The following is a 115,343-nucleotide window of genomic DNA, read 5'->3' as shown; positions in this document are numbered from 1 at the left end:
CAGCACGGTGGAGACGTCGTCGTCCGCCGCGTCGGCCCCGAGCCGCCCGGTCAGCGGCAGCTCGTGCTCGGGCTCCGCCGCCCCCACGGACACGGCCGCCACGACCGCGTAACCCTCCTTCTGCGTACGGGGGTCGAGCGCGCCCGCCACGGTGTCCACGCCGGACGCGTCGCCGACGACGAGGACCCTCAGGGGCGGGCGGCGGTGCGTGGCGCGGGACCGCCGCCGGACGGCCGAGGTCACCACGACCGCCACCGCCGCGCCGGGCACGGCGGCCACCAGGGCGGCGGTCGGGTCGACAGCGTCGCCGGCCAGGGCCCAGGCGACGGCGAGCAGCCCGACGAAGACCAGCCAGTCCCCGAGGACCCCGGACGCTCCGGTCGTGCTCCGCGGCGGTCCGGCGGTGTGGCGCCCGCGTACGGCCCGCACCCCGGCCCAGGCGAGCGCCGCGATCACGGCGGTGGGCAGGGCCACCGGCTGCCCCCGCGACGACAGGACGGCCCAGGCGGGAACGGCCATTCCCACGGTCTCGGTCAGGACCGTGAGGGGTGTACCCCAGCGGCCGGCCCGTCGGTCGGGACGTACGAGATCGGTCAGGTCGCGCTGCGCAGTCGGGGCCCTCCAGAGCTGTTCCAGAGCCGTCGCGCGGTTTCGGGGCGCCGTGGAGCGGGGGCGTGGCCGACGCCGCACTCCCACGGACCCGGATATGTTGGATTCGGGTGTTTCGACATGCCCCATGAACCCCCCAGTCACAGTTGCATCCCTGAAACGCGGCGCATCCGTCGATCCCGGGGACCGGCGGATGCGCCATCGCTCGGTGCACGATATCCACACACGTGCTATTTCGCTGGAGTTCCCGTGAAGTTCAGACACATCGGAGACTTCCGCCGCGATCCCGTCCCATTCGTCATCTCTGGTTCCACGAAGCGTGGTTGGGCTGACCGTGCGGGGGTGGGCGACCCGGTATCCGGAACAACCAGGCATAACGCGGGCGAAGCGAACTCCCGCACTCCGCCCAGTATGTGCGGGGTGGGTCGGCTCAACTCTGCCTGGCGGCGCAAAAGTTAGCCACGTCACACGGCGGTTGCGCGTGGTGACCCGTCGTGGTCGGGGTGGGGCGGACGGTGCGCCGCGATCCGGTCGGCGGGTGGCCCGGGCGGGACGGCCCCGGGTGGCCCGGGCGGATCCGCCTTCCGGGTCGCGCGGCGTGGTGGGGTGGCGCGGTGTGGTGAGTGGCGCGGTGGGCGCGCGCCCAGGGGTGCGCGTGTCCCGGGGGTGCGCCTGTCCCGGGGTGCGGGTGTCCGGATTCCGGGACAGGGGGTCGTCGAATCGCCTTGTTCGACGGGGATGCACCGAACGAAAATGTTTCGTTTGTGACGCGCCATTGTTTCGGCGGCAATACATGCCCCAGGATCTGTCTCAGCGCCGACGAACGACTCAGCGCACAACCCGCCAGGGTGATTTACGTCTGAGTGATCCGGTACGTCCAGGCTGATGTCCCCTCTTCTGAACCGGCGAGGGGGCGGAGCACCACCTGTCTCTTGTCGAGAGAGTTTCGGAAGATCAGGGGGCCGGGTCGGAGCCCTGATCGGCACGACGCACCCCGGTCCCACCCTCATGAGGAGTTGCACCATGCTGTCCAGACGACTCGCCCTCGCCGTCGCCACCGGTGCCGTGGCCGCACTGACCCTCGGTACGGCCGCCCAGGCGGCCCCCGCCCGTCACGGCGGGCACGAGGCGACGCTGCGTACCCTCGCAGAGCGTCCGGACCTGCTCGTCGGAACGGCGGTCGACACCAGTGCGCTGGCCACCGACGCCCCCTACCGGGCCGACGTCGCCTCCGAGTTCAACTCGGTGACCGCGGAGAACGTCATGAAGTGGGAGGTCGTCGAGCCGGCCCGCGGCACCTACGACTGGTCGCAGGCCGACCGACTGGTCACGTTCGCGAAGAAGAACGGCCAGGAAGTGCGCGGCCACACGCTGGTCTGGCACAACCAGCTGCCGGCCTGGCTCACTTCGGGCGTCGCGGACGGTTCGATCGACACGAACCAGCTCCGCGCCATCCTGAAGAAGCACATCACCGACGAGGTCCGCCACTTCAAGGGCGAGATCTACCAGTGGGACGTCGTCAACGAGGTCTTCGACGAGGACGGCACCTACCGGGACTCCCTGTGGCTGCAGAAGCTCGGCCCGTCCTACATCGCCGAGGCCTTCACATGGGCCCACGCGGCCGACCCCAAGGCGAAGCTCTTCATGAACGACTACAACGTCGAGGGCGTGAACGCCAAGTCCACCGCCTACTACGACCTGGCCAAGAAGCTCCGCGCCCAGGGCATCCCGGTCCAGGGCCTCGGCATACAGGGCCACTTGGACATCCAGTACGGTTTCCCGGGTGACGTCGGCGACAACCTGGCCCGGTTCGACGCCCTCGGTCTGCAGACCGCGTTCACCGAGATCGACGTGCGGATGACCCTGCCGGTGGACGACACCAAGCAGGCGCGCCAGGCCCAGGACTACCGCAGGCTGCTCGACGCCTGCATCGCCGTCCGGGGCTGCAAGTCCTTCACGGTCTGGGGCTTCAGCGACAAGTACTCGTGGGTGCCGGACACGTTCTCCGGCCAGGGCTCCGCGAACATCATGGACGAGAACTTCGTGCGCAAGCCCGCGTACACCGCGCTCGCCGACGGCCTCCGCGCCGCCGCGCACCGCACCGGCCGGCGCTGACCCGGCCCGCCCGGGCCGGTACGACCACGGGCGTCGTACCGGCCCACCCGGCTCACCGGCCCGTCGCGCGGTATCGGATCCCGGTGTCCCACCCCTTGTTGTTTGGCATGCGCATGGCATGAGCGTGCATGTCTGTGATCGTGGCCGTCCCCCGGCGGTCAGTTCCTCCCTGTCCGACCACGGAAGAGAGAAGCAGTCATGACCATCAACGTGTCCGACGCGGACGGGCGGCACCGCTCCCCGTTCCGCGCCTTCGCCCGCAGGGCCCTCGCCCTCGGCGGAGCGGGCCTCGTCTCCGTCACCGGAGTCGTCGCACTCTCCGGCAGCGCCCAGGCCGCCGGAACCACCCTCGGCGCCGCGGCCGCGGGATCGGGGCGCTACTTCGGTACGGCCGTCGCCGCCAACCACCTCGGTGAATCGGGGTACGCGACCACGCTCGACACCGAGTTCAACGCCGTGACGCCGGAGAACGAGATGAAGTGGGATGCCGTGGAGGGCACCCGTAACACCTTCAACTTCTCCAACGCCGACTCGATCGTCAGCCACGCCCAGAGCAAGAACATGAAGGTGCGGGGCCACACGCTGGTCTGGCACTCCCAGCTGCCGGGCTGGGTGAGCGGCCTCGCCGCCACCGACCTGCGCACCGCCATGAACAACCACATCACCCAGGTGATGACCCACTACAAGGGCAAGATCTACGCCTGGGACGTGGTCAACGAGGCGTTCCAGGACGGCAGCAGCGGCGCACGGCGTTCCTCGCCCTTCCAGGACAAGCTGGGCGACGGCTTCATCGAGGAGGCGTTCAAGACCGCCCGGAGCGTCGACCCCGCCGCGAAGCTCTGCTACAACGACTACAACACCGACGGCGTGAACGCGAAGTCCACCGCCGTCTACACCATGGTGAAGGACTTCAAGGCGCGGGGCGTCCCGATCGACTGCGTGGGCTTCCAGAGCCACTTCAACAGCAACTCGCCCGTCCCGTCCGACTACCAGGCCAACCTCCAGCGCTTCGCCGACCTCGGCGTCGACGTGCAGATCACCGAGCTGGACATCGAGGGCTCCGGCACCGCCCAGGCCACCAATTACGGCAACGTCGTCAAGGCCTGCCTCGCCGTGACCCGCTGCACCGGGATCACCGTCTGGGGCATCCCGGACAAGTACTCGTGGCGCGCCAGCGGCACCCCGCTGCTCTTCGACGACAACTACGGCAAGAAGGCCGCCTACACCGCGGTCCTGACGGCCCTCGGCGGCACCTCCGGCGGCGGCACCACCGACCCCGGTACGGGTGGCGGCGGCACGGACCCCGGAACCGGCACGAAGACCTGCACCGCCACCTACACGGCGACGCAGACCTGGCAGGGCGGCTTCAACGGCCAGGTGACCGTCAAGGCCGGGTCCGCCGCGATCACCGCATGGAGCGTCAAGGTCACCCTCGGCGCCGGCCAGACGACCACCGGAGTGTGGAACGGCACGACCGCCTGGGACAGCACCGGCAAGGTCATGACGGTCACGCCCAGCTACAACGGCAGCCTGGCGGCCGGGGCTTCGACCAGCTTCGGCTTCACCGTGCAGGCGAACGGCAACACCGCCGCCCCCACCGTGAGCGTCTGCACCGCGTCCTGACCACCGCCGCACCCGCACACAGGAAACGGCCGTAAGGCCCACGCACGGATGCCCGGCCGCCCGTTCCAGAGGGGGCGGCCGGGCATCTTCTTCGTGTGGAGGCGGGGGCGTGCTCCAGTGGTCAGGCGGCCGGACGCGCCGCGGGCGACCGGCCTGCCCGGCCGGCTCCGGTCGCGGCGTCCACGACGGCCGTGATCCGCCGGATCACCATGATCGCCAGTACTGTCGCGAGCACGCCGACCACGAGGTCGTACGGGGAGAAACCGCCGTCCGTCGGCGTGGTCCCCTCCACCACCGCGGAGCCGAGCGTCTTGGCGACGAACGCGGCCCACCACGCGAGGATCAGCCCTGTCCCCCGGGTGGAGCCGCTCGCGTCGCGGACGTCCAGGGCCGCCCGGACCGGTATCCACCACAGCACGGGGACGAGGAAGCCCCACAGCGTGCGCCGTTCGGTGTACCGCTGAGACCCGGGGGCGAGGAGTTCCGCGTTCGTCCTGCAGGCCATGAACCAGACGAGGAACGCGACCGCGGATCCCACGAGCAGCAGCGCCGGCACCGGGGCGGTCCGGCGGAAGGTCTCCGAACCGGTGCCGCCGGCCGCCGCGAGCGCGAGCTGCACCACGGTCTGCCCGGCGATCAGCGCCTGCGCCGCCACGGCGGGTCTCCGTATCTCCCGGAACGCCGTGACCGGCGGACGGTCTCCCGGCGGAGGGCCTCCCGGCCCCGGCTCGTCCGCGCCGCCGCTGCCGTGCGTACCGCTCGTCATGCTGGCCCCCGGCTCCCCGCCCCGCGGAGCTGTCGCGTACGGGGATCGGCGGCAGCGTACAGCGGCCCGCCGGACGCCACCAGTGAACCGATCACGAACATTCGGGGTGGCCGCGGCCCCCGGGCATGCCGGCGCCCGGCCACCCCTCGGCGTAAGGGCGACCGGGCGACCGGGCGACCGGGCGGCGGAGCGTGGACGGTCAGCGCTCCTCGATCGTCTCCACCTGGAACTCCGCGTGCAGCCGGCGGGTGTGGTCCACCTTCCGCGCGGGGCCGGTGAGCGTCACCTCGGCGGTGAGACGCGGATCCGTGGTGGAGGCGCTGAGCCGCAGCTCCAGCGCGCCCGGCTCCACGACGCGTGAGCCGTCGCGGCCCGTGAACGAGGCGAGGTCGGCGGGGACCCCCACGCGCACCCTGGCGGCCTCGCCGGCGGCGAGCTCGACCCGTACGTAACCGGCCAGGCGCTGCACCGGCTGGACCACGGAGGCGACCGGGTCGTGCAGGTAGAGCTGGACGACCTCGACACCGTCGCGGTCACCCGTGTTCCGTACCGTGCACTCCAGTTCGGCCACACCGTCCGTGGGGACCGCGGTCGCCGCGACGGCGAGGCCGGACCACTCGAACGTCGTGTACGCGAGCCCGTGGCCGAAACCGAACGCGGGCGTCGGGTCGATGTTGGAGACCTCGTTCGCGTGGCCCAGACGGGCCGCGAGATAGGTGGACGGCTGCGCGTCCGGCTTCTTCGGCACACTGACGGGAAGCCGCCCGGAGGGGGCCACCCGTCCGCTCAGCACCGAGGCGAGGGCGCGGGTGCCCTCCTCGCCCGGGAAGAAGGTCTGCACGACGGCCGCGGCCTCGTCCACCGCGCGGCCGAGCGCGTACGGACGGCCCGCCAGCAGGGTGACGACCACGGGGGTGCCGGTGTCCAGCAGCGCGTCGAGCAGCTGCGCCTGCACGCCCGGCAGGGTGAGGGAGCCGGCGTCGCAGCCCTCGCCGCTGGTGCCCCGGCCGAAGAGGCCGGCCCGGTCGCCGAGGGCGGTGATGACGACGTCCGCGTCCCGCGCGGCCGCCAGTGCCTGGCGGAATCCGTCCGTGCTGTCGTCGTCGATGCCGCAGCCGGCCACGGTGACGATCTCGCTGCCGGGGAACTCCGCCACCAACGCCTCGCGCAGGGTGGGAAGTTCGACGCCGGCGGGCAGGTGCGGGTGCTGGCTGCCGACGTGCACGGGGAAGGAGTAGCAGCCGAGCACGGCGGTGGGCAGGTCGGCGTTGGGCCCGATCAGCGCGATGCGCGCGGGGGCGTTCCCGCCCTTCAGCGGCAGGATGCCGTCGTTGCGGAGCAGGACGATGGCCCGCTCCGCGATGCGGCGGGCCAGGGCGCGGTTGGCGTCGCTGTCCAGGACCACCGTGCCGCGCAGCGTCGCCGGGGCGAGTTCGGCCCCGGCGAGCGCGTCGGGCACCGGGTTCCAGTCGGCGTCCAGCAGACCGAGCTGAGCCTTCTGCACGAGGACCCGGCGGGCGGCGCGGTCGATGTCGGCCTCTTCGACGAGCCCCTCGGCGACGGCGGCGCGGAGCGGCTCACCGAAGGTCTTGACGGTCGGCAGCTCCACGTCGACGCCGGCGAGGAGCGCGGCGACGGCCGCTTCCCCGAAGGTACCGACCACACCGTGCAGGGTCTTGAGGAAGGCGATGCCGAAGTAGTCGGCGACCACGGTGCCGTCGAAGCCCCAGGTGTCCCTGAGCAGTCCGGTCAGCAGTTCCTTGTCCGCGGCGGACGGGACGCCGTCGGTGTCGGTGTAGGCGTGCATCACCGAGCGGACGCCGCTCTCGCGCACGGCCATCTCGAACGGCGGCAGGATGACGTCGGCGCGCTCGCGCGAGCCCATGCCGACCGGCGCGAGGTTGCGGCCCGCGCGGGAGGCGGAGTACCCGGCGAAGTGCTTCAGGGTGGCGACGATGCCGGCCTGCTCCAGGCCCTTGATGTAGGCCGTGGCGATCGTGCCGACGAGGTACGGGTCCTCGCCGATGGTCTCCTCCACGCGACCCCACCGGGCGTCGCGCACCACGTCGAGCACCGGGGCGAGCCCCTGGTGGACGCCGACCGAGCGCATGTCGCGGCCGATGGCCCCCGCCATGTCGCCGATGAGCGCCGGGTCGAAGGTCGCGCCCCAGGAGAGCGGCACGGGGTACGCGGTCGCACCGTAGGCGGCGAATCCCGCGAGGCACTCCTCGTGGGCCACGGCCGGGATGCCGAAGCGGTTGGCGGCGGTGATCGCGCTCTGGGTGCGCAGCAGGGAGAGCGCGCCGAGGGCGGGGTCGACCGGGACCGTACCGAACGGCCGGGTGAGCTGGCCCAGTCCCTCGGGCAGCAGGTCGGCCAGCGGCGGCGGCTCCTCCATGTCGTGCTGGTGCGGGGCGACTTCGGCCCCTTCGTCGGAGGCGCCCACCCAGACTCCGAAGAGCTGGGCGATCTTCTCCTCCAGCGTCATCTCCTGGAGCAGGGCGTCGGCGCGCTCGGCCGGGGTACGGGACGCGTCCCGCCACAGCGGGAGCGTCACCTCTTCGGCCGGTTCGGTCTGTACGGACACGTGGTCGGTCACTTTCCTCCGACTCCCATCAGCCCCTGGACCAGGGCTCGCCGGGCGAACAGATATACGAGCAGGATGGGGATCATGGAGATCACGACAGCCGCGAGCATCCCCGGCATGTCGACCCCGTGTTCGGTCTGGAAGTCGTAGAGGCCCATGGTGACGACCTTGGACTCGGCGGACTGCGTCAGGACGAGCGGGAAGAGGAAGCCGTTCCACGCCTGGAGGGCGGAGAAGACGACGATCGTGGAGATCCCGCTCTTGGAGAGCGGCAGCACCAGCTGGAAGAAGACGCGCCGGTGGGTCGCGCCGTCCATCGTCATCGCCTCGTAGAGCTCCGGGGTGATGTCGCGCATCACGCCGGTGAGGATGAGGGCGCACACCGGCATCGCGAAGGCGGCCGTCGGCAGGATGACGCCGATGAGGTTGTCGTAGAGCCCCGCCTCGCTGATCGCGAAGAACATGGGCACGATCACGGCCTGCGAGGGAATGGCGAGCCCCAGCAGGAAGAGCCGGAACACCAGGCTGGTCATCCGGCTGCGGCTGCGGACGATCGCGTACGACAGCGGCGCCACCAGCAGCACCACGATCGCCACCACGGAGAGCGTGACGATCACGGTGTTCAGGAAGTACTGCCCGAACCCGCTGTTGAAGTCGTTGACGTAGTTGTCGAACGTGAAGTGCTTGGGCAGCGCGAACGGCCCGTTGGACCCGTAGTCGGCGCGGCTCTGGAAGGTCGCGACGAGCATCACGTAGAGCGGCAGCCCCACGACGAGGAGCCAGACGGTGGAGCCGAAGCCGGCGAGGACATTGGGACGGCGCCTGCTCACATGCCCTCCATGGTGCTGTTCATCTTGTCGTAGCCCGTGAGGCGCACCATCACCAGCGAGATGATCGTGGCGACCAGGACCAGCATCACGCCGATGGCCGAGGCCGTTCCGTAGTCGAAGGTCTTGAACGCCTTCTGGTACATGTAGTAGGCGCTGATCGTGGTGTCCGTGCCCGGCCCGCCCTGGGTGAGGATGAGGACCGTGTCGAACGTCGTCAGACCGCCGACCACCATCAGGATCATCGAGGTGACGACGCTGTTGCGCAGCTGCGGCAGGGTGATGTGGAAGAACTGCCGGTACCGGCCCGCTCCGTCGATCTCCGCGGCCTGGTAGAGGACCCGGGGCACCGAACGGGCCGCGCCCTGGTAGATCAGCGTGTGCAGCGGCGTGAACTGCCAGGTCCCGACGAAGATCAGGACCCCGATCGCGGTGGTCTGGTTGCCGAACAGGTTTCCGTCGCCGAACAGCCACTTCGCGTGCGCGGGCATACCGAAGTTGGGGTCGAGCACCGCGCGCCACAGCACCGAGACGGCCGTGGCGGAGAGCAGCAGCGGGACGAAGTAGATCGCGGACAGCACGGCCCGGTTGCGCTGGTGTCCGGCGGCCCACACCCCCAGCAGGATGGAGAGCGGGGTCTGCACGACGACGCCGAGGAAGGTGAGCAGCAGGCTGAGCCAGAGGCTCTTGATCATGATCGGGTCGTCGAACAACTTCTTCCAGTTGTCGAGACCGGCGAACTCCGGGTCGGAGAGTCCGTCCCAGCTCGCGAAGGAGAGGACGACGACCAGGAGGAGCGGGACGATGGCGAAGAGGCCGAAGAAGACGGCAGCCGGAGCCGCCCAGGCAAAGCCGGGGCGGCTGGCGCCTTCATGGGAGCGGCCGGGTCGACGGCCGCTCCGCTGGACCCCTTTGCTGGCCGCGGAGACCGCGGTGGCAGTTGTGGTCATGAGAGGTGTTCCCAGTCGGATGATGGAGCGCGGTCAGGAGGTGGGCAGGCCCTGCATCGCCTTGATGAAGCCGTCCACGTCGATCCCGCCGTTGAAGAACTGCTGCACCGCGGTCGACAGGGCCGTGCCGGCGGTCTGCGGGTACGCCTGGTCCCAGGAGAGCTGGAAGGACGGCGCGTTCTTGACGAGGTCGTACTGGAAGTGCACGTAGTCGGGGTTGGCGGCGGTGTCCAGCTGCGCTTCGGTGTTGGTCGTGGTCGGCAGGTTGCCGATCGAGAGCTGCGCCTTCACGAACTGGTCCGAGTACATGAGCTTCAGGAACTCGGCGACCTCCTCCGGGTGCTTGGTCTTCTTCAGCACGGAGTAGAAGTTGTTGGTGTTGCCGACGATGTCGGTCGGGGCACCCTTGCCGCCGTCGATGCTGGGGAAGGCGCTGTAGTCGAGGTCCGACTTGGCGAAGTCCGGCTGGGAGTCCTGCAGGGTCGAGTACTCCCACGAACCCATCAGCTCGAAGGCCGCCTTGCCGGTGGCGAGCAGCGTGGGCGAGCCACCGTCGGTGAACTTCACGGAGTCGAAGTTCGTGCCGAAGGCGCCGGCGTCGATCAGTTCCTTGAGCTTGTTGAGCGCGTCCTTGCTGCCGTCGGTCGCCCAGACGTCCTTGTCGCCCTTGACCGCGCTCTGGACGAGCTCCGGGCCGGCGACGCGGTCGAAGAGGTACTCGAACCACATCAGCGTCGGCCACTTGTCACCGCCACCGAGGGCGATCGGGGTGACGCCCTTCGACTTGAGGACCTTCACGGCGTTCAGCAGCTCGTCCCAGGTCTTGGGGGCCGCCAGTCCGTTCTCCTTGAGCACCTTGCTGTTGTTGAACATCAGCACCGGCTGCGTACCACGCATCGGGACGCCGTAGGACTTGCCGTCCACCACGGTGCTGTTGAACACGGACGGCAGGAAGTTGTCCTTGAGTCCCGGGTCCTTCGCGATGAAGTCGTCCAGCGGGAGGAGCAGTCCGGCGTCCACGAAGGGCTTGATGCTGCCGCCGCCCCAGTTGAAGAAGACGTCCGGCGCCTGCTTGCTGTTGATGATCGTCTGCAGCTTGGCCTGGTAGTCGGCGCCAGGGATGGTGTCCAGGACCACCTTGACCTTCGACGTCTTGTTGAAGGTGGCGACGAGCTGCTTCTCCACCTTGTTCGTGGCGTCCCCGTAGACCAGCACGTGGATCTTGTCCCCGCCGGAAGCGGAGTCGTCGCCTCCACATGCGGAGAGGGACAGGGCCATGGTCAGCGCCAGCCCGCCGACGGCAGCGATCCGTGGGAGCCGGTTGCGTCGCGTCATGGTCTCGCCTTTCGAAAATGTTTCGGCTTCATTACCGAAACTTCATGCGTCGGGACGCTAGGGCTCGACGGCTGGAGGGGTCAACCCTCGGGCCTCAAGTTGCTGATTTGTTATCTCTGTTGGCCAATTGTTCGTGCCCTATGCTTCTCACCATGCGCGATGACGAGAACGTGGGCCGCATCACCCTTGCCCAGGTGGCCCAGCAGGCCGGCGTCTCCATTTCGACAGTTTCGAAGGTGCTCAACGGCAGACAGGACGTAGCGGCGCCGACCCGCGTCAAGGTGGAACGCCTGCTGGAGACGCACTCCTACCGGCGGACGACCCGGTCCGCCCGCGAGGCCCCGCTGATCGAACTGGTCTTCCACGAGCTCGACAGCATCTGGGCGATGGAGCTGATCAGGGGCGTGGAGAACGTGGCCAAGCTCCACGGGGCGGGCGTGGTGCTCACGGAGAGCGGCACCCGCCACTCACCCAGTCCGGAGTGGATCGAGGGGGTGCTCCAGCGGCGCCCGCTCGGCGTGGTGCTGGTCTTCTCGGCACTGCCGGTGGAGTTCAAGCAGCAGTTGCGGTCCCGGTCGATCCCCTTCGTGATCATCGACCCGGCCGGCGATCCCGAACCGGACGTACCCTCGGTGGGCTCGGCGAACTGGAGCGGCGGCCTCGCCGCGACGCGCCACCTCATCGAGCTGGGCCACCGCCGGATCGGCATCATCACCGGTCCCGAGGACATGATCTGCTCCCTCGCCCGGCTGGACGGCTACCGCTCCGCGATGAGCATGGCCGGCCTGGAGGCCTCCTCCGACCTGGTGCTCTACGGCGACTTCCACGTCGAGGGCGGTTACGACCGGACGATGGAGCTGCTCGCCCTCCCCGACCCGCCCACCGCGATCTTCGCCGGCAGCGACCTGCAGGCCCTCGGCGTGCTCGAAGCCGCCCGGGTCAGCGGACTGCGCGTCCCGCACGACCTCTCCGTGGTCGGGTACGACGACGTCCCGATCGCCCGCTGGTCCAGCCCCGCCCTCACCACCGTCCACCAGCCGCTGCGGCAGATGGCCGAGGAGGCGGTCCAGATGCTGCTGCGGATGCGCGACGAAGCCCCGATGACCACGCGGATGGAGCTCGCCACCAGCCTGGTCGTACGCAACAGTACGGCCGCCCCTCGCACGTGAGGAACGGCCGTACGAGGAGCGGGGTCGTGGTCGGCGGACGACGCCGCAGGCGCGGACGTCCGCCACGCTCCACCGGTTGCCCACGGAGGCGGTGAGCGTCGTCCGCGGCCCAGCCGGCCGGGTCCATCGCCTTCCGGGCCGTGCCCGAGGTGCGGCCGGACTTCCACACGAAGTCGGCGAGCGCGCCACCGGGCGGCGTGTACGTCAGGTAGCGGTCGCCCTCACGGATCGCGAAGGTCTGCGGGTCGTCGCTCTCGTTGTGCGCGACCACCACGGTGCTGCCGTCCGGGTCGCGGAAGACGACGTCCGCGACCCGGCCGTTCCAGCCAAGGGTGCCGAAGGAGGTGCCGGCGATACGCACGGCACCCCGGCCGACGAAGCGCGCGGGGCTGGGCCGGGGTCAGACGGCGGTCAGTGCGAACCCGTGCCCGGCCGGATCGGCGTAGTACCGCGTGTCGTGGACGCCGCCGTTGTTCCTCGCCTCCACCGGAGTGGCTCCGAGACCGATCGCCTCCCGCTCGGCCGCGTCCATGTCCGCCCGCTCGACCCGGATGAGCACATGGGCCTGCTGGGAGTCGTCCGGACGGGGCCAACTCGGCGGTGCGTAACCGAGATCCCGCCGGATCGCCAGATGCACCCCCGCCTCCCCGACGACCTCCACGTAGTCGTTGCCCCGGCCCGGCCTGGACTCGGCGCCCAGCAGACCGGCGTAGAACTCGGCCAGTTCCATCGGGTCGGCGCTGTCGAGCACGAGGACCAGGGATTTGTGAACTGCCATGCGAGGAACCCTTCTGCGGCGAACGGACACGGACGGCACGGTCGGAGGCGCACGGACGGAGCTGGAGGTGTGCGCCCGGGGGCCGCGCGCTCCCCGGGCAGCCCTTCCGGTGGATCGCGTACGCGCTCACACCGGCGGCCCGCACACCGTGTGCCCCCGCCCCGACCCCGCAATCCGCGTGCCGGGCCGCGACTTCGTCCGCACCATGGCTCTCATGGCGCGTGCACTCTCCACCCCAACCCCGGAAGTCCGCCGCGGGACGGCCGACGCGTACCCGCGCTCGTGAGGCTCCGCGCGCTGATGCCCGCCGGCATGGGGGTGCCGATCGGACCCGAGGACGCTCCCTGGCGGGACGCCGCCGCCCGCTGGTTCGCCGAACGGCTGGCCACGTCAGGACGAGTTCGCCGCCTCCGTCGTGGACGATCCGGAGCTCGGCGTCGTCAGCAACGCCGTCGGCGTCCGCGAGCACCGGGTGCCGGGTCCCGGCAACCTCAGCGGGCTGCGCGGCCACGTCTTCCGTGTCAGTACCGAACCGGCCGCCCGCAAGCGGGGACACGCGCGCGCCTGCACCGAAGAGCTGCAGCGCCGGTTCGGCGAGGAGGCGGGGGTGACCATGGTCGACCTCGACGCGACCCCGGACGGAGCACACCTCTACCAGGCCCTCGGCTCCGAGGTCACCGGCTGCCCCGCCCCGCGGATCCGGCTGGGCTCCTCGTAGCCGCCGCGTCCTGCGGACTGTTGCGCAGGCCCGCCCCGGAGGGGTCAACGAGGAGTCTGGGAGCGCGGGTTCGGGGAATAAGCCGTCCATGGCATCGAAGAGGCATGTGGCTCTGGCTCCCCGCGCGCTGCGACAGTTGCGGCGCGTGCGCTCCGTCTACCTGGTGGGCGCGCTGCTCTCCCTGCTCGGACTCGTCACCCAAGGGGAGGGGCCGGCGCACCGGCAGACCGCCATCGCGGGACTGCTCCTCGGGGTGTTCGTCCTGCTGCTCGGCGTGACGCTGGCGCAGCTCTGGCGCCACGGGCGCACCCCGCACTGCGGCACCGCCCGGAAGCTGACGCGGTCCGCCTGAGGGCTGTCCCGCATCCAGTACCGGGGCGACCCTCCGCCCTGGGACCGCACGCACCGGACGCCGCCTGTCCCGCTCTCCGGGCGGACGGCGCCACTCGCGGAACCCGACCTGGATCCACGCGTCCGCCCGGTGTCCTTCGCTCCCGTCGGGCGGTACCGGCGCGTGCGGTACCGGCGCGTGCGGTACCGGGTCGTGCCCGAGCGTCCCGCCCGCCCGGGGGCAGGCAGCACTCCTTCCGTGACGCGTCCCAACCGCCCCGGCGCTCAGACGCGTTCGTGGGGTGCGCTGCCGTCGCGCCCGAGGCGGTCGGCCCCGGCTCCGGTCTCCGCCCCGGCTTCCGTACCCGCACCGGCCTCCGCCTCGGGCGCGGTTGAGGCGGGCGCCCCGGACTTCGCGCGGTTCCTCCTGTCGAGATGCGCGGTGATCGGCGTGGCCGCGGCGCCGTGGACCACGACGGAGACGAGCACGGTGAAGACCACGACGGCCCACAACTCGTCCTCCCAGGGCCCGAAGTCGCCGCGCTCGCAGGCGTAGGCGAGGTAGAAGAACGAGCCGATGCCCCGAATGCCGAGGAACGACGTGACCAGCCGTTCCTTGCGCGAGGCGGGGCCTCGCAGCAACGCGAGCCACGAGGTCGACGGCCGGATCAGCAGATGCAGCAGGAGCCCGACCGCCGCGCCCCGCCAGGTGAGGTGGGCCAGGGCCCCCGTCGCTATGAAGGCGCCCGTCGCGAAGAGGAGCACCGCCATCAGCAGCCGCTCCATCTGCTCGATGAACTCGTGCAGCACCCGGTGGTACTCATGGCCGCGTTCACGGCTGCGCAGAGTGCAGGCCGCCGCGAAGACCGCGAGGAACCCGTAGCCGTGCAGCGACTCGGCGAGGCCGTAGGAGGTGAGGGTCACCGCCAACGCCACGAAACCCTCACCGTGCTCCGCGAGCCGCAGCGGCTTCGCGACGGCGTGGAAGAGAACGCGTCCCAGCAGCAGTCCCGTTGCCACGCCCACGGCCACGCCGACCGAGAGCCGGAGCAGCACGTCGCTCCACGCCCAGTGCACGATCCAGTCGGGAGACCAGACCCGGCCCGCCGCTCCCAGAGCGAGCGCGGCGAGGACGAACGGGAACGCGAGCCCGTCGTTGAGCCCGGCCTCGCTCGTCAGCGCGAAACGCACCTCGTCCTCGTCGTACTCGTCGTCCGACGGCTCGCCGACCCGCACCTCCGAGGCGAGCACCGGATCCGTGGGCGCCAGCACCGCCGCGAGCAGCAACGCGACGTGCGGCGGCCAGTCCAGCAGCAGGAAGGCCACCAGCGCGGTGGCGCCGATGGCGAGCGGCATCGCGACGCCGAGCAGCCGCCACGTCGTGCGCCAGGACCGCCGCCCGAACGGGCGGTTGATCGCGAGTCCCGCGCCCATCAGGGACGCGATGACGCAGAGTTCGGTGAGGTGCTCCGCCCATGCCCCGTGCTCCGTCGGATCCACCTGGGGCAGCGGAAGGTGCAGCGGCAGCGCGTACACGAGCAGGCCCGACGCGAGGAACACCATGGGAGGGGAGACCGGCCGGCGGGACAGCAACCGGGGGAGCACCGCGGCGAGCAGCGCCCCCACTCCCAGGCATCCGTACACCGCGCCGGTGGTGGTGATGGGCACGTCGTGCCGCTCCATTCTGTCGATCGGGCCGGTCTGCGCCGTCTACCCCGGGGCGACGCCGCTAGGCCGTGCCCGACAGTTCCCGCCGGGCGGGCGGCGCCCGCTGATCCGACGCGCGTGGTCGGACACGACCCAGCGGTGGGAGCGCCGCCCAACGTGCTGGGTGCGGTGTGCGCGAGGGGCCGCCGACGGCGACCGGCCGGCCCCCGGACCGCCGGACCCGGACCGCGCCCAGGTCCCGATGTCAGTGCCCCCACCTAGGGTTCAGGCATCACTCGGAAGTTTCGAAGGGGGAGTGGACGCGTGTCCGGAAACAAGATCCAGCACAAGGTGAACCACGTCGCGCTGGTCGTGGACTGCTCGGGTTCGATGCGCCCGCACCAGGGTCAGCTCGTCCGTGTGGTGGACGAGTTCGTGGCGGGGCTGAAGGCCGAATCGGACAGCCTCGGCCACGAGACCCGGATCAGCCTCTACTCCTTCGACCACAAGGTGGAGAACCTGGTCTGGGACATGGACGTCAAGCACCTGCCGTCCATGCGGGGCCTGTACAGGGTCGACAACGGCGCCACCGCGCTCATCGAGGCTTCACTGAAGTCCCTGGACGACCTCGGCCACATCTGGGAGGAGTACGGCGAGCACAGCTTCCTCCAGATCGTGGTGACGGACGGTGAGGAGAACGCCTCCGGCGGCGACCGGCGGCACGACGGCGACATGACCATCCTCGGTCCCTGGCTCGACAGGATCTCGGCGAAGATGGGCAGCCTTCCGGGCCACTGGACGTCCGCGATCCTCGTACCGAACTCCCTCGCCAAGCGGACGGCCCAGAACTACGGCTTCCCGGCCGGGAACATCGCCATCTGGGACGCCGACTCCAAGGAGGGCGTCGAGGAGGCGATCGGCACCGTGCGCGCCGCCGCCACCAGCTTCCTCCGGGGCCGCGAACAGGGTGTGCGGGGCACGAAGAACCTGTTCGCCGTGGGCCAGGACATATCGGTGGACCAGGTGCGCGCGAGCCTGGAGCCGATCGCGGCCGACACGTACCGCCTCCTCAAGGTCGACCAGGAGACCGAGATCCGGTCCTTCGTCGACTCGCACCCGGGCGTCTCGTACCAACGTGGCTCGTGCTACTACCAGTTGGGCTCCCGGGTGCAGGTCCAGCCGGACAAGGAGGTCATCGTGGTCGAGAAGGACACCGACCGCGCGTACACGGGCGACGCCGCGCGCAGCATGCTGTTCGGGACCGGCATCCGCGGGACCCTCTCCGTGAAGGCGGGCACCAACCCCGAACTGGAGGTGTACGTGCAGAGCCGCTCGGTGAACCGCAAGCTCAAGGCGGACACCCGCCTCCTCATCATGCTCTGAGCCACCTGGCTCCGAATCGAATGGACGTCCCACTCCGTGGGAGCGTACGTTCCCTCTGCCCGCCCGACGCGGGCCACCTTCTCTCTCATCCGTCCGGGGGGACTCCGCCGTGTCCGAATTCGTCGCACCAGCTCAACAGCCGGCCTGGCCGGGCGCCCTGCCGCCCCAGCCGCCGCGCGCCCCGGAGGGCCTGCTGAAGGCCGTCGTCGCGTTGCTGGGCCTGGTGGCGCTCACCGACCTCTTCGCCGTGTTCGCCGACCTGAGGGTGGCGAACCTGACCGGGGACGGCAAGAACTCCGCTGTCACCTCCGCCGGGGATTTCGACGCGGCGGACAGCCTCTACGGAGTCGCCGGTCTGTTCCAGACGGTCGCGTACGTCGCCTGCGCGGTCGTCTTCATCGTCTGGTTCTTCCGGATGCGCCGGTACGTCGGAGCCCTGGCGCAGGACGCGTTCGAACGAGGCCCCGGCTGGGCGATCGGCTCGTGGTTCATACCGATCGGGGCGCTGTGGATGCCCTTCCGCATCGCTCTCCAGATGTGGAACGCCGCCACCCGGACCCTGGGTTCCGAACCCGCCCGCTACCCGTCTCCCTGGCCGGTACGGCTGTGGTGGAGCCTCTTCGTCCTCTCGGGCTTCGCCGGTCGGTTCGCGAGCGGCTACGACATCGACGCACCGCTCGCGGAGATCAGGAGCGCCGTCCTGCGGACGGCGGTCTCCGACGGCCTGGACATCGTCGCGGCCGCGGCCGCGGTGTACTTCGCCGTACGCCTGACGGCCCTCCACCGCCGGCCTGCCCCGGAGTCCGGCTCCAACGCCCCGCTCCCGTCGGGCTTCCAGGCGCTCTGACCGCGGGCCCCGTACTCAGGGCGGCCGAGGCCGCCGTCAGTGGCCGGCGGCGGCCTTGACCACGGCCACGGCCAGCCCGATCGCGGCGTCGAGCGCACCGGCCAGCAGGGCGACCGCGGTGCCGTTGCCGAGCCGGACTCCGCCGTACCAGCCCCAGCCGAACAGACCGGCCACGCTGACCCCTGCCGCCGCGAACAACGCGGTCTCCAGATACATCACGTCGAGAGCGGCGGCGCCGATCAGGATCAGCGGGCCGACCGCGGAGAGCAGCAGCGGGCTGCTGACCCACAGCATCCGGCGCAGCTCCGCGCGCGTGGCGATCCGGCCGTGCACCGTGCGGTGGGCCTGCTCGTCGGCGACGAGCGTCGCCAGCCAGAGGCCGATGGCGGCGGCCGCCACGCTGGCCGCCGCCCCGGTCGGGGAGGGGTGCTCGGCGGCCGACAGGCCGATCACCACGGAGATCATGGTGATCGTCGCGTACAGCCGTTCCTTGAGCCAGGTGAGCCGGTCGGCGGGGTGCCCCGCACCCGTGCCCGCCTCGCCCTCGGAGGTGTCGGCCGGGCGCGGTCGGCGTCCCTCGGTGCTGTCGTGGGCCATGCGGCCAGCGTAGGTTTCGGGGCGCCCGATCCGGCGGCCCGCCGGGGTCGTGTTGCCGGGGCGGGGCGGGGCGGGGTGTGGCTCGACCGGGCGAGGTGGGGCTGGGCCCGGCTCGGCGTACACGTACCTGGCGGCGGCGCGCCCCGCTTGCCGCGGGAGGGGCGCGGAAGGCAGGGTTCCTGGCTGTGGCCACCCTGCTGATCGTCCATCACACACCTTCGCCGAACTGCCAGGCACTCTTCGAGGCCGTCGTCTCCGGGGCGTCGGCCGACGGGATCGAGGGCGTCCGCGTCGTACGGCGCGCAGCCCTCTCCGCGACCGCGTCCGACGTCCTCGCCGCCGACGGCATCCTGCTCGGCACCCCGGCGAACCTCGGCTACATGTCCGGCGCCCTGAAACACTTCTTCGACCAGATCTACTACCCGTGTCTGGACGCCACGCGCGGCCGCCCCTTCGGCTACTGGGTGCACGGGGGGAACGACGTCACCGGCGCCGTGCGCGCGATCGAGTCGATCGCCACGGGCCTGGGGTGGCGGCGAGCGGCGGACGCCGTGACGGTCACCGGGGAGCCGGCCAAGGCCGACGAGGAAGCCTGCTGGGAACTGGCGGCCACCGTCGCCGCGGGGCTGATGCCCTGACGTCCGGCCCCCGCTCGCGACGCGGAGCCCGGTCCATCAGTAAGGTGTACGTTCGTACGCTTCGGGGTTAGGGTCACCCCATGACTGTCGACGACATACCGGTCCGCCTCCCCGCCGCAGACCGGCGGGCCCGCGCGGCCGTCGCCGTGCTGTTCCTGACCAACGGGGCCCTGTTCGCCAACCTTCTGCCGAGGTATCCGCAGATCAAGGCCGAACTCGGCATGACCAACGCCGTCTACGGCCTGGCCGTGGCGGCGTTCCCGACCGGGGCCCTGGTGGCCGGACCGGCGGCCGGAGCGCTCGTCCGCAGGTTCGGCTCGGCCCGCGTCGCGGTCGCCGGTACGCTGCTGACCGGTGCGGGCGTCCTCGCCGCCGGTCTCGCCGGCGCCGTACCGCTGTTCGCGGCGGCGCTGTTCCTGGCCGGAGCGATGGACGCGATCACGGACGTCGCGCAGAACGCGCACGGCCTGCGCGTACAGCGCCGCTACGGGCGCTCCATCATCAACTCCTTCCACGCGATCTGGTCGATCGGCGCCGTCGCGGGTGGACTCTTGGCCACCGGAGCCATGGCACTGGACCTGACGCGTGGACAGCACCTGACCCTGTCGGGCCTCGTCTTCGCCGGTGCCGCCCTCTTCGCACTGCGCTCCTGCCTGCCCGGCCCGGACGACGACCGCCCGGACGGCGACCGCCCGGACGGCGAACCCGCACACCACGATCTCCCGCCCGAGCCGGTCCGCCCCTCGTTCACCTCCCGGCGCGGCACCGCGTACGCACTGGCCGCCCTCGTCCTCATCGCGACCGCCGGCACCCTCGTGGAGGACGCGGGCAACTCCTGGGCCGCCCTCTACCTCGCCGACGCCCTGCATGCCTCCGCGACGCTCGCCGCAACCGGCTACATCGCCCTGGTCGGCGCCCAGTTCGTCGGCCGCATCATCGGCGACCGGCTCGTCGACCGTTTCGGCCGGCGGACGGTGGCCCGCACCGGCGGCCTGATCGCCGCGCTCGGCATGAGCCTCGCGTTGGCCGTGCCCACGCTGCCCGGAACCGTCCTCGGCTTCGCCGCCGCGGGATTCGGGGTGGCGACCCTGGTCCCCGCCGCCATGCACGAGGCGGACAGCCGTCCCGGTCTCAAGCCCGGGTCCGGGCTGACGATCGTCTCCTGGCTGATGCGCCTGGGCTTCCTGATCTCGCCGCCGGTCGTCGGCCTGGTCGCCGATGCCACCAGCCTCCGGATCGGCCTGCTGGTGGTCCCGCTGGCCGGAGCGGCCACCGTCCTCCTCTCGGGAGTGCTCCAGCCCCGCCGGGGGGCCGGAGCGGAGCCCGCCGCGTGAACACGAGCGGCGGCCCGACCCGCGAGGGAAACGCGAGCGGCGACCCGACCCGCGAGGGAACCGCACCTCCGTTCCGGACCACCCCGCCGCGTCCTCCCGACGTGGAAGCGGCCTTCCCCGCCCCTCGGCGGTCGGAGCGCCGACGTCGAGGTACCCGTCGCCGACCACGACGGGTCGAGGCCGACTCCCGCCCACTTCGGATCGGCGACGATCGTGAAACGGCGGAGATGCCGGCCTTCTGGAGACTGCCGTCTGCCGGGCGGAACCTGGCACGCGCACGCGCACGCGCACGCGTCGCGTCGTCGCCGCGGCCTTCGCCGGCCTGGTGCGTAACCGGCGCAGGCCTCATCGCACGATCGCGATCTGCGCAGAAGGTATGAGAGTCGACTTGACCAACTGCGGACGTGACGTGAGGAAGAGGTGTGATTACGATCGGGCGAAGGTGTTGAGCGGTGCGTGAGGAGTGAGGGTTCGGGATGGCTGCTGGTCGAGTGGTCCGGTTCGACGGGATGCATGGTTACGGCTTCATCGCGCCGGAGGGCGGCGGGGAGGATGTCTTCCTCCATGTGAACGATCTGCTCATCCCCGAGGGGGCGGTGCGCTCCGGTCTCAAGGTCGAGTTCGTGATCGAGGAGGGCGACCGGGGGCTCAAGGCGTCCAAGGTGCGGCTGGCCCCTGACGCGGAGATCCCCCCGGACCAGGCGACCGCCATACGCACCCCGCGGCGTACGGCGCCCGGCGGGTCCGTGCCCGAGGATCAGGAGCCGATGTGCGACGTGCTCAGCTCCGCGGAGTTCACGCGTGAGGTGACCGAGTTGCTCCTGACCTCCGTACCTGACCTGACGGGACATCAAATCCGCACGGTACGCGCGCAGTTCGCGGAGCTGGGCAATCGGCACGGCTGGATCGAGGACTGATCCCGGACGGATCCGCCCTGAGAACCAGGGCCGGGCGCACGCCTCCTGAGTGCCCGGCCCTGTCCGCCTCGAAAGCTCCGGATGCCCATGAACGAGATCGGCGCGCCCGACATGTTCCTCGACAGCGGCTCTCGCTCGGGGATACCGGACGAGTAGCGGCTCCGCTGCCTCGCGGACCTCGGCACGGGAAGGGCCGCGAACCGCGTTTCTCCCCGGGGACCTGGTGCACGTACGTGGCGGAGTGACGCGACACGGAAGCGACAGGGACGCGGTGACGGACGGCTGCGCGCACGGGTGCGCGGCGGGCGACGGAGGAACAGGCCCCGCACGTGCGCACCTTCTCGGTCACTGGACGCCTGGCAGTGTGGGCGTCGCACAGATCAACCTCTTGACCCGAAAGGAAGCCATGACCACCGAGACGCTGGAGTTTCAGGCCGAAGCGCGACAGCTCCTGCAGCTGATGGTCCACTCGATCTACTCGAACAAGGAGATCTTCCTCCGCGAGCTCATCTCGAACGCCTCCGACGCCCTGGACAAGCGCCGCCTCGCCGCGCTCACGGACGCGAGCCTCCTGGTCGAGGACCCCCACGTCGCCATCGAGGCCGACAAGGAGGCCCGCACCCTGACCGTGCGGGACAACGGCATCGGCATGTCGCGCGACGACGTGGTGGGGCTCATCGGCACCATCGCGAAGTCAGGCACCGCCGAAGCCCTGCGCAAACTGCGTGAGAACAAGGAATCGGCCGATCTCATCGGCCAGTTCGGGGTCGGTTTCTACTCCGTCTTCATGGTCGCCGACAAGGTCACCCTCCACACGCGCAAGGCCGGTGAGGCGGCGGGCGTGCGCTGGGAGTCGGAGGGCGACGGCACGTACACCATCGAGGCCGCCGACGACGTGCCGGAGGGCACGTCCGTGACCGTGCACCTGCGGCCCGCCGACGAAGAGGACGCGCTGCACGACTTCGCCGACGAATGGAAGATCCGGGAGATCGTCAAGCGGTACTCGGACTTCATCTCCTTCCCCATCCGGATGGGAGACGACACCCTCAACTCCATGAAGGCCCTCTGGGCACGGCCGCGGTCCGAGGTCACGGACGAGGAGTACCGGGAGTTCTACCAGCACATCAGCCACGACTGGACGGAGCCGCTCGACATCATCCAGATGCGGGCCGAGGGCACCTTCGAGTACGAGGCCCTGCTGTTCATCCCGGCGCGCGCCCCGCACGACCTCTTCCAGCGCGATGCCCGCCACGGCATCCAGCTGTACGTCAAGCGCGTCTTCATCCTGGACGACAGCCGTGACCTCCTGCCCGGCTACCTCCGCTTCGTCAAGGGGGTCGTCGACGCCGCCGACCTGTCGCTGAACATCTCCCGCGAGATCCTCCAGCAGGACCGGCACATCCAGCTGATCCGCCGCCGCCTCACCAAGAAGGTCCTTTCGACGATCAAGGACCTGATGAGGAAGGACTCCGACAAGTACCGTACGTTCTGGCGCGAGTTCGGCCCCGCCGTCAAGGAGGGCCTGCTCGACGCATCCGACGACCAGAAGGCGATCCTCGACATCGCGTCCTTCGCCTCCACCGTCGGCGACGAGCCCACCAGCCTCGCCGACTACGTCGCCCGGATGAAGGACGGCCAGGACAAGATCTACTTCATGACCGGCGAAAGCCGCGCACAGGTCGTGAACTCCCCGCACATGGAGGCGTTCAAGGCCAAGGAGTACGAGGTCCTGTTGCTCACCGACCCGGTCGACGAGATCTGGGTCGAGGCGGTGCGGGAGTACGAGGGCAAGGAGTTCCAGTCCGTCGCACGCGGCGCGGTCGACCTGCCCTCCGAGGAGGAGCCGTCCGAGGAGAAGGCGGGCGCGTACGCGGCCGTGCTCACCTGGCTCAACGAGACGCTCGACGAGGTCCAGGACGTACGTCTGACGACCCGGCTGACCAGCTCGCCGGCCTGCCTGGTCAGTGACGCGGGAGGTCTCACGCCCGCGCTGGAGAGGATGTACAGGGCGATGGGCCAGGAGGTCCCGCCGGTCAAGCGCATCCTTGAGCTGAACCCCGAACACCCGCTGGTCAGCGGGATGAAGTCGGCGTACGAGCAGCGATCCGCCGACCCGGACCTGGCGGAGACGGCCGAGCTGCTCTACGGCACCGCACTGCTCGCGGAAGGAGGCGACCTGGCCGACCCGGCGCGCTTCGCCAAGCTGCTCGCCGACCGCCTCAGCAGGACCGTGTGACCATCGGCCGATGACGCCGAATGCCGCGGGCACATCCGTGCTCGCGGCATTCGCGTTCGCGGCTTTCGCGTTCGCAGGACCACCATCAGGGTCTGCCCGACGGTGACCGGAGCCCGGACGATCATGGGCGCACTCATGCCGCCGGACCAGGCGCCGACCACGTGGGAGGCACCGAGACCGACGCCCAGGCATACCGCCGGCATCAGCCGGGTCGGCCCGGTCAGTACCGCGGACCGGTACAGTCCGCGCACGACTTCGGCCCACCAGCGCGGTGGACCGCCTCCTGCGGGCCGTCTCATCCGTCCGCATACCTTTGTCATGCCGTCATTCCGCCGACCGGGAATCGGTGTACCCGACCTCGGCGGAGCCCGATGCGGGGCCGGATCAGGAAGGGGGGATCGCCACCGCGGTGGCGACCAGCCCCTGGCGGGCGATCCACCGTCCCTCGAAGTACTCGACCCGCCGGTTGCCCACCAGGGGCCCTTCGACGAGCAGTTCGGCACGGAAGCGGCCGTGCGGCGCCACTCCGGGCTCCGTGCGGTCCGCGTGGATCTCGATGTCGGCCTCCTCGAAGTCGAGCCACTTCCCCGTCAGCGGGAACCAGGCCTTGTAGACGGACTCCTTCGCGCTGAACAGCAAGCGGTCCCAGTGCACTTCGGGCTGCCGGGCGGCGAGGGCGGCCAGGCGCCTCTGCTCGGCGGGAAGCGCGATGCTGAGCAGGACGCCTTCCGGAAGCGGACCGTGGGGTTCGGCGTCGATGCCGAGAGAGGCCAGGTCGGTGGCGCGGGCCAAGGCGGCGGCGCGGTAGCCGTCGCAGTGGGTCATGCTGCCGAGCACGCCGTCCGGCCAATGGGGGGCACCGCGTTCACCGGGCAGGATGGGCTGCGGCGGCACCCCGAGCTTCTCCATGGCGCGGCGGGCACAGGTGCGTACGGCGGTGAACTCCCGGCGCCGCTTGACCACCGCCCGGGCGATCACCGCCTGTTCCTCGGGGTGGAGAGGGCCTTGGTCGGCCTCGTCGTCACCGTAACTCTCCACGACGACCACCGAGTCGGGGAGCAGGTCCTCGATCATCGGCCGAGTCCTTTCGCCGGGAGGATGCACCGTGGAACGCCGGGCGGGTCTGGGCGCTTGCGCCACTCGCGGGGATAGCCCACCGACACCTCCTCGAAGCGGACGCCTTCGTGCCAGGTCGTGCGCGGGATGTGGAGATGGCCGTAGACCATGGCGGCCACGCGGAACCGGCGGTGCCAGTCGGCGGTCAGCTCGGTGCCGCACCACATGGCGAACTCCGGGTACCACAGGATGTCCGTGGGGTGCCGGTCCAGCGGGTAGTGGTTGACGAGGACCGTGGGCACGTCGTCGGGAAGCTCGGGCAGCCGTCGTTCGGTCGCGGCCACCCGGTCCCGGCACCAGGCCTCGCGGCTCGGGTAGGGGTCGGGGTGCAGCAGAACCTCGTCGTTGCAGACGACACCGGTCTTGTGCGCGTAGGCCAGGCCCTCGTCCTTGGTGGTGCTGCCCGATGGCAGGAAGCTGTAGTCATACAGCAGGAACAGCGGTGCCACGACGGCAGGGCCGCCGGGTCCGTCCCAGACGGGATAGGGGTCCTCGGGGGTGACCACGCCCAAGTTACGGCAGATGTCGACCAGATGCTCGTAGCGTGCGACGCCGCGCAGGGTGACGGTGTCCTTCGGGTGGGTCCACAGTTCGTGGTTGCCGGGGGCCCAGACGACCTTGCGGAAGCGGCTCGCCAGCGTCTTGAGGGACCAGCTGATGTCGGCCACGGTCTCGGCGACGTCCCCGGCCACGATCAGCCAGTCGTCGTCGGACGCGGGCACCATGCGGTCGACCAGGGCACGGTTCTCGGCGTAACCGATGTGCAGGTCGCTGATGGCAAGCAACTGCCCGGTACCTTCGGCCATCGATGTCCCCTCGCCCCGCCCGCACTCGACCGGAATCAAGAGAACACGCTTTGCCCCTCCCGGACAAGGGCGTTCAAGTGTTGACGGCGATCACCGCCGCGGCCGACGCGCGGGGAGTGGAGACCGTGGCGAGGACGACGGCGCTGAGGGTGCCGTAGAGCACGATGCCCTTCTTCACCGTGTCGACGGCCTCCTGTACCTGCGGGGTGCCGAGCCGCGCCTCTTCGACCTTGGTCCCGCACCGCAGCGGCGAGCGTGACCGGCGTGGGCAGGTCGGCGCCGCGCCGGCGCTTTCGCCGTCACTGCCGCCGGCGCTGTCGACGCCGCAGCCGGGGTGCCCCGGCTCCGCAGGTGACGATCGGATGCGGCCCGTGCCCGTCCACCGCCGGACAAGCCCTGCGAAGGCAGGGGAGGAGCGGCGACGATGACCGGCGTGTCGGAGGCCTTCGGGATCCTCGCCCCGAAGCTGTCAGGGCCTGTGGACGAGGAGTGGTTGCCTGTCGGCAGGCGAAGGGGCTTGAGTCTCCCGTAGGGGGAGGCACAAAGGTGGGGGCATGGACGGCGACACGCTCTACTCGATCGGCGAGCTCGCTCGACGGACCGGTCTCACGGTCAAGACCATCCGGTTCTACTCCGATCGCGGCATCGTGGCGCCGACGGACCGCAGCCCGGCCGGCTACCGCCTGTACGACATCGACGCCGTCGCACGACTGGACCTCGTGCGGACCCTGCGCGAGCTGGGACTGGACCTCCCGACGATTCGCAAGGTCGTCGACCGTGAGCTCTCGCTTCCCGAGGTGGCCGCGGCGCACGCCGAGGCGCTGGCAGTGCAGATCCGCGTCCTGCGCCTGCGGCGCGCGGTGCTGACGGCGGTGGCCGAGCGCGGGTCCACACCTGAGGAGATGGAACGCATGCACCGGCTGGCCCAGCTTTCCGAGGACGAACGCCGCCGTCTGATCGTCGACTTCCTCGACGCCGTCTACGGCGGTCTTGACGCCTCCGTATTCGCGGGGGTCATGCGCTCGATGACCCCCGAGCTGCCCGACGACCCGGAGACGGAGCAGGTCGAGGCGTGGGTGGAGTTGGCCGCAATGTCGCTGGACCCGGATTTCCGCACCCTGGTGCGGCGGATGACCGAGGACCAGGCAGCCGAGCAGGACCGAAACGATGCGCCCGGCCCGCGCCCCGACATCGCCGCAACCGTCCGTGACCAGGCCGGCCCGGCCCTGACCGCCGGCATCGACCCGGCCTCGCCCCAGGCCGATCCGATCGTCGCGGCGTTCACGGCGCACTACGCGCACCTCCTCGACCGCCCCGACGACGTCGGGCTTCGCCGCCGGCTGGCGACTCGGCTGGAGAGCGTGAACGACCCCCGCAGGGAGCGATACCTCCGGCTGCTCGCAGTGGTCAACGGCTGGCCGGCCCCGGAGAGCCTGGCTCCGGTGCTCGCCTGGTCCGTCCAGGCTCTGCGCGCCCGGACACGGCAATGACGGAGCGGTCGCGAGGCGGCACATGGCCCGGACGCGGCACGGCCGTTCTGCGAACCCGGCACCTCGGGTGGGGAGTTTTGGGGAAGACCCCGTCGACCGCGCCTGTAAAATGACTTTACAAGTCAATCAGCTGAACTGGAGATCGCGGCGTGAGCAGGACACGAGCGGCGGCAACGGAAGCGCTGCGCGACTGGGCCGCGAACTTCCGGACCGCCCGTCGCGACATGCTGATCGCCGCGGCGTGGCAGGCGGGTGAGACCAGAATTTCCGTACTCGCCGAAGCCGCGCGCGTCACCCGTCCGACCGTCTACGCCGCCCTGCGCTCGCAGGGCATCGAGCCCAACCGCCGGCCCAAGGGTCCCTCGGTGCTCGACATCGGGCCGCTGGACATCGAAGGCTTCACCGGTCGGGACGAAACCGCCGAAGCCGAGTTCGACAGGGCGTTGGCCCGCTGGAAGACGAGCCGTCCCCACGCCACCGCCGCAGAGTTCTACGACGAGGGGACGCGGCTCGTCGCCCTGATGGACACCACCGCCCGGTACGTCGACGTCCGGGACCGCCTGGCGCACGAACAGGTCACCCGCGCAGAGCGCAACCGCCTGCTGCTACTGGTCGACCGACGGTGGGAGGCGCTCGGCACCGCTCCGGCCTGGCACGCCGCACACCACGCCTACGTCGTCGCGGTCGAGGACGCCCGCACCGGCATCGACGTATGGCGTGAAAGCGCCGAAACCGCCCTCCTGCGTCCCTTCCACCGCAGAACCCCCCTGCACGAAGCCGTGTACGGGCGGATCAAGGCCGCCGGCCACCCCGCCCTGGAAGCCGCGATGGCCGACATCGACCGTGCGCCCGCCAGGACGGCCGAACGGCTTCTCGCCGAACTCGCGCGGGGCCACGAGCGCCGCGCGCGGCTCGCCGCCGAAACACTCGCCCTCTGACTCCGCCGGCTCCTCTGCCCGCGTCCGATCGGACCGTCGAAGGCGGGAGCCGCACGAGCGCACCTGGCGTGCTGCGTCCTGAACATCGCCGACTCCGCTGTCGGGTGCGGAAGTTGTCGGTCGGCTGCTCTTCCGGCAAGGCCGTGTGGCCCGCTTGGTGGCGAGGGGCCAGGGGCGCGCCGGGGCGAACGGAACTCGGGGGCCGGGCGATGCCGATCAAGCCCTTGCCTGCCTGGCACGTCTCCTCGATCGTCCAGCGCCGTCGGGCACGTCGATTCCCCAGGATCGCGTCTCGTCGATCATGTCGAGGGCCGGCTGCCACTTCTCGACATGGGCTGATCTGGGCAGATATGGCGCACCTGTCACGACGGGCCACCTTGGCCGGATCGGCCTTCGGCGAGGCGGGATCCCAGCTCCCGGGCAGGAACAGACGCCTCGAGCAGTTCCCCTGTCCGGCTCGGACTCCGCGTAGGGGTGCCGACGCCTGGACACGTTCCGTTACGTACAACTCCAGTTCAACGCCCGCACAGTGCACCGCCGTTGCTGTTCAGAAACTCTCCGGTGATATATCCGGCCTCCGGCGAGGCCAGGAAGGCGACGGCCGCCGCGATGTCATCCGGATCGCCGACCCTGCCGATCAGGGTCTGGTCACGTCGCCGGGCAAGTTCGTCCCCGCTGGGAGCCCCGCCGAAGAACTCGGTCCCCGCCACATATCCCGGCACCACGACATTGGCTGTGACACCATCCGGGCCCAACTGCTGGGCCAAGGTGTGATTCCAGGCCAGCAACGCCGCCTTCACCGCGCCGTAAGCCCCGTTGCCACGCAGGGCGGCGATGGAACTATGGAAACCACCCGGCCGCCGGGCCGGGCCAGCCGAGGAAGCAGGACCTCGGTCAGCAGTACCACCGGCAGCACGTTGTTGTCGAAGTCCTGCCGCCAGCGGTCGGCGACCGCCTTCAGCCCGGTCTCCGACGCGGGCGTGCCGCGCCGGCCCGCACTGTTCACCAGTACGTCCACCCGCTCCGGAAGGTGGTCCATGGCCTGTTCGAGCTCTTCAGGCGCGGACAGGTCGACGGCGACCGCATGGACCGGATGGGCACCTTCGATCTCCTGCGCCGTCGCTCGCAGGACTTCCGATCGCCGGCCCCAGGATCGTCACCCGGTCGCCCTGCCGAGCGAACCTGGCGGCGATGGCTCGGCCGATTCCCGTACCGCCGCCGCTGACCACCACTGAACGTGGTGTGCTGTCCATGCGTTCCTCCCGCTCATGTCACCGAAACCCTGCCGCCTGGTGCCGTCCACCTCCACGACCGCCTCCGGTGCGAGGCGGACCACGGCCTCCCCTCCCTCACCCGGTGACACCGCGAAAGCCCAACTCCCCTGCGACTATGGCTGCGGGGTACAGCATGCTACCCACGGCGCCCACCAGTTCGGTCGCCTCCGCCATCAGCGGCACACCTGCACGCTGTGGTGGCGCCAAGGAGAATGACCCCGCCCCTTGAGATCCCCGACTGTCGCTCACAGTCCGCGGTGGGGGACGGTGAGCGCCGTGACGGCCAGGCACCCACGGGTGATCCACCGCCCCTCGAAGTGACCGAGTTCTTGGCCGGCCACCAGCGGCTCGGAGCCGAGTAGCTGGGCATGGAAGCTGCCCTGGGCTGCTGCTCCGGGGTCTTGGCGGAAGGTGATGCCGAACCCTTATTCGCGAATGATCGTCGGATTGCAGCTCGCCACCCACATGCGCACCGATCTCCCACTTGACGTCCTGGAAATGGCATTTGTGGCGGCGCGGGATCAGGAATGGATACGGCCTGATTCACCACAGCGACAGAGGCTCGCAATACGTGTCCATCCGCTACGGCGAGCGCCTGATCGAGGCCGGCGCGACCGCGTCCGTCGGTTCCGTCGCCGACAGCTACGACAACGCCATGGCCGAGGCCCTCAACGGCTCCTTCAAAGCCGAACCGATCGAACACCACGGCCCCTGGCGAGACGCTGACCAGGTCGAACGTGCAGTCGTCCAGTGGGTCGGGTGGTACAACACCGAACGCCTTTACTCAGCCCTTACCTCCCACCCCACACGAAGAATCCGAGGCCCGACACCACCGATCCCAGGCGACCACCAACACCGCTTGAAACCAGATAAACCGGCCGCTACGAAACTCAGGGCAGCTCATCTTTGGGTGCGCAGGCCCTCGACGCCCTCGGCCTGACAGCGGCGGTACCAGATGTAGTACGCCTGCCGGGAGATCCCGAAGTGCCGGCAGGACATCGCGACGTTCCCGGTGACTTCCTCGACATGGCGTATGACAGCGAGGCGCCGCTTGGCCTCCCGGTCAAACGGCTTGGCTGGGCTCGAGTTCGACATCGTGATCTCCGTAGTAATCGGAGGCCCAGGTTTGAACCGTGATCCTCCGTTTTCGACTCAATCGTTTCGACCTGCACGTCCAGTTCGACCCGCCGAGCCGTGATCAATTCCCGAAGGTCCGGTTCGGCATCCTCGGCCACGTTGATGCACCTCTCGCCCGAATCGTGCGGGCATTCTTGCGCTGCGGTGACCGCCCGCGATCGATACGAGTACGAGATCGCCGACTCGCGTCAGCCTCAGTGAACAGCGGAAACGAAGTTGGTTGTACATTGAACGCCTTCTGCGGTCAGGCCTCTTGACGCGCAACTACCAAGTGCGTCACGATCATGTTTCAGCAAGGGCAGTGCGAGGGGAACCTCACGATATCGGTCATTCAACGGTCATGTGCGCCCTCAATTCCGCGTGCATCAGCCGGTTGGTGAGCGGGCGACCCGGGCGGATCGGCGGGACGCAATGTGATTACTCCGTACCGCCCCTGAGGTCGTAGGCAGCTGATGCGGGGAGGAGAACAACGATGGATGAAGAGACCTTCTACGAAGAGGGCAAGAAGTATCTGCGTGAGATTCTGGGCGAGAGTGACCTGGAACTCGGCTCGGATACCGAACTTCTGGAGTCCGGCTTGCTCGACTCATTGTCGGTCCTGGAATTCTTCTTCTTCATAGAGGAAGTCAGGGGCGCGCCGATCGATCCGGAGGAAGCCAGTCCGCAGTCGGTCTCCACGCTGCGCAACGCTTACAAGTTGGTGCAGTTGACATGACGCTCAGCGTTGGGCAGGTGCACGCGGGTTGGGCCTGGCAGCGGGAGATCTGCAAGAAGGCCGGTTCGGTCGGCTATGTAGGGATGATCACCGGGCTGATGGACCAGCTCGGTCGCGACCCCCGGCTCACCGAGTTGCTCACCTCGGAGACGCAGGACCCCATCCAGTCCGCCCAATGCCTCAGGCTGCTGGGCGCGGTCAACCGGGTCGCCCTGGCGGAGAACGCCTCCTGGATCACCGACTACTACCCGGTTTTCGGCGGGCAGTGCGATGTCGATCGACTCGTTCCGGCCTTTCTGACCTTCCTTCAGGACCGGCTGCCGGCGGTGCGGCGGGAGCTGTCCGCCAGTGTGCAGACCAATGAGGTGGGACGAGCGGCTCCGCTGTCCGCCGCGATCAATTACGTGGCCGAGGCGACAGGAATGCCGGTCCGGCTCCTTGAGGTCGGTGCCAGCGCCGGTCTCAATCTCCTCCAGGACCAGTTCTTCGTCGCCGCAGGCGAACGGAGCTGGGGGCCCGAGAGCTCGGCCTTGCAGCTGACCGGGCAGTTCAAGGAAGGCGATCCGCCGACCGGAACCCCAGAGGTCGTCGAACGCAGAGGCTGCGACCTCAACCCGATCGACGCGCGCGACTCGAGGTGCATGGACCTCTTGAGATCGTTCGTGTGGCCTGAGCACGTCGAGCGCATGACCCGGCTCAACGCGGCGCTTGAGATCGCGCGGTCCGCTCCCGCTGTCCCGATCGATGCGGACGACGCCTGCTCATGGGCCTCCGAGCAACTCGCCACCTGCCCGGCAGGCCAGGTCACCGTGCTCTACCACTCCTTGGTCCTCACGTACTTCGATGACGCCGAACGTGCCAAGTTCGCGGACATCGTCCGCGCCCACGGCGCCAGTGCCACCGCCGACCGGCCGCTGGCCTGGATCTCCATGGAGCCGAGCGAGGGCGACTCGGCCGTGGTCGAGGTCAAGTGCGAGCTGTGGCCTGAGGGGCGGCGCCTCCTCCTCGCCCGGTGCACGCCGCACGGCGGGGAGGTGCGGTGGACCCCGGAGGAGATCCCGGCATGAGTGCGGACACCCTGCTTGGGATCTACGAGCATCAGGCAGCGAGCACGCCGGACGCTGAGGCGCTCGTCTACGCCCGCGTTCCCTATGAAGGGACCACGCTGACCTGGCGTGAGCTGCTGGAGCGTAGCCGGGAGCTCGCATCGAAGCTGCGGGAGGCCGGACTCGGCCCGGCAGGCCGCTGCGGCGTGGTCATGATCGACCACCCGGACGTGCTTCCCGGTGTGCTCGCCGTCTGGCAGGTCGGCGGCGTGCCGGTCCTCCTGGACAGCCAATGGGGGCGCACCGTCACTCACTCGGTGCTGCGGTTGAGTGCCGTTGAGACGATTTTTGACGCGGTCCGTGGCACCTGTGAAAGGGCTCCGGCCGCCGACACGGATTCTCCCCCGTTGCCGGTGGACACCGCGCTGCTCAGCTACACCTCGGGCTCCACCAGCGATCCGAGGGGAGTGGTGCTGTCACACAGTCAGCTGCTCCATGCATATCGGGCCGGCGGTGCCGCGCTGACCGAGCTCCTGGGGCAAGGACGGCGCCGGTTCGGCGTCACCATGCGACTGTCAGGTCTTGGCATCCTCGGTATGAACTACCTGTGGCCCGCTGTCATGGGACTGCCCGTCACGGTCCTTCCTGAGCTCTCCGTCGCCACAGCCAAAGACTATTGGGCGAGGCTCAGACAGCACGATGTCGACGTCACCTATCTGGTTCCGCCGCTCGTCGATCTCCTCACCAAAATGTCGGTGGATCCTGAAGCCGAACACGGGCACACCATCGCCTGCCTGTCGGGTGGCGCAGCCCTCTTCGAGCAGTCGCAGCGGGCCATTCAGGAGAAATGCCAGGCCGTACTCCTGAATGTCTACGGCCTCACCGAGGTCTCCTTTGCAGCATTTTTCGGAGATGTCGGACCTGACGGGCGGGGGACACACTCCATCGGCCGGCCCGCGACCGTGACAGCGAGGCTGCGGGCAGCGGACGGCAGTATCGTCGACGGCCAAGGAGAAGGCGAACTCGAACTGCAGGGGGCAGCGGTAAGCCACGGCTATTACGCAAACGACAGCGCGAACAAGGAATTGTTCCGGGAGGGCTGGGTCAGGTCCGGCGACCTTGCCCGCAGAGACGCAAGCGGCTGCTACTCGATCATTGGCCGGTACAAGGACGTGGTGCTCAGAGGGGCATTCACTATCTATCTGCACGAGATCGAAGAGGTGGCCAACGGGCATCCCGAGGTACTGGAATCGGCGGCAATCCGACTTCAGCTGCCCGCCGGTGAAGATGTGGGTCTTCTCGTGCGAGTGGCACCGGGGCAGGATGCAGAAACCGGGACCGCAGACCTGCGTAAGCACCTCGCTCTGGAGTTGGGGAACCAGCGGGCACCACGCCGCATCATCAAAACGACGGAACCACTTCCTCGACTGGCACAGCACAAGATCGACCGTCGCGCTGCCCAAGCGCGATGGAATGCGCTGAACTCGACTGACGCCAAGGAGTGAACATGACCGCAACAGAATTCGACCTGGACTGGGCGAAGTTCCGACGCAATGGATTCCTCGAACTCGGACCTCGCCTGTGTGAAAGTGACCGGCTGGCCGTGCTCGAGCACTTCGACAAGCTGGATGCCGCGGACCGAATTCCTCCGGGCTATCAGGCGCAGTACGACGAGGAGGAGGGAGAAGCGCGCAGGCTGCGCAAACTGCGTCGGCTCCTGTGGAACGACAAGAAGCTCTACGCGCCGATTCTCCAGCGGATGGGGGCGGTCGACCTGGCGGAGAAGCTCATTGGTCCGAGTGCCGTGGCGATCCTCCATGCGGCATTCCTGAAGCCGGCCCGTATCGGCACCCACGTCGCTCCTCACCAGGATCAGGCTCTGTGGGAGCGCCACCTCCCCGGCGTGTTCAACATGTGGGTCGCTCTGACCGACGTGTCGCCTGCCAACGGAGGTCTGCACGGCTTTCCGGGCTCGCATGTCCATGGCGTGATCGAACACCGCGAGGACCCCGAGCACCCGTGGCACGAGACCCTGAGCTACAAGGTGCCCGAACTCGGCAAGCGGCACGACTTCGTGCTCAAGCCGGGCGATGCCGCGATGTGGGAAGCCACTTTTGTGCACGGGAGCGAACCGAACACTTCTGACGAGGACCGCCGTGGCATGGTCGTGGTCTTCGCGGACAGCGCCGCGGCGAATTTCCAGGAGCGTGACGTCATGACGCTGGAGCAGATACGTTCCTTCGCCGGGGCTGGAGCCAAGTCGGACTCAGCGTGACCAACGACGGGGTCCAGGTCGAAGAGCGGAACGCCAAGCCAACACTCTGGGTTCCGGGGTTCCGACTCTTCTTCACGGCCCGGGCCACGTCGCTGTTGGGGGACGCGGCGCTCCCGGTCGCGATCACTGCCGCCATGCTGCAGGCCGGCTACGGCATCTCGGGTGTGGGATACGGGCTGGCCGCGCAGTTGGCGCCGTTCGCGGGATTCATGATCTTCGGCGGGGTGCTGTCGGACCGGCTCGGCGCACGGCGACTGATGATCTTCGCGGACTTCGTGCGCCTGGCCGTGCAACTCATCTTGGCCGCCCTGTTGTTGACCGGAAAACCGCACCTCTGGGTGATCCTCGCCCTGCTGGCCATGCTCGGCACCGCCGGTGCACTGTTCCAGCCGGGCGTGGCCAGCGTGACTCCCAGGCTCGCGTCCGACGTGCAGCGAGCCAACGCCACCCTGCGCATAGCGGAGTCATCCACCGTCGTCTTCGGCCCGGCTGTCGCGGGCGGGCTGCTCGCACTGATGCAGCCCGCCGCTGTGATGGCCTTCGACGCCCTGACGTTCGGCGCCAGCGGCTGCTGTCTGCTGCTGTTGCGCCTGGCGCCACTGCCCGAGACCGACGGGCCGAAGGGATCACTGCGCAGCGATCTCGTCGTGGGCTGGCGTGAGTTCGTGGCGCGGCGGTGGCTGTGGCAAGTCGTAGCGGTCTGGACGTTGTTCCAACTGGGTTCCTGGGGGCCGACCCTGACCCTCACCAACGGCATCCTGGTCGATCGACTCGGCGCTTCGACCTTTGGGTTGGTCATGTCCGCCATGGGACTCGGCAGCGTCCTGGGCGGAGTGATCGCGATCAAACTGCGTCCGACGCGACCGCTTCGTGCGGCCACCATCGCCATGCTCGGCTACGTGCTGATCCCGCTGAGTTCGACATTCGACCTGTCGGCTCCGATGCTCGGCGCCTTCTATTGCGTTGGCGGGGCGAGCATGGCGTTCTGGGGCGTCATGTTCCACACCAGCGTACAGACGCACATACCGGTCCAGTTCCTTGGTCGAGTGCACGCCTATGACGCGGCGGGCTCGCTGATGATGAAGCCGGTGGGGCAGGCGCTGGCCGGCCCTGTGGCCGGAGTCGTAGGTGCTGTTCAGCTACTCCATTTCGCGACCGGCACAGGCATCGTGGTTTGTCTTGTTCTTCTGCTGCTGCCTGCGGTCCGTAATCTCTCCGGAACGAGTGTGGGGGACACATATGCGCATTGACATCGCCAGCAGGGCTTCCCACGGAGCCGCGTGGAATGAGGACTTTGCCGCTGCGGCGTTGCCGGCCGTGGGGCGCGGTGGCGTAGCCATCGTGCTCGACGGCGTCAGCGCGCCTGTCGCCCCTGGAACGGGGTGCTCACACGGCACGCCGTGGTTCACCACTTCGGTCGGGGGCAGCCTGCTGGAGCTCGCGGCCAGGATGGACCGGCCCTTCGCCCAGTGTCTGGCCGATGCGATCGCCAGGACGACCGACCAGCACTTCGGAGTATGCGATCTCGGGCATCCGCGCACTCCACAGGCGACGCTGGCGGCGGTCCGCTGGGACATGGACCATCTCGAGTACCTGGTTCTCGGTGACAGCGAGGCGATGGTCGAGACCACGGCGGCAGCTGCGGCGGAGGTGCACTTCCTCCGTGACACGCGCGTAGAGGCCGTCAGGGAACGAGAGGACATGCGGCGCTGGCGGGCTCGGCTCGATGCCCTTCCCATCGGATCCGAGGAGTGGGAGCGCACCACCAAGGAATACCAGAAGTTTGGTGACGCCTTCCGCAATTCAAAAGAGGGCTTCTTCACGGTGGCCGCCGATCCGAGTGTGGCCGCGGAGGCAGTCAGCGGACGCTTCTCGATGGCGGAGCTCGCCGGTGTCGCGCTGCTAACGGACGGCGTGACGCAAATTACCGACATATTCGGCCACAGTGACCGCCGCGAAATCTACCGATCGCTCAAGGCGACCAGTTGCCAAGAGGTGATCGACAAGACCAGGGCGCTGGAGCTGGCCGATGAAGCAGCTACCGAGTTTCCCCGCAGGAAGGCCTCGGATGACGCTACTGCCGTCCTGATCGAGTTCTCTGAGTAACCGTCGTTTCGCTGAGAAGCCGTCGTACTGCAGGAAGTTGGATGAGATATGAACGACGACAACGAACTACTGGAACTCAATCCGTCCCAGCTGCGAAACCACCGCAATTGGTCCGATGCCGAGCTGCCAGAGCGAGTTCAGACGCTCGTCGTGTCGCCGATTGAGCGCACTTCCCTGGACGCCGCAACGCAGGCACTGAGCGAACTGATCAGTGCACACGAGGGACTCCGCAGCCGCTTGTGCCACGACGACCACGGAATCCCGCGGCAGCGGGTGATATCGGCACGTGAGGCACTCGCCACGATCCAGGACAGCATCGAGACGAGGCCCTACGACCCCGACGAGAACCTCTGGACCACGGTTCTGGTTCAGCCACGGGAGTCGTCGGTCAAAGCGGTGTTCTACGTCACGGGGGATCACGTATCCGCGATCAAGCTGAGCCTTTCGCATGTCTTCGTCGATGCGCTCGGCAAGCAGGCGGTGGCCGCCCACCTCGCCGAGTTGCTGCGGAAGAGCGGCAACGCCGCGCACAGCATCACACCGCAGGCGAGCACCTATGCGCAGGGCATCGAGCACCCGGATGTTCAAGAGAGCACCGCGTACTGGAAATCAGTGCTCGCGACCGCGCCGCGGTCTTGCACATACGGTGCGGGAGAGCGGCCGGAGACCGAGCAGGCTCAGGTGTGTCAGGTGCCGCTGGACCGGGGTACGGCGGACCGGCTGGTGGCGACCTACCGTAAGTTGCGCGTGTCTCCGCAGACGGCGTGGGTGGCCGCGCTGAGCACGGTGGTCGGCCTGTTGTCGGGCCAGCATCGGCACACGTTCAAGACCACTCACGGGAATCGTGCGCTGCCGGCGGAATTCCGGGCGGTTGCGCAGATCGCACAACCCTTCTTCTCTGTCGTGGACGGTGACCTTGAGGACACCCTCCGCACGCGACTGGAGAAGTCGGGCAAGGCGCTCGACGCGGGCACCGGAAACACCATGTACGACGCGAACGCGCTGCTGGACTGGATCAATTCCGAGGAGCGCTCAAGTGGCGCGGTGTTCCAGCCCGCCTTCGAAGTGAACTACGTGCCGACGATCCGCCGCGCACACGCATCGTTCCTCTACGGACCGGCCCCGGAGCGGCTGCGGAACGTGGCGATGCGTTACGACCCGGCTGCGGGCAAGCCGGATCTCGCCCTCACCATTCGCCACTTGCCGGATCCGCTCCTCCTGCTCACCGTGCGCGGACCGCTGTGCGCGGAGCGGGACGCCCGGAAGATCCTGGACCACGGACTCACCTTCTTGGAGGCGCTGGGCGAGAATCCCGACCTGCCCATCGCGGAGCTGGGGATCCCGGAACTCGGCGCGCGGAGCTCGCTGCTGTACGGGCACCGAAGCGAGGTCGCCATCGATCCGGAGATGACCAGGCGGTTGCTGCTTTCCGTACGTGGCGTCACAGGTTGCGAACTGACTCCCCGGCACACAGAAGACGGCTCGTTGGTGCTGCACGCGCGGCTGTCGGTGCGCGGCGTGCCGGACGAGAAGGAACTGCGGGCCCAGTTGCGCCGAGCGCAGCCGTGGTATGCGGGTGCCGTTGTTCCTGACGTACTTGTCATCGAGCCCCAGGGCGAGGGCGCCGGAGAATCTGAGGAGGGCGCGTGAGACGGCGGGTTCTGATCACCGGCGGCTGCGGGTACGTCGGATCTGCCCTGGTGAGCAGGCTGGTGCGAGACGGCGGATATCACGTGACCGTTCTCGACAATGGACTGATTGAGGGCTGGCGCATGGAGGGAGGCCCCGTTGACTACATCGAAGGCGATGTGCGTGATATCGATGATTGGTCGGCGGTGCTGAAGAACGTGGACTGCGTGGTTCATCTGGCAGCAGTCGTAGGCGATCCGGCAGGCAGCATCAACACCGAGTTGACCTGGGAGGTCAACTACCTTGCCACCGTGCGGCTGGCCACGGAGTGCCGTAAGGCAGGGGTGGCCCGCTTCGTCTTCGCCTCTACCTGCAGTAATTACGGCGTCGTCGACGATGTGGCGGACATCGACTCACCTCTGCAACCGCAGTCGGTGTACGCGGAATCCAAGGTCCGCGCCGAACACCATCTCCTGGTGAGTCAGGATGTCGGATTCACGCCTGTTATTGTGCGCCTCGCCACGCTGTATGGGTTGGCGCCCCGTATGAGATTTGACCTTGCGGTGAACGTGATGACGGCGCACGCGGTCCGTAACAGCAAGGTCGAAGTCCATGGTGGAAAACAATGGCGGCCATTCCTCCACGTCAACGACGCCGCGAAGGCGCTGCAACTGGCAATGGAAGCAGGCGCCACACCCTCCGTGCCGCAGGTGTACAACTGCGGCTCCGATGCGGACTGCTACCAACTCGGTGACATAGGCCGGCAGATCGCGGCCGAGGTGCCAGGATCTGAAGTCGTCACGTTGGATTCCGTCACCGACGTACGTGATTACCGGGTCAGCTTCGAGCGCATGGAGAAGAACCTGGGGTTTCGTCCGGACATGAAGGTCGTTGATGGCATCAGGGAGATAAGGGACTCGCTCATCGCCGGTGAGTTCACCGATTACACCCATGAGCGTCACAGCGACTATCTGTCCATGTCCGCATCCGTCCAGCGCGGTGATCCGGCTGGACGGTGCCGGTCCGGCCAGGGGCATTCGGACGTCACCACTGATTGCCGCGCAGGAAGTGGTGTATGACCGAGATACACAGTGCACCGACAGCAGTAGCGGGGGACTGGCTGGAAGCGGACCTGTCCGCTGACCCTGAACAGTGGCGTCTCCCGGTTCCGCAGGAAGTCGCATACGAACTGCTCATGTTGGCCCGCGATTTCCTTGACGGGGCAGCGGAGAAGAGCCCCGACGCATCGCCTCCCCCGGTCGGGCCGGCAACGCGTTCCCTGGTCGGGCAGGTACAGCGGCGTCTGGCCGGTTTCCCCGGCTTCGTCCAGCTCACCGGGTTCCCGGTGGACGGCGAGTCCGAACTGGTGGAAGCGGCGTACTGGCTGTTCGGCAGGTTGATCGGTACGCCCGTTTCGCAGACACGTGCAGGAAATTTCATCGCCCGGGTCGAGGACCGAGGGGCGAAGATCGCAGTTCCTACCCAGCGTGGCCACCACAGTTCCAGCGCCCTCCCGTTTCACGCTGATCGTACGGACGTCGTCGGACTGCTGTGCATCCGCGCCGCCGCCGAGGGTGGACACAGCCAACTCGTTTCGAGCAAAGCCCTCCACAACCTCATATTGCGCGAACGTCCCGAGCTGCTGGCGGTGTTGTACCAGACGTTCCCGCACGACCAGCGAGGCGAGGCGCCTCCTGGTCGTCCCGACTGGTGTGACCTTCCTGTGTTCAGCCAGTTCGCAGGGGATTTCTCAGCCCGCTATGTGCGGCGCTTCGTCGAGGGTTCCCAGCGTCATGCGCAGGCACCGCGGCTGACCGCCGAGCAGGTCGCCGCCATGGATCTCATGGACGAGCTGCTCCACCGGCCGGGAGTGGCGCTGCAGATGGAACTGCGGCCGGGCGACATTCAATGCATCAACAACTTCCACATCCTGCACGCCAGGAGCGCCTTCCGTGATGCCGCAGGTCCTGACGAGGGCAGGTTGCTTCTGCGGCTGTGGCTCTCCTTCGCGGACAGTCCTGCCCTGCCGCCCGCATACGCCGACATGTACGGCAGTACCACCGGCGGCGCGTACCGGGGCGGGGTGTGTGCGGCAGGTGCTGGTCTGACTCGGGCAACGAAGAGGGGCGACCATGAATGACCGGGCGGTGCGCATCGTCGACGCCACGCTGCGGGAAGGAATGCAGGCTGCCAACGGCGCCTTCACCACAGAGCAGAGCGTGGAAGTGGCTCGATCTCTCATAGCGTGCGGCGTCGACATGGTGGAATGCGGGCACCCCGCGATCGGCCACCAAGAGCAGCTTCGGGTGGCAGCCGTAGTGGAAGCCAGCGGTGCGGTGCCTGTTCTCGCACACGCCAGGGCGAACAACAACGACGTCGATGCGGTGGCCAAGACCGGTGCCGACTGGGTGGGCATTTTCCTCGGGGTGAACGAGATTTCACTCAACAGCAGGCTCCCCGGCTACAGCAGAGACGACGTGCACCGCAAGATCGACGAATCCATCGGATGCGCACGGCAATTGGGCCTGAAAGTGCGGTTCACCGTCGAGGACAGCAGTCGTACCGACTTCGACCTACTGGTGGCGACGTACACCAGAGCGGTCAAAGCGGGCGCTGACCGGATCTGTATCGCCGACACCGTAGGGGTGCTGGAACCGGGGGCCATGGGCGAACTCGTGCGGAGGCTGGTGTCGAGCGGCCTCGACGCCGAGATCGAGGTGCATCTGCACGACGACAGAGGTCTCGCCCTCGCCAACGCACTCGCAGCCATCGACGCCGGCGCCACCTGGGTTTCCACCTCGGTGAACGGGCTCGGAGAGCGCTCCGGAATCGTTGATCTGGGCGCGCTGCTCGCCAACCTGCACCACAGGGGCAGCCGCACGTGTGCGGACGGTCAGCGGCTGCGCGACCTCAGCCGTCGCGTCGGCGCCTACTCCCGGTCGGCGCCGGACGACCGACGGCCCGTCATGGGCAAGAACGCATTCCGCCATGTGTCCAAACTCCATCTCATGGCGGTGGAACGCGATCCCTCCTCCTACGAGTGGATTGCTCCTGAGCTGTTCGGAGCCGAACGGTTCATCGGCGGTGACGGACTGCCGAGGACCGCGGCCGAGTGGATCGTCAAGCCGCCGATCGTGTCCGCGACGGAACTGCGTCACCACCGCGCAGGACCCGGCGACCGATTCGTCCTGGTGGACGACAGGTTCGTGGCCGGCGCCGGCCAGTACTGCATCGCCCGCCGCATCCCCGAACTCGACAACTACGGTGCCGGGCACGTCGATGGCCATGTGCACCACTGCGACAGCCTGTTCGTCTTCCTCGGTACCCAGGAGGAGTACCAGGGTCTCGAAGTGGACGTGCACCTGGGCGAGGAGTCGTTCCGGGTGCTCAGCCCGGCCGCGGTGTTCATCCCCTCGGGGGTGCGGCACAGCTACCAAGTGGTCGCCGGTTCCGGCACCTACCTCAACCACGTCCTGGCCGGCGACTACAACAGCAGTCTCCTCGATCCGCCGGTCTCCGGCAGCGGGGACTGACCGTGTGCGGCGTGGTGGGTGTCTCGCTGACACCGCACACGGGGCAACGGCCGGCCGGCGAAGTCGCAGCCGGGATCCTGGAGCAGCTACTGCATCGCGGGCCGGACGGCTGCGGCCTCGTCGATCACGGAACCGCGGCCTTGGGGATGGCCCGGCTCCGGATCCGGAGCAGACAGCAGGACTCCGTGCCCTTCGCCGGGTCGGATGTCGTCTTCGCGTTCAACGGTGAGGTCTACCGTGCCGACGGCCGCGTGCCGCAGGGCGGTTTCGAAGAGGCCCGGCGGGCCGGCGAACCGGACGCGGCAACCGCGGTGGACGGGATGTACGCGGTGGTCAGCGGGGGCCCTGACGGGACGCTGCGGGCCGTGCGCGATCCGCTGGGCATCAAACCTCTCTACCTGCGCGAATCACCGGACGGCGTCGCTGTCGCTTCCGAGGTGGGGCCACTGGTGGATGTCTTCGGCCGGGCTCCGGTCAGGCCTGCGGCGTTCGCGCAGTTCCTGCTCAGTGGGCGCCGAGTCGTCGACGGCGGATCGTTCTTCGAGGGGATCAGAGCGGTCAGGCCAGGAGAGCGGCTGACCCTGCGCGACGGGCGGATCATGCAGTCGGTCCTGACACCTCCGAGGCCTTCTGCCCCCGGCATGCCCGAGCCGGCGGAGCTGCGGGCCGCCCTCGAGACGGCCGTCGATCAGATGCTGCTGACCGACCGCCAGGTGGGTCTTGCCGTCAGCGGTGGTTTGGATTCCACCTTGGTGGCCCGGCTGCTCGCGCGGCGCGGCGTCCGCGATCTGCCCACGGTCAGCGTCCGGCCCCAGGACACCGGCGACGGGGTCAGCGACCTCAGCGACCTGGGTCTTTCCGATGGCGTCATCGGAACCTGGCGGCACCGCTCGACTTCGTTCGGCCCGGCTGACCTGCTCGCCGGGCTGCCGGCCGCAGTCCGGTCGATCGGTGAACCGGTGGCCATGTCGAGCCTGCCGATGTACCGGGCGCTGGCGGAGCTGGCCAAGGCCAGTGGGATCACGGTGCTGCTGGTCGGTGAAGGAGCGGACGAGCTGTTCGCCGGCTACCACCGCTACCGGGCGCTCTACGCCGGTGCGTTCACGGATCCCGTCGACTTCTACCTCCCGGACGAGCGGCTGGAACTTGTCACCGCACTCCTCGGAAGAGACGCGTGTGCCGACGCCACCGGAGAGCTGAGGAGGGCGATAGGCCGATCGCGGGCGGCCGCCGCGGAACGCCACGGCATCGAGCCCGGCGTCGTCGATGTGGTACGGGAGCACGAGTACGAGCACAGCCTCGAACCGCTGCTGCGTCGCACCGACCATCTGTTGATGGCCGAGGGCATCGAAGGCAGAACGCCCTTCCTGCACGGTGGAGTCGCCGAACTCGCCAGGCGGTACCCGGCGCATTCGCTGGTGCGTGGCAGCCTGACGAAGGTGGCGCTGCGCGAGGCGTTCGCCGACCTGCTCCCGCCGTCCTACAGCGTGCAGCCGAAGCTGCCCTTCCGCGCCCCCGTTCGCGAGTGGCTACGGGGCGGCCTGCTGCCGCGGGTGGACCGGACTCTGGCCGACGCCACCGAGTCGCTGCACCAGCGCCTGGGTGTGCGGCCTGCGGGAATGCTGCTGTTGCGTGAGCGTCTGGCCGCCGGTGACGCGGTGGCCTCCACCCTGGCGTTCGCGCTGTTGTCCACCGTGGAGTGGTTCTGCTGGCTGGATGACTCCGCGGCCAGGAGCGAGGCGTCGGTCAGTGTCTAGACACCGCCGGCTGATCGTCGCGCTGCACGGGTACGGCGGGACGGGGGCGGGGATCGCCGGAGTCCTGGCCGCGGCTGCGGACGACAGCGAGGGCCAGGACATCCGCACGGTGGTCGTCGGCCCGGACGGGCCGTGCACACCCAGGTTCGCCCGGGAGGGGCAGGCCTGGTTCGAAATCTCCTCGCAGCCTTCGGTGATCGCGGAGCGGTCCCGCCGGGCCGCCCCCGCCGTGGCCGAATACATCGCGCGGATGCAGCAGCGCCACCGGGTACCGGCGCGGCATACCGGTGTCGTGGGGTTCTCCCAGGGCGCTTCGGTGGCCGCCATGGCGTTGGCCGGCTCGTCACTGTGCGAGCGCGCCGTGCTGGCCTGCGGCCGGATACCGGCTCCGGACACCGGGCACGCAGGACCTGACGTCCTGGTGGTGACCGGAGGGCGCGACCGGTTCGTGCGGCACGACGCGGTCCGCGCGGATCTGGACTCGGGATATGGTCGGCGCGCCCGCCATATCGTGCTGCCCGAACTGGCACATGAATTCACCGAAGAAGTTGCGCGGATCGCCTTGGCCTACCTTACGAGCGCGGAGAGTTGAGCTATGGACTACATCAAGGAAATGCGCAACCTGGTGGGAACCAGGCCTCTGCTTCTTCCCGGAGCACTCGTCATCGTGGAAAGGGAAGACGGAAGGATCCTCCTCACCCGGCGCACCGACACGGGTGAGTGGAGTCTGCCCGGCGGTCACATGGAGCCTGGTGAGACCATCCAGGACACGGCGCGGCGAGAGGTCCGGGAGGAGACCAACATCGAGGTCGGCGACCTGGAACTGGTCGGAATCTTCTCCGGGCAGAATTTCTACTACAAGTACCCCAACGGGGACGAAATCTTCAAGGTCACGATCGTCTATTCGGCGCCACTCCTGCCGAGCGAGGTCCGCCCCGATCTCAGCGAGGTTCTGGAACTCTCCTATTTCGACGTCGGCCGGCTGCCCGACAATCTCTTCGACCAGGAGCGCACCATCATCGAGGCGTACGCCAAGTCTCGTACGGCGGAGTAGCGGATGACGGGGCGTACCCGGCCCGAGGTCTGACACGGTACGCCCCGCAGCCTCCTCCAAGAACTTCCGTGGGGCTGCGCTACGACGAGGCCAGCCACACCCCCGACGGATCCCCGAAAGCTTCCGCGGCCCGGTCCCAGATGATCTCGCCCCGCCTGATCGTGACGTCCGGGCGACCGGTGAAGGTGGATCCCTCGTACGCGGACCAGCCGCACTTCGACTGCACCTGGTCTGCCGTCATGAACCACGTCGCCGCACTGTCGAAGACGACGAAATCAGCGTCGTACCCCACATCGAGGCGGCCCTTGCGTGAGCCGAGGCCGAACATCTCCGCGGGGTGCTGCGAGCAGAGGCGTGCGATGAGACCGAGGAGTTCGTCGGGCGTACGGTCCGGCCAGCGGCGGCGCATTCCCGTGAAGACCGCGGGCAGCAGTTCCTGAACGCCGGGCAGGCCCGGCGGGGCGTCGGCGGGGGAGAGTGTCTTCTCCTCGGCCGTGTGGGGGGCGTGGTCGCTGCCCAGGGTCGCCAGATCCTGGTGGAGCAGCGCCTCCCAGAGGCGGCTCTGGTCGTGCTCCTCCCGGATCGCGGGGCTCAGCCTGATACGGGCGCCCAGGCGCCGGGTGTCCGTCCGGGTGAACGAGAGGTGATGCGGAGTCGCCTCGAAGGTGAGGGGAAGGCCGGAGTGCCGGGCCGCTGCCAGGAGGTCGCATTCCTCGGCGGAGGAGACGTGCAGGACGTGGGCCGCGGTGCCGTACCGGCGGACCAGTTCCGCGATACGGGCCGCCGCGACGATTCCGCCGCTGCGCGGGCGGGCCGGCTCGTACGCGGAGTACGAGAGCGGCGGCGGCAGATAGGTGTCGAGGAGCGAGAAGACACCGCCGTCCTCTCCGTGGAGCACGACACGGATGCCGTGGTCCGCGGCCACAGAGAAGATCTTGCTGAGCACGCTGTGGTCGTGGATGACATCGGGGGCCGTGTGGTGGCCGGCCATGAAGACCTTGACGGAGGTCGCCACCCGCGGGTCGAGGTCGGCCAGAGCGTCCACGCTCTCCGCACGTACCCCCATGTGGAAGCGGAAGTCCACCAGAGATCTGCCCTCGATGAGGGCGGCCTTGCGGAAGGCGCCCGCCGTGTCGTGCAGGGGCGGGCGCGTGTTGGGCATGTCGATCACCGTTGTCACCCCGCCCGCGGCAGCCGCCCGGCTGCCGTGCTCCCAGTCCTCCTTGTGCGTGAGGCCCGGGGTACGGAAATGGACGTGGGAGTCGATCAGGCCGGGCAGGATGTGGCGTCCGGCGGCGTCGATCACGCGCGTGGCGGGCGGCAGAGGAGCGGTCGCGGGGAGGACCGCCGCTATCCGGCCATCCCGTACGGTGACCGTGCCCGTGCGCACACCCTCCGGGGTGACCAGCTGTCCCCCGTGGAGGACCAGGTCCAGCCGGTCCGGTTCGCGATTGTCGGTCATGGCGGGAAGCCCTCCTGGGTAATCAGCTTCAGGCAGAGTTCGTTGGTGGGACCCATCAGGCCGACAGCGCGAACGTCCCGGGCCAGTCGGTTGACGGGGTGGTCGCGCAGGAAGCCCGCGCTGCCGAGCAGTCGCTGCGTCAGCAGGCAGACCTCCTCGGCGACGGTCGACGCGATCACCTTGCTGTGCAGGGTCGCCAGACCGGGGCGGGCGTTGTCGCGGCGGCCCGCGCTCTCGACCGCGGCGCGTGCGCTCTCCACGCGTCCGGCCAGCTCGGCGAGGTGCCGGACGGCGAGGGGGTCGGCGCCGCGCTTGCGGACGTGAACCTCGGCCAGCCGGTGGACCGCGTCCGCAATCCCGACGGCGACGGCTCCGAGGGTCGCACCCGTCTCGCGGACCCCGGCGATGATGGACGCCGCCTTGCCGAGCGGGCCGAGAGCGGCTCCGGCAGGGACGAAGCAGCCGTCGAGTTCGACGGATCCCGTGGCAGAAGCCCGCATGCCCACCAGGTCCATGTCGATGTCCGCGACCAGCCCCGGTGTGTCCGCTTCGACCAGGAAGAAGCTCTGGCCGTCGCTGCCGTACGTGGTGTCCGTGGAACCGGGCCGGGAGGTCTGTGTCAGTACGAGGTACACCTGCGCGAGCCCGGCCCCGGTGGTGAAACTCTTGGAGCCGTTGAGCACCCAGCCGCCCGGCACGGCAACCGCCTCGGTGGCGATGTTGCGCTTGTCCGCGGACGCGCCCGTCTCGCTCCACGCCGACGCGGCCAGCCAACGGCCGTCGGCGAGGCGCGGCAGCCAGTGCGCGCGCTGCTCGTCGGAGGCCCATTCGGCGATCCGGGAGGTGACCGCGAAGTGCTGGAAGAGGATGATGGCGACGGACGGATCGAGGCCGGCGACCTGCTCGACGACCCGGTTCACCAGGAGGGCCCCGCCGCCGTCACCGCCGAACTCGCGCGGCACGGCCGTGGCAAGGATGCCGGATGAGCGCAGGGCGTCCAGGACGGCCCGCGGTAGCCGTCCTGCGCGGTCGGCCTCGGCCGCGTGCGCGTGCAGTACGTCGTAAAGGGCGGCGTACCGCCGGCCGAGTACGGTGCGGTCGGTGACGGCCGGTGGTGCGGTCACACCGTCAATGGCGTCCATGAGGTGGCCTCCTCAGCAGTGTCGTAGGGGTGGACAACAAGGTCGGTGAGAGGGGCGTCGGGTCCGATCGCGAACGGACCCGAGAGCAGCCGCGCCTGTTTCCTCCTGACGCTCACCCACTGGAGGAGCGCTTCGGGCTGCTGGTGATCGGACCTGACCTCCGCCACCGCGCGGCCACCGGCGGTGTCGATCTCTATGCGGGCCGAATCCTGAGCCGTCCCGCGGTGGAGGCGCCCGGGCACGGTGCCCGGCACGGTCGCGGCAGTGGCCAGGCACGTGGTGCCGGTCAGCGCGAGGGTGGGATGCCAGGAGGGGACCGAGATGGCCCGCGCGGACAGCCGGTTCTGCTCGTACGAGCCCACGGCCGCGACCTTGGGGAAGACACCGGCGGGGTCCATCTCCAGCATCGCCGAGGCGGCCCGCCTGATGCCCTGCATCTCCTCGAAGACCTCGCGCCCTGCGCCGAACAACGCGGCCCGGGTGTGCAGTCCCAGATCCTGGGCGTCGACGAAGACGTAGGGGTTTCCCAGTGAGACGAGTGAGACGTCGTACTCCGCCCCGGCCGCGGTCACCCGGTCGAGCGGGCGACCCGTCATCAGTACGCTGCTGAGCGCGGTGCCCGGCTGCTGCACTAAGTGCAGGGTGAAGCTGCCGCTGCCGCGGCGGGATTCGTCCACCTCGCAGACGATGTGGTCGCCGTTGTTGAGGACCCGCAGCCGTACGCGGTCTCCCGGCGCGGGCCGCGCCACCAGCCGTCGGGCGCCGGCGACGAGCACCGAGGCCACGATCGAGTGGCCGCAGCTGCCGTGGAAGTCAACCGCGTCGAGCGATTCGGGCAGGCACTGGACGAACCGGTAGTCGAGGTCGAACAGGGGATGGGGCGAGGCCGAGATCAGTGCGATCTTCAGGGTGTTCTGGTGCCCGTCGCGCACGAGCTGACGGCGCACCTCGGTCAGGAGCGGACGCAGCAGGTGGTCGGCTCGGGGGAGGCCTTCGGCGTCGAGCACCAGGGTCGGACACGGCGCCCCCGACGCTTCGGCGAGGTATCCGATCATGCAGCCAGCCCACCGCTCAGGGCGGCGGCCGTCGTGCGTCCCGTCGCTCCGGAACCCGTCGCCGGAGCGAACTGCTCCAGCCACAGTTCGTGGACCAACAGCGACCACAGGGCCAGCGCCGACCGGTCGTTGGGGCGGGCGGCCTGCTCGGCGAAGAGCCGGTCCACCGCAACCGGGTCGAGCAGGGCGTGCCGGCGCAGCCGCGCCGGCTCCAGCAGGTCCCGGGCGAAGGTGTGCACAGCAGTTCCCGGAACCAGCATCGCGGCGATGGGCAGCGTGAACGGCTGTTTGGGCCGTGCCAGCACGGAGTCGGGCAGCAGCCCTTCGGCGGCCGCGTACAGCACGCGCTTGACCCGGCCGTCCCGCACTTTGAACGCGGTGGGCAGGCCGGTCGCGCAGCGCACCACCGAAGGCTGGCAGAACGGCAGCCGGGCCTCGACGGAGGCCGCCATGCTCAAGTGGTCCACCCTGCGCAGGTGGTAGGCGGGCAGCCGGCTTCCGGTCTCGAATGCCGTGAGGACCTCCAGCCGGTCCCCATCAGCCGAGCCGAGCGTGTCGGCGATCCGGTCGGACGCGGACCGCCGGGACCGGATGAAGTCCCGGTAGGCGGGTGAGTACAGGTTCTCCCGCACGGCACGCGGCACGGCCGCGAGCGCGTCGAGGTACCCGGTCACCCAGTCGCCGTCGGCCGGCACGTCGAGAGCCGTCCGTATCCGGTCGTAGCCCGAGAAGAGCTCGTCCGCGGCGTCGCCGGTGAGGGCGACCCGGAATCCGGCGTCCCGCACCGCGGTGAACAGCGCGTACGTGGAGAGCGTGATCGGGTCGGCGTTGGGCTGGCCGAGGTGCCAGACGACGTCCTGGAGCAGTGCGGGGAAGTCTCCCGGGTCGATCTCCACCTGATGGTGGCGGGTCCCGCTGCGCCGGGCGACCTCGCGGGCGAAGTGCCGTTCGTCGTGCGGCCACTCGCCCGTGTAGGCAATGTTGAAGCTGTGCAGTTGCGGGGCCGACTCGGCGGCCAGGGCGGTCACCAGGCCGGAGTCCAGGCCACCGCTGGTGATCACCGAAACCGGTACGTCGGCATGGATCAGGCGTTCCGTCTCGAGGCGCAGCAGTTCGCGTACCCGGGCGGCGGCTTCCGCCAGGGTGGCGGGGGCATCGGCGGCCGGCGGCGCCGGGCGGCGGATCGGACGCAGTCCCCGGGAGCGCGTGACGGTCAGTGTCGTGGCGGGCGGCAGGACCCTGATCCCCTCGAACATCGTGCGCTCGCCGAAGGGGGTCTTGGTGGACAGATACTCGTCCAGACCTGCCTCCCGTACGCGGGCGGGGACTCCGGGGAAGGCGAGCAGGGCGGGCAGTTCGGAGGAGAAACACAGCTGCGCGGTGCGCTCGTCCCAGTGGTAGTACAGCGGCTTCATCCCCACCTCGTCGGTGGCCAGCAGCAGGGTCGGCTCCCCGCGCAGGTCCACCACGGCGATCGCGTACATGCCGTCGAGGTGCTGGGTGAAGTCCGGCCCGTACTCGGCGTACAGCGCGGGGAGTACGGATCCGTCACAGGAGTCGTCGAAGCGGTGGCCGAGCGCGGCGAGGCGTGCGCGCAGCTGGGCGTGGTTGTAGATCTCGCCGTTGAAGACGACGGCGAGGTGCGGGCCCAGCCGGTACGGCTGGGCGCCGCCGGACGGGTCCGTGATGGCGAGCCGGTTGGCGCCGAGCGCCCAGCCCGCCCCTACGGCGCAGCTCTGGGCGTCGGGGCCGCCGTGCTGCTGGACGGCGGCCACCGTCCGCAGCTCGTGGCGGGACACCTGGGCATCGAAGTGACCGAAGATTCTGCACATGCCGGACTCACCTCACCTCGGGCGACACACGGGCCCGCTGGTAGAGCATCGGATCGAAGGGGGTCGGCCCGCCGCAGGTGGCGAACCGGGGGCCGGCCGGATCCGCGCCGTCGTGCCGGGTGCCGTGCGGGACGCCCGGGGAGGCGTAGAGGACGTCGCCGGGTGCTGCGTCGTACCAGCGGTCCTCAAGGTAGAGCTGGCCCTCTCCCTCGATGACGATGAACGCTTCCTCGCTCTCGGGGTGGATGTGCACGTTGAAGTACTCGCCCGGGCTCATCACCCCGCAGTGCAGGCAGAGTTGGGGCGTGCCGGTGCCCGGCCAGAAGAGGAAGTTCATCGTGGCGGTGCGGTCGGAGGCCGCGGCGTGGCCGGTGCCGCCGAAGCCGCGCAGCTGGGTTTCCTCGTTCCACAGCGTGCTGAAGCGGCGGGGGTCCGTCCCCGGTCGTCGCCCGTCGAGCAGTCGGCTGCGCCATACGTACGCGGTGAGAGTGCCGCCCGTGTGCGCGGTGAGCGAGTACGAGTCCCCCGTGGGCGCGTACACGGCGCTCGCTCGCGCGATCTCGGCCTTCTCGGTGCCCGAGGTCGCGGTGCCCGAGCCGTCGAAGACGACAACGACGTTCTCCTCGTCCGGAGCGTCCCGGGGGTGCCACTCGGCGCCCGGCGGCACCCGGACCACGTCGAGGCGGACGATGCGTGCGCCTAGGCCGGGGCCCACGGCGGTGGCCACGTCGCATCCGTTCTCCGGCCGGAACTCCAGTCCGGCCGCCCGGACTATGGCCCCGTTCGCTCGCTCGGCGGTCATCCGGCACCCTCCTCGGATGCCGGGACGCCACCCTTGCCCCAGTGGCTCCGCTCCACATCACGGACGATCACGGTGACCGCCTCGGCCGGGCAGCCGGCGATGCGGGACACCGAAGCGGTGACCTCCTCGATCAGTTCGCGGCGTTGCTCGTGCTCGGTTCCACTCCACCAGTCGACGGTGACAACAGGCATGGCAGGGCCTTCCATGGGGCGGGTACGGGAGAAGGGGCGCGGGAGCGCCGGTGCGAGCCGGACGACGGGTCAGACGACCTCGGGCGAGAGCCCCGCGGCGATGTAGAGGTTCGCGTCGTACGGCACGGGGCCGCCGACGGAGATGAACTGCGGGGCCGCGTCGGGGCCGTCGGGGTTGCGGGTGCCGTGCAGGACCCCGGAGCGGGCGTACACGCCGTCGCCGGGCTCCATGTCGAGCCACTGGTCACCGAGGAAGAACTGGCCGCGGCCCACGAGGGCGAACAGGGCATCCTCGGCGCCCGGGTGTCCGTGGATGTTGAAGGTGTTCCCCGGAGCGGCCACCCCGCTGTTGATGCACAGGTGGGCGCAGCCGTTACCGGGCCAGTGCGGGAAGTTCATGTACGCGCGGGACTCGTTGTCGACCGGGGCGATCTCGCCGGTACCGGCGAACTTGCGGATGGCCGAGGTCGAATCGTGCACGGTGTTGAAGAGCGTGGGGGCGGTGCCGCGCGGTGCGCCCTCGGGGAGCGGAGCCCGCCAGAAGTACACCGTCAGCTCCTCGCTCGTGGCGGTGAAGGAGACGGGGCGGCCGGTGGGCGCGTAGGCGGTGGAGCCGCCGCTCACGTCGGTGGTCTCGCCGCCGACCTGGGCGCGTCCCAGGCCCTCGAAGACGATGGCGGTGGTCTCTTCGGTGGTGTACTGGTCGGGCCTCCAGCTGGCGCCCTGCGGGATCCGTACGATGTCGACGGAGACGTACTCCGCTCCGACGTGCGGGCCCACGGGACGGCTGATCAGGCAGCCGGCCTCCTCGGTGAACTTCAGCTCCTTGCGGCGGATGATCAGGCCGAAGTCAGGGTGCTGCGCCATGGTGGTTCCTCTCGGTGGAGTGGGACACAGGGTGGGCGGATCAGGGTGCCGACACGTGGCGAGTGACGATCGACGCCAACTCGCCCATGGGCCGGTCCAGGGCCGCGTCGAGGGCGGGCACGAGCCGGTCGCCGTACAGCCCGGCGTACAGCGGCAGCGATGGTTGGCCGCCCTGTTCGGTGAGGGCCGCGCCCAGTTCTCCGGGCAGCGGCAGCAGCCGGTCGAGGCTGATGCCGGCGACCCCGAGGAACTGCGGCGGCTTGTGGGGCTCGCCGAGCTCCGCGAAGAACCGGGACAGGACACCGGTCATCTCCGGCTCGTACGACGCCATCCGGTCGGCGCCGATGGCAGCGGAGGGGCCCATCCGATGGGCATGCCCGACGTTGATGTAGTTCGGGCAGATCAGGGTGGTCTCGGGCCGCAGCGGATCGGGGGCGCCCAGCTGTCCGGCGGCGTCGGCGGTCAGTTCCTGGAGCAGGTGGTCAGGACCGATCCTGCGGAGTGTGAAGCCCTGCCGGTAGAGGGTTTCGTGCCAGCGGGGGAACTGCCCCTGACGCAGGGAGAACGCGTTCATGAGGTCGACGGGGATCTCGACGGTTCCGTGCGGGAGGTGCAGGCCCACCTCCCGCTCCAGGGCCATCCGGTACATCATCGCGAAGTAGGCGAAGTTGGTGGCGTGCCGGGCCAGTCGCACGGCCCGTGCGTCGCAGGGCGCGAGTTCCCCGCCCTCGGGCGCCTCCGTGCCCGTGGCCTGACCAGGTACGGGCTGGGTCAGCAGAACCCGGTGCTTGAAGCGGGGTTGCTTGCTGAACAGCTGGGTGCGTGCGAGCCGTCCCCGTGCGTTCAGCCGCCACCAGACGTGCGGCTTCCAGCGGTTGTCGCTGAGGTTGTTGTGGGTCAGCTGGGTCCGCAGGTGTGATCCCTCGCCGCCGTCGGCGCTGCCCGCGGTGGCGGTCAGCAGCCGCAGGCAGAACCAGGGAAAAGTGACCATGGGGGCGAAGGCGTTCATGCTCACATGGGTGGAACTGTGCACCACCATCGGTGAGTTGATGAATCGGTGCAGGGAGCCGTCGTCCCAGCCGAGCAGGGCTCGTACCTCGTCCCTTTCGGCGGCCGGGGCCCGGTGGACCCGCTGCTCGTTCTCCCGTACGAACTCGGCCAGTTCCTGGCGGCGTTCGCGCGTCCCGGAGTCGGGGGGCCCGGCCGGCTGGAAGGCGCCGATCGCCTCGCCGAGCGTGGGGCCCGCTGGTGCGGCGTCGGGCCGCGCCGGGCCGGGGGCGACGGTCAGGGGCGTACCGGTCAACGCCCCGCCTCCTCGGCCGGCTTGACCGCGACCACGGCCCAGGTGCGATGCGGGGCGCGCAGGACGTCACCGGGGAAGCGGTCACGCACGATGCCGCCCAGATCGGCGGTGAACGCCTCGACCCGCTCAGCGGTGAGGCTCGCGCCCACGCCGGCCCGGATCCGCCCGGTCCATGCCTGCGGGGTGTACGGCACGTCGAGATCGAAGGGGAACGTCTCGATGGCGCCGAAGCCGGCGGTGGCCCTGGGAGCGTCGAACCAGTGCCGGCACTGGCCGGCCGACACCACGTCGAACGAGGCGTCGGGAAGCCCGGTGTCCTCGGCCGTGGCCACCTCGTACGCGATCTCCACGGCGGCCTCCCGGTCGAGTCCCCGTGCCTGTTCGAGCAGTGCGGCGGCGTGGGCCGATTCCGGTGACCCGTGCCCCGGCCCGGGCGAAGAGCCGGGCGAGACTGCCGGTCCCGATGCCGAGGTCCAGCACGTCCCGGTCCCGCACCTCGGCTCCGAGGCGGCGAGCCGCTCGACGATCTCCGGAGGGAAGCCGGCGCGGTGACGGGTGCAGTCCTCGGCCGTCAGTCCGAAGTCCGGGTTTATTTCAGTGGACACGCAGCCCTCCGGTTCTGTGCGTACGGAACGGATGTGCGGGAAATTCAATTGATCAACGGACGTGAAGGTACCCGCAGTCGATGGCCATGGCAATGAGTCGAAAAGTGAAGCACGTCACATGGCAGTCGTGCGGTCCGATCGATACATTCGCGAACGAATGGAAGAAGCATTCTCCGATAATTCCTCACAGGAGCAATCCATGCAGAAGCCCGTTGCCGTTCTTCACGTCGGATGGATGCCCAGGGCCGTCGCAGCGCTCATCGCGGCCGGTGCGAACGTGACCTGCGCCGTCGCCCCCGCCGATGCCGTGGCCGCCCGGGCGGCCGGCGCGGCGACGGTCGTCGTGCCGCAGCCCTCGCAGGTGGAGGGCGTGCTCTCCGGGCTCGCGCGCGACGGCCTGGCCCTCGCCGACTACGACGTGATCTGCAGCGTTCTGGAGTTCTGCCTGGTCCCGGCCGCGGTGTTGCAGGAGCTGGCCGGGCGGTCGCAGGGTGCGGCCCTGCGCACGCTGGCCATGCGCGACAAGTACGTACAGAAGCAGTTGGTACGGGGTGCCGGGGTGCCCGCGGCGACGAGCGAGGTGCTGGAGTCGCTGGCGGCGGCGGACCCGGCTGCCCTCACGTTCCCGAAGGTGCTCAAGCCTCTCGACGGTGGCGGCGCCCGGCACACCTATGTGCTCACCGACGAGAAAAGCGCGCGCGAATGCATGGCCCTGGCTGCTGTCGGCGGCGAAGGGCCATGGCTACTGGAGGAATACATCGACGGAACCGAGTTCCAGGTGGACGGGCTCGTCCGGAATGGTGAAATAAAGGCCCTTTCAGTCTCCCGCTATCTGCAGAATCTCATCGAAGTGCACGAGGGCGGAATGGTCGCCCATGTGGCGCTGCCGCCCGCCGAATACCCGCGGTTGTACGAGGAAATTCGGGATGTTGCGGAAACCTCCTTCAAGGCGTTGGAGTACCAGGACGGCCCGTTCCATCTGGAGGTGTTCCAGGAGACGGCCGGCGGGCGGATCGTCTTCGGCGAGTGCGCGGCCCGGGTGGGCGGGGGCCGCACCGACGACGTGATGGAACTTGCCTTCGGGGTCAACCTCCGATCCGAGTGGGCCCGGCTGATGCTCGGCAGCCCCTCCGCGTTGGCCGCGCCCGCCTCCCACACCACCGAGGGCGCCTACGGCGGCATGAACCTGCCCGCCCCGGCGGGCCGGGTCCTGGCCATGCCCGGCCTGGACGAGGTGCTGGCCCGACCGGGTGTGGTGCGGGCCCAGTTCGACATCGCGCCCGGCCAGGTGATGCCGGACGTCACCGCCGCCTCCCACCTCAGGGCCGGTCTCGCCGTCGTCCGGGGTGCGGACGACAGCGAGGTGACGGCCCGGATGCGTGACCTCGCCGACTGGTTCGCCGGAAGCGTCGAGGTCGCGCCCACCGTCACAGAGTGAGCAGGAGCTCCGACAGCGGCCGGTCCGGCTGCCCGGTGAGCAGGCCCAGCGCTGTCACCAGGCGGCCGGCGAAGTCGCTGACGCACGCCGCCGGGTACTCGGACGCGTAGTGCAGGACCTGGAGCCGCAGCGTCTCGCCCTCCCGCAGCAGCCACATGTGCAGGCCGGGGGAGTCCGCGTCCTCCACGAGGTGATACGGACTCACCTCGACGCCGTCGCCGAAGCCGAGGCCGGAGCCCCATACGTCGTTGTACATGAAGTACACCCCGGGGTCCTTGCGGAAGCCGGCGGGCAGTTGGGGCCAGATCCCGCGCCGGACGTACATGGCGGGCATGTCGCCGTGCGCCGTGGCGCCCAGGATGCTCTCCCGCACGGCGCCGACCAGGTCCCGGAAGGAGCCGGAGAGGTCCACGTCGGTGGTGGGGAAGACGCCGTTGGCGAACCAGCCGACGGTGTCCTGGTACGCGCCGTCCAGCCGGTTCGCGTTGGTGGTCAGCAGGGTGACGCGCGGCCGTCCGGTGACGTGGGCGACCAGCGCCTTCACCACGGCCATCGAGACGCAGTAGGGCGTGGCCCGCAGGGCCAGGGATGCCTCCCGCAGCGTCCGGGCGGTCTGCGGTGCCACGTCCAGGACCAGCGAGGAAGGCTGAGTCAGCTCCCCGGTGCCCTGATGGCCGGGCAGTCGCAGCCCGAAGTCGGCTGCATCCGAGGGAAGTTGGCTCTGCCAGTACGAGGTCAGCTCTTGCTGCCGGCCACTCTCCCAGTGCTGCCACTGCCCGGCGGCCCACTCCGCGTAGGCGCCGGATCCGGCGGTTGGAGCGGGGAGTTCACCGGCCGTATAAGCGGCCGACAGGTCTCTGGCGAAGGTGTCGAGCGACCAGCCGTCCGCGATCATGTGGTCGAAGACGAAGACCAGCATGTGTACGTAGGCCTCGCGGCGGACGGTGAGGGTCCGCCACAGCGGGGCCCGCGAGCGGTCGAAGGGCCGGCGCACGTAACCGCGCAGGAACTCGTCGAGTTCCGCGTCCGGTATCCCCTCGTCGTCCCTCGTCTCCAGGCTGACCTCAGGACAGGGCTCCACCGTCAGCAGCGCGCTGTCCCCCGCCGCCCGGAACGAGGTGCGCAGCGACTCGTGCCGCTGTGCCACCTGGCGCAGCGCCGCGCCAAGCCGGTCGGTGTCGAGCGGGCCCGTGACCCGGTACACGACGTGGAACTGCAGGAGGGGCGCCTGCGGATCGCGCAGCGCGGACAGCAGGGCCCACTCCTGGGCCATGGCAGCCCGGCCGCGGTGGGCGGTGTCCCGGCCGGTCGCCGCCCCGGTGCCGAGGGACTGCCCCGCCGTGACCCGCTCGGCCACGTCCCCGATGCTCTGCGCGGTGAAGAACGCCTGGGCGGGTACCTTCACGCCGAGTTCGCGCTCGATGCGGCCCAGCACCTGGAGGGCGAGGATGCTGTCGCCGCCCATGTCGTAGAAGTTGTCCTCGGCCAGGACCGAATCGTCCTCCAGGACGGCGCGGTGGATGCCGAGCACGGCGTCATGGAGCGCCGTGTGGTCGGGTTCTGCTGCGAGGGACATCAGCTCTCCTTGAGGGGGGCCGGGCAGTACTGCGCGTAGAAGTCCTTGATGATCGAGGTGACGGGGCCGTCGGGGCGCACGACATCGGCGTGTACGCCGTCCATCAGGACGCAGGAGAAAAGGGGGTCGCGACGCGCGCGGAGCGCGGCTCGCTCCGTCTCCGGGACCACATGGCTGTCCCGCGGGACGACCATCAGTACGGGGATCCCGGCAGCCGTCAGCATGCCGAGCAGGTGGGTGTAGTCGTACTCCCATGTGAGGAAGCTCGACTCCGCCCATTCGCCGCCCTCGATCCGCTGCGGTCGCCGCTCCAGGGACTGGTCGAGCAGGACGAGGCTGCGGACCCGGGCCGGTCCCATGGCCACCGCGTGGACCAGGCCGACCAAGGCGCCGTACGAATAGCCGATCACGTGGGCGGGCGAGGGCAGGACGTCGGTGACACGGTGTACGTCGGCCGCGTAGTCCAGGGGCGAGTAACCCCAGGCAGGAGCGGGGCTCGACGGGTGGTCGCGCAGGGTCGGAAGCAGTGCGATCTCGCCCTCGGAGCACAGGGCGTCGCTCAGGAAGCGCAGCTGGGCCCTGTCGTCCCCCAGCCCGTGGAGCAGCAGAAGAGGGGAGTCCGTCCCCCGGACGCCGGGGCGACCGGGAATGATGTCGTGTGCGAGCAGGGCCACCCCGTCGACCGCGGTGAGGTAGGGCGTGGACGGGAAGAGGTCCGGCTCAGCCATGGTTCTCCTCCCACTCCTTCATCAGGGCGTCCCGGTCCGTCTTTCCGTTGACCGTGCGGGGCAGCGCGGTGACCACCTGGTACCGGGCCGGCTGCATGTACGAGGGGAGTTTCGCCGCTACGTGGTGGCGCAGCTCGCGGATGTCCGGCAGCTCTCCCTCGCGGGCGAGGAGGACGCAGAACAGGCGCTGCGCCCCGCCGGCCGACGCACGGGGCCAGGCGATCGCCTCCACGACGCCGGGGTGTGAGCGCACCGCGTTCTCGATGTCGCCCAGTTCCACGCGGTGTCCACGGAGTTTGACCTGGAGGTCGGCGCGGCCGTGGTAGGCGAGTTCGCCGTCCTTGGTACGGCTGACCAGGTCGCCCGACCGGTAGTAGCGGATGCCCTCCGGGCCCGGGGGGAAGACGGCGAAGCGTTCCGCGTCCAGCTCCGGACGGTTCAGGTAACCGACCGTCACCTGTGGCCCGGCCAGCCAGAGTTCACCGCATGCGCCGGGGTCCTGGACCTCGGATCCGTTCCGGTCGACGACGCGTACCGTGAAGCCGGGCAGGGGCGCGCCGATGACGGATGCGTCGCCGTCGGCGTCGGCGCGGGTGACGCGGTGGAAGGTGGCGTGGACGGTGACCTCGGTGATGCCGTACATGTTGACCAGTTGCGGTCGGTCGAGGCCGTGGGCGTCCGCCCAGCCGCGCAGGACCGCGGGGGTGAGCTTTTCGCCGCCGAAGACGACGTACCGCAGGTCGGGCAGGTCACGGCCGTCGGAGCCGCGGGTGTGCAGCAGCATGGCGAACGCGGTCGGTGTCTGGTTGAGGACGGTGATCCGTTCGTCGGCGAGCAGCTCCAGGAGCTGCTCGGGCGCGCGGGTGACCCACTGCGGCGGGACGACCAGGGTCGCGGCCATGGAGAGCGCTCCCCACACCTCCCACACGGAGAAGTCGAAGGCAAGGGAGTGGAACAGCAGCCACCGGTCCGACGGCCCGAAGTCGAACAGCCCGCGGGTGGTGTCGAGCAGGGTGACGACACTGCCGTGGCGGACCGGTACGCCCTTGGGCACGCCGGTGGTTCCCGAGGTGTAGATGACGTACGCGGGACTGTCCGCGGTGGGCGCGGCCTGCGGTGATACGGGCTCGGTCTCCGGCGGCCCGGCCCCGGGGCCGGAACGCAGCGAGGCCACCTCATCGGTGGTGGTGCGAGCGAGCCCGGCGCCCCAGGAGGGGGCCGGCTCACCGACGAGGTGACAGGCCCCGCTGTCGGCGACGACGAACTCGTTGCGCTCGGCGGGGTTGCGCGGGTCGAGCGGGACGTAGGCGGCTCGCGAGCGCAGGATGCCGAGGATGGCGGCGACCGCTTCGCAGCCCGCCTCCATGCGCAGCGCGACCCGGTCACCCGGGGCCACACCGCGCTCCCGCAGCCGCCGGGCGATGCGCCGACTCCACGTATCCAGTTGGCGATAGGTGAGCTGTGCGGTCCCGTCGGAAACGGCTATGCCGTCCGGATGCCGGACCACGCTGTCGGCGAACACGTCGACGAGGGTGCTTCGGGCCTCCTGCTCCGGCACGGGCACCGGTGATGTGGATGTCATGTCAACCTCTGGTCCCGGAGGGGGTGTCAGCGCGGGTCGATGCCGTCGAGGGCGCGGGGGAACAAGCAGTCACGGTCCTCCGCAGCGCCACCGAGGCGGAGCGGAGGACCGGTTCGCGGGCGAGGGCCGCCTCGGGTTCATGGGGCGCTCGCGACGGGCCGGGCGGAGGTCAACGGTCGACGGGACATGGCTCTCCAGGGTGTGACAGTAAGTCAGACGGCCGGGTTCATGTGTGTGCCGAGACATCCGGGCGGGAGCGGATCGCCCAGGGCAGGCGCGAGAAGGCGACGGGTGGCCTCGTCGGCTCGGCCGGTGAGGCCACGGAACCCCCCTCGGGGTGGGCGTCAGCTGCGGCTGCCGGCCCGCCACGGCTGCACCATACCCTTGACCAAATACGCCATCAGCGTGATGCATGTCACGTTTGCCGACCGTGATCGGTAATTGGCCCGAAAATCCCCAGCGAATACTGAAATGGGTGCGAAATTGCTCAGTTGAAAACACCTCGGCCGTAATGCGCGTGACCTTTCGGGCGTTGGTCAAATAGTCAAGTAGAGGTATGGCAATTTCCTGCGGACGGGGGTGTGGTCCATATCACATTGACCTATTCCGGCGGCCAAGCCTAGGGTTCGGATCATGCTTTTTTCTGTAATCAATTGAGCGCTAATTAGCTGGCCCGCCTGATGTAGCCAATTGAGTGGGGTGAAAATTTTGCCTACTCCTGTTCGGGTAGAGATTTCTCCGGGGGAACCGCGGATTTCTCGAGTGGGAAAGGGTTGGCTGGGGGCATCGCTGGCCGATGAGGAACAGCAGTGGCGCATCGCGGTGGCGCCGGACGTCGCGGCCGAACTGACGGCCGCCGCACGGGCCGCCGTGGCCGCGGGCCGCCGGCCCGACCTCATCTCCCGCAGGCCTGCGGGACTCGGCCTCACCGAGGAGTTCGCCACCAAACTGCGGCGTTGCCTGGCCGGACAGCCGGGCTTCGCGGTGGTCACGGGATTCCCCGTGGGCGCGGACGACCCGCTGGAGACCGAGATGGCCCACTGGCTCTTCGGGCTGCTGGCGGGGCGCCCGGTCTCGCAGAGCCGCACGGGTGATCTGCTCGGCCGCGTCGAGGACCGCGGCGCGGACATCGCCAGCCCCGTCCAGCGGGGCTATGAGAGCTCCGCCGCGCTCCCGTTCCACGTGGACCGCACCGATGTCATCGGCCTGCTGTGCATACGTCCGGCGGAATCCGGCGGGCTGAGCCGGATCGTGTCCTCCAAATCCGTGCACGACCTGCTGTTGGAGGAGCCCCCGGACGCACTGGCCGAGCTGTATCGGCCGTATCCGAATGACAGGCGGGGCGAGCAGCAGCCCGGGGAGTCTCCCTGGTCGGGGATCCCGGTCTTCAGCCGCACCGGCGATTCGTTCGCGGTCCGCTACGTCCGGCGGTTCATCGCCGGTTCGCAGCGCCATGACCGTGCGCCGCGGCTCACCGAACGCCAGAGCGCCGCGATGGACGCGCTCGACCGGATCCTCGAGCGGCCGGGGGTCTCCCTCGACATGGAGCTGCGCCGGGGCGACCTCCAGCTCATCAACAACTTCCACATCCTGCACGCGCGGTCCGCGTTCGAGGAGGGCGGCGGCCGGGGCCGGCTGCTGCTGCGCCTGTGGCTCGCCTTCGAGGGCAGTCCGAGCTGCCCGAGCACTACTCCTCGCTGTACGGGGCGGTGGCCGCGGGCAGCTACCGGGGTGGCGTCTGGCCCGTCGGCGCGACGCCCGGGGCCTTCGGTCGTCCCGTCGCGGAACTCGGCTGAACGCCACCGACGGGCAACCTGGGAGAAACGCTCGGTTCGCTCCCGTCGGCCATGAGATTCCGCTTTCCGGCCTGCTCGATTATCCGGTCTTGATGTCGTACGGTCTTTTTGATTTGGTCGTACCGCTTTTCTTGTCGGCGGCCTCGTGGTTCGATCCGGGCCGAGGTCGGTCAGCCGGTCTTCGCTGCCCGTCCGCATTCCTTCTTTGACGCATGAGGACTCGGCACCGACTTCTCACCAGAAGGCAGGTTTCGTATGCCTGGCATCGACCTCGATACTTGTCAAAGGGACGGCTATCAGCTGCTGCCGGGCCTCCTCGCCGAGGAGGACATCGGCCGTGCCGTGGGCTTCTTCGACCACCTCGACGGGGCCGCGGAGGTCGCCTCGTCCTATGAGCCCGAGTACGACGAGGCCGACGGTGTCCGTCGGCTGCGCAAGCTCCGCCGGCTGCTGTGGAACGACCCGCGGGTGTGGGGGCCGATGCTGAACCGCGCGGGTGTCCCGGAGCTGGCCCGCGAGGTCGTCGGCGACGGGGCCGCGGTCGTCTTCCACCCGGCGTTCCTCACGCCCGCCCTGGTGGGCACCGCCGTGGCTCTGCACCAGGACCAGGCGTTGTGGACCTACGAGTACCCGAAGGCGTTCAGCGTCTGGTGCGCGCCGACCAAGGGCATGCAGTCGGCACACGGCCAGGGCTTGTTCGGCCTGACCACCCAGCTCGGCACCGCCATCACCCCCGCGGTCACCGCGCTGCTCATCGTGCGGCAGGGCTGGATCGGCCGGCTGGTGATGGGCGCGCTGCCGGCGGCCGCCGGTCTGGCGGCGCCGGCGGTGGCGCGCTGGGCCGAGCGCACCCGGCGGACCGGGATCGCACCCGTCGCGCAGGCGAGCGCGTGACGCCTTGCCCCGCCGCCCGCCCGGGTTCGGCGGTCACCGGAGAACAAGATCAATTCCTGGATAGGGTGCCCCTCATGCCGAATCTCCCCCTCCTCGCCGTCGTGTACGACCGCGGGTCCGCCGGAGCCGTCGAGATCGTGGCCTCGGCCCGCAAGCTGTGTTCCGTCGTCTTCGTCTGCGACGAGAGCTCGCCCGGTGCGGCCGGCACGGCCCGGCAACTGGGCGAACTGGCGCAGGTCCTCGACGTCACCGGGATGTCTCCCGAGGAGGCGGGCGCCGCGCTGTCGGCCCTGAACGTGCGAGGCATCGTGACGTTCAGTGAGTACCGGCTGGCCGCTACGGCCGAGCTGGCGGCGGTGTGCGGGCTGCCCTTCCACACCGTGGAGGTGGTGGGCGCACTGGTGGACAAGCAGCGGCAGCGGGCGCGCCTGCACGTAGCCGGCGTCCAGTCAACCCGGTGCGAGGTGGTGCGGTCGGTCGACGACGTGCCCGAGGCCGCGGCACGGGTCGGCCTGCCCGCGGTGCTCAAGCCGCGCAGCGGGGCGGGCAGCGTGAACACCTGCCGGGTCGACGACCTCGGTCAACTGAACGCGCTGGCCGAGGAGTTCACGGCCGGGGGCGCCGCGGAGTACGTTCTGGAGGAGCTGCTGGTCGGGGATCCCGACGGGGCGGGTGCGGGCTTCGGGGACTACGTGTCGGTGGAATCGGTCACCTCCGGAGGCGTCGTGCACCATGTGTGCGTCACCGGCAAGCTGCCGCTGGCCGAACCCTTCCGGGAGACCGGTATGTTCCAGCCGGCGAGCCTGTCCCCGGCGCTGCGCTCGGAGGTGCTCGCCCTGACCGAGGCCGCGATCCACGCCCTCGGCATCACCGGTGGCGTCACTCACGTGGAGATCAAGCTGACCCCCGACGGCCCCCGGCTGATCGAGGTCAACGGCCGGATGGGCGGCTACGTCGGGGCGCTGCTCCGGCGGCTGGCCCGCTTCGACCTGCTGCGCGCGGCCTTGCGCGAAGCCCTGTCCCTCCCGGTCGAGCTGCCTGAACTGTCCTTCGCCTCCGTGGAGTACGTCTACTTCGTGACGCCGCCCGCCGACTCCGGGCAGACCCTGACGGCCCTGCACGGCCTGGACGAAGTGGCGGGCCTCGACGGCGTGTGGCAGGTCAAGGCCGAGGCGGCCGCAGGGCGCTCCTTGGACTGGCGCAACGGCACGGAAGGACACCTCGGCACGGTGCACGGCACGGCCGCGGACCACGACCGGCTGCGTGCCGCGGTTGCCGCGATCGAATCCACGATCGTCCTCGAATCCGCGTGACACAGCCGGCCGGGGCGAACGCTCAGAGCGGGATCGTGGGATCGAGCGGCTGTCCGACGCGCCGCCACACCAACCCCCGCACCGAGGCCGCGAAGGGGGTCGCGGCCCACCACCGGCCGGGGAACAGCAGCCTGTACAGCCGGAGGTTGCGGCGCGCCACCGCCGTCGGACGCAGTGGCACGCAGGACACCAGCAGGGCCGCGCGCAGCGCACGGATCTCGGCGGCCGGCCGCCGGGAGGCCAGGACGGACTGGGCGAAGGCGTTGCGGTAGGCCCACCACATCATCTCGTGCTTCTCCGCGCCGATCTGCATACGGGTGTTGGGTTCACCGGCGTGCGGATCGGCGGAGTGGGCCAGGTCCTCAGGGATGTGGTGGAGGGAGGGGTAGCGGTCGGCGACGCGCCACAGCAGGGTGCCGTCGAGCCCCAGGCCGTGACTGAAGTCGAAGGGGAGGTTCGTCGGCAGTTCGTCCTGGAAGGCGTCGAGCAGATCCGTCCGGCGCATCAGCGTGCACGAGGTGCTGACCGGCACCTGATCCTCCACGGTCGCCGACCGCACCAGGAACTCCAGGGACGACATCCGCCCGGCGCCGCGGCGGTAGCACGTCTCGGGCACCTCGTAGTGCCACGTCATCGCCGTGTAGACGAAACCGACGTCGGGCTCCCGTTCCAGCACCTCGACCGAGCGCTCGACCGCGGTGGCCGAAATCCAGTCGTCGGAGTAGAGCAACTTGACGTAGTCCCCCTTGGCCAACTCGACCGCCCGGCGCCAGTTCTGCACTCGTGGCAGCACTGTTTCGTTGCGGTGTGCCCGAATTCTGGGATCGGACGCGGCCAGTTTCGTCAGAACCTCCCAAGTTGAATCCGTGCTGGCGTTATCCACCACCACGACCTCAATATCCGAGTAGGTCTGTTCCAGTGCGCTACGTATTGCCCGTTCCATCTCCTGCGCCCGGTTGTACACCGGTATGCAGATGCTGACATTTCCCATTCCGCTTCCCTCTTCTCCCTGCTCACCCAGTGACGTGCAACCCGCCAAGCAGGTTGCACGTCACCAGCGTTGGCAACATGAAACACATATGTTCACCCGAGCTTGACCTTTCGTCCATGCGCATGTTGGATCGCTCATGCAACCGGTTCTGTCGCCCGATCGCACAGTGCAAATCGACCGGCAGTTTCTTGCGTGTGTTCATGACGCGGGAACCGTCGGCTTTTTTTTGGGGGATTCTTTGCCGTCCGACGACAATGCCTTCGGATTCGTATTCTGCGGCGGCGGCCCCGCCGCGCTCGGGCCCATCGTCACAGCGAGCAGGAGCGGCCGGCTCGACGCCCTGCTGGATCGCGGCATCGCCCTCGTCGAACCGGGGCCGATCGGCCCCGGCGGCCTGGCGCACTACCGCATCAGCGCCAACTCCCTCGGCGGGCCGTTCATGGAGTGCCTCGACGGCCTGGAGGCCGGGACGCCGCTCGCCGCGCTGCGCGACCTGCCCGTGACCCGCCGACTGCGCGCCCTCGCCGACGAGCACCCGCCCCTGTCGGTGGTCGCCCCCTTCCTCGCCCGCCTCGGTGAGGTGGTGGCCGGCCTCCTGGAGGCACACCCGCGCTGCGCCGTCGTACGGCAGAAGGTCACCGGCATCGACCTGTGCGAAGACGGAGTCCGAGTCAGCACCGACGACGGCCGGGAGCTCACCGCCCAGCGGACGGTGATCGCCACCGGCGGACGCCCCCAGGCCGACTTCGCGAAGGCCGAGATCGTCCCCGGCCTGAGCCTGGCGCCTCATCAGGACCGTGTCCGACACTCGGAGTCGTTCGTCGACACGCGCAAGGACGACACCGAGGCGAGCGGCAAGGTCGTCGTCGTGGGCGGGTCGCACAGCGCCTGGTCGGTGGTCCATCTGCTGCTCCCCGCCGCGGACGAAATCACGGTGATCCACCGCACGGGCCTCCGCCTGTTCTACGACAGCGCCGACCGGGCCGAGGCCGACGGATACGTCTTCGATCCCGTGCTCGACGTCTGTCCCATGAACGGACGGGTCAACCGCTACGGAGGCCTGCGGGGCCGCGCCCACGAACTGGCCCGTGCCGCACTGCGGTTGCCCGGCAGCGACCCGCTGCCGGTGCGGTTGGTCCAGGTGGACACCCCGGCCGCCCGGGACGCGGCGGCACAGGCACTCGCCGAAGCCGACACCATCGTCATGGCCAACGGCTTCGAGGCCGACCTCCCGCCCATCCACTACGCCGACGGCATGCCGTTCACGGCGGCGACCGGCCCCACCGGCACCGTCGTCAACGACCGAGGACACCTGGTCGACGCGCGTGGCACGGCGTACCCGCAGCTCGTCGCCTACGGCCTGGGGGCCGGCCTGGCCCCGTCCCAGGAGGTCGGCGGTGAGCCGAGCTACACCCGCAGAGCCGACGGCGTGTGGCTGTACCAGCACGACATAGGCGAGGTCATCCTCGACGACCTGCTGAGCCAGGTGACGACAGAGGGAGAGACGAAACGATGAGCACGCCGACCAAAGCGGTCGTCCTGGCGGCCGGTCTGGGCCGCAGGCTCGGACTCGGCGACGCCAAACCGTTGATCCCCGTCGCGGGCAAGCCGATTCTCTTCCGCACGCTGGAGAACCTGGCGGCCGCGGGGGTGCGCGAGGTGGTCCTGGTGGTCGGCCACCTGGCCGACGAGGTGCGCTCTGCCGTCGGGGAGGAGTTCGCCGGCCTGGACATCGGCTACGTGGAGTCCGACGCCTACCGCACCACGAACAACGCCTACTCGCTGTGGCTGGCCCACAAGCATCTCGACCAGGACGTCTACCTGGTCGAGGGCGACGTGGTGTTCGACGGCGAACTGCTCGGCAGACTGGCGGCGGCGGACGGCGAGGCCGTGACGGCGGTCGCCCCGTACCGGCGGGAGATGGACGGCACCGTCGTCACCCTCGACGCCGACGAGACGGTCTCGGCGATGATCCTGCCCGCCCAGCAGGAGCGGGGCAGCGACCTGACGCAGACCTACAAGACCGTCAACGTGCACCTGCTTCGCGAGCGTTACCTGCGTGAGGAGTTCGTCCCCGGCCTGGGGTCGTTGATAGCCGGCGGCGGCCACAACGCCTACTACGAGCTGGTCATAGCCGAGACCGTGGCGGCCGGCCGGTTCCCGGTCAGCGGCGTGAACTGCGGCGACCTGCGCTGGTACGAGGTCGACGACCTGACCGACCACAGTGCCGCGGAGTACCTCTTCCGCGGCTCCGACGACCGCCTGGAGATGCTCCAGGGCCTCTACGGCGGCTACTGGCGCTACGACCTGGTGGACCACCGCCTGCTGTACAACCTCTACTTCCCCCCGGCCCGGCTGATCGACCAGCTGATGGAGGACTTCCGGGAGACCCTGGTGCACTACCCGGTCGGCCACAGGGCGTTGCAGTCGCTCCTCGGCGCGGCGATCGGCCAGCCGTCGGACCGGCTGGTGGTGGCGAACGGCGCATCGGAACTGATCAAGATCCTCGGTGGTCTGCTCGGCCGGGTCGCACTGGTGGTGCCCGGCTTCAACGAGTACGAGGCCGTCTTCACCGAGCAGGACATCCACCGCATCCGCCTGCCCGCGCCCGCCTTCACCATGGACCCGGCCGCGGTCGCCGAGGACGCGCTGCGCGCCGGCGTCGCAACGGTCATCATCACCTCGCCCAACAATCCGACGGCGATGGCGGTCCCGCGGGCCGACCTGGTCACCCTCGCCCGGCTCCTTGCCGACGGCGGGATCCGCCTGGTCGTCGACGAGTCCTTCGTGGACTTCTGCGAGCCCGGCCACAGCCTCGAACCGGACCTGGCCGAACTGCCGGGACTGACCGTGATCAAGAGCATGAGCAAGGTCTACGGCATCGGCGGCCTGCGCCTCGGCTACCTCGCCTCGGCCGACCTCGACTTCGTCGCCGACGTCCGCGCCGGGCTGCCGATCTGGAATGTCAACGGCCTCGCCGAACGCTTCCTGCGGCTGCTGCCCCGCTACCAGGACGCCTTCGCCGCCAGCTGCGAACAGGTCCGGCGCGACCGCGACGAACTGGCCGCGTGGCTCACCGAACTGCCCGGCCTGACGGTCTATCCGCCGGACGCCAACTACGTGATGGTGAGGCTGCCGGAGGGCGCCTCCGCGCTGGCAGTCGTGCGCCGGGTCTTCGCCGAGCACGGCATCCTCGTCAAGGACTGCGGAGGGAAGTCCATGCCGGACGGCGACCGTTACCTGCGGGTGGCGTGCCGTACTCCGCAGGAGAACCGGCGCCTGGTGGAGGCGCTGGCGGCCGTCCTCGGTGTGGCCGTCGCCGCCCCGGCGGCGGGCGGAGCGTCCTGATGGGCGGCACGTCACGGCGCGACGAGCTGTACGCCGCCCTGCGGTCCGCCATCGACCCGGCGGACCGGCTGGTGGTGCTGCACTCGTCCCTCTTCGCCTTCCGGACCCCGGCCGACGGGCTGCGCGGCGACCTGCTGGCCGCGCTGCGCGGCCTGCTCGCCGACGGAGTGACCCTGGCACTGCCCGCGGTGACCTTCGAGTTCTGCCGTACGAAGGAGTACCACCACCGCCGTTCCGTCCCGAACACCGGCGTGCTGGTGGAGTGGTTCCTGGACCTTCCCGAGGTGCGCCGCACCCCGCATCCGGTGTACTCGTTCGCCGTCGCCGGACCGCTGGCCGAAGAGCTGACGGCCTGCCGGCCGGACACGGCGTTCGGCGCCGACACCGTCTTCGAGGTCTTCGAGCGCGAGGCGGCCCGCATCGTCACGGTCGGCGCGAGCTGGAACTCCTGCACACAGGTGCACCGTTACGAGGAACTGGCGGAGGTCCCCTACCGGCACCACATGAAGGTCGCCGGTACGGCCGACTTCGGCGACGGGCCCGCCGGGCTCGACCTGACGATGATCGTCCGCGATACGGCGCTGGACTCCACCCTCGACTTCACGCCGGTCTTCGACCGTCTCCGGGACACCGGCCGGATGGCGAGCGCCGGGCTGTGGGGGACCGCCCTGGAGTCGGTGTCTACGACGGACCTGGCCCAGGTCTGCGGCGAGATGCTGGCCGAGGACCCGTGGGTGCTGCTGCGCGAGCCCAGGGTGATCGAGCACCGGGCGCGGGAACTGGCCCGCGAGCCCGTACGGCTGGCGCTGCTCGGCTCGCGGAACCAGGAGATCCTGGCCGCCGAGGTGGCCGCCGAGGGCCGACGGGTCCTCGGCCACGAGCCCCATGCCGTCCATGTACCCGAGTACGGTCTGCTCGCGCGCGAGATCCACGACCCGGCCTCCGCGCTGCGCGGCTTCGACGCGCACGCGACCTTCTTCACCGACCGGTTGGAGGACGTGCTCTCCGTCGACGGTCTCGACGAGGGCGTCGACGGCCGGCTCCGGGAAGCCGTGGAGCACTACACCGGCCTGGTGAGCTCCTACGCCGCCACCACCGACCAGCCGGTGTTCGTGCTGTCCTTCGCGCCGCTTCAGCCGTCCGCAATCGACATCAGCGGGATCGTGACCGAGGCCAACCGGCTGCTGCGCGACGGACTCCGCGGCCAGGAGCACATCCACGTCGTCGACCTGGCCGAGGTCGTCGCGCGCTCGGGCGGCGGCCCGCTGGTGGACGCGCGGCTGTGGCAGGTGGGCCGGATCCCGTACGGTGTCGCCCTGAGCGCCGCACTGGCCCGCCGCTTGTGGGGCCTGACGCTCTCGGTACTCGGCCGCACCGCCAGGGTCATCGTCACCGACCTCGACAACACCCTGTGGCACGGCGTCGTGGGCGAGGACGGCATCGACGGTATTCAGGTCGGCACCGATCACCCCGGCAACGCCCACCGCAAGTTGCAGCTCGTGCTGAAGTCGCTGCGCGAGCGGGGCATCGCGCTCGCGGTGTGCAGCAAGAACGACGAGGACCTGGCCCTGCGCGCGATCCGGCAGCACTCGGGGATGGTGCTGCGGGAGGACGACTTCGTGGCCCTGGAGATCGGCTGGCGACCCAAGCCGGAGGCGATCGCCGACATCGCCTCGCGTCTCAACGTGGGCCTGGCCAATGTGCTGTTCCTCGACGACAACCCCGTGGAGCGCGCGCGGGTGCGCGAGTTCCTGCCGCAGGTCGTCGTGCCGGAACTGTCCGAGGACCCGTCCGGCTACGCGCACGCACTGCTGGGCGACCCGTTCGTCACCGTGTTCAACGTGACCGACGCCGACCGCCGACGCACCGAGCAGTACCGGGCCCGCGAACAGACCGAGCGGCAGCGGCGCGGCTACGAGCGCATCGAGGACTTCTACGCCTCGCTCGGCACCGAGCTGCACATCAGCCCGCTCACCGAGGGCAACGTGGCCCGCGCGGCCCAACTGTGCGCCAAGACGAACCAGTTCAACACGACGACCCGGCGCCAGTCCCGTGCCGAACTGCGCCGGCTGGCCGCCGCGCCGGACTCGGACGTGCTGGTTCTCAGCGTGGCCGACCGGTTCAGCGACCGCGAGGAACTCGGCGTCGTGGTGCTGACCCACCACGGCACGGAGACCACCGTGGACTCCTACCTGCTGTCCTGCCGTGTCCTGGGCCGGGGCGTCGAGACGGGTGTGCTGCGCTGGCTGGCGGCCGGCCTGGCTGCCGACGGGCGCACCCGCCTGCACGGCCTCGTGCTGCCGACCGAGCGCAACGCCCCTTGCCGCACCGTGTTCGCCGACGAGGGCTACACGCCGGACGACGCGGACGGCAGCTGGCACCTGGATCTCACCGGCGACCACAGCACCCCCGGCTGGCTGCGGGTCGTCGACCACACGGACGCGGAGACCGACCATGCATGACCTCGAACCGGGCGCCGTAGCCCACAGCAGCCACACCTTCACCGGGGAGGAGTTCGCCGCCTTCGCGGCGGCCACCGGCGACCACAACCCGATCCACCACGATCCCGAGCACGCGGCCCAGACCGAGTTCGGTGCGCCCATCGTGCCGCTGACCATGGTGCTGGGGCCGGTGTCGGCCCTGATCGGGATGGTCCTGCCCGGCCCCGGCGCGGTCATCCTCGACACGGCGTTCCGCCCGGTGCGCGCCGTCGCCTTCGACCGGCCCGTCAACTACTCCCTGCGGCTACGTTCGAAGAGCGCGGGGACCGGGGTGCTGACCTGCCGGGTACGGGCCCATCAGGACCGCGAGCTGGTCCTGGACGGCGAGGTGAAGACGACCGTACGTGCGCCGCGTCCCCGGCCGGACGACAACCCCGGGGGCGGCTTCCTGCCCGCCGACGCGCCCAGGCTCGCCGCGGTGACCGGCGCCGCCGGTGACATCGGCGCCGCGGTCGCCCGGGCACTGGCCAAGGCCGGATGGGACCTCGCCCTCGTACACCGGGGCGGCATCGACGACGTGGCCCGCCAGTGCGAGGAAACCGGCGTCACCGTCCACTCGGTGATGGCCGATGTGACCGTGCCGGCCGACCGCGCCGCAGCCGCGGAGAAGCTTGCCGCACTCGCGCCCACAGCCCTCGTGCACGCCGCCGCCGCACCCCTGGCGGCCGGGCACCAGGAACATTTCGAGACCGCTTACGCCGGGCTGCGGGACCTGGCCGACGCCGTGCTGGACGGCATGCTGCTGCGCCAGCAAGGGTGCGTCCTGCTGCTCGGGTCGGAGGCCTCGCGCCACCACCCGAAGGGCTGGTCCGACTATGTCGCCGCCAAGGCGGCGGCCGAAAGCGTACTGCGCGGCATCGACCGGCACCACGGAGTCGACGGGGTGCGCGCGGTGGTCGTCGAACCCGGCTATGTCCAGGGCCGGTACTCCGCCGACGTCCGCCCTGCCGGGACGCTCGGTCTGCTGCCGGAGGAGGTCGCGGAACTGGTCGTCACCGAGGTGTCCGACGCGGCAGCCCCCGCGCGCCGGGTGTGGCTGTCCACGGACGGGGTCACCAGGTACGCCCTGGACGGCGGCGCCGCCCCGGAGGACGAGGCCGCGTCGGCCTCCGGGCCGGCCGCTCAGGCATCCGCGCCCCGGGGCAGGCCGGTCGTGAGCGGGCACACGGAGCGGGTGGAGGCCGCCGTCCGCCGCGTCCTCGGCCCGGACGTGGACGTGCGAGGCGGCGGCGTAGGACTCACTCCGGGCTGGGACTCACTGGGACAGATCCAGGTCGTGCTCGCCGTGGAGGAGGAGTTCGGCATCAGCCTGCCCGCCGAGAGCCTCACCGCGACGGGCCGCTTCGACCAGCTCTGCCGTGTCGTGGCCGAACAGGTCGGGGAGTGAACGTGCGGTCAGCTCCAGCAGGCGCAGGGCGCCGGCCGTTCCGAGAACGCCTTGTCGGCGTCCGGCGCGGCCTCGACCTGCCCTGCGGGCGGGGCGAGCGAGAAGTCCGCGGCGGGGTCGATCTCGTCGAAGGAGCCGAACAGGTGCGTACGCGGGAACCACGCGCCGAACGGCTTCGTCGACGCGCCGATGCCGATGAACTGGCTGCCCGTGGCCACGGCGGCCCGCACGTCCCACGGCCCGTCGCCGACGCACACCACCCGGTCGAAGCCCTCGCCCGCCTGGTGGATCGCCTCCCGGACCACGTGTTCCCGGAACGTGTGGTCACTGGCCGTGGACACCGGGCCGGACGCTTCCAACGGAGCCAGCTTCACCGCCGTGACCTCGCGCATGCCGCCGGTCGCGAACGCCACCGTGTAGCCGCCCGACGCCTCAAGGCCGCGCAGGAACGCGGCCGCGCCGGGGACCTGTTCGACCTTCTCGAGCTCGGTGGCGGCGACGAACCGGGCGTGCAGCCGGTCGGCGAACCACTGGGTCTCGGTCTCGTCGGGGAGCCGTCCCCTGTTGCGCCGGAAGACCTCCCGGAATATCCACGAGTCCGTGTGGTGGGCGTAACCGCCCCAGGCGGAGTCGATCTTTTCGAGTCCGCAGTCGCGCAGTGCGCTGTGGAAGGCCAGTTGGTGCGGGGCCACGCTGTCCAGCAGCGTCCCGTCGATATCGAAGACGATCAAGGTGCTCATGGCCTGCTCTCCTGGTCGTACGCGCTCGGAGATCTTGATCCTAGGGGAGGGTGGGAACCATGCGGGACGCTGTGAGCGGGCCCACTGCCCGCGGGGTGCGGCTGGGTGAAGAAGTCGTCACGGCCGCCGCGGAATTCGCCTCGGCCACGGGCACGACGGCCGAGCGCGTCCTGGGTCTGGCGTGCGCCGCTTTCGTCGCGCGCCTGTGCCGCACGGACGGTGCCGGGGGCGAGCCCCTGCCGGTGGCCCTGTTGCCCGACGGCGGCGCGGATGTGGTCGTCGGCCCCGTACCCCACGACGTCGCCGAAGCGCTCGACTCCCGCATCGAGGGGTTCGTCGCCGCCGCGCTCGCCGAGCCTCAACGGCCCCTTTCCGAAGTCGAGTTGGTCGACGACACCGAATGGGCCCTCCTCACCGCCTGGTCGGGGCCGGACCGGCCCCCGGTCGAGCAGCCGGTCCACCGGATGTTCGCCGCGTGGGCGCAGAAGCAGCCCGACGCCGTGGCGGTGTCCACGCACGATGCGGAGCTCACCTACCGGGAACTGCTGGAGTACGCCACCGGCATCGCCCGCGCACTGGCGGAGCGAGGCGTGCGCCCCGGCGATCCCGTGGGCATCCTGCTCGACCGCGGCCTGACGTCGGTCGCCGCGATGGTCGGTGTGGCGATGGCCGCGGCGACGGCCGTACCCCTCGACCCCGCCTACCCCGAGCCGCGTCTGCGGCTGATGATGTCCGGTCCGGGAGTCCGCACCACCCTCACCAGCGAGGCGCTCGCCGGGCGCGTACCGGTCGGCACCGCGCTGGTCATGGAGGGCATCGAGCCATCGGTGGCACCGCTGGAGCCGGCCGAGACCGAGGTCGCCACGGTGATGTACACCTCCGGATCGACCGGCACCCCCAAGGGGGTCCAGCTCACCCACCGCGGCATCGCCCGGCTGACCGCGGACGACCGTATCGACTTCGGGCCCGAGGACGTGGTCCTGCACCTGGCGCCCGCGACCTTCGACGCGGCGCTCCTCGAGGTGTGGTGTGCGCTGGCCCTGGGCGCGCGCCTTGACGTGGCCCCGGCCGGTCCGCTGACCCTCGGCGAACTGGCCGGCGTCGTCACCGGGCGAGGGATCACCGTGCTGTGGCTGACGGCCGGGCTCTTCCACCAGATGGCCGAGCACGAACCGGACGCCTTCTCGTCCGTGCGCCGGCTGTTCTCGGGCGGCGACGTCGTCTCCCCGCACCACGTGAACAGCCTGCTGACCCGGCACCCCGGACTCACCGTCGTCAACGGCTACGGACCCACCGAGAACACGACCTTCACCTGCTGCCACCTGATGCGTGAGCCGCTGCCCCCGGGCACCGCGACCGTACCGATCGGCACCCCGGTGCACAACACCAGGGTCTTCCTGGTCGACCGGGGCGGGCACCCGGTGCCACCGGGTGTCCCCGGCGAGCTGTGGGCCGAGGGCGCCGGGCTCGCGGCCGGCTACCTCGGTCTGCCCGAACAGTCCGCCGAGCGGTTCCGCGTCCCGGAGTCCGGGCGCCTGAGGGGCCTGCGCTGCTACCGCACCGGCGACCTGGCCCGCTTCCGCGCCGACGGCATCCTGGAGTTCCTCGGCCGCGAGGACGGCCAGGCCAAGGTCAACGGTCACCGGATCGAGCCGGGGGAGATCGAGCAGGCCATCCTCGCCCAGCCCGGCGTGCGCGGCGCCTGCGTCCTGGTGGAGACCGACGCCCTGGGGGGCAAGCGACTCGCCGCCCACATCGCAGGGGATGACACGTCACTGGCGAAAGCCGTGCGCGCGGCGCTGCGGGACTCGCTGCCCGCCTATCTGGTGCCCGCCCGCTACGTCGTCACCGAAAGACTTCCGCTGACCGTCAACGGAAAGACCGACAGAGCCCGGCTGCTGGCCGGAGAGAGCGAGCCCCGATGAGCACCACCGTCCGGCAGACCGTCGCCCAGATCTGGTCCGAGGTACTGGGCACCCCCATTGACGAGGAGTCCGACTTCTTCCTCCTCGGTGGCCACTCCCTGCTGGCCACCCAGATGGTGGCCCGCCTTGAGACCGCGCTCGGCGTCAAGGTCTCCATGCGCGAGGTCCTCGACCACGCCGAGTTCGGCGAGTTCGCCGACCTGGTCACCCAGCGCCTCGACACCGCCCCGCAGACCGCCTAGGAGCCATCGCACATGTCCGCACCGCTGCCGCTGCCCACCCTCAGCTACCAGGAGGGCAGACTCCTGATGGACGAGCGCAGCCGCGCCCTGGGCGTGCCGTCGATCCGCACGATCCCGCAGGCGTACCGGGTCCGCGGCCCGTTGGACCTGACGGTCCTCGACCGGGCGCTGGCCCTGCTGGCCGAGCGGCACGAGGCGCTGCGCACCCGCTTCACCAATCCGCGGGACCAGCTCCTGCACGCGGTCACCACCGTGCGCAGCGAGGTGTTCCGGGCGGACGACGAGGCGGGCGCGGTGGAGCGCGTCCGGACCGAGGCGGAGCGCCCCCTGCCCGCCGACCGGCCGGAGCGGCTGCGCGCGAGCGTGGTGCGCGTGGCCGAGGACGACCATTTCGTCGTCCTGACCTTCGACCACCTCGTGGTCGACGGGTGGGCACGAGGCGTCCTGACGGAGGAACTGTCGGCGATCTACTCCGCGCTCCACGCCGGCCGGGAGCCCAAGCTGCCGGAGACCGCCTACGCCTACCAGGACTACGTACGCGACCAGCGTGACCTGCTGACGGGCGAGAACGGCGCCCGGATGATGTCCTTCTGGCGCGAGCGGCTCGCCGGATCCGGGGCGATACCCCGGTTGGACGTGCCGAAGCAGGCCCCGGGTGCCGAGCCGGCCGGGGGCTACTCGACCCGCTCGCTGCCCGCCACGCTGGTGCGCGAGGTGCAGAGGTTCGCCGCCCGCGAGCGGGTCACCCTCTTCATGCTCGTTCTGTGCGCGCTCTACGTGGCGCTGCGGGAGCGCACCGGCAACGACGACCAGGCGGTGGCGGTCAACGTCTACAACCGCGAGACCGCGGGCCGCGAGAACCTGGTGGCTCCCCTCGCGGAACTGCTCGTGGTACGGACCGACCTGGCCGGCACGGACACCTTCCGTGACGCGCTGCGGAGGGTGCGTGAGGCGAGCCTCGACGCACAGGAGCACGGCGAGATTCCCTTCGCCGAACTGGTGAAGGCGTTCAACCCGGACCAGTACGCCCACCCTGACGCGCCCATCGGCGTGGTGCTCAACATGCTCTACGCACAACTCCACGGCCAAGGTTTGGACTTGGCACCCAGCACGACCACCCCCTTCCCGCTGTCCGACGAGGGCTTCCGTCCCCGCAGCGAACTCATGCTCGTGGGCGAATCGGACGCCGAACAGCTGACCCTCTCGGCGTACTACCAGGCCGACCGGCTGTCCGCGGACTTCATCTCAGGTCTGCTCGACCGTCTCGTGGAGTTGCTGGAAGCGGTCGTGGCCGATCCGCTGCTGCCGCTGGGGGGCTCCGGTGCTGCCTGAGCGTCGTGATGAAACGCTGCTGCGAGCGGCGTTCATCGTTTCGACAGCGGGTGAATGGGTGTTCCGGTTCGCCCTGCCCCTGCTGGTGCTCGACCTGACCGGTTCGGCGTTCTTCGCCGCCTTCACCTATGCGCTCGAATTCGTGCCGTACGTGTTGGTGGGTCTGGTCAGCGGGGTGGTCGCCGACCGGATGGACCGGCGCAAGCTCATGATCGGCTGCAACCTGAGTTCCTCGGTGGTGGTCGGCGGGATCGCGCTGCTCTGTCTGATGGAGCGGCCTCCCGTGGTAGCGGTCTACGTCGCCGCGTTCACCCTGTCGTGCGTGCGCCCGCTCTACTTCCCGGCGTTCCAGGGCTTCCTGGTCGACCGGGTGCCCGAGGAGCGGCGGGCCGTGATGAACGCGTGGGTGCAGGGCTCCGAGAGCCTGCTGAACATGCTCGGCCCGATCGTCGGCATCAGCGTGGTCGCCTTCCTCGGCCCGGCGGCGGCCAGCACGGTCAACGCGGTGGCGTTCGCCCTGTCCGCCCTGTGCATCGTCCTCACCGCCACATCCCCGGTCACCACCCTGACGACGCCCCTTCGCCAGGCGTTGCGCGGCCTGACCCCCGACCTGCTGACCGGCTTCCGGCTGCTGTTCGCCGACCCCGTGCTGCGATCCGGCACGATCCTGCTGACGCTGACCAACTTCGCCGTGCACGCGGTCGAGGCCAACCTGGTGTACGTCGTCACGGAGGTCACCGGCCAGTCCAAGTTCGCCCTGGGCCTGACCGTGGCGGCCCAGGGTGCGGGCGCGGTGGCGGGCGCCGCCGTGGTCCCGCGCCTGATGCGCCGGTTCGCCGAGGGCCCGCTGCTGTCCGTCGGGATGGGCGCACTCGCGGTGGCGCTGCTGCTGCCCATGACGACGGCGAACGTCCTGGTACTGGCCCCGGCCTGGGCCGTTGCCGGAGCGGCGACCTCGCTGATCGTGGTCGGCTGGTTCACCTACCGGCAGAAGGTCGTGGACGCCGAGTACATGGGCCGGGTGGTCGCGGTCAACCGGGCCATGTCGTTCACCGCCATCCTCCCGGCCGCCCTGCTCGGTGGCTGGATGGTCGCCGCCTTCCCCCCGGCTGTGCTCTTCCTCATCGCAGGGCTCGTGCAGGGGATAGCCTGGCTGTCGACTTTGTTCGGCCTGGTGGGGAAGGCGGGCCTGAACCGACCGAGCCTCGCCGTGGAATAGGACACGCGCCGCCGCCCTGCATACCGTGGAGTCATGACGGTCGGCACCGCTCGAGGTACTGGTGGTCGAGGTCCCTGCAGCCCACGACCGTTCACTGGGCTGCACGTGGGCCTTTGTCCTGAGCCGTTGCCGAGGTCTTCCCGGGCCGGTCTCGGGGCTTTCGGGTCCCGCGGTGCAGACAGTTGAGGTCGGTCAAAGAGCGGTCCCCGGGTGGGCAGGGATACCTGCCGCTGGTTGGTAACCAGCGGCAAGACGGGTGCTGGTGAGTATGACGATTTCCCTCTGCGGGGATGGATGGCAGTGCACTGCCATCCATCCCCACCCCCGTTATTCTTTTCTGGCAGACGGGAATGCGCTCTGGCCAGGCGGAGCAGCCGTGCCGATGACTGTCTGGAGGTCGAAGACGAGAACCAGCCAGTACCGCCGCAGAGTCGCGAGTTCGTGGAAGATCTGTCGGGAGATGACTGCTTCCTGCTCCATCGAGCTGTTGGATTCCCGCACAGTCAGAACAACTTGGTAGCGCTCGAACGGGATGCCTTTGTCCTCCTCGTACTCATGCTCCATTTCTAGTTCAAGTGTTGCGTCGCTCAGGCTTGCGACGTAATCCGCGGGCACGTTCACGGCGCGCCGCAGCCTCCCCCCACAAGCCAGCGCTACGTCTGCGACGAGGGCTTCCACAGGGTGACCGGGGTGGATGAAGATGCTGTGGTGGGAGGTCACAGTTCAGCTCCCTCAGGGGTAGGTGATGTCGTAGCCGTCGCCGACTATGCGGATGAAGTCCATCCGTCCGGGCGGATTGTTGCGCAGGAACTTACCCAGCCCCTCTTGTGCCGCTGACTCACTCAGTCCGCTCGCGCGTGCGTCGATGATGGCATGCCTGGCCTGGCCCTTCGCCGAGTTCAACTGGTTCTTCACCGTGTTTGCGGCGGCTCCCGGAACCAAGCTCTTGAACTCCGTCGGCACCCCGTTCACTTCGGAGTCGGCGGTCCTCACTCCTGGCACGGTCGATTCCTTGAGTGCCTTCACGTTCTTGCCCTCGGACACGAGGAGTTCGGCGATGCGCCCTTCGGCGTCGTTGAACGCCTTGGCACTGAGGTCGAGCTTGCCGCGCTTCGGCCCCAGACCCCCAGATTTCATGATGGACGTCTCGGTCTCGTACACACTTCGCCGCCACCCGGTCAGTCCTCCGAGTCCGGTGACAGCGAGCTGTTGGGTGAGTTCGTCGGCTGCTTCGGCGTAGAGGTCGGCGAGTGCGTCGCAGCCTTGTTGGCGGAGCATGTACTCGGCGCGGTAGAGGCGGTAGGCGGGGCGGACGGGGAGGTACTTGTCGAGGAAGGCGCCGGCGCCGCCGTTCTGGCCGGTGACGGCGTCGTAGGCGTCTCCGAGGAACTGGAAGGGTGCCTTCAGCCCCTGGAGGAAGCCCGAGCCGAAGTCGCCGAGGATCGCTCCCGGGCTGTTGGGGTCTTCGGGGGTGAGACCGCTGGGGTCGGTGAGCAGGGTGGGCTGGTTGTCGGCGTAGGCGTACGGGGACATGTAGGGGGTCGAGGCGCCTCGGGGCGCCGGGTCGGTGCTGGTGAAGCGGCCGGTGGCCGGGGTGTACTGGCGGGCGTGGAGGTCGAGGTTGCCGGTGGTGGTCTCGTAGCGGGCGCCGGTGTAGGAGGGGGTGCTTGAGGGTGCGCCTCCGGTGACGGTGCCCAGGACGCGGGTGCCGTAGGGGTCGTAGGCCCAGCGCTGGTGGAGGGTGCCGGTGCTGCTGGTGACGTCGAGCGGGGAGCCCTGGGTGTCGTGGTGGTAGTAGAAGACCGCGCCCGTGCCGGTTTTGGTGGCTGCGGGCTGGCCGAGGGGGTCGTAGCGGTACGACTGCTTGACGGTCCAGGCGCTGTCGTACTCGGTGGCGAGGATCGGCAGGGGGGCGTTGGGGTCCCACTGGGTGCGGCTGGTGACCGCGCCGTCCTTGAGCGTCGCGACCTGGTTGCCACTGGCGTCGTGGTCGTAGGCGTAGGTGGCACCTGCCACGGTGGCGGCGGAGATCTGTCCGGCCAGGTCGTAGGTGAAGGTGTTGGCGCCGGCCTTTGTCTGGTTGCCTTCCGCGTCGTACTCGTACGCGGTGGTGGTGGCACCGGCGGTGGTGGAGGTGAGCTGGTCGGCGTCGTCGTAGGCGAAACTGGTGGACGTCGCGCCGAGGGTGGAGGTCAGGCGGTTGCCGACCTTGTCGTAGGTGTAGGACGTGGTGCGGGTGGCGGCGCAGCCGGTGATCCAGGGCTGGGGGTAGCAGCCGGAGGTGAGGCGGCCCGCGGTGTCGTAGGTCTGGTCGTAGCCGCCGGTGCCGACTCCGGCCCGGGTGACGTCGACGCGGGTGGGCAGGCCGGCCGCCGACAGGGTCAGTGCGGTCCTGGTGACCGTCGTGCCCGCCTTGGCGGAGGTGACGGCGGTGACGCGGCCCGCCCGGTCGTAGGTGCGCTCCTCTGTCTCCGTGTTGGGCAGCGCTGTCTTGGTGAGGTTGCCGGCAGCGTCCGAGGTGTAGGTGGTGGTGGCACCGTCGGCCGTCATCGTGGCGGTGCGGCCGTCGTTGTCGTAGGTGTAGCCGATGGTGTTGCCGTCGGAGTACTTGCGGGTGAGCATCTGCCCGGCGGCGTCGTAGGTGTAGGCGAAGCCGCGGGTCTTGGTGAGGTCGCCGACCGTGCTGTAGACGAAGTCCTCGGAGATCCTCGCGTTGGCGCGGGCGGTCATCTGTCCGGCGTCGTCGTAGCCGAAGGTGACGTCCGGCGTGCCGTCCGAGTAGTCGATCTTGGTGACCAGGCCGCGGACGTCGTACGTCCGGGTCGTTGAGCCGCGGGGCGTCGTCACCTTCACCGGATTGCTGTCCGCGTCGTACGCGTACGTCGTCGCCCGGTCCAGCGGGTCGGTGACCGACGTCAGGCGGTGCGCCGCGTCGTAACCGTAAGTGGTGACATGGCTGTTGGCGTCGGTGCGACCGGTCATGTTGCCGACCGTGTCGTAGCCGTAGGTGGTGGCCGCGCCGCCGGGAGCGGTGACGGTGGTCAGCTGGTCGAGCTTGTTATAGCTGTAGGTGGTGGCGCGCTGGTCGGCGTCCGTGCTTCGGGTGACGTTGCCGACGGCGTCGTACTCGGTCCTGGTCGCGTTGCCGAGCGGGTCGGTGACGGTGGTCGGGTTGCCCGACGGGTCGTAGTCGTAGGTGGTGGTGTACTGGGCGGGGGAGGCGCCGGTCGCGTTGCCGCGTGGGTCGACGGCGGTGGCCTGGCGGCCGTCGTCGTCGTAGGTCCAGCTCTCTTTGTTGCCCAGGGGTGAAGTGTTGCTGAGCAGGTGCCCGTCGGCGTCGTAGGTGTAGGTGGTGGTCTTGCTCAGCTGGTTGGTGCTGCTGGTCAGCTGGTTGTTCTTGTCGTAGACGGAGAGAATCGTCTTGCCTGCGGCGTCGGTGACCTTGGTGACGTTGTCGTTGGCGTCGTACGTGTAGGCGGTGGTGTGGCCCAGCTGGTCGGTGTTCACCAGTGGCCTGTTGATCGCGTCGTAGGTCGTGGTGGTGAACGCGCCGGTGGGGCCGGTGACCTTGGTGCTGTTCCCTGCGGCGTCGTAGGCGTAGTTCGTGGTGTGGGCGGCCGGGTCGTTGCCTGTGACGTTGCCGCGCGGCGAGACGCTGGTGAGCAGGCGTCCCACCTTGTCGTAGGTGTAGGTGGTCTTGTTGCCGGCGGCGTCCGTCTCGGAGGCGAGGTGTCCGGCGGCGCTGTAGGTGCGGGTGATGAACGTGCCCGCCGGGTCTGTCGTTCGGGTCAGGTGCCCGGCGTCGTCGTAGGCGAATGCAGTGGTGTCGCCGTCGGGGTTCTTCGCGGTGAGGAGCTGTTCCGCACCGTTGTAGGTGTAGGTCGTGGTGCGGTCCAGCGGGTCGGTGGCCGAGCTGAGCAGCCCTCGCCCGTCGTAGGCGTACGTCGTCGTGTAGGCGGTGGGGTCGGCGCTGGTGGCGTTGCCACGCGGGTCCGTCTTCGTCAGGATCCGCCCGGCCGCGTCGTAGGTGAACGTCGCCTTCTCACCCAGGGGCGTGGTCACCGACGTGCGGTTCCCGGCTGTGTCGTAGCCGTACGTGGTGACCTTGCCCCGCGGCGTCTTCACCGTCTGGATGGCGCCGAGCGTCGTGTACGTGTAGACGGTGGTGCCGCCGAGCGGGTCGGTGGTGGTCGTCAGCTGGTTGGACGTGTTGTACGCGTAGGTCGTCTTGTTGCCGCGGCCGTCGGTATGGCTGGTGATGTTGCCCGAGGAGTCGTACGTCCAGATCTCCTTGTAGCCGAGCCCCGACGGCGAACTGCGCGTGAGCATGCGGCCGGCGCTGTCGTACGTCATCGACGTGGTGTTGCCGCGCTGGTCTGTGATGCCCACGGGCCGCAGATTGCGGTCGTAGTCGTAGGTGATGCTCTTGCCGTACGGGTCGATGGTCGACATGAGGACGTTGCCGGAGTACACGTCGGTCCACACGCCGCCGTCGGGCGCCGTGGTGTGCGACTCGCGACGGCCGTCCCAGGTGAACGTGGTCGTCTTGCTGTTCTGGTCGGTCTGGGAAGTGATCCGGCCTGCGGTGTCGTAGGTGTTGCTGACCTTGCCGCCTGCGGGGTCGGTGTAGGACGACAGCCGATTGTTCGCGTCATACGTATAGGAAGAGGTCTTTCCGGCGGGATCGGTCACCGAGGTCAGCAGACCACCGGTGTAGCCGTAGGACACCGACGTCGTGTCCGGCAGGGCCACCTTGGTCAGGAGTCCGTCCGTGCCGACCGTGAACGTCGTCGTGCGTCCGGCGGCGTCCTTGACGGAGGCGAGCTTGCCGGACACGTACGTCAGGTTCAGCCCCTTTCCTGCCTTGTCCACGACGGAAACGAGCTGACCACCGCTGGTGAAGGTCCGCTTGGTGTGGTCGGGCGTGGTCAGGATGTAGGCATCGGTGCCTTTGACCAGCTTGGCCGCCGACCCGGCCGGAGCTTTGTACGTCCCGTCGCTGTTCTGCGTGAACACGAACGACGCCCCGTCGTCCGCCCGGTAGGTGACCTTTCCCGTCGCGACTGTGAGCTTCGAGTCGAACGGTGTCGCCCAGCCGCGTCCCAGCAGGCCCGCTACGGTCGAGTCGGAACGGTACGTCCGCTCCAGGGCAAAGGGCACACCTGGGCCGACCAGGGACGCGTCGGTGAGCTGTTCGAAGAACATGCCGGTCGCCGTGTTGACCGGGTCCGCACGGTGAGCCTGCGCATAGCAAGTACAGATGCCCGCCTGCGCTCCAGGGATGTCGGGCGTGTAGAAGGCTTCCACCAGCGGCGAGGTGGTTCCGCCCGGACTCGAAGACCCGTCCGTGCCGGTGAGGAAGATCCAGGCGTAGTACTTCTTACCGTCCTCGAGATGCCCCCCGAGCGTGCTGCCGCTCCACCAGAAGCACTGGTCGGCGGGATAGGCGTTGCTCGGCCACCACCCGTAGCACCAGGCACCGTTGTCGAGATAGCGGCCCGAAGGGTCACCGGTGGCGCGCTTGATCTCCTGCTGGTGGACGTAGTTCCCCGCCTCGTCGCGGACATAGAGCCACATCCCGGACACCTGGGATGCCGTCGTGCCCGTCGGCAGCTGCAGTTGCCCGCCGATCGACAGCATTGCCGGGTAGGCGGTGGCGTACGCGCTGACCCAAGACGGATTTCCCGTTGCCTGCGCGCCGAAGGGCGATGCCAACTTGCCGGCGGCCGGGCCCCGCTCGGCGGGCTCGGTGGGACGGGGGTGCGGTGTGCCGGTCGGCTTTTCTGCGCGCGGGTCGATGTAGTTGTGCACGGGCGACAGCTCGTCCCGGTCCCGCTTCACCTGCTGGCGTCTTTCGGCCAGCGTCATGGCCTTGGGCGGCTTCGGGAGGTCTTTCGCGGTTCTCGCCGCGGCCGTCCGTATGGCAGCCGATGGGGGTATGGAGGTCTGTTGGCCTCCTGGGGAGGCCCAGGAGGGGATGACCCCTGCGACAGCCAGGAGAGCCAGAGCCAGGAGTGTCGTGAGGAGTCTTCGCGCTTGTGTGCGCACAGTGCATCACCCGTGAGTAAGTCGTGAAAAGAGTCGGGGTGATGCTTGATCCAAAAGCGGATCGAACTAACGCACGACGGGGGGTGGGGCTGGATTCCGACGTGTAGCGCCGAACGGTGCCCGGAGTGTCCCCTGGTCACGGGGTCAACCGGGCGTCCCACGGTGGGCGATTGGCGTGAACACGCCGTCCTGTCCTGGAGGCGGTAGTTGAACACCCGGAGAGCTGTCGGCCAAGCCTGGGTTTCTGTCCGGAGGCCGGCGTGGTTGTGGCGGCTGGCGGGGGAGCGAAAGATACGCCTCGTTCGCGGGCCTTGCCTGCTGTCGACTGGAGCTTTGAGTGGCGCTGTGGCTTCTCGGGCCGTGGGCGGCCGGGTGCTGTCAACTGTCTTTGGTGACGCCCCCGGCCGGGCGGTCGGTGCCTACCCCATGGGCCGGCGCGAGGCGGCTGGGGACAGGGTCGGATGCGCCGAGCGATCACCGTCGACGGCAAGGTGCTGAAGGGATCGGTGGGCTGGCGGCCGGAGCCGGCGGGGTGGACCCGATGGGTGACATGCCTTGGGCGGCCCGTTCGCCGGCTGTCGGCCATGGTGCTTGTTTGACGCTCCAGGCAGCCGCACGTAGGACAGCGAGCTGAGGGAGTGGTCTCTGACCTGGGCTTTTGTGTCGCGTGCTCAGGCCGACATCTTTTCGATGACTCCCAATGAAGAGCGCGGTGCACGGAAGACGTCGCTCCTGGTTCAAAGTCCCAGAAAAGTCCCAGGGACTCCGTCACACCCCGCCTCGACTCGCATTTGTGCAGCTCAGAAGGGGTGTGACGGTGTCACTTTTGCAGGCTTTCAGATGTCCCGGAAGATCTCGATCTGCGCCCCGACCGAGTTGAGCCGCTCCGCCAGCTCCTCGTAACCGCGGTTGATCACGTAGACGTTGCGGAGTACGGAGGTCCCCTCGGCCGCCATCATCGCGAGCAGCACGACGACAGCCGGACGGAGTGCCGGCGGGCACATCATCTCGGCGGCGCGCCAGCGGGTCGGACCCTCCACGAGGACGCGGTGCGGGTCGAGGAGCTGGAGGCGGCCGCCGAGGCGGTTGAGGTCGGTCAGGTAGATGGCGCGGTTGTCGTAGACCCAGTCGTGGATCAGCGTCTGGCCGTGCGCGGAGGCGGCGATGGCCGCGAAGAACGGCACGTTGTCGATGTTCAGGCCGGGGAACGGCATCGGGTGGATCTTGTCGATCGGCGCCTCCAGCTTGGAGGGCCGCACGGTGAGGTCCACCAGCCGGGTACGGCCGTTGTCCGCCGCGTACTCGGTGGTACGGGCGCAGTCCACGCCCATCTCCTCCAGTACGGCGAGCTCGATCTCCAGGAACTCGATCGGCACCCGGCGGATCGTCAGCTCCGACTCCGTCACGACGGCCGCGGCCAGCAGGCTCATCGCCTCGACCGGGTCCTCGGAGGGGGAGTAGTCGACGTCCACGTCGATCTGCGGCACGCCGTGGACGGTCAGCGTCGTCGTACCGACCCCGTCCACCCGTACGCCCAGGGCCTCCAGGAAGAAGCAGAGGTCCTGGACCATGTAGTTGGAGGACGCGTTGCGGATGACGGTGGTGCCGTCGTGCCGGGCGGCGGCGAGCAGCGCGTTCTCGGTCACCGTGTCGCCGCGCTCGGTCAGCACGATGGGGCGGCCGGGGGTGACCGTGTGGTCGATCTGCGCGTGGTAGAGGCCGTCCGTCGCCGCGATCTCCAGGCCGAAGCGGCGCAGCGCGATCATGTGCGGCTCGATCGTGCGGGTCCCGAGATCGCAGCCGCCGGCGTACGGCAGCTTGAACTGGTCCATGCGGTGCAGCAGCGGGCCCAGGAACATGATGATCGAACGGGTGCGGCGCGCGGCGTCGGCGTCGATCGCCTCCATGTCCAGCCGTGCGGGCGGCACGATCTCCAGGTCCACGCCGTCGTTGATCCAGCGGGTGCGGACACCGATGGAGTTGAGGACCTCCAGGAGCCGGAAGACCTCTTCGATGCGGGCCACGCGGCGCAGCACGGTGCGGCCCTTGTTGAGGAGAGAGCCGCAGAGCAGGGCGACGCAGGCGTTCTTGCTCGTCTTGACGTCGATGGCGCCCGAGAGCCGTCGGCCGCCGACGACCCGCAGGTGCATGGGCCCGGCGTACCCGAGCGACACGATCTCGCTGTCGAGAGCCTCGCCGATGCGGGCGATCATCTCAAGGCTGATGTTCTGGTTGCCGCGCTCGATGCGGTTGACGGCGCTCTGGCTGGTGGCGAGAGCCTCGGCCAATTGCGTCTGTGTCCAGCCCCGGTGCTGACGGGCGTCACGGATGAGCTTGCCGATGCGTACGAGGTAGTCGTCTGACATGTCGGCAGGCTATCTCACATATGAGATGTGCGTACGTTCGGGCGGGGCGTTCGGGTGAAATGGTGACAAGGGTGTCGCACGGCCGTCCGTGGCACCGGGACGGGCCCGCCCGGGATTCCGGGTCCCCGCCGCGGGGGAACCGCCGCCCAAGGGGTGAACGTGACCCGCCGTCAGGGTTGCACGAACGCTCCATGAACGCATGGCCACCCGCCCAGCACGGGGACGCCGGCGGATTCGCGTCGCCCGTGTCCCGGGCCGCCGGGCCTCGGCACGGCCCGCCGGCTTGCGGCAGCGCCCCGGCGGTGCCCGCCCCGGCGGTGCCGGCCCCGGCGGTGCTCGCCCCGGCGGGCAACGCGCACGTCCACTGGCACGTCGCCGGGTTGCCGCCCGGCGTTCCGTACGCCGAGCAGCAGTTCCACGCCCTGATGGCCGAGAACGGCGTGCTGCGCCGCTCCCCGGCCGACGAGCGGCGGCTCGGGCGGCGGATCAGGGAGGCGATCGGAGATGGGGCCGGGGATGCGGTCGCCGGGGCGGTCCCGGACCGTACGCCGGGCTGAGCCGTTGGGGTGACGGCGGACGGGCGGCGGCGGGCCGAAGACCACCGGGGCGACCGGGGTACGGGCGGCGTAGGATGCGGAACCCGGTCACCCCGGCCCGGGACCATCCGACGGAGGGCGAACGTGCTGATCACTGTCCCGGACGTGGAAGCCGCGGCCGAACGGATCGCCGGCCATGTCGTACGGACCCCGACGGTGCCGAGCCCCGGGCTGTCCGCACTCCTGGGCGCGCCCGTCACCGCGAAACTGGAACTCCTGCAGCGCACCGGCTCCTTCAAGGCGCGCGGCGCGACCGCGAAGCTGCTCACGCTCGGCGGGGCACAACGGGCCGTCGGCGTCGTGGCGGTGAGCGGCGGCAACCACGGCATCGCGGTCGCGGTCATGGCCGGCGCGCTGGGCATCGAGGCGACCGTGGTCATGCCGCGGTCCGCCCCCGGCCGCGCCGTGGACATCGCCGAGGCCTCCGGGGCGAGCGTCGTCCTCGCCGACACCATGCACGACGCGTTCGCCCTCGTGGACGAGTTCCGGGCCAAGGGGCTCACCCTGGTCCACCCCTTCGACGACCCCGTCGTCATCGCCGCGCAGGGCACGGTCGGCCTGGAGCTCGCGGAGGACGCCGGGGAGCTCACCGACGTACTCGTCAGCATCGGCGGCGGGGGGCTCATCGCCGGGATCGCCACCGCGCTGCACGCGCGCCGTCCCGGTGTACGGGTCTGGGGCGTGGAGACCGAGGGCGCGCGAGCCATGTCGGCGGCCCTGGCCTCCGGCGGACCGGTGCCGGTCAAGCTGTCGTCGATCGTCTCGACCCTGAGCGCCCCCAGCGCCTCGCAGCTCACCTACGAGCATGTCTCGGCCCTGGTCACCGACGTCCTCACGGTGACCGACGCCGAGGCCGTGCAGGGCGTTCTCGACCTGGCCGACCACGCGAAGCTCTGGGCCGAGCCCGCCGCCGGATGCCTGCTGCCCGCAGCACGCCAGGTGCTGGAGCGCGTCGGCGGGGGTGCCAGGATCGGCCTGGTGGTCTGCGGAGGCAATGCGTCCGCCGCCGACATGACCGCCTGGGCCGAGCGCTTCGGTCTGCGCTGACCGTACGGGCCCGGCCAGTGGCGCCAGGTGGCGTACCGACCGCCCCAAGGGGCGGAGAAACCGAGGCGACCGGGGTGGAGCTCGGCCCGGTCGTTCTCGCCTTCGCCGTCCTCGTGGCGTTCGGTGACCGGGCCGAAGACCACGCCGTCAGCGGCCGGCCGGAACGGACGGATGGCGATGTCCCCGTACTCGCGCCGGGAAAGGCCGTCGAGAAGCGCCGCCATCCGTCCCTCCGCCCGGGAGGGGACGGAGTCCGCGCCGCAGGGGCGCCGCTGCTGCTCGGCCCACGTGCCCGCGCACCGGACGTCCGAGCCGACGTGCCGGCCCCCAGAGCCGAAACGGCGGAGCACGGCGTAGAGCCGTTTGTTCTCCTCCCACCCGTCCCCGCGCCCGACCCCGGCCGGGAAGGCATAGGTGATCGAAGCGAAGGACCGGCCTTCCGCGTACCGCCCCAGGTCCCGGTGCGGTGGCCGGGCTCGCGGGCGATGGGGATGAGCTCGGGGACTGCCATGGCGGAACCTTGGACACGGGCGGAAAAGCCTGGTGCGGCGGGGAGTTCGGGTTCTCACGGGAGTCCCGCCGCGGCGTGCACCGGTGAGCCGGGCCGAGGTGACAGTGTCAGAAGGGTGGTTCGGCGGTGAAGGCGTCGGCCCAGGGCGCGTCGATCGGTTCGGGTGGTCCGGTCTGCGGGCGTCGCTGGAGGATTTCCACCGCTTCCTCGATACGGCCGAGGCGAATGAGGTGCTCCGCGCGCCGTGAGGCGTTGGAGGCCGGGTGCTGTTCGAGCACCGTCACGGCTTCCTCGGTCCGGCCCGCGTCGGCGAGCAGGTCCGACAGGGACAGAGCCGCGTACCAGCTACCGCCCTCGGGGTGCGCACGGGCCTGCTCGATCGCTTCGTCGAGCAGGCCGCAGCCGGCCATGAGCGGGAGTCGCATGCGGAAGAAGTCCCAGTCCTCCCTGGAGCCGTGGCGCGCCTTGACGGCGTCGAGGTACGCCAGACCGTCGCGCGGACGGCCCTGGTCGGCGTAGAGGTCGCACAGGATGTCGACGACCCAGTCGTCCGCGCCGCCGGGCCGGTCGGCGAGCTCGCGAACCACTTCGATCGCCTCCTCGCCCCGCCCCTGCCGGACCAGGAGTCGGGACAGGGGGAAGGCCACGTGCCCCATGCCGCCGGACTCGGCGGCGAACGTCCGGTAGGCGCCGATCGCCCCCTCCACGTCGTCGTGCCGCTCCAGCACTTCGGCCAGGCGCTTCGCGGCGTGCCCATGGTCCTCCACGGCGGCGTACGCGCGCAGTTCGTCGATCCTGTCGTGCCTGGCCAGCAGGTCGGCCAGCGCGTCGCGGTCGTTGACCGAGGTGATGCTCCGTCGCTGCAGCAGGGCGATCGCCTCCTCGATCCTGCCCTGCCGTTCCCGCACCGCTGCGAGCAGGGAGAGCGCGTTCCACGGGTCCGTCCGGACGTTCCCGCAGTCGGGGTCGTCGCAGGCCGGGACGGTCGCTTCCACCCGGGCCTCCAGCAGTGCCGCGGCCTCCTCGTCGCTGCCTGCGGCTGCGGCGACGTCGACCAGGCAGTCCGCGAGGAACCAGTCCTCGATTCCGGGCCGCAGCAGTGCGAACGCCTCGGCGCCCCGGCCGTGGCGGGCCAGGAGGCGGGCGAGGAAGTCCAGGACGATCCTGTCCCCGGTGTCCGCGTACGGGCGGCACAGCGCAATCGCCTCTTCGGCCCTTCCCCAGCCCTCCAGCAGCTCGGCCCGGACCTGGGCGGCCGGCCACCAGCCTGTCGCGACATAGGGGGCGAGTGTCTCCAGTGCCCGCTCGCGCTCTCCCCGCGCTCCGAGCAGCCGCGCCCACTCCCGTGCGCAGAACCACTCGCCGCGACCGGCCTGGAGCTCCACTGCTCCCTCGTGGCCGAGTTCGAGGAGGCGGGTGACCACCGCCGGAGGTATGCATCCGGACAGGGTCCGGATCTGACGTTCGAGCTCAGCAGTGTCCATGGTCCCGCACCCTAAGGGCTTGCCGGAGAACAACATGTGGGCCAACAGTGCGCTGACCTGCGAGCGCAGGTCGCAGAACCCGCAGGTTATTTCCCGGCAAGCGCTTAGGATCTCCAGCCCGGGACCTCTCAGCCGGATCACACTCCTGGGCGGCCGGTAGGTTGCCCGTCATGACTGCGTTGGGACCCGTCCCCTGGCCGCCTGCCCCGATTCGGACCGAGCGGCTCGTGCTCCGCGAGTCCGAGCCCCGCGACCGTGCGGCGTTCGTCGAGTTGTTCGCCTCGCCGGAGGTGCGCACGCACCTCGGTGGGCCTCGGCCCCGTGACGAGCTCGAACGCGCGGTGCCGGAACTGCCCGGCCGTCGCCCCGGCCTTTTCGTGATCGATCTCGGCGGAGCGATGATCGGCACGGTCTCGCTCGACCGGCGTGACGCGGAGCGTCCGGGACACCTCGGTCCGGACGCCGGGGAGGCCGAGCTCGGCTACATACTCCTGCCGGAGGCGTGGGGGAGCGGATATGCCGCCGAGGCGTGCGCCGCTGCCCTCCGCTGGTTCGCCGGGGCGTTTCCCGGCGAGCCGTGGTGCTCTGCACCCGGACGGCCAACGACCGCTCGATGCGCCTCGCGGCGAAGCTGGGGTTCACCGAGGTGGGGCGGTTCGAGGAGTGGGGCGCGGAGCAGTGGTTCGGCGTGTCGTCCCCGGCCGGGGCGTCCGGCTGAGCGCGGGCCGGGGCTTCGCCTCCGGAACGGTCCCGGGATCGGGTGCCGGCCGCCGGGTCCGGGCAGGACGGCGGATCGTCACCGCCGACGGGACCGGAACGACCGGGTCCGGCGTCGGCCTCGACCGGCGGGTGCCGGTTTCCGGGCCGAACGCGAGGGGACGCCGGGATCGGGCACCCGGTGAACACGGGCGCCCGGGCATGACCGTTCGACGGCGATGTACTAGAGTTATCTCGACATCGAGATATCTGCCGAGGCGCACCGCAGCCGCCGTTCGGTAAGGGTTACCTAACTAATCCTTACCTTAGCGGATCGGCGAGAGGTCGTAGGCGGCACCACACGGCGCCCGCCGTGAGTGAGGCGCGGCGCGGTAGTACGCGCACATTGATGAAGGAGACTGTCGTGTCGGCGAACAGCTTCGACGCCCGCAGCACGCTGCGCGTGGGCGACGAGTCGTACGAGATCTTCCGGCTGGACAAGGTGGAGGGCTCCGCTCGCCTCCCGTACAGCCTGAAGGTGCTGCTGGAGAACCTCCTCCGCACCGAGGACGGCGCGAACATCACCGCCGACCACATCCGGGCGCTGGGCGGCTGGGACTCCCAGGCCCAGCCGAGCCAGGAGATCCAGTTCACGCCGGCCCGCGTGATCATGCAGGACTTCACCGGCGTTCCCTGCGTCGTGGACCTCGCCACCATGCGTGAGGCCGTGAAGGAGCTCGGCGGCGACCCGGCGAAGATCAACCCGCTGGCCCCGGCCGAGCTGGTCATCGACCACTCCGTCATCGCCGACAAGTTCGGCACCAACGACGCGTTCGCCCAGAACGTCGAGCTGGAGTACGGCCGCAACAAGGAGCGCTACCAGTTCCTGCGCTGGGGCCAGACCGCCTTCGACGAGTTCAAGGTCGTCCCCCCGGGCACCGGCATCGTGCACCAGGTCAACATCGAGCACCTGGCCCGTACGGTCATGGTCCGTGGCGGCCAGGCGTACCCCGACACCCTCGTCGGCACCGACTCGCACACCACGATGGTCAACGGCCTCGGCGTGCTGGGCTGGGGCGTCGGCGGCATCGAGGCCGAGGCCGCGATGCTCGGCCAGCCGGTCTCCATGCTCATCCCGCGCGTCGTCGGCTTCAAGCTGACCGGCGAGCTGCCGGCCGGCACCACCGCCACCGACCTCGTCCTCACGATCACCGAGATGCTGCGCAAGCACGGCGTCGTCGGCAAGTTCGTCGAGTTCTACGGTGAGGGCGTCGCCGCCACCTCACTGGCCAACCGCGCCACCATCGGCAACATGTCGCCGGAGTTCGGCTCCACCGCCGCGATCTTCCCGATCGACGACGAGACGCTGAACTACCTGCGTCTGACCGGCCGTGACGCCCAGCAGGTCGCGCTCGTCGAGGCGTACGCCAAGGAGCAGGGCCTCTGGCTGGACCCGGCCGCCGAGCCGGACTTCTCCGAGAAGCTGGAGCTCGACCTCTCCACGGTCGTCCCCTCCATCGCCGGCCCGAAGCGCCCGCAGGACCGCATCGTCCTCGCCGACGCCAAGGCGCAGTTCGCCCAGGACGTGCGCAACTACGTCTCGGACGACGAGGAGTCGGGCAAGGAGTCCTTCCCGGCCTCCGACGCCCCGGCCGCCTCCAACGGCGTCCCGTCGAACCCGACCACGGTCACGGCCCCCGACGGCACCACGTACGAGATCGACCACGGCGCCGTCACCGTCGCCGCGATCACCTCCTGCACCAACACCTCGAACCCGTACGTCATGGTCGCCGCGGCGCTCGTGGCGAAGAAGGCGGTCGAGAAGGGCCTGACCCGCAAGCCGTGGGTCAAGACCACCCTCGCCCCGGGCTCGAAGGTCGTCACCGACTACTTCGACAAGGCGGGCCTGACGCCGTACCTCGACAAGGTCGGCTTCAACCTCGTCGGCTACGGCTGCACCACCTGCATCGGCAACTCCGGCCCGCTGCCGGAAGAGGTCTCCAAGGCGGTCAACGAGCACGACCTGGCCGTCACCTCGGTGCTCTCCGGCAACCGCAACTTCGAGGGCCGGATCAACCCCGACGTCAAGATGAACTACCTGGCGTCCCCGCCGCTGGTCGTCGCGTACGCCATCGCCGGTTCGATGAAGGTCGACATCACCAAGGACGCCCTCGGCGTCGACCAGGAAGGCAAGCCCGTCTTCCTGGCGGACATCTGGCCGTCCGAGGCCGAGGTGAACGACGTCGTCGCCAACTCCATCGGCGAGGACATGTTCAACAAGTCCTACCAGGACGTCTTCGCGGGCGACGCCCAGTGGCAGGCGCTGCCGATCCCGACCGGCAACACCTTCGAGTGGGACTCCGAGTCCACCTACGTCCGGAAGCCCCCGTACTTCGAGGGCATGACGATGGAGACGACCCCGGTCGAGGACATCACCGGCGCCCGGGTGCTCGCCAAGCTCGGCGACTCGGTCACCACCGACCACATCTCCCCGGCCGGTGCGATCAAGGCCGACACCCCGGCCGGCAAGTACCTCACGGAGCACGGCATCGAGCGTCGTGACTTCAACTCCTACGGCTCGCGCCGTGGCAACCACGAGGTCATGATCCGCGGCACGTTCGCCAACATCCGCCTGCGCAACCAGATCGCGCCGGGCACCGAGGGCGGCTTCACCCGCGACTTCACGCAGGCCGACGGCCCCGTGTCGTTCATCTACGACGCCTCCCAGAACTACCAGGCCGCCGGCACCCCGCTGGTCATCCTCGCGGGCAAGGAGTACGGCTCCGGCTCGTCCCGCGACTGGGCCGCCAAGGGCACCGCGCTGCTGGGCGTCAAGGCCGTCATCGCCGAGTCGTACGAGCGCATCCACCGCTCGAACCTCATCGGCATGGGCGTCCTGCCGCTGCAGTTCCCGGAGGGCCACACCGCCGAGACCCTCGGTCTCACCGGCGAGGAGACCTTCTCCTTCACCGGCGTGACCGTGCTGAACGACGGCACCACCCCGCGCACCGTCAAGGTCACCACCGACACCGGTGTCGAGTTCGACGGCGTCGTCCGCATCGACACGCCCGGCGAGGCCGACTACTACCGCAACGGCGGCATCCTGCAGTACGTGCTCCGCAGCCTGATCCGCAAGTAGGCCCGAGCGGCACGCACCGCGCGCCGCGTGAAGCCGACGAAGGGGCCGCACCACCCCGGACGAGAGTCCGGCGGGGGTGCGGCCCCTTCCGCGTCCCTGTCGATCTCCCGTAGGGTGCGCGCCGGTTGCCGCGGCCGACGCCGCGGCGGAGAGGCGGTCGGAACGTGGAACCCGGCACAGTGGCACAGGAGCGGTCGATACGGGAGCGGCTGGCGGGCGCGGCGCGGGCCGTACTGGGCGGAGCGCGGAGGCTGGAGGCGGTCGAGCGGGTCACGGGCGGCAGCAAGAAGGGCGTGTACCGCCTGCTCATGGACGACGCGACGACGGCGGTCGCCTACCTGTGGGACGAGGCCGAGAACTACTGGCCCGCCGCCGAGGGCGACGACGACCTCACCGACCCGTTCTCGCCCGGCCTCGGGATCGATCTGTTCCACGCAGCGCACGCGCGTCTGGACGCCCTCGGCGTCCGCGTCCCGGCGCTCCGCCTCCTCGACCGCGACGGCGCCCACGGCGGGGGCGGTCTCGCGATCGTCGAGGACCTCCGGGGGGAGAGCCTGGAAGAGCTGCTGGCGCGCGACCGGCACGCGGCCGGTCCGGTCATGGACCGGCTCGCGGAGTCGCTGACGGCGATGCGGGGCCACCGGGCACCGGCGTACGGCAAGGTGGCCGTGGTGGACGGCGGTGGAACCTCGCGCGGGTCCTCGTGCGAGGAGGTCGTCCTCGCCCGCGCGCTGCGCGACCTCACCGAGGCCGCCTCGCGCGACCCCCGGGTCGCCGACGCCCGCGACCGGCTGGAGGAGCGGCTGCTCGGCCTGGCGTCGGCGGTGCGGCCGCGCGCGCGGTACGCGGTCGTCCACGGCGAACTTGGCCCCGACCACGTGCGGGTGGACGTGGACGGCAACCCCGTGGTGATCGACATCGAGGGGGTGATGTACTTCGACGTCGAGTGGGAGCACGTGTTCCTGCGCATCCGCCTGCACGAGGCCTACAAGCCGCTGGAGGCGGACGATCTGGACGAGGACCGGCTCGCGCTTTACCTGCTCGCCCAGCGGCTCTCGCTGACGGCGGGCCCGCTGCGCCTGCTCGACGGGGACTTCCCCGACCGGGCCTTCATGGCGGGCATCGCCGAGTACAACCTCAAGCAGGCGCTGGAGCTGGTCCGTCCCTGAATCCCCGCCGCCGCAGGGCACAGGGCATACGGGAAACGGGGCCGCCCCGCGTGTTCAGCACACGCGGGACGACCCCGTTCGGAGGCCCGGCCCGACCGGGACCGGAGAGGAAGCCCCTACTTCCGGTGCGCCTTGATCAGCTCCTGGTACCAGCGGTAGCTGTCCTTCGGGGTGCGCTCCTGGGTGTCGTAGTCGACCCGGATGATCCCGAACCGCTTCGCGTACCCGAGGGCCCATTCGAAGTTGTCCAGCAGCGACCAGACGTAGTAGCCCTGGACCTCCACCCCGGCGTCCATGGCGGCCTTGAGCGCCGTCAGGTGGTCGCGCAGGTACTCGACGCGGTCCGTGTCGTGCACGGCGCCGTCCGCGTCGACGGTGTCGTACTCGGCCGAGCCGTTCTCCGTGATGTGGATGGGCGGCAGGGCGTCGCCGTAGGTCTTCTTCAGATCCGTCAGCAGATCGGTGAAGGTCTCCGGCACGACCGGCCAGCCCATCGCGGTGCGGCGGACGTCCGGGTACTCCGTCTCGCGGAGCCGGTTGTCGGTCGCCACCCGCAGCGCCGGGTCGGCCTCGCGGTACGGGGCGTCGGCGACGACGATCGGCCGGTAGTAGTTGATGCCCAGGAAGTCGAGCGGCTGGGAGATCAGCTCCAGGTCGCCGTCGAGGCGGAAGTCCTGGCCGGTGATCAGCTCGCCCCAGGTCTCCTCGTCGCTCGCCGGGTAACGGCCCGCGAGGATCGGCTCGGTCCACACCAGGTTGTGCTGGGTGTCCGCGCGGAGCACCGCACCGCGGTCCGCGTCGGTGTCGGCCGCCGGGAGGTTGCGGTCCAGATTGAGGGTGATGCCCGCGTCGCGGACGCCCGCGGCGCGCAGCGCCTTCATGGCCAGACCGTGGCCGACCAGCAGATGGTGCGCGGCGGCCAGCGCGCCGGTGCCCTCCTTGGCGCCCGGGGCGTGCCGGCCGACGGAGTAGCCGAGGAAGGCGCTGCACCAGGGCTCGTTGAGGGTGATCCAGCGCGGCACCCGGTCGGCCAGGTGCTCGGCCACGATCGAGGTGAACTCGCCGAAGCGCTCCGCCGTCTCGCGGACCCGCCAGCCGCCCTTGTCCTCCAGGGCCTGCGGAAGGTCCCAGTGGTAGAGGGTGGCGGCCGGCTCGATGCCCGCTTCGAGGAGGTTGTCGACCAGACGCGAATAGAAGTCCAGGCCCTTGGCGTTGGCCGGGCCACTGCCGGTCGGCTGGATGCGCGGCCAGGCTATGGAGAAACGGTACGAGTCCACGCCCAGGTCGCGCAGGAGCGCCACGTCCTCGGGGTAGCGGTGGTAGTGGTCGCAGGCCACGTCACCCGTGTCGCCGCCGTCCGTACGTCCCGGCGTGTGGCTGTAGGTGTCCCAGATCGAGGGGCCGCGGCCGTCCTCGGCCACCGCGCCTTCGATCTGGTACGACGCGGTGGCCGCACCGAACACGAAACCCGGAGGGAAGACAGGGAACTCACTCATGAAAAGCCCTTACTTGACCGAGCCGCCGGTGATCCCGGCAGCGATGTACTTCTGGGACAGGACGAGCAGCACGGCCGCCGGGATCGCCGACAGCACCGCCGCGGACATGACCGAGCCCCAGTCTCCGACGTGCGCACCGATGTACTGGTAGATGCCGAGGGTGATCGGCTTCACGTCGTCCGTTGTGTTCAGTGTGAGGGCAAACATGAAGTCGCTCCAGGCATACAGGAACGAGAACAGTCCAGCGGTGATCAGGGAGTTGCGGCTCATCGGCAGAACGACCTGGACAAAGGTGCGGAACTTGCCCGCGCCGTCGACCTCGGCCGCCTCGATGACCTCGCGCGGGATCGCGACCATGAACGAGCGCATCAGCACGATCGCGAACGGGATGCCCAGCGAGGCGTCCGCCAGCATCAGACCGGCGTACGAGTTGACCAGCCCGAGGTCCACGTAGGCGCTGTACAGGGCATTGGCGATGACGATGCCGGGGACCATCTGCGTGATCAGGGTGCCGAACACGACGGTCTTCGTGCCGCGCAGCTTGAACTGGGCGAGCCCGTAGGCGGCCGGCGCCGAGAACGCGAGGCAGATGACCACGGCGCCGAGCGCGACGCCGAGCGAGGTCAGCAGGTGGCCGCCCTGCTCCTTGAACGCGGAGCTGAAGCCCGAGAAGTCCAGGCTGTGCGGGACCGGGGAGACCTCCAGCAGACCGGACTCCGGCTGGAGCGCCGTGTTGACCATCCAGTAGAGCGGGAAGAGCATCACGCAGAGGATGACGATGCCGATGATCGTCGCGCCCCAGCGGCGCTTCGGCCGGTTCTCGGCCGGGCTGCCCGGAGTGCGGGCCGAAACGGCGGGAGTGGTGGTCGCCATGCCGTTCACTTCCCCTCGTTGCGGTTGGCCCGCAGGTAGAACACCGCGAAGACGGCGGAGATCAGGATCAGGATGTTGCCGACCACCGCGCCCGCGCCGAAGTCCAGCTGGGCGAAGGAGTTCTGGTACGTCAGGGTGCCCAGGGTCTGGGTGGAGTCGGCGGGGCCGCCGTCGGTCAGGGCGAGGACCAGGTCAAGGATCTTGACGGTCGACATGAAGCCGAGCACCAGCACCACGGTGATGACCGGCTTCAGCAGCGGCAGGGTGATGGAGCGGAACTGGCGCCAGGCGGAGGCGCCGTCGAGCGAGGCCGCCTCGTACATCTCCTTCGGGACCTCCTGCAGGCCGCCGTAGAGGATCACCATGTTGAACGGGATGCCGATCCAGATGTTCACCATGATGACCGAGATCAGCGCCATGCCGGTGCTGCTCAGCCAGGGGGTGTCTCCGGCGCCGAACAGGCCGAGGAAGGAGTTGAGCACGCCGGTGTCCTGGTCGAGGATGCGGCGCCAGACGACACCGGACACGACCATCGGAACCAGCCAGGGCAGCAGGATCAGCGACCGCAGGATCCCGTTGAGCGGGAAGCGGCGGTTGAAGAACACCGCGAGGGCGAGACCGATGCAGAACTGCCCGATCAGCGAGCCGATCGTGAAGAGGATGGTCTGCCACAGCGCCTTGCCGAACAGGTCGTCCTGGAAGACGTTCTTCCAGTTGTCGAACCCGTTGAAGGGGGCCTCACCCGTGAAGAAGGTGGACGGCGTGTAGTGCTGGAAGCTCATCACGACGTTGCGGACGAGCGGGTAGCCGAAGAACAGCAGCATGAAGACGACGGCGGGGGCGATGAACCCCCACTGGGCCAGGGTGCGGCGGCGCCCCAGCGAGCCCGGCTTCGGGCTCTTGGCCGCGGGGACCGCCGCGGGGGCGGACGCCCCGGACGCGGCAGCGGGTGCGGAAGCAGCGGTTGAAGACATGTTCGGATACCTCAGTTCCCGCTCGCGACACGCTGCTGGGCGTGGTGGAGGGCCGACTCACTGGACTGGCCGGTGAGGGCCGACTGGAAGGCGCTCTGCAGGGCCAGGGACACGGAGGTCCAGCCGGAGCCGAGCTGCGCGGTGCGCGAGCGGGCGGTGGCCACCTGGTCGGCGAGCGAACTGAGCGACGGCACCTTCTTCCGCCACACGGCGGCCGCCTTCTCGTTGGCCGGGATCATCCAGCTGTTCAGCGCGTAGGTGACCTCCTCCTGCTCGCTGGTCATGCAGTTGACGATCTTCGCGGAGGTCTTCTCCCGCGCGGTGTCACCGACGTCCGGGATGGTCAGCATCCCGCCGCCCAGCGGACCCACCGAGTCGTCGCCGGACTTCGGCACGGGGATCTGCGCGATGCCCCAGTGCAGGTTCTTCTTCGTGTTGAGCGTCTCGACCTGCCACGGACCGTTGATCATCATGGCCGCGTTGCCCGCCATGAACTGGTCGTTGACGTCGGCCTGGGTCCAGTTGACGGTGGACTTGGAGAGGGAGCCGTCCTTGATGAGGGACTTCCAGTAGTCCAGCGCCTCGACCACCTGCGGCGAGTCGAGGTCGGTCTCGTCGCCGCCGTTGGACCACATGAACGGCGTGAACTGGTAGACCCCGTCCTCCGCGCCGCCCGCGCTGAGCGCGATGCCGTAGCTCCCCTTCCCGGTGAGCTGCTTGGCGGTGGCCTGCATCTCGGCCCAGGTGGTGGGCACCGGCAGTCCGGCCTTGTCGAGGATGTCCTTGTTGTAGAAGAGCGCGAGCGTGTTCACCGTGCGCGCCGCCCCGTAGTACGTGCCCTTGTACGAGCCGTAGTCGAGGATGCCCTGGGGGATGTCCGCGGTGGAGACGCCCAGCTTCTTCAGGTCCAGCAGCCCGCCGGTCTCGGCGAACGTCGGCATCTCGGAGCCGTCGAACTGGATGATGTCGGGCAGCGACTTCGAGGAGGCCATCCGCAGCGACTTCGTCATGACCTGCGCGGCCGGTACGGACTGCTGCTCGATGGTGACGCCCAGCTGCTTGCTGCAGCGCTTCAGGGTCGCGGCGTCCCAGCCGTGGTACGAGTCGTCCGTCGAGGAGTTCAGGACGGTGAACACGCTCGTGTCCCGCTGCTGGCCGCAGCCGGAGAGGGCCACGGCGCCGACGAGCGCGGAGACAACGGTGAGCGGGACGACGACCCGCCGGTCGAGACGGCGGCGCCGCTGGCGCGGTCCGTCCGTTATGTGTGCTGTCACGGAGGTGCCCTTGCGTGGGGAGTGGGCCGGGCTCCGCGGGACACCGGTGTCCCGCGGAGGGGTGTGTGATCCGGGTACGGGTCCGGCTGGTTCCGTATCCGGCGGGGCTGACCCGCGCGACCGTGCGCGGGGTGGCCCCGGCGTCGGGGTCAGTGGACGCCCGGGGGGCGGTCCGAGGCCGGACGGTCCGGCACGCCGAAGAGGGCATCGTCCCGTCCGGCCGCCGGCAGGAGACCGGAGACGGACCTGCACGCGGACGGGGGAGTGAAGCGGTCAGACATGTCTGCCTCGTGATCGACGAGCCCGGACGGCTGCTCTGCCGACCGACCAATTTGTTCAGTGCAAGTACTAATACCCCTTAAGTCGATGTGGCGCTAGACCTCTTCTGTGACAGAAGGGTCACTCCGGGGCAACTTTGCCCGCCCACGCCGGTGCACACTGCCCGGAGGGGCGATTTTCGTGCCCGATCCACAGCAATCACCGCGTATTTGTTTTGTGTACGATCAAATGAGATTCCCCGGGAACGAGGTGCGCCGTGCCGTCCGGAGCGATACGGATGGGGCCAGGCCGAGGCCCCTGTGCGTCCGTCCGCGAGGGCACCGCGCGCGCGGCTCACCCCATCGCCAGGACCGGGTGCCGGCTCTCCGGCCGGCTCGCGAACGTCCCCCGGTCCACCGGAACGGGCCGCCGTAGGCCCGGACCCGCGGACCCCCGATCCTCCGAACCACTGCAGAACGGCTAAGGACCCCCCATGAAGTTCACCGACGGCTTCTGGCAGATGCGGGACGGTGTGGACGCCTCGTACGCCACCGAACTCCGCGATCTGCGCCTGGACACCGACCGGCTCACCGCCTACGCCGCGGTCAAGCGCGTCGAGCGGCGCGGCGACACGCTCAACGCCCCGCTCATCACGGTCGAGGCGTACTCGCCCGCCGAGGGCGTCATCGGCGTGCGGGTCACCCACCTCGCCGGGAAGCGCAACCCCGGCCCGGAGTTCGGCCTGCCCGGCGCCACCGGGGACGCGACCGCCACCACCCGCCGGGAGAACGGCGCCGCCGAGCTCACCAGCGGCCCGCTCACCCTGCGGCTCTCCGACTCGGGCGCCTTCGGCCTGGACTTCCTGGACGGCGAAGGCCGCCTGCTGACCGCCGCAGGGCGCAAGGGCACCGCCTTCGCCACCGTGCCGGACGGCGGCCACCACATGGCCGTACAGCTCGCCCTCGGCGTCGGCGAGACCATCCACGGGCTCGGCGAGCGCTTCACCCCGTACGTGAAGAACGGCCAGGTCGTCGACATCTGGCAGGCGGACGGCGGCACCAGCAGCGAACAGGCGTACAAGAACATCCCGTTCTACCTCTCCTCGCGCGGCTACGGCGTCTTCGTCAACCACCCCGGCAAGGTCTCCTTCGAGGTCGGCTCCGAGGCCGTGGGGCAGGTGCAGTTCAGCGTCGAGGACCAGACGCTGGAGTACTTCGTCATCGCCGGCCCGACGCCCAAGGACGTCCTCGCCCGCTACACCGCCCTCACCGGCCGCCCCGCGCTGCCGCCGGCCTGGTCCTTCGGTCTCTGGCTGACGACCTCGTTCACCACCTCGTACGACGAGAAGACCGTCACCTCGTTCGTCGAGGGCATGGCGGACCGGGGCATCCCGCTCTCCGTCTTCCACTTCGACTGCTTCTGGATGCGCGAGTACCAGTGGTCGGACTTCGAATGGGACCCGGAGGTGTTCCCCGACCCGGTGGGCATGCTCGCCCGCCTCAAGGCGCGGGGCCTGCGGATCTGCCTCTGGATCAACCCGTACATCGCGCAGAAGAGCGCGCTGTACGCGGAAGGGGCCGAGAAGGGCTACTTCGTCCGCACCGCCGACGGCGACGTCTGGCAGTGGGACAAGTGGCAGGCCGGCATGGCGCTGGTCGACTTCACCAACCCCGAGGCGACCGCCTGGTTCCAGAGCAAGCTCAAGGTGCTGCTCGACCAGGGCGTCGACGGCTTCAAGACGGACTTCGGCGAGCGCATCCCCACGGAGGTCGTCTGGCACGACGGCTCCGACCCCGAGCGGATGCACAACTACTACACGCACCTCTACAACAAGGCCGTCTTCGAGCTCCTGGAGAAGGAGCGCGGCCAGGGCGAGGCCGTCCTCTTCGCCCGCTCGGCGACCGCCGGCGGCCAGCAGTTCCCCGTCCACTGGGGCGGCGACTGCTGGTCCTCCTTCGGCGCGATGGCCGAGTCGCTGCGGGGCGGGCTCTCCCTGAGCCTCTCCGGCTTCGGCTTCTGGAGCCACGACATCGGCGGCTTCGAGGGCACCCCCGACCCGGCCGTCTTCAAGCGCTGGCTCGCCTTCGGCCTCCTCTCCTCGCACAGCCGGCTGCACGGCTCCTCGTCCTACCGCGTGCCGTGGGAGTTCGGCGACGAGGCGGTGGACGTCGCCCGGCAGTTCACCGAACTGAAGCACCGGCTGATGCCGTACCTGTACGGAGCCGCCGTGGAGGCCCACCGCACCGGCGTCCCGGTGATGCGCCCGATGCTGCTGGAGTTCCCGGACGATCCGGCGACCCGCACGGTGGACCGCCAGTACCTCCTCGGCGGGGACGTCCTCGTCGCCCCGGTCTTCACCGAGGACGGGCAGGTCGAGTACTACGTCCCCGAGGGCACCTGGACCCACCTGCTCACCGGCGAGACCGTCACCGGACCGGCCTGGCGCCAGGAGGTGCACGGCTTCGACAGCCTCCCGCTGCTGGTCCGCCCCGGCGCGGTCCTGCCGCTCGGCGCGGACGTCTCGCGCCCGGACGGCGACTGGCTCGACGGCCTCGAACTGCGCGTGTACGCCCCCGCCGGAACCGGTGACTTCACCCGAACGGTCACCGTTCCCGACCTCACCGGCGCCCCCGCGGCGACCTTCCGGGTGGTCCGCGAGGGCGACGTGGTGCGTGTGACCTCGGACACGGCCCGCCCGTACACCGTCGAGCTCGTGGGCGAGGACTCCCTGCAGGTGGTCCGCGACTGATTCGTATACGACCGGGGGGCGACAGCCGCCCCGGTACGGACCGCCGCCCCCGGTGACGCGCCCATTCCGCCCGCGCGTCACCGGGGGCGGTGCGCGCGGGCGGGTGCGCCGCGGGGCCCCTCGTGGGCGGGCGCGTCGCGGGGCGGCGGTCCGCACGGAATGCGATCGTGGTCCGGCGGGTTTGCATGATCGCAGCGACACGCACGAAGAACGGACGCACCATGGGCGAGTTGATCCTGATCCGGCACGGCGAGACCGAATGGTCCCGGAACGGCCGGCACACCAGCTACACCGATCTGCCGCTCACCGAGTTCGGCGAGACCCAGGCCCGCGCACTCGTCCCGCTGCTCGCGGACCGGCAGATCGGGCTCAGCCTCGTCAGCCCCTCGGTCCGCGCCCGCCGCACCGCCGAACTGGCCGGGCTCACCTCGCCCCGCATCATCCCGGAGCTGCGCGAATGGGACTACGGCGGCTACGAGGGCATCACCACCGTCGACATCCACCGCACCCGCCCCCTCTGGAACCTCTGGACCGACGGGGTCGAGGCCGGTCCCACCGCGCACCCGGGTGAGAGCCCGGCCGAGATCGGCGAGCGGGCCGACAAGGTGCTCGCCGGGGTACGCGCGACGGCCGAAGGCCTCGCGAGCGACGAGGACATCGTGCTCGTCGCCCACTCCCACTTCCTGCGCGTGCTCACCGCCCGCTATCTGGAGCTGCCCCCGGCCGGCGGCAACCTCTTCCAGCTGGCCACCGGGGCGATCTCCCGGCTGGGCACCGAGCACGGGCAGCCCGTGATCACCGCGTGGAACCTGGCGCTGCCCGAGAGCCTCGTCCGCGAGGTCCGCCGGGACCGCTGACCCGCCCGCGCGCCGCGGTCGCCGTGTGACAGCGGGCGGTCACGCATACGGCACACCGCACCCCGAGCCCGATACGGAACGGCCGGCACCCGAAGGACACGGTGCCGGCCGTTCCGCTTTCCTCCGGGCCGTTCCGTGCCCGTCCGTACGGTCCTGTCGCCTTCATTTCCTGCACGTTCGGGAATTGAACACAGGCGCACCGGTGATGCGGGTGTACGGCCTGAACTCGACCGATTCGCCCGGATCGAATTCCTCGCGTTCCGGGCGGATATCGGCCGTGTTTCCCGTCCGGATCGGTGTTTGACGCCATTTGTTGTGACCCGGACGGCGGGGGATCCAGCCCGAAACGGGCACTCCGGGCGCCCCGTGCGGACCCGCGCGACGGCCGGGCGGTCCCGCGTTTCCAGGCGGTTACAGGAGGCGTGCCGGGCGAATCGTCGAAATACCGGAAATGCTGCCGTCGGGCGATGGGCGCACGGTGCCGACGTATCGGCGAGGTCTCAACTCGGGAAAGACTCCCGGGCAAACCTGCATTCGATCTTGCTCCGTCGGCCGCAAGTGGACTATACCTGTCGGCGTCTGCACAGCCGTTCCACACGGCTGCGCACTCGGAGGAGTGCGGGGGAGCGGGACGAGGCACGCCATGAGCTGCTTCGCTGTACGTTCTTCCGGCACGCCGGGCCGAGCCAGGCAATCCGGTACGTCTCTCTGCATGACCCAAGCGCAACCGACCGCGCGGTGGCGGGGCCCTTCGCCTGAGGCGAGATCTCGACGGGTGACCGGTACACCGCCTGAGTCCTGATGAAGGTGAGGACTTGAGCATGGGATCGACCTCCGCCCACGACAATGAGGGTCTCGGCCGTCGCGATCTGATCAAGCGGTCCGCCGCTCTCGGCGTGATCACCGTTCCCACGATGAGCTTCCTGGCGTCCTGCGCCAGCGGTGACAGCGGCTCCGACGAGAAGGTCGAGAAGGGCACCAAGTCGGCGGAGAACCCGCTGGCCGTCAACGAGAGCGCACCGCTCGAACTGGTCATCTTCGACGGCGGGTTCGGCACCAAGTACGCCGAGGACGCCAAGGCCGTCTACGCGAAGACGTACCCCAAGGCCAAGGTCACGTTCTCCAAGACGCAGAAGATCCAGTCGGTCCTCCAGCCCCGCTTCAACGGCGGTACCCCGCCGGACCTGATCGACAACTCCGGTGCGCAGCAGATGGACATGGGCGTCCTGGTCGGCAAGAAGCAGCTCGCGGACCTGACTCCGCTGCTCGACGCCCCGTCCATCGACGACCCGAGCAAGACGGTGCGCGACACCCTGCGCCCGGGCATCGTCGAGATGGGCCAGTTCGACGGCGACCCGGTCTGGATCCTGTACTACGCCTACACGGTGTACGGCGTCTGGTACTCGCAGACCGCCCTCGACAAGCTCGACGCGACGTACCCGGAGAACTGGGACGACATGCTCGCGCTCTGCGCGAAGGCGAAGAAGAAGGGGATCGCCGGCTGGACCTACGCCGGCAAGTACCCCTACTACCTGCCGTTCTCGCTCTACCCCTTCATCGCCAAGATCGGCGGTGCCGAGGTGCTCGACGCCATCGACAACCTGGAGCCGAAGGCGTGGGAACACCCCGCCGTCAAGGCCGCGTTCGAGGCGTACTACGAGCTCTACAAGAAGGGCTACGTCCTGGAGGGGACCCCGGGCCTGGACCACCGCGGTTCCCAGGGCGCGTGGGCCAACGGCAAGGCGCTCTTCATCCCCAACGGCTCCTGGGTGGAGAACGAGGAAGCCGCCATCATCCCCAAGGACTTCAAGCTGTCCGTGGGCGCGCCTTCCGGCCTCGACTCCTCGGACAAGATGCCGTTCGGCACCATCTGGGCGTCCGGCGGTGAGCCCTTCGTCGTCCCGGCCAACGCGAAGAACGCCGAAGGCGGCATGGAGCAGCTGCGCATCATGCTCAGCGAGGCCTCCTCGAAGTCCTTCACCACCAGCACCAAATCCCTGTCCGCCTACAACGGCGGCACCGACGGCATCGAGCTGTCGGACGGCCTCAAGTCCGGTGTCGCCGCGCTGGAGAAGGCCGGGACCAACGTCGTCAACCCGCGCATGCAGGACTGGTACGTGAAGCTCCAGAAGGAGCAGATCGGCGTCTCCGGTCTCGGCGAGATGATGGCCGGCCGGGCGACCCCCGCCGAGACGATCAAGAAGATCCAGGGCTACGCGGACGCGGCGGCCAAGGACGAGTCCATCAAGCACTTCAAGCACCAGTGATCGACGCGTCACCAGCGGCGGCACGGCAGGAAGGTCGGAGTCGGTAACGATGCAGCACGGTAAATACCGGTTCATAGTCGGGTTCTTGATCGCCCCGATGGCGTTGTACGTCATCTTCGTCGTCTGGCCCTTCATCCAGTCCATCTACTATTCGTTCACGGACTGGACGGGGCTGAGCCCCGACTTCGAGATGGTCGGCTTCGACAACTACACCAAGATGTTCAAGGACGACGTCTTCTGGAAATCGCTGGAGCACAGTGTGCTGCTGGCGATGCTGCTGCCGCTGGTGACGCTGGGGCTCGCCCTCTTCTTCGCCTTCATGCTCAATGTGGGCGGGCGGCGCCGAAAGGGCGCGGTCATCTCGGGCGTGCGTGGATCGGGTTTCTACAAGATCGCCTACTTCTTCCCGCAGGTCCTCTCCATCGCGATCGTGGCGATCCTGTTCCAGTTCGCCTTCGACCCCGCCCAGGGCATGATCAACGGCTCGCTGAAGGCGTTCGGCTTCGAGCACCTGCCGAACTGGCTCGGCGATCCGAAGCTCGCGCTCTGGTGCATCATGGCGGTCCTCGTCTGGTGCACGACCGGCTTCTTCGTCGTCCTCTTCTCGGCGGGCATGGCGTCCATCCCGAAGGACTTCTACGAGGCGGCGCTGCTGGACGGGGCGAGCAGGTTCACCACGTTCTTCCGGATCACGCTCCCGCTGCTCTGGGACACCGTGCAGTCCGGCTGGGTCTACATGGGCATCCTCGCGCTGGGCGCCGAGGGCTTCGCGGTGGTGAACATCATGAGCGTCGGGCCCGGCGGACCCGACTACTCGACCACCGTCCTGCCGCTGTACGTCTACCAGGCGGCGTTCCGCGACGGACAGGCCGGATACGCGACCACGATCGGCGTCGCCCTGCTCCTCGTGACCCTGGCGTTCGCCGCCGTCGTCATGAAGCTGGGCCGGCGCGAGCGGCTGGAGTACTGATGAAGACCACTGACACCCCGCCCGCCCTCCGCCAGGAGGCCGACGTCCCCGGACAGCGGACCGCCGAGGCCGGCTCCGCGGGCACGACCCGTGCGAAGCGCGGTGAGGGACACGTCCTCAACGTGTTCTCGCACGGTGTGCTCGTGATCTGGGCGATCCTGGTGATCCTGCCGCTGTTCTGGGCCGTGATGTCCGCCTTCAAGTCGGACAAGGCCATCTTCAACTCCCCGTGGGCGCTGCCCGACTCCCTGAGCTTCGACGCCTGGGGACGGGCCTGGGACCAGGCGCACATGAGCGAGTACTTCCTCAACACCGTTCTGGTGGTCGGGGGATCGCTCGTCGGCACGCTGGTGCTGGGTTCGATGGCCGCGTACGTACTGGCCCGGTTCGAGTTCCCCGGCAACCGGTTCATTTACTTCTTGTTCGTCGGCGGCATGAGCTTCCCGGTCATGCTGGCGCTGGTCCCGCTGTTCTACGTCATGGACAACATGGGGCTGCTGAACACGATCCACGGCCTGATCCTCGTGTACATCGCGTACTCGCTGCCGTTCACCGTGTTCTTCCTGACGTCGTTCTTCCGTACCCTGCCGACGTCGGTCGCGGAGGCGGCGCTGATCGACGGCGCCTCGCACACCCGGACCTTCTTCCAGGTGATGCTGCCGATGGCGAAGCCCGGTCTGATCAGCGTCGGGATCTTCAACTTCCTCGGGCAGTGGAACCAGTACATGCTTCCGACGGTGCTGAACACCGACCCGGACAAGCGGGTGCTGGCGCAGGGACTGGTGGAGCTTTCCACCAGCCAGGGGTACAAGGGGGACTACTCCGGGCTCTTCGCCGGACTCGTCATCGCCATGCTCCCCGTCCTCGCCGCGTACATCGTCTTCCAGCGTCAGGTGGTGGCCGGTCTGACCGCCGGAGCACTCAAGTAGCACCTGCGCTTCACCCCGGCTTCACCACGGAACCGCCCTGCCGCCTCCGGCCGTTGGGCGGTTTCGTCCGTGTTCCCCCGAATTCGGCCGGCCTCATGTGGGGAGGTGCCGCGCTCATACGGGCTCCGCACGCTCAAGGTCTTGACGGGGCACACCTTGGAACGGTCAGCTATTGGTTCACATGTTAGAGAAAACGGCAGGAGTGAGTGAGTCGATGGAGACTCCGGGGTCGCAGACATCTCTGCATAGGGCCAATCTCGAGCGGGTCGTACGTGCCGTGCGCATGGCGGGGTCACTCACCCAGGCGGAAATCGCCAGGAGTACCGGCCTCTCCGCGGCCACCGTCTCCAACATCGTGCGCGAGCTGAAGGACGGCGGCACCGTCGAGGTGACCCCCACCTCGGCCGGCGGCCGCAGGGCCAGGAGCGTCTCGCTCAGCGGCGACGCGGGTGTCGTGATCGGGGTGGACTTCGGCCATACGCACCTCCGGGTGGCGATCGGCAACCTGGCCCACCAGGTCCTCGCCGAGGAGTCCGAACCGATGGACGTGGACGCCTCCTCCGCGGAGGGGTTCGGGCGGGCGGAAGCGCTGGTCAACCGGCTGATCCGGACCACCGGGATCGGGCAGGACAAGATCATCGGGGTGGGGCTCGGAGTGCCCGGCCCGATCGACGTGGAGTCGGGCACCCTCGGCTCCACGTCGATCCTGCCGGGATGGACGGGCATCAATCCCAGCGCGGAGCTCGCCACCCGCCTCGGCGTGCCCGTCTACGTCGACAACGACGCCAATCTCGGGGCCCTGGGGGAGCTGGTCTGGGGGAGCGGGCGGGGGGTCCGGGACCTCGCGTACATCAAGGTCGCCAGCGGGGTGGGCGCCGGTCTGGTGATCAACGGGGCGATCTACCGGGGCCCCGGGGGGACCGCCGGGGAGATCGGCCACATCACCCTCGACGAGGCCGGTCCGGTCTGCCGCTGCGGCAACCGCGGGTGCCTGGAGACCTTCACCGCCGCCCGGTACGTCCTGCCGCTCCTGCGGCCCAGCCACGGACCGGACTTGACCATGGACCGGGTCGTCCAGCTGGCCCGCGAGGGCGACCCGGGGTGCCGCCGGGTGATCGCCGACGTCGGCCGGCACATCGGCAGCGGCGTGGCGAACCTGTGCAACCTCCTCAACCCCAGCCGGGTCGTACTCGGCGGATCGCTCGCGGAGGCAGGGGAGTTGGTCCTCGGGCCCATCCGCGACTCCGTCGCGCGCTACTCCATCCCGAGCGCCGCGCGACAGCTCTCGGTGCTTCCCGGGGCGCTCGGCGGCCGGGCCGAGGTGCTCGGCGCGCTGGCCCTCGTGCTGAGCGAGATGGGTGATTCGACCCTGTTGGAGGCGACTCTTTCGCCGGGGACTCCTGCCTTCACTTAGATAACGAATGGCACCGTTGTCATCTCGTTAAGTATTTACTCCTTGACGCCGCCCGTGCGGCCGAGTTGACTTCCGTCCACCTCGGCCGCAACGTCGCGGCCTCGTCAGGGAGGTTCGAGTTATGAACACGCGTATGCGCCGTGCCGCTGTCGCCGTTGCCGCCACCGCCATGGCGGTCTCGCTTGCCGCTTGTGGGAGCGCCAAGGAGTCCGGTGGCAAGTCGGACGACACGTCGGCCGCCAAGAAGGGCGACGACCTCAAGATAGGTCTGCTCCTTCCGGAGAACGCCACCGCTCGCTACGAGCAGTTCGACAAGCCGATCATCGAGAAGAAGATCGGCGAGCTGACCGGCGGCAAGGCGAAGGTCATCTACAGCAACGCCAAGCAGGACGCCACGCTGCAGGCGCAGCAGGTCGAGACCATGATCACCAACAAGGTCGACGCCCTGATCATCGACGCGGTCGACTCCGCCTCGATCGCCAACAGCGTGAAGAAGGCCAAGGACGCGGGCATCCCCGTCGTCGCCTTCGACCGCCTCGCCGAGGGCCCCATCGACGCCTACACCTCGTTCGACAACGAAGAGGTCGGCCGGGTCCAGGGCAAGGCCCTGCTGGAGGCGCTGGGTGACAACGCCTCCAAGGGGCAGATCGTGATGATGAACGGCGCCATCACCGACCCGAACGCCGCACTCTTCAAGAAGGGCGCCAAGTCCGTCCTGGACGGCAAGGTGACCGTCGGCAAGGAGTACGACACCAAGGAGTGGAAGCCGGAGAACGCCAACGCCAACATGGAGGCGGCGATCACGGCTCTCGGCAAGGACAAGATCGTCGGCGTCTACTCCGCCAACGACGGCATGGCCGGCGGTATCATCACCGCCCTCAAGGCCTCCGGCCTGAAGACCCTCCCGCCGGTCACCGGTCAGGACGCCGAACTCGCGGGCGTGCAGCGCATCGTCGCCGGTGAGCAGTTCATGAGCGTCTACAAGCCGTACGCCCCGGAGGGTGAGGCCGCCGCCACCATGGCCGTCTCGCTGGCCAAGGGCGAGAAGATCGCCGCGTCGGTCGCCACCTCGACGGTGGACAGCCCCACCACCAAGGGTGTCCCGACCTACCTCGTCCCGGTCGTCTCGCTGACCAAGGACAACATCAAGGACACGGTCATCGAGGACGGCGTCTACACCGCCGCCCAGATCTGCACCACCCAGTTCAAGGCCGCCTGCGACGCGATCGGCCTGAAGTAGCCCCACCCGCCGGACCCCGCCGCCGCGTCCACGCGGCCGGCGGGGCCCCGGCAGGGACCGGCCCCGCACCGGCGGAGCAGCCGGCCCCGGGCCCGCCGCACAGCGGCCCGCCCGCCCGAAGCCTGTCCGGCGCCCCGCCCCTTCACCAGCCCCGCTAACGGGCGGGGCGCCGGACGGAAACGCTTCCTCGCTTTCTCTTCTGCTCAACCACCGCGCCTCCCCCCAGGCGCGGCATCCCCGCCGGTCAGGCGGCGAAGGAGATGGTTCACGTGTCCGCTACGCCCGTGTTGGCGTTGCGAGGGATCTCCAAGCGATTCGGTGCCGTACAGGTACTCACCGAAGTCGACCTCGAGGTCCACGCCGGAGAGGTTGTCGCCCTGGTCGGCGACAACGGAGCCGGTAAATCAACGCTGGTCAAGACCATTGCCGGTGTCCACCCCATCGATGACGGCGTCATCGAGTGGCAGGGCAAGCCGGTCCACATCAACCGCCCCCAGGACTCCCAGGGTCTGGGCATCGCGACGGTCTACCAGGACCTCGCCCTGTGCGACAACCTCGACGTCGTGGGCAACCTCTACCTCGGCCGGGAACTGCGCCGCTTCGGCATCCTCGACGAGGTGGAGATGGAGCGCCGCTCCCGCGAACTGCTCTCCACGCTCTCCATCCGCATCCCCAGCGTCCGCATCCCGATCGCCTCGCTCTCCGGCGGTCAGCGTCAGACGGTGGCCATCGCGCGTTCGATGCTCGGTGAGCCCAAGCTCGTCATCCTCGACGAGCCGACGGCCGCCCTCGGCGTCGAGCAGACCGCCCAGGTCCTCGACCTGGTCGAGAGGCTGCGCGAGCGCGGTCTCGCGGTCATCCTCATCAGCCACAACATGGCCGACGTCAAGGCGGTGGCCGACAAGGTCGCCGTCCTGCGTCTCGGCCACAACAACGGCGTCTTCGACGTGAAGACCACCTCGCACGAAGAGATCATCTCTGCCATCACGGGTGCCACGGACAACGCCGTGACCCGTCGTGCGGCGCGCACCGCGGAGGTTTCGAAGTGACCACGGACAAGACCTCCACCGCCGCGGCGGAGAAGCCGGTCGTCAACCAGGAGGCCGCCGCGGGCGCCGCCACCGCGGTCGACCCCCGGCTGCTCGTACGCGAGCAGGGCCTCGGCGGCTACTTCGGTGAGTTCAAGCGCAAGATCGGTGCCGGTGACCTGGGCTCGCTCCCGGTGATCCTCGGTCTGATCATCATCTGCGTCGTCTTCCAGAGCATGAACTCCGAGTTCCTCTCCGCGAAGAACATCACCGACATCTCCGTCACGATGGTCGCCACCGGCATGATGGCCGTCGGCATCATCTTCGTGCTGCTGCTCGGTGAGATCGACCTCTCGGTCGGCTCGGTCAGTGGTGTCTCGGGCGCCCTCATCGCGGTGCTGACCATCACGCACGGCATGAACGAATGGCTCGCCATCCTCATCGCCATCGTCAGCGGTGCGGTGATCGGCGCGATCCACGGCTTCTTCTTCGCCAAGATCGGTGCCCCGGCCTTCGCCGTCACCCTGGCAGGCCTGCTGTTCTGGCTCGGCTTCATGCTCAACCTGCTCGGTGACACGGGCACCATCAACCTGGACAGCGAAGGCGTCGTCGGCCAGATGACGACGTACTACTTCACCGATGTCGCCGCGGCCTACGGCCTCGCCCTGGTCGGCGTGGTGATCTTCTTCCTGTCGGCCTTCTTCGACAGCCGTCGCCGCGAGGCGGCCGGTGTCCCGGCCCGTCCGCTCGCCGACATCATCGTGCGCACGGCCGTCCTGGCGGTCTTCGCCTTCGCCGCCGCGTTCATGTTCAACCAGGACCGCGGTCTGCCCCTGGCGTTCGTCCTCTTCCTCGCCGTCCTGGTCATCACGGACTTCGTGCTGCGCCGTACGGCGTACGGCCGGAAGATCTTCGCCCTCGGCGGCAGCGTCGAGGCCTCCCGCCGTGCCGGTATCAACGTCACCGCGATCCGCGTCTCGGTGTTCGCCATCGCCGGTACGTTCGCGGCCATCGGCGGCCTGTTCTGGGCCTCCAAGATCGCGTCCGCCAACCAGAGCGCCGGTACCGGCGACCTGCTGATGAACGTCATCGCGGCGGCCGTCATCGGCGGCACCAGCCTCTTCGGTGGCCGGGGCCGCACCTGGAACGCCCTCCTCGGCGTGATGGTGATCGTCTCCATCCAGTACGGTCTGAACCTCGAAGGCATCGCCACCCCGGTCCAGTACATGATCACGGGTGCCGTCCTCCTGGCGACGGTCTGCATCGACTCCGTCACCCGGAAGACCCAGAAGACGGCGGGCCGCGCCTGAACCACGGCTCCGCGCGGGTGCCCGGCGTCCCTCAGGGGGTGCCGGGCACCCGCGCGTCCGTGTGCGGCGCGTGTTCCCACCGTGTTCGAGGCCGGTCCCGGGGGACGACCGGCGCTCCCGGGGTAGGAGCATCCAGCGCGGAGCCGCGACGGGTGCGCGCCCCCGGGCGCCACGCCCGGCGGGACTCCGGGCGTGAGAAGGAACGCACCGCCCGATGCTGCGGCCCCGGGCCGGAACATTAGACTCGTCCAAATCGGCACGCTCGACCAGCTCATACGCAAGGAGGCACGGGTGGACCTGCTGACCCGCATCGAGGGACCGCGCGACCTGGACCGGCTCAGCCTCGACCAGCTGGAACAGCTCGCCGGGGAGATCCGTACGTTCCTGGTCGACGCCGTGTCCAAGACCGGTGGGCACCTGGGCCCCAACCTGGGCGTGGTCGAGCTGACCATCGCCCTCCACCGGGTCTTCGAGTCGCCCCGCGACAAGGTCCTCTTCGACACCGGCCACCAGAGCTACGTGCACAAGCTGCTCACGGGCCGCCAGGACTTCTCCCGGCTCAAGAGCAAGGGCGGCCTGTCGGGGTACCCCTCGCGCGCCGAGTCCGAGCACGACGTGATCGAGAACTCGCACGCCTCCACCGTCCTCGGCTGGGCCGACGGCCTCGCCAAGGCGAACGAGGTGCTGCGCAAGGACGACCACGTCGTCGCCGTCATCGGCGACGGGGCCCTCACCGGCGGCATGGCCTGGGAGGCGCTCAACAACATCGCCGCGGCCAAGGACCGCCCGCTCGTCATCGTCGTCAACGACAACGAGCGCTCCTACGCGCCCACCATCGGCGGCCTCGCCAACCACCTCGCCACCCTGCGCACCACGGACGGCTACGAGCGCTTCCTCGCCCGCGGCAAGGACCTCCTGGAGCGCACCCCCGTCGTCGGCCGGCCGCTCTACGAGACGCTGCACGGCGCGAAGAAGGGCCTCAAGGACTTCATCGCCCCCCAGGGCATGTTCGAGGACCTCGGCCTGAAGTACGTCGGCCCCATCGACGGCCACGACCTGGAGGCCCTGGAGTCCGCCCTGCTGCGCGCCAAGCGCTTCGGCGGACCGGTCATCGTCCACTGCATCACCGAGAAGGGCCGCGGCTACACCCCCGCCCTCCAGGACGAGGCCGACCGCTTCCACGCCGTCGGCAAGATCCACCCCGACACCGGGCTGCCCATCGCCACCTCCGGCCTCGACTGGACCTCCGTCTTCGGCGAGGAGATGGTCAAGCTCGGCCGGGAGCGCGAGGACATCGTCGCGATCACCGCCGCCATGCTCCAGCCGGTCGGCCTCGGCAAGTTCGAGGAAGAGTTCCCCGAGCGCATCTACGACGTCGGCATCGCCGAGCAGCACGCCGCGGTCTCCGCCGCCGGCCTCGCCACCGGCGGACTGCACCCCGTCTTCGCGGTGTACGCCACCTTCCTCAACCGCGCCTTCGACCAGGTCCTGATGGACGTCGCCCTGCACAGGTGCGGCGTCACCTTCGTCCTGGACCGGGCCGGCATCACCGGCACCGACGGCGCCTCGCACAACGGCATGTGGGACATGTCGATCCTCCAGTGCGTGCCGGGGCTGCGGATCGCGGCCCCGCGCGACGCCGACCAGGTCCGCGCCCAGCTGCGCGAGGCCGTCGACGTGGACGACGCGCCCACCGTGGTCCGCTTCTCCAAGGGAGCGGTCGGCCCGGCCGTCAAGGCGGTCGGCACCGTCGGCGGCATGGACCTGCTGCGTGTCCCCGGCACCGACCGGCCCGACGTGCTGCTGGTCTCCGTCGGCGCGCTCGCGCCCATGTGCCTGGAGATCGCGGACCTGCTCGACGCCCAGGGCATCTCCACCACCGTGGTCGACCCCCGCTGGGTCAAGCCGGTCGACGAGGCCATGGCCCCGCTCGCCGACCGCCACCGGGTCGTCGTCACCGTCGAGGACAACAGCCGCGTCGGAGGTGTCGGCTCCGCCGTCGCCCAGGCGCTCCGCGACGCGGGCGTCGACCTGCCACTGCGCGACTTCGGCATCCCGCCGGTCTTCCTCGACCACGCCTCGCGCAACGAGGTCATGGCCGAGATCGGCCTCACCGCCCCGGACATCGCCCGCCAGGTCACCGGGCTCGTCGCCAAGCTCGACGGCCGCTACGAGACCCGCGACGCGGAGCCCGCCCGCGACTGACCCCGGTCCGCGGCCGACCTCCGTGGCCGGCCCCCGCGACCGGCCCCGACGCCGGTGACGACCCGATCCGGACCCCGTCCGGCGCCCCCCCCGTGTACCGCCGAATGGGCCGGTCCCGCCTCCCTGTACGGGTGGTGGCACCGGCCCGTTCGCGCGACATGCCCCGCAAGGCGCCCCGAGTCCGGGGGACCTCCCCATGATGGCGCCCACGACGAGTGCGTGGAGGTACGCAGGTGAGCGTGGAGCAGGGGACACCCCCAGGCCGGGACGGGCTGTTCCGGACCAAGACGATCGAGCAGTCCCTGCGCGACACCGAGGAGCCCGAGCACGCGCTCAAGAAGTCGCTCTCCGCCCTCGATCTCACGGTCTTCGGCGTCGGAGTCGTCATCGGCACCGGCATCTTCGTCCTCACCGGCAAGGTCGCCAAGGAGACCGCGGGCCCCGCGACCGCCATCGCCTTCGCGGTCGCGGGCGTGGTCTGCGCGCTGGCCGCCCTCTGCTACGCCGAGTTCGCCTCCACGGTCCCCGTCGCGGGCTCCGCGTACACCTTCTCCTACGCCTCGCTCGGCGAGCTGGTGGCGTGGATCATCGGCTGGGACCTGGTGCTGGAATTCGCGCTGGGCACGGCGGTGGTGGCCGTCGGCTGGTCCGGGTACGTACGCTCACTGCTGGACAACGCGGACTGGGCGCTGCCCGACGTGCTCTCCGGGACCGACGTGGCGTCCGGCTTCGGCTTCGACCTCCTGGCGTTCCTCCTCGTGCTGGTCCTCACCGCCGTCCTGGTGCTCGGCATGAAGCTCTCGGCGCGGGTCACCACCGTGGTCGTCGCGATCAAGGTGGCCGTCGTCCTCGTCGTGATCGTCGCCGGGCTCTTCTTCATCGACTCCGGCAACTACTCGCCCTTCATCCCGGAGGCCGAGCCGCAGCCGTCCGGCACCGGGCTCGACTCCCCGCTGGTCCAGGCGGTGTTCGGCTACGCGCCCACCAACTTCGGCGTGATGGGCATCTTCACGGCCGCCTCCATCGTCTTCTTCGCCTTCATCGGCTTCGACGTGGTCGCCACCGCCGCCGAGGAGACCCGGCATCCCCAGCGGGACATGCCCCGGGGCATCCTCGGGTCACTCCTCATCTGCACCGTGCTCTACGTCGCCGTCTCCGTCGTGGTCACCGGCATGCAGCACTACACCGAACTCTCCGTGAGCGCCCCGCTCGCGGACGCCTTCAAGGCGGTCGGCCACCCCTTCTACGCGGGCGTCATCAGCTTCGGCGCCGCCGTCGGGCTCACCGTCGTCTGCATGATCCTGCTGCTGGGCCAGTCCCGCGTCTTCTTCGCGATGAGCCGCGACGGGCTGCTGCCCCGGTTCTTCTCCGTGACCCACCCGAAGTACGGCACCCCGTACCGCCCGACGATCCTGCTCGGTGTCGTCATCGCGATCGTCGCCGGATTCACCAGCATCGACGAGCTGGCGACCCTGGTGAACATCGGGACGCTCTTCGCGTTCGTGGTGGTCGCCCTCGGCGTGATCGTGCTGCGCCGCACCCGCCCCGACCTGCCCCGGGCCTTCCGTACTCCCTGGGTGCCGGTGCTCCCGGTCCTGTCGGTGGCCGCCTCCGTCTGGCTGATGCTCAACCTGCCGGTGGAGACCTGGCTCCGGTTCGCGATCTGGATGGCGCTGGGCGTGGTCATCTACTTCGTGTACGGGCGCAAGCACAGCCGACTGGCCACCGGCGGGAGGTGAGCCGTGGGGGGGGGGGGGGGGGGGGGGCGCGGGGGGGGGGGGGGGGGCGCGGCGCCCCCCCCGCCGGCGGGGCGGGGGGGGGGGGTGCCGGTTGGGTTGGGGGGGGGGGTTTAGTCGTGTTTGATTATGGGGTGGGTGTTGGGGGGGGGGC

General features: G+C 69.6%; 90 protein-coding genes and 3 pseudogenes (1 of these 93 only partly in view). 55 read left to right on the top strand and 38 right to left on the bottom strand.

From position 1 onward, the window contains the following. Positions 1-738, bottom strand: partial view of an exopolysaccharide biosynthesis polyprenyl glycosylphosphotransferase gene (locus tag ACFZAX_RS01310; RefSeq protein WP_390957881.1) — the 5' end (the start) only. 816 nt of this gene lie to the left of the window's left edge; only the first 738 of its 1,554 coding nucleotides appear in the window; it begins with the start codon at positions 736-738; the stop codon falls past the left edge of the window. Between the two features lie 894 nt (positions 739-1,632). On the opposite strand from ACFZAX_RS01310, the gene ACFZAX_RS01305 reads away from it, so the two are divergent. Both ACFZAX_RS01305 and ACFZAX_RS01300 read left to right on the top strand, forming a co-directional pair. Continuing rightward, the gene (locus tag ACFZAX_RS01305) at positions 1,633-2,724 is read left to right on the top strand and encodes an endo-1,4-beta-xylanase (protein ID WP_390957880.1); all 1,092 of its coding nucleotides are present in this window, start codon (positions 1,633-1,635) and stop codon (positions 2,722-2,724) included. 198 nt (positions 2,725-2,922) lie between these two features. Continuing rightward, complete coding sequence (locus ACFZAX_RS01300) at positions 2,923-4,347, top strand: endo-1,4-beta-xylanase (protein ID WP_390957878.1); 1,425 nt, start codon at positions 2,923-2,925, stop codon at positions 4,345-4,347. Positions 4,348-4,468: 121 nt separating this feature from the next. Here ACFZAX_RS01300 and ACFZAX_RS01295 read toward each other — a convergent pair whose 3' ends face one another. The 5 genes from ACFZAX_RS01295 to ACFZAX_RS01275 form a co-directional block, all read right to left on the bottom strand. Then, positions 4,469-5,002 (bottom strand): DUF4328 domain-containing protein, encoded by a 534-nt coding sequence (locus ACFZAX_RS01295; protein ID WP_390957876.1) that lies wholly within the window; start codon positions 5,000-5,002, stop codon positions 4,469-4,471. Positions 5,003-5,312: 310 nt separating this feature from the next. Further along, positions 5,313-7,712, bottom strand: coding sequence for a glycoside hydrolase family 3 N-terminal domain-containing protein (locus ACFZAX_RS01290; RefSeq protein ID WP_390957873.1), 2,400 nt, complete (start codon positions 7,710-7,712; stop codon positions 5,313-5,315). After that, complete coding sequence (locus ACFZAX_RS01285; RefSeq protein WP_390957871.1) at positions 7,709-8,530, bottom strand: ABC transporter permease subunit; 822 nt, start codon at positions 8,528-8,530, stop codon at positions 7,709-7,711. The genes ACFZAX_RS01290 and ACFZAX_RS01285 overlap by 4 nt, the downstream gene beginning before the upstream one ends. Further along, positions 8,527-9,477 carry an ABC transporter permease subunit gene (locus ACFZAX_RS01280; protein ID WP_390957870.1) on the bottom strand — a complete coding sequence of 317 codons (951 nt, stop codon included), beginning with the start codon at positions 9,475-9,477 and terminating at the stop codon, positions 8,527-8,529. The genes ACFZAX_RS01285 and ACFZAX_RS01280 overlap by 4 nt, the downstream gene beginning before the upstream one ends. Before the next feature lie 33 nt (positions 9,478-9,510). Continuing rightward, complete coding sequence (locus ACFZAX_RS01275) at positions 9,511-10,812, bottom strand: extracellular solute-binding protein (protein ID WP_390957869.1); 1,302 nt, start codon at positions 10,810-10,812, stop codon at positions 9,511-9,513. Positions 10,813-10,952: 140 nt separating this feature from the next. Here ACFZAX_RS01275 and ACFZAX_RS01270 point away from each other — a divergent pair, with 140 nt between their 5' ends. Beyond that, positions 10,953-11,981 carry a substrate-binding domain-containing protein gene (locus ACFZAX_RS01270; RefSeq protein ID WP_390957868.1) on the top strand — a complete coding sequence of 343 codons (1,029 nt, stop codon included), beginning with the start codon at positions 10,953-10,955 and terminating at the stop codon, positions 11,979-11,981. A 199-nt stretch (positions 11,982-12,180) separates the two neighbouring features. On the opposite strand, the pseudogene ACFZAX_RS01265 reads toward ACFZAX_RS01270, so the two are convergent. Then, positions 12,181-12,342: pseudogene (locus ACFZAX_RS01265) on the bottom strand (glycoside hydrolase family 30 beta sandwich domain-containing protein); the annotation flags it as partial. Between the two features lie 39 nt (positions 12,343-12,381). Next, on the bottom strand, positions 12,382-12,759 hold the full coding sequence (locus ACFZAX_RS01260; RefSeq protein WP_327178585.1) for a VOC family protein: 378 nt from the start codon (positions 12,757-12,759) through the stop codon (positions 12,382-12,384). A gap of 415 nt (positions 12,760-13,174) precedes the next feature. On the opposite strand from ACFZAX_RS01260, the gene ACFZAX_RS01255 reads away from it, so the two are divergent. Next, on the top strand, positions 13,175-13,477 hold the full coding sequence (locus ACFZAX_RS01255; protein WP_390957866.1) for a GNAT family N-acetyltransferase: 303 nt from the start codon (positions 13,175-13,177) through the stop codon (positions 13,475-13,477). An 88-nt stretch (positions 13,478-13,565) separates the two neighbouring features. Further along, on the top strand, positions 13,566-13,829 hold the full coding sequence (locus tag ACFZAX_RS01250) for a hypothetical protein (protein WP_390957864.1): 264 nt from the start codon (positions 13,566-13,568) through the stop codon (positions 13,827-13,829). Between the two features lie 263 nt (positions 13,830-14,092). On the opposite strand, the gene ACFZAX_RS01245 is transcribed toward ACFZAX_RS01250, so the two are convergent. Continuing rightward, a complete protein-coding gene (locus ACFZAX_RS01245; protein ID WP_390957862.1) occupies positions 14,093-15,475 on the bottom strand; it encodes a cation:proton antiporter in 1,383 nt (460 codons plus the stop codon). 303 nt (positions 15,476-15,778) lie between these two features. Here ACFZAX_RS01245 and ACFZAX_RS01240 point away from each other — a divergent pair, with 303 nt between their 5' ends. Continuing rightward, positions 15,779-16,837 (top strand): VWA domain-containing protein, encoded by a 1,059-nt coding sequence (locus ACFZAX_RS01240; RefSeq protein ID WP_390957860.1) that lies wholly within the window; start codon positions 15,779-15,781, stop codon positions 16,835-16,837. A 109-nt stretch (positions 16,838-16,946) separates the two neighbouring features. After that, positions 16,947-17,684, top strand: coding sequence for a DUF4328 domain-containing protein (locus tag ACFZAX_RS01235; RefSeq protein ID WP_390957858.1), 738 nt, complete (start codon positions 16,947-16,949; stop codon positions 17,682-17,684). 36 nt (positions 17,685-17,720) lie between these two features. Here the strand turns inward: ACFZAX_RS01235 and ACFZAX_RS01230 are convergent, their stop codons facing one another. Beyond that, a complete protein-coding gene (locus ACFZAX_RS01230) occupies positions 17,721-18,281 on the bottom strand; it encodes a hypothetical protein (protein ID WP_390957856.1) in 561 nt (186 codons plus the stop codon). Positions 18,282-18,466: 185 nt separating this feature from the next. Between ACFZAX_RS01230 and ACFZAX_RS01225 the strand changes: the two genes are divergently transcribed. The 4 genes from ACFZAX_RS01225 to htpG all read left to right on the top strand — a co-directional run bounded on the left by ACFZAX_RS01225 (position 18,467) and on the right by htpG (position 23,406). Continuing rightward, complete coding sequence (locus ACFZAX_RS01225; RefSeq protein WP_390957854.1) at positions 18,467-18,919, top strand: NAD(P)H-dependent oxidoreductase; 453 nt, start codon at positions 18,467-18,469, stop codon at positions 18,917-18,919. Positions 18,920-18,999: 80 nt separating this feature from the next. Next, positions 19,000-20,253: an MFS transporter gene (locus tag ACFZAX_RS01220; RefSeq protein ID WP_390957852.1), complete on the top strand. Its 1,254-nt coding sequence runs from the start codon at positions 19,000-19,002 to the stop codon at positions 20,251-20,253. Positions 20,254-20,729: 476 nt separating this feature from the next. Further along, complete coding sequence (locus tag ACFZAX_RS01215; RefSeq protein ID WP_390957850.1) at positions 20,730-21,170, top strand: cold shock domain-containing protein; 441 nt, start codon at positions 20,730-20,732, stop codon at positions 21,168-21,170. 406 nt (positions 21,171-21,576) lie between these two features. Next, positions 21,577-23,406, top strand: a complete 1,830-nt coding sequence (gene htpG, locus ACFZAX_RS01210) for a molecular chaperone HtpG (RefSeq protein WP_390957848.1) — start codon at positions 21,577-21,579, stop codon at positions 23,404-23,406. Positions 23,407-23,790: 384 nt separating this feature from the next. Here htpG and ACFZAX_RS01205 read toward each other — a convergent pair whose 3' ends face one another. Together ACFZAX_RS01205 and ACFZAX_RS01200 are read right to left on the bottom strand one after the other, a co-directional pair. Then, entirely contained in the window at positions 23,791-24,480 is a 690-nt protein-coding gene (locus tag ACFZAX_RS01205; RefSeq protein WP_390957846.1) for a 4'-phosphopantetheinyl transferase superfamily protein, read from the bottom strand. Next, on the bottom strand, positions 24,477-25,328 hold the full coding sequence (locus tag ACFZAX_RS01200) for a metallophosphoesterase (RefSeq protein ID WP_390957845.1): 852 nt from the start codon (positions 25,326-25,328) through the stop codon (positions 24,477-24,479). The genes ACFZAX_RS01205 and ACFZAX_RS01200 overlap by 4 nt, the downstream gene beginning before the upstream one ends. Before the next feature lie 554 nt (positions 25,329-25,882). On the opposite strand from ACFZAX_RS01200, the gene ACFZAX_RS01195 reads away from it, so the two are divergent. Both ACFZAX_RS01195 and ACFZAX_RS01190 read left to right on the top strand, forming a co-directional pair. Beyond that, positions 25,883-26,818, top strand: coding sequence for a MerR family transcriptional regulator (locus ACFZAX_RS01195; protein WP_390957843.1), 936 nt, complete (start codon positions 25,883-25,885; stop codon positions 26,816-26,818). Positions 26,819-26,967: 149 nt separating this feature from the next. Continuing rightward, the gene (locus ACFZAX_RS01190) at positions 26,968-27,756 is read left to right on the top strand and encodes a hypothetical protein (RefSeq protein WP_390957841.1); all 789 of its coding nucleotides are present in this window, start codon (positions 26,968-26,970) and stop codon (positions 27,754-27,756) included. A 264-nt stretch (positions 27,757-28,020) separates the two neighbouring features. Here the strand turns inward: ACFZAX_RS01190 and ACFZAX_RS01185 are convergent. From ACFZAX_RS01185 to ACFZAX_RS01175, 3 genes and pseudogenes are all read right to left on the bottom strand, one after another. Then, positions 28,021-28,189, bottom strand: a pseudogene (locus tag ACFZAX_RS01185) (transposase); the annotation flags it as partial. An 82-nt stretch (positions 28,190-28,271) separates the two neighbouring features. Next, positions 28,272-28,556: an SDR family oxidoreductase gene (locus ACFZAX_RS01180; RefSeq protein ID WP_390957839.1), complete on the bottom strand. Its 285-nt coding sequence runs from the start codon at positions 28,554-28,556 to the stop codon at positions 28,272-28,274. Further along, positions 28,553-28,864 (bottom strand): SDR family NAD(P)-dependent oxidoreductase, encoded by a 312-nt coding sequence (locus tag ACFZAX_RS01175; protein WP_390958392.1) that lies wholly within the window; start codon positions 28,862-28,864, stop codon positions 28,553-28,555. The genes ACFZAX_RS01180 and ACFZAX_RS01175 overlap by 4 nt, the downstream gene beginning before the upstream one ends. A gap of 737 nt (positions 28,865-29,601) precedes the next feature. Between ACFZAX_RS01175 and ACFZAX_RS01170 the strand changes: the two genes are divergently transcribed. Next, the gene (locus ACFZAX_RS01170; protein WP_390957837.1) at positions 29,602-29,970 is read left to right on the top strand and encodes an integrase core domain-containing protein; all 369 of its coding nucleotides are present in this window, start codon (positions 29,602-29,604) and stop codon (positions 29,968-29,970) included. On the opposite strand, the gene ACFZAX_RS01165 is transcribed toward ACFZAX_RS01170, so the two are convergent. Then, positions 29,931-30,125 (bottom strand): helix-turn-helix domain-containing protein, encoded by a 195-nt coding sequence (locus ACFZAX_RS01165; RefSeq protein ID WP_390957835.1) that lies wholly within the window; start codon positions 30,123-30,125, stop codon positions 29,931-29,933. The two genes, ACFZAX_RS01170 and ACFZAX_RS01165, sit on opposite strands and share 40 nt — an antisense overlap. A 514-nt stretch (positions 30,126-30,639) precedes the next feature. Here ACFZAX_RS01165 and ACFZAX_RS01160 point away from each other — a divergent pair. From ACFZAX_RS01160 to ACFZAX_RS01100, 13 genes are read left to right on the top strand one after another with little or no spacing between them, the layout of a single operon-like run. Further along, the gene (locus tag ACFZAX_RS01160) at positions 30,640-30,882 is read left to right on the top strand and encodes a phosphopantetheine-binding protein (protein ID WP_390957834.1); all 243 of its coding nucleotides are present in this window, start codon (positions 30,640-30,642) and stop codon (positions 30,880-30,882) included. Beyond that, positions 30,879-31,949 carry a DUF2332 family protein gene (locus ACFZAX_RS01155; protein ID WP_390957832.1) on the top strand — a complete coding sequence of 357 codons (1,071 nt, stop codon included), beginning with the start codon at positions 30,879-30,881 and terminating at the stop codon, positions 31,947-31,949. Before ACFZAX_RS01160 ends, ACFZAX_RS01155 begins: the two co-directional genes overlap by 4 nt. Beyond that, a complete protein-coding gene (locus tag ACFZAX_RS01150; RefSeq protein ID WP_390957830.1) occupies positions 31,946-33,433 on the top strand; it encodes an AMP-binding protein in 1,488 nt (495 codons plus the stop codon). Before ACFZAX_RS01155 ends, ACFZAX_RS01150 begins: the two co-directional genes overlap by 4 nt. Positions 33,434-33,435: 2 nt before the next feature. Continuing rightward, the gene (locus tag ACFZAX_RS01145; RefSeq protein ID WP_390957828.1) at positions 33,436-34,203 is read left to right on the top strand and encodes a phytanoyl-CoA dioxygenase family protein; all 768 of its coding nucleotides are present in this window, start codon (positions 33,436-33,438) and stop codon (positions 34,201-34,203) included. After that, the gene (locus ACFZAX_RS01140; RefSeq protein WP_390957826.1) at positions 34,200-35,453 is read left to right on the top strand and encodes an MFS transporter; all 1,254 of its coding nucleotides are present in this window, start codon (positions 34,200-34,202) and stop codon (positions 35,451-35,453) included. The genes ACFZAX_RS01145 and ACFZAX_RS01140 overlap by 4 nt, the downstream gene beginning before the upstream one ends. Further along, complete coding sequence (locus tag ACFZAX_RS01135; protein ID WP_390957824.1) at positions 35,443-36,309, top strand: hypothetical protein; 867 nt, start codon at positions 35,443-35,445, stop codon at positions 36,307-36,309. The genes ACFZAX_RS01140 and ACFZAX_RS01135 overlap by 11 nt, the downstream gene beginning before the upstream one ends. A 48-nt stretch (positions 36,310-36,357) precedes the next feature. Beyond that, on the top strand, positions 36,358-37,959 hold the full coding sequence (locus ACFZAX_RS01130; RefSeq protein WP_390957822.1) for a hypothetical protein: 1,602 nt from the start codon (positions 36,358-36,360) through the stop codon (positions 37,957-37,959). Continuing rightward, positions 37,956-39,017 (top strand): NAD-dependent epimerase/dehydratase family protein, encoded by a 1,062-nt coding sequence (locus ACFZAX_RS01125; protein WP_390957820.1) that lies wholly within the window; start codon positions 37,956-37,958, stop codon positions 39,015-39,017. Before ACFZAX_RS01130 ends, ACFZAX_RS01125 begins: the two co-directional genes overlap by 4 nt. Then, positions 39,014-40,078: a TauD/TfdA family dioxygenase gene (locus tag ACFZAX_RS01120; RefSeq protein WP_390957819.1), complete on the top strand. Its 1,065-nt coding sequence runs from the start codon at positions 39,014-39,016 to the stop codon at positions 40,076-40,078. Before ACFZAX_RS01125 ends, ACFZAX_RS01120 begins: the two co-directional genes overlap by 4 nt. A 7-nt stretch (positions 40,079-40,085) precedes the next feature. Beyond that, positions 40,086-41,471 carry a hypothetical protein gene (locus ACFZAX_RS01115; protein ID WP_390957817.1) on the top strand — a complete coding sequence of 462 codons (1,386 nt, stop codon included), beginning with the start codon at positions 40,086-40,088 and terminating at the stop codon, positions 41,469-41,471. A gap of 2 nt (positions 41,472-41,473) precedes the next feature. Beyond that, positions 41,474-43,228, top strand: coding sequence for an asparagine synthase-related protein (locus ACFZAX_RS01110; RefSeq protein ID WP_390957815.1), 1,755 nt, complete (start codon positions 41,474-41,476; stop codon positions 43,226-43,228). Beyond that, complete coding sequence (locus tag ACFZAX_RS01105) at positions 43,221-43,820, top strand: alpha/beta hydrolase (RefSeq protein WP_390957813.1); 600 nt, start codon at positions 43,221-43,223, stop codon at positions 43,818-43,820. The genes ACFZAX_RS01110 and ACFZAX_RS01105 overlap by 8 nt, the downstream gene beginning before the upstream one ends. Before the next feature lie 3 nt (positions 43,821-43,823). Further along, entirely contained in the window at positions 43,824-44,282 is a 459-nt protein-coding gene (locus ACFZAX_RS01100) for an NUDIX domain-containing protein (RefSeq protein ID WP_390957811.1), read from the top strand. 79 nt (positions 44,283-44,361) lie between these two features. Here the strand turns inward: ACFZAX_RS01100 and ACFZAX_RS01095 are convergent, their stop codons facing one another. The 9 genes from ACFZAX_RS01095 to ACFZAX_RS01055 form a co-directional block, all read right to left on the bottom strand. After that, positions 44,362-45,744, bottom strand: a complete 1,383-nt coding sequence (locus ACFZAX_RS01095; RefSeq protein WP_390957810.1) for a dihydroorotase — start codon at positions 45,742-45,744, stop codon at positions 44,362-44,364. Then, the gene (locus ACFZAX_RS01090; protein WP_390957809.1) at positions 45,741-46,886 is read right to left on the bottom strand and encodes an acyl-CoA dehydrogenase family protein; all 1,146 of its coding nucleotides are present in this window, start codon (positions 46,884-46,886) and stop codon (positions 45,741-45,743) included. The genes ACFZAX_RS01095 and ACFZAX_RS01090 overlap by 4 nt, the downstream gene beginning before the upstream one ends. After that, positions 46,865-47,941 (bottom strand): PrpF domain-containing protein, encoded by a 1,077-nt coding sequence (locus tag ACFZAX_RS01085; RefSeq protein WP_390957807.1) that lies wholly within the window; start codon positions 47,939-47,941, stop codon positions 46,865-46,867. The genes ACFZAX_RS01090 and ACFZAX_RS01085 overlap by 22 nt, the downstream gene beginning before the upstream one ends. Then, complete coding sequence (asnB, locus tag ACFZAX_RS01080; RefSeq protein WP_390957803.1) at positions 47,938-49,773, bottom strand: asparagine synthase (glutamine-hydrolyzing); 1,836 nt, start codon at positions 49,771-49,773, stop codon at positions 47,938-47,940. The genes ACFZAX_RS01085 and asnB overlap by 4 nt, the downstream gene beginning before the upstream one ends. 7 nt (positions 49,774-49,780) lie before the next feature. After that, the gene (locus ACFZAX_RS01075; RefSeq protein WP_390957802.1) at positions 49,781-50,575 is read right to left on the bottom strand and encodes a cupin domain-containing protein; all 795 of its coding nucleotides are present in this window, start codon (positions 50,573-50,575) and stop codon (positions 49,781-49,783) included. Further along, positions 50,572-50,766, bottom strand: a complete 195-nt coding sequence (locus tag ACFZAX_RS01070; RefSeq protein ID WP_390957799.1) for a tautomerase family protein — start codon at positions 50,764-50,766, stop codon at positions 50,572-50,574. The genes ACFZAX_RS01075 and ACFZAX_RS01070 overlap by 4 nt, the downstream gene beginning before the upstream one ends. Before the next feature lie 69 nt (positions 50,767-50,835). Then, positions 50,836-51,633, bottom strand: coding sequence for a cupin domain-containing protein (locus ACFZAX_RS01065; protein ID WP_390957797.1), 798 nt, complete (start codon positions 51,631-51,633; stop codon positions 50,836-50,838). A 40-nt stretch (positions 51,634-51,673) separates the two neighbouring features. Continuing rightward, positions 51,674-52,936, bottom strand: coding sequence for a hypothetical protein (locus ACFZAX_RS01060; RefSeq protein WP_390957795.1), 1,263 nt, complete (start codon positions 52,934-52,936; stop codon positions 51,674-51,676). Further along, positions 52,933-53,541, bottom strand: a complete 609-nt coding sequence (locus tag ACFZAX_RS01055; RefSeq protein ID WP_390957793.1) for a methyltransferase domain-containing protein — start codon at positions 53,539-53,541, stop codon at positions 52,933-52,935. Before ACFZAX_RS01055 ends, ACFZAX_RS01060 begins: the two co-directional genes overlap by 4 nt. Positions 53,542-53,740: 199 nt before the next feature. Between ACFZAX_RS01055 and ACFZAX_RS01050 the strand changes: the two genes are divergently transcribed. Then, positions 53,741-54,979, top strand: coding sequence for an ATP-grasp domain-containing protein (locus ACFZAX_RS01050; RefSeq protein ID WP_390957791.1), 1,239 nt, complete (start codon positions 53,741-53,743; stop codon positions 54,977-54,979). On the opposite strand, the gene ACFZAX_RS01045 is transcribed toward ACFZAX_RS01050, so the two are convergent. Genes ACFZAX_RS01045 through ACFZAX_RS01035 form a run of 3 tightly spaced genes read right to left on the bottom strand, consistent with a single transcriptional unit; the run spans position 54,969 to position 58,865 of the window. After that, complete coding sequence (locus ACFZAX_RS01045; RefSeq protein ID WP_390957789.1) at positions 54,969-56,555, bottom strand: condensation domain-containing protein; 1,587 nt, start codon at positions 56,553-56,555, stop codon at positions 54,969-54,971. The genes ACFZAX_RS01050 and ACFZAX_RS01045 overlap by 11 nt on opposite strands. Next, entirely contained in the window at positions 56,555-57,283 is a 729-nt protein-coding gene (locus ACFZAX_RS01040; RefSeq protein WP_390957787.1) for an alpha/beta fold hydrolase, read from the bottom strand. Before ACFZAX_RS01040 ends, ACFZAX_RS01045 begins: the two co-directional genes overlap by 1 nt. Next, a complete protein-coding gene (locus tag ACFZAX_RS01035; protein ID WP_390957785.1) occupies positions 57,276-58,865 on the bottom strand; it encodes an amino acid adenylation domain-containing protein in 1,590 nt (529 codons plus the stop codon). The genes ACFZAX_RS01040 and ACFZAX_RS01035 overlap by 8 nt, the downstream gene beginning before the upstream one ends. A 762-nt stretch (positions 58,866-59,627) precedes the next feature. Here ACFZAX_RS01035 and ACFZAX_RS01030 point away from each other — a divergent pair. From ACFZAX_RS01030 to ACFZAX_RS01020, 3 genes are all read left to right on the top strand, one after another. Beyond that, a complete protein-coding gene (locus tag ACFZAX_RS01030) occupies positions 59,628-60,716 on the top strand; it encodes a TauD/TfdA family dioxygenase (RefSeq protein WP_390957783.1) in 1,089 nt (362 codons plus the stop codon). Positions 60,717-60,916: 200 nt separating this feature from the next. Continuing rightward, entirely contained in the window at positions 60,917-61,555 is a 639-nt protein-coding gene (locus ACFZAX_RS01025) for a hypothetical protein (RefSeq protein ID WP_390957782.1), read from the top strand. A 74-nt stretch (positions 61,556-61,629) separates the two neighbouring features. Next, on the top strand, positions 61,630-62,868 hold the full coding sequence (locus ACFZAX_RS01020; RefSeq protein ID WP_390957780.1) for an acetyl-CoA carboxylase biotin carboxylase subunit family protein: 1,239 nt from the start codon (positions 61,630-61,632) through the stop codon (positions 62,866-62,868). Positions 62,869-62,890: 22 nt separating this feature from the next. Here ACFZAX_RS01020 and ACFZAX_RS01015 read toward each other — a convergent pair whose 3' ends face one another. Beyond that, positions 62,891-63,859 (bottom strand): glycosyltransferase, encoded by a 969-nt coding sequence (locus ACFZAX_RS01015; protein WP_390957778.1) that lies wholly within the window; start codon positions 63,857-63,859, stop codon positions 62,891-62,893. Between the two features lie 238 nt (positions 63,860-64,097). On the opposite strand from ACFZAX_RS01015, the gene ACFZAX_RS01010 reads away from it, so the two are divergent. From ACFZAX_RS01010 to ACFZAX_RS00995, 4 genes are read left to right on the top strand one after another with little or no spacing between them, the layout of a single operon-like run. Beyond that, positions 64,098-65,375: an FAD-dependent oxidoreductase gene (locus ACFZAX_RS01010; protein ID WP_390957776.1), complete on the top strand. Its 1,278-nt coding sequence runs from the start codon at positions 64,098-64,100 to the stop codon at positions 65,373-65,375. Beyond that, positions 65,372-67,207 carry an aminotransferase class I/II-fold pyridoxal phosphate-dependent enzyme gene (locus ACFZAX_RS01005; protein ID WP_390957775.1) on the top strand — a complete coding sequence of 612 codons (1,836 nt, stop codon included), beginning with the start codon at positions 65,372-65,374 and terminating at the stop codon, positions 67,205-67,207. The genes ACFZAX_RS01010 and ACFZAX_RS01005 overlap by 4 nt, the downstream gene beginning before the upstream one ends. Beyond that, on the top strand, positions 67,207-69,669 hold the full coding sequence (locus ACFZAX_RS01000) for an HAD-IIIC family phosphatase (protein ID WP_390957773.1): 2,463 nt from the start codon (positions 67,207-67,209) through the stop codon (positions 69,667-69,669). Before ACFZAX_RS01005 ends, ACFZAX_RS01000 begins: the two co-directional genes overlap by 1 nt. Continuing rightward, positions 69,662-71,095, top strand: coding sequence for an SDR family NAD(P)-dependent oxidoreductase (locus tag ACFZAX_RS00995; protein ID WP_390957772.1), 1,434 nt, complete (start codon positions 69,662-69,664; stop codon positions 71,093-71,095). The genes ACFZAX_RS01000 and ACFZAX_RS00995 overlap by 8 nt, the downstream gene beginning before the upstream one ends. Positions 71,096-71,103: 8 nt before the next feature. On the opposite strand, the gene ACFZAX_RS00990 is transcribed toward ACFZAX_RS00995, so the two are convergent. Further along, the gene (locus ACFZAX_RS00990; protein ID WP_390957770.1) at positions 71,104-71,835 is read right to left on the bottom strand and encodes an HAD family hydrolase; all 732 of its coding nucleotides are present in this window, start codon (positions 71,833-71,835) and stop codon (positions 71,104-71,106) included. 71 nt (positions 71,836-71,906) lie between these two features. On the opposite strand from ACFZAX_RS00990, the gene ACFZAX_RS00985 reads away from it, so the two are divergent. From ACFZAX_RS00985 to ACFZAX_RS00970, 4 genes are read left to right on the top strand one after another with little or no spacing between them, the layout of a single operon-like run. Continuing rightward, positions 71,907-73,760 (top strand): amino acid adenylation domain-containing protein, encoded by a 1,854-nt coding sequence (locus ACFZAX_RS00985; RefSeq protein ID WP_390957768.1) that lies wholly within the window; start codon positions 71,907-71,909, stop codon positions 73,758-73,760. Then, a complete protein-coding gene (locus ACFZAX_RS00980) occupies positions 73,757-74,002 on the top strand; it encodes a phosphopantetheine-binding protein (RefSeq protein ID WP_390957767.1) in 246 nt (81 codons plus the stop codon). The genes ACFZAX_RS00985 and ACFZAX_RS00980 overlap by 4 nt, the downstream gene beginning before the upstream one ends. A 12-nt stretch (positions 74,003-74,014) precedes the next feature. Further along, on the top strand, positions 74,015-75,334 hold the full coding sequence (locus tag ACFZAX_RS00975; RefSeq protein ID WP_390957765.1) for a condensation domain-containing protein: 1,320 nt from the start codon (positions 74,015-74,017) through the stop codon (positions 75,332-75,334). Continuing rightward, positions 75,324-76,553, top strand: coding sequence for an MFS transporter (locus ACFZAX_RS00970; protein ID WP_390957763.1), 1,230 nt, complete (start codon positions 75,324-75,326; stop codon positions 76,551-76,553). The genes ACFZAX_RS00975 and ACFZAX_RS00970 overlap by 11 nt, the downstream gene beginning before the upstream one ends. A 327-nt stretch (positions 76,554-76,880) precedes the next feature. Here ACFZAX_RS00970 and ACFZAX_RS00965 read toward each other — a convergent pair whose 3' ends face one another. The 3 genes from ACFZAX_RS00965 to ACFZAX_RS00955 form a co-directional block, all read right to left on the bottom strand. Next, positions 76,881-77,273 (bottom strand): hypothetical protein, encoded by a 393-nt coding sequence (locus ACFZAX_RS00965; protein WP_014153392.1) that lies wholly within the window; start codon positions 77,271-77,273, stop codon positions 76,881-76,883. A gap of 12 nt (positions 77,274-77,285) precedes the next feature. Continuing rightward, a complete protein-coding gene (locus tag ACFZAX_RS00960) occupies positions 77,286-82,421 on the bottom strand; it encodes a DUF6531 domain-containing protein (protein ID WP_390957761.1) in 5,136 nt (1,711 codons plus the stop codon). Between the two features lie 1,016 nt (positions 82,422-83,437). Next, positions 83,438-84,967, bottom strand: a complete 1,530-nt coding sequence (locus ACFZAX_RS00955) for a UDP-N-acetylglucosamine 1-carboxyvinyltransferase (RefSeq protein WP_390957759.1) — start codon at positions 84,965-84,967, stop codon at positions 83,438-83,440. A gap of 191 nt (positions 84,968-85,158) precedes the next feature. Here ACFZAX_RS00955 and ACFZAX_RS00950 point away from each other — a divergent pair, with 191 nt between their 5' ends. Both ACFZAX_RS00950 and ACFZAX_RS00945 read left to right on the top strand, forming a co-directional pair. Continuing rightward, entirely contained in the window at positions 85,159-85,524 is a 366-nt protein-coding gene (locus ACFZAX_RS00950; RefSeq protein WP_390957757.1) for a hypothetical protein, read from the top strand. 126 nt (positions 85,525-85,650) lie between these two features. After that, the gene (locus ACFZAX_RS00945) at positions 85,651-86,610 is read left to right on the top strand and encodes a pyridoxal-phosphate dependent enzyme (protein WP_390958390.1); all 960 of its coding nucleotides are present in this window, start codon (positions 85,651-85,653) and stop codon (positions 86,608-86,610) included. Between the two features lie 618 nt (positions 86,611-87,228). On the opposite strand, the gene ACFZAX_RS00940 is transcribed toward ACFZAX_RS00945, so the two are convergent. Beyond that, positions 87,229-88,605 (bottom strand): tetratricopeptide repeat protein, encoded by a 1,377-nt coding sequence (locus tag ACFZAX_RS00940; RefSeq protein WP_390957755.1) that lies wholly within the window; start codon positions 88,603-88,605, stop codon positions 87,229-87,231. Positions 88,606-88,775: 170 nt separating this feature from the next. On the opposite strand from ACFZAX_RS00940, the pseudogene ACFZAX_RS00935 reads away from it, so the two are divergent. The 3 genes and pseudogenes from ACFZAX_RS00935 to ACFZAX_RS00925 all read left to right on the top strand — a co-directional run bounded on the left by ACFZAX_RS00935 (position 88,776) and on the right by ACFZAX_RS00925 (position 93,609). Next, positions 88,776-89,323, top strand: a pseudogene (locus ACFZAX_RS00935) (GNAT family N-acetyltransferase). Positions 89,324-89,725: 402 nt separating this feature from the next. Next, on the top strand, positions 89,726-92,440 hold the full coding sequence (gene acnA / locus ACFZAX_RS00930; protein WP_390957754.1) for an aconitate hydratase AcnA: 2,715 nt from the start codon (positions 89,726-89,728) through the stop codon (positions 92,438-92,440). Between the two features lie 293 nt (positions 92,441-92,733). Beyond that, positions 92,734-93,609 (top strand): phosphotransferase family protein, encoded by an 876-nt coding sequence (locus ACFZAX_RS00925; RefSeq protein WP_390958389.1) that lies wholly within the window; start codon positions 92,734-92,736, stop codon positions 93,607-93,609. Positions 93,610-93,725: 116 nt separating this feature from the next. Here the strand turns inward: ACFZAX_RS00925 and ACFZAX_RS00920 are convergent, their stop codons facing one another. Genes ACFZAX_RS00920 through ACFZAX_RS00905 form a run of 4 tightly spaced genes read right to left on the bottom strand, consistent with a single transcriptional unit; the run spans position 93,726 to position 98,226 of the window. Next, entirely contained in the window at positions 93,726-95,105 is a 1,380-nt protein-coding gene (locus ACFZAX_RS00920; RefSeq protein WP_390957753.1) for a GH1 family beta-glucosidase, read from the bottom strand. Positions 95,106-95,114: 9 nt separating this feature from the next. Then, the gene (locus tag ACFZAX_RS00915; RefSeq protein WP_390957751.1) at positions 95,115-95,978 is read right to left on the bottom strand and encodes an ABC transporter permease subunit; all 864 of its coding nucleotides are present in this window, start codon (positions 95,976-95,978) and stop codon (positions 95,115-95,117) included. A gap of 5 nt (positions 95,979-95,983) precedes the next feature. After that, on the bottom strand, positions 95,984-96,952 hold the full coding sequence (locus ACFZAX_RS00910; RefSeq protein WP_390957750.1) for an ABC transporter permease subunit: 969 nt from the start codon (positions 96,950-96,952) through the stop codon (positions 95,984-95,986). Between the two features lie 11 nt (positions 96,953-96,963). Continuing rightward, positions 96,964-98,226, bottom strand: a complete 1,263-nt coding sequence (locus tag ACFZAX_RS00905; RefSeq protein WP_390957747.1) for an extracellular solute-binding protein — start codon at positions 98,224-98,226, stop codon at positions 96,964-96,966. 751 nt (positions 98,227-98,977) lie between these two features. On the opposite strand from ACFZAX_RS00905, the gene yicI reads away from it, so the two are divergent. The 11 genes from yicI to ACFZAX_RS00850 all read left to right on the top strand — a co-directional run bounded on the left by yicI (position 98,978) and on the right by ACFZAX_RS00850 (position 115,192). Continuing rightward, a complete protein-coding gene (gene yicI / locus ACFZAX_RS00900) occupies positions 98,978-101,233 on the top strand; it encodes an alpha-xylosidase (RefSeq protein WP_390957745.1) in 2,256 nt (751 codons plus the stop codon). Between the two features lie 221 nt (positions 101,234-101,454). After that, the gene (locus ACFZAX_RS00895) at positions 101,455-102,090 is read left to right on the top strand and encodes a histidine phosphatase family protein (protein WP_390957744.1); all 636 of its coding nucleotides are present in this window, start codon (positions 101,455-101,457) and stop codon (positions 102,088-102,090) included. 821 nt (positions 102,091-102,911) lie between these two features. Continuing rightward, entirely contained in the window at positions 102,912-104,357 is a 1,446-nt protein-coding gene (gene ngcE, locus ACFZAX_RS00890; protein WP_390957741.1) for an N-acetylglucosamine/diacetylchitobiose ABC transporter substrate-binding protein, read from the top strand. 49 nt (positions 104,358-104,406) lie between these two features. Further along, entirely contained in the window at positions 104,407-105,327 is a 921-nt protein-coding gene (locus ACFZAX_RS00885) for an ABC transporter permease subunit (RefSeq protein WP_390957739.1), read from the top strand. Beyond that, positions 105,327-106,256, top strand: coding sequence for an ABC transporter permease subunit (locus ACFZAX_RS00880; protein WP_390957737.1), 930 nt, complete (start codon positions 105,327-105,329; stop codon positions 106,254-106,256). Before ACFZAX_RS00885 ends, ACFZAX_RS00880 begins: the two co-directional genes overlap by 1 nt. Before the next feature lie 214 nt (positions 106,257-106,470). Beyond that, positions 106,471-107,670, top strand: a complete 1,200-nt coding sequence (locus ACFZAX_RS00875; protein ID WP_390957736.1) for an ROK family protein — start codon at positions 106,471-106,473, stop codon at positions 107,668-107,670. A gap of 121 nt (positions 107,671-107,791) precedes the next feature. Next, positions 107,792-108,910 (top strand): substrate-binding domain-containing protein, encoded by a 1,119-nt coding sequence (locus ACFZAX_RS00870; RefSeq protein WP_390957734.1) that lies wholly within the window; start codon positions 107,792-107,794, stop codon positions 108,908-108,910. 260 nt (positions 108,911-109,170) lie between these two features. Next, on the top strand, positions 109,171-109,959 hold the full coding sequence (locus tag ACFZAX_RS00865) for an ATP-binding cassette domain-containing protein (protein WP_327178711.1): 789 nt from the start codon (positions 109,171-109,173) through the stop codon (positions 109,957-109,959). Continuing rightward, complete coding sequence (locus tag ACFZAX_RS00860; protein WP_390957732.1) at positions 109,956-111,248, top strand: sugar ABC transporter permease; 1,293 nt, start codon at positions 109,956-109,958, stop codon at positions 111,246-111,248. The genes ACFZAX_RS00865 and ACFZAX_RS00860 overlap by 4 nt, the downstream gene beginning before the upstream one ends. A 291-nt stretch (positions 111,249-111,539) precedes the next feature. Beyond that, positions 111,540-113,453 carry a 1-deoxy-D-xylulose-5-phosphate synthase gene (gene dxs / locus ACFZAX_RS00855; RefSeq protein WP_390957730.1) on the top strand — a complete coding sequence of 638 codons (1,914 nt, stop codon included), beginning with the start codon at positions 111,540-111,542 and terminating at the stop codon, positions 113,451-113,453. A gap of 233 nt (positions 113,454-113,686) precedes the next feature. Beyond that, on the top strand, positions 113,687-115,192 hold the full coding sequence (locus ACFZAX_RS00850) for an amino acid permease (protein ID WP_390957728.1): 1,506 nt from the start codon (positions 113,687-113,689) through the stop codon (positions 115,190-115,192). Positions 115,193-115,343: the final 151 nt, after the last annotated feature.

The sequence above is a fragment of the Streptomyces sp. NPDC008125 genome (genome assembly GCF_042957125.1).
Classification (GTDB): domain Bacteria; phylum Actinomycetota; class Actinomycetes; order Streptomycetales; family Streptomycetaceae; genus Streptomyces.
Note: the sequence above shows the minus strand (reverse complement) of the source record. Positions and strands in the feature narration are given on the sequence as shown.

Coding starts and splice junctions, on each gene's coding strand:
- ACFZAX_RS00880 (WP_390957737.1), top strand. CDS start 105,327: ATGAAGACCACTGACACCCCGCCCGCCCTCCGCCAGGAGGCCGACGTC.
- ACFZAX_RS01090 (WP_390957809.1), bottom strand. CDS start 46,886: ATGGACGCCATTGACGGTGTGACCGCACCACCGGCCGTCACCGACCGC.
- ACFZAX_RS00865 (WP_327178711.1), top strand. CDS start 109,171: ATGGTTCACGTGTCCGCTACGCCCGTGTTGGCGTTGCGAGGGATCTCC.
- ACFZAX_RS00960 (WP_390957761.1), bottom strand. CDS start 82,421: ATGACGCTGGCCGAAAGACGCCAGCAGGTGAAGCGGGACCGGGACGAG.
- ACFZAX_RS01165 (WP_390957835.1), bottom strand. CDS start 30,125: ATGTCGAACTCGAGCCCAGCCAAGCCGTTTGACCGGGAGGCCAAGCGG.
- ACFZAX_RS01305 (WP_390957880.1), top strand. CDS start 1,633: ATGCTGTCCAGACGACTCGCCCTCGCCGTCGCCACCGGTGCCGTGGCC.
- ACFZAX_RS01075 (WP_390957802.1), bottom strand. CDS start 50,575: ATGACCGCCGAGCGAGCGAACGGGGCCATAGTCCGGGCGGCCGGACTG.
- asnB (WP_390957803.1), bottom strand. CDS start 49,773: ATGTGCAGAATCTTCGGTCACTTCGATGCCCAGGTGTCCCGCCACGAG.
- ACFZAX_RS01275 (WP_390957869.1), bottom strand. CDS start 10,812: ATGACGCGACGCAACCGGCTCCCACGGATCGCTGCCGTCGGCGGGCTG.
- ACFZAX_RS01220 (WP_390957852.1), top strand. CDS start 19,000: ATGACTGTCGACGACATACCGGTCCGCCTCCCCGCCGCAGACCGGCGG.
- ACFZAX_RS00920 (WP_390957753.1), bottom strand. CDS start 95,105: ATGAGTGAGTTCCCTGTCTTCCCTCCGGGTTTCGTGTTCGGTGCGGCC.
- ACFZAX_RS01260 (WP_327178585.1), bottom strand. CDS start 12,759: ATGGCAGTTCACAAATCCCTGGTCCTCGTGCTCGACAGCGCCGACCCG.
- ACFZAX_RS01160 (WP_390957834.1), top strand. CDS start 30,640: ATGGATGAAGAGACCTTCTACGAAGAGGGCAAGAAGTATCTGCGTGAG.
- ACFZAX_RS00980 (WP_390957767.1), top strand. CDS start 73,757: ATGAGCACCACCGTCCGGCAGACCGTCGCCCAGATCTGGTCCGAGGTA.
- ACFZAX_RS01040 (WP_390957787.1), bottom strand. CDS start 57,283: ATGGCTGAGCCGGACCTCTTCCCGTCCACGCCCTACCTCACCGCGGTC.
- ngcE (WP_390957741.1), top strand. CDS start 102,912: ATGGGATCGACCTCCGCCCACGACAATGAGGGTCTCGGCCGTCGCGAT.
- htpG (WP_390957848.1), top strand. CDS start 21,577: ATGACCACCGAGACGCTGGAGTTTCAGGCCGAAGCGCGACAGCTCCTG.
- ACFZAX_RS00975 (WP_390957765.1), top strand. CDS start 74,015: ATGTCCGCACCGCTGCCGCTGCCCACCCTCAGCTACCAGGAGGGCAGA.
- ACFZAX_RS01135 (WP_390957824.1), top strand. CDS start 35,443: ATGCGCATTGACATCGCCAGCAGGGCTTCCCACGGAGCCGCGTGGAAT.
- ACFZAX_RS01300 (WP_390957878.1), top strand. CDS start 2,923: ATGACCATCAACGTGTCCGACGCGGACGGGCGGCACCGCTCCCCGTTC.
- ACFZAX_RS01035 (WP_390957785.1), bottom strand. CDS start 58,865: ATGACATCCACATCACCGGTGCCCGTGCCGGAGCAGGAGGCCCGAAGC.
- ACFZAX_RS00955 (WP_390957759.1), bottom strand. CDS start 84,967: ATGTCAGACGACTACCTCGTACGCATCGGCAAGCTCATCCGTGACGCC.
- ACFZAX_RS00870 (WP_390957734.1), top strand. CDS start 107,792: ATGAACACGCGTATGCGCCGTGCCGCTGTCGCCGTTGCCGCCACCGCC.
- yicI (WP_390957745.1), top strand. CDS start 98,978: ATGAAGTTCACCGACGGCTTCTGGCAGATGCGGGACGGTGTGGACGCC.
- ACFZAX_RS01005 (WP_390957775.1), top strand. CDS start 65,372: ATGAGCACGCCGACCAAAGCGGTCGTCCTGGCGGCCGGTCTGGGCCGC.
- ACFZAX_RS01155 (WP_390957832.1), top strand. CDS start 30,879: ATGACGCTCAGCGTTGGGCAGGTGCACGCGGGTTGGGCCTGGCAGCGG.
- ACFZAX_RS01145 (WP_390957828.1), top strand. CDS start 33,436: ATGACCGCAACAGAATTCGACCTGGACTGGGCGAAGTTCCGACGCAAT.
- ACFZAX_RS01020 (WP_390957780.1), top strand. CDS start 61,630: ATGCCGAATCTCCCCCTCCTCGCCGTCGTGTACGACCGCGGGTCCGCC.
- ACFZAX_RS01070 (WP_390957799.1), bottom strand. CDS start 50,766: ATGCCTGTTGTCACCGTCGACTGGTGGAGTGGAACCGAGCACGAGCAA.
- ACFZAX_RS01205 (WP_390957846.1), bottom strand. CDS start 24,480: ATGATCGAGGACCTGCTCCCCGACTCGGTGGTCGTCGTGGAGAGTTAC.
- ACFZAX_RS01000 (WP_390957773.1), top strand. CDS start 67,207: ATGGGCGGCACGTCACGGCGCGACGAGCTGTACGCCGCCCTGCGGTCC.
- ACFZAX_RS01250 (WP_390957864.1), top strand. CDS start 13,566: ATGGCATCGAAGAGGCATGTGGCTCTGGCTCCCCGCGCGCTGCGACAG.
- ACFZAX_RS00875 (WP_390957736.1), top strand. CDS start 106,471: ATGGAGACTCCGGGGTCGCAGACATCTCTGCATAGGGCCAATCTCGAG.
- ACFZAX_RS01050 (WP_390957791.1), top strand. CDS start 53,741: ATGCAGAAGCCCGTTGCCGTTCTTCACGTCGGATGGATGCCCAGGGCC.
- ACFZAX_RS01015 (WP_390957778.1), bottom strand. CDS start 63,859: ATGGGAAATGTCAGCATCTGCATACCGGTGTACAACCGGGCGCAGGAG.
- ACFZAX_RS00895 (WP_390957744.1), top strand. CDS start 101,455: ATGGGCGAGTTGATCCTGATCCGGCACGGCGAGACCGAATGGTCCCGG.
- ACFZAX_RS01045 (WP_390957789.1), bottom strand. CDS start 56,555: ATGTCCCTCGCAGCAGAACCCGACCACACGGCGCTCCATGACGCCGTG.
- ACFZAX_RS01095 (WP_390957810.1), bottom strand. CDS start 45,744: ATGACCGACAATCGCGAACCGGACCGGCTGGACCTGGTCCTCCACGGG.
- ACFZAX_RS01100 (WP_390957811.1), top strand. CDS start 43,824: ATGGACTACATCAAGGAAATGCGCAACCTGGTGGGAACCAGGCCTCTG.
- ACFZAX_RS01025 (WP_390957782.1), top strand. CDS start 60,917: ATGCCTGGCATCGACCTCGATACTTGTCAAAGGGACGGCTATCAGCTG.
- ACFZAX_RS00885 (WP_390957739.1), top strand. CDS start 104,407: ATGCAGCACGGTAAATACCGGTTCATAGTCGGGTTCTTGATCGCCCCG.
- ACFZAX_RS01200 (WP_390957845.1), bottom strand. CDS start 25,328: ATGGCCGAAGGTACCGGGCAGTTGCTTGCCATCAGCGACCTGCACATC.
- ACFZAX_RS01150 (WP_390957830.1), top strand. CDS start 31,946: ATGAGTGCGGACACCCTGCTTGGGATCTACGAGCATCAGGCAGCGAGC.
- ACFZAX_RS01130 (WP_390957822.1), top strand. CDS start 36,358: ATGAACGACGACAACGAACTACTGGAACTCAATCCGTCCCAGCTGCGA.
- ACFZAX_RS01120 (WP_390957819.1), top strand. CDS start 39,014: ATGACCGAGATACACAGTGCACCGACAGCAGTAGCGGGGGACTGGCTG.
- ACFZAX_RS00915 (WP_390957751.1), bottom strand. CDS start 95,978: ATGGCGACCACCACTCCCGCCGTTTCGGCCCGCACTCCGGGCAGCCCG.
- ACFZAX_RS00995 (WP_390957772.1), top strand. CDS start 69,662: ATGCATGACCTCGAACCGGGCGCCGTAGCCCACAGCAGCCACACCTTC.
- ACFZAX_RS01085 (WP_390957807.1), bottom strand. CDS start 47,941: ATGATCGGATACCTCGCCGAAGCGTCGGGGGCGCCGTGTCCGACCCTG.
- ACFZAX_RS01215 (WP_390957850.1), top strand. CDS start 20,730: ATGGCTGCTGGTCGAGTGGTCCGGTTCGACGGGATGCATGGTTACGGC.
- ACFZAX_RS01195 (WP_390957843.1), top strand. CDS start 25,883: ATGGACGGCGACACGCTCTACTCGATCGGCGAGCTCGCTCGACGGACC.
- ACFZAX_RS00940 (WP_390957755.1), bottom strand. CDS start 88,605: ATGGACACTGCTGAGCTCGAACGTCAGATCCGGACCCTGTCCGGATGC.
- ACFZAX_RS00990 (WP_390957770.1), bottom strand. CDS start 71,835: ATGAGCACCTTGATCGTCTTCGATATCGACGGGACGCTGCTGGACAGC.
- ACFZAX_RS00950 (WP_390957757.1), top strand. CDS start 85,159: ATGAACGCATGGCCACCCGCCCAGCACGGGGACGCCGGCGGATTCGCG.
- ACFZAX_RS01270 (WP_390957868.1), top strand. CDS start 10,953: ATGCTTCTCACCATGCGCGATGACGAGAACGTGGGCCGCATCACCCTT.
- ACFZAX_RS00910 (WP_390957750.1), bottom strand. CDS start 96,952: ATGTCTTCAACCGCTGCTTCCGCACCCGCTGCCGCGTCCGGGGCGTCC.
- ACFZAX_RS01280 (WP_390957870.1), bottom strand. CDS start 9,477: ATGACCACAACTGCCACCGCGGTCTCCGCGGCCAGCAAAGGGGTCCAG.
- ACFZAX_RS01065 (WP_390957797.1), bottom strand. CDS start 51,633: ATGGCGCAGCACCCTGACTTCGGCCTGATCATCCGCCGCAAGGAGCTG.
- ACFZAX_RS01230 (WP_390957856.1), bottom strand. CDS start 18,281: ATGGCCCACGACAGCACCGAGGGACGCCGACCGCGCCCGGCCGACACC.